The organism is Pseudonocardia yuanmonensis (genome assembly GCF_039542425.1).
Classification (GTDB): domain Bacteria; phylum Actinomycetota; class Actinomycetes; order Mycobacteriales; family Pseudonocardiaceae; genus Pseudonocardia; species Pseudonocardia yuanmonensis.
This window is the reverse complement of the sequence record NZ_BAABIC010000015.1, coordinates 1-112,530: the sequence shown is the minus strand read 5'-3', so window position 1 is coordinate 112,530 and position 112,530 is coordinate 1. Positions and strand designations below refer to the sequence as shown.

The 112,530-nt window shown below is 74.3% G+C and carries 103 protein-coding genes and 1 tRNA gene (1 of these 104 only partly in view); 42 read left to right on the top strand and 62 right to left on the bottom strand.

Annotated elements, in window-relative coordinates; genetic code table 11:
• Window positions 1–306, top strand: partial view of a TetR/AcrR family transcriptional regulator gene (locus tag ABD990_RS21785; protein WP_345382566.1) — the 3' portion only. The gene continues 267 nt to the left of window position 1, outside the view; the window shows 306 of its 573 coding nt (coding positions 268–573); its start codon lies beyond the left edge, outside the window; its stop codon occupies window positions 304–306.
• Here ABD990_RS21785 and ABD990_RS21780 read toward each other — a convergent pair.
• From ABD990_RS21780 to ABD990_RS21760, 5 genes are all read right to left on the bottom strand, one after another.
• Window positions 245–1,030, bottom strand: coding sequence for an enoyl-CoA hydratase/isomerase family protein (locus ABD990_RS21780; RefSeq protein ID WP_345382564.1), 786 nt, complete (start codon window positions 1,028–1,030; stop codon window positions 245–247). The genes ABD990_RS21785 and ABD990_RS21780 overlap by 62 nt on opposite strands.
• 8 nt (window positions 1,031–1,038) lie before the next feature.
• Entirely contained in the window at window positions 1,039–2,220 is a 1,182-nt protein-coding gene (locus ABD990_RS21775; protein ID WP_345382563.1) for a thiolase family protein, read from the bottom strand.
• Window positions 2,217–3,245, bottom strand: coding sequence for an LLM class flavin-dependent oxidoreductase (locus ABD990_RS21770; protein ID WP_345382562.1), 1,029 nt, complete (start codon window positions 3,243–3,245; stop codon window positions 2,217–2,219). Before ABD990_RS21770 ends, ABD990_RS21775 begins: the two co-directional genes overlap by 4 nt.
• Before the next feature lie 13 nt (window positions 3,246–3,258).
• Window positions 3,259–4,227 (bottom strand): NADPH:quinone oxidoreductase family protein, encoded by a 969-nt coding sequence (locus ABD990_RS21765; protein WP_345382561.1) that lies wholly within the window; start codon window positions 4,225–4,227, stop codon window positions 3,259–3,261.
• A gap of 304 nt (window positions 4,228–4,531) precedes the next feature.
• Window positions 4,532–4,606, bottom strand: a tRNA-Thr gene (locus ABD990_RS21760).
• 66 nt (window positions 4,607–4,672) lie between these two features.
• Between ABD990_RS21760 and ABD990_RS21755 the strand changes: the two genes are divergently transcribed.
• The 4 genes from ABD990_RS21755 to ABD990_RS21740 are packed head-to-tail and all read left to right on the top strand — an operon-like array spanning window position 4,673 to window position 8,981.
• Window positions 4,673–6,124, top strand: a complete 1,452-nt coding sequence (locus ABD990_RS21755) for a threonine/serine exporter family protein (protein ID WP_345382560.1) — start codon at window positions 4,673–4,675, stop codon at window positions 6,122–6,124.
• A 57-nt stretch (window positions 6,125–6,181) separates the two neighbouring features.
• Window positions 6,182–7,609 carry an alpha,alpha-trehalose-phosphate synthase (UDP-forming) gene (locus ABD990_RS21750; protein WP_345382559.1) on the top strand — a complete coding sequence of 476 codons (1,428 nt, stop codon included), beginning with the start codon at window positions 6,182–6,184 and terminating at the stop codon, window positions 7,607–7,609.
• Window positions 7,602–8,393: a trehalose-phosphatase gene (gene otsB / locus ABD990_RS21745; RefSeq protein ID WP_345382558.1), complete on the top strand. Its 792-nt coding sequence runs from the start codon at window positions 7,602–7,604 to the stop codon at window positions 8,391–8,393. Before ABD990_RS21750 ends, otsB begins: the two co-directional genes overlap by 8 nt.
• Before the next feature lie 36 nt (window positions 8,394–8,429).
• Window positions 8,430–8,981 (top strand): TetR/AcrR family transcriptional regulator, encoded by a 552-nt coding sequence (locus tag ABD990_RS21740; RefSeq protein WP_345382557.1) that lies wholly within the window; start codon window positions 8,430–8,432, stop codon window positions 8,979–8,981.
• 39 nt (window positions 8,982–9,020) lie between these two features.
• Here the strand turns inward: ABD990_RS21740 and ABD990_RS21735 are convergent, their stop codons facing one another.
• On the bottom strand, window positions 9,021–10,124 hold the full coding sequence (locus ABD990_RS21735; RefSeq protein WP_345382556.1) for a LacI family DNA-binding transcriptional regulator: 1,104 nt from the start codon (window positions 10,122–10,124) through the stop codon (window positions 9,021–9,023).
• A gap of 125 nt (window positions 10,125–10,249) precedes the next feature.
• Here ABD990_RS21735 and ABD990_RS21730 point away from each other — a divergent pair, with 125 nt between their 5' ends.
• Genes ABD990_RS21730 through ABD990_RS21720 form a run of 3 tightly spaced genes read left to right on the top strand, consistent with a single transcriptional unit; the run spans window position 10,250 to window position 12,947 of the window.
• Entirely contained in the window at window positions 10,250–11,245 is a 996-nt protein-coding gene (locus tag ABD990_RS21730; RefSeq protein ID WP_345382555.1) for a metal ABC transporter solute-binding protein, Zn/Mn family, read from the top strand.
• An 11-nt stretch (window positions 11,246–11,256) separates the two neighbouring features.
• Window positions 11,257–12,108, top strand: a complete 852-nt coding sequence (locus ABD990_RS21725) for a metal ABC transporter ATP-binding protein (RefSeq protein WP_345382554.1) — start codon at window positions 11,257–11,259, stop codon at window positions 12,106–12,108.
• Window positions 12,105–12,947: a metal ABC transporter permease gene (locus ABD990_RS21720; RefSeq protein WP_345382553.1), complete on the top strand. Its 843-nt coding sequence runs from the start codon at window positions 12,105–12,107 to the stop codon at window positions 12,945–12,947. The genes ABD990_RS21725 and ABD990_RS21720 overlap by 4 nt, the downstream gene beginning before the upstream one ends.
• A 55-nt stretch (window positions 12,948–13,002) precedes the next feature.
• On the opposite strand, the gene ABD990_RS21715 is transcribed toward ABD990_RS21720, so the two are convergent.
• The 3 genes from ABD990_RS21715 to cysS are packed head-to-tail and all read right to left on the bottom strand — an operon-like array spanning window position 13,003 to window position 16,223.
• Window positions 13,003–13,779, bottom strand: a complete 777-nt coding sequence (locus tag ABD990_RS21715) for a maleylpyruvate isomerase family mycothiol-dependent enzyme (protein ID WP_345382552.1) — start codon at window positions 13,777–13,779, stop codon at window positions 13,003–13,005.
• A gap of 54 nt (window positions 13,780–13,833) precedes the next feature.
• The gene (gene rlmB / locus ABD990_RS21710) at window positions 13,834–14,796 is read right to left on the bottom strand and encodes a 23S rRNA (guanosine(2251)-2'-O)-methyltransferase RlmB (RefSeq protein WP_345382551.1); all 963 of its coding nucleotides are present in this window, start codon (window positions 14,794–14,796) and stop codon (window positions 13,834–13,836) included.
• Window positions 14,797–14,813: 17 nt separating this feature from the next.
• Window positions 14,814–16,223, bottom strand: a complete 1,410-nt coding sequence (gene cysS, locus ABD990_RS21705) for a cysteine--tRNA ligase (RefSeq protein WP_345382550.1) — start codon at window positions 16,221–16,223, stop codon at window positions 14,814–14,816.
• Between the two features lie 97 nt (window positions 16,224–16,320).
• Between cysS and ABD990_RS21700 the strand changes: the two genes are divergently transcribed.
• On the top strand, window positions 16,321–16,755 hold the full coding sequence (locus ABD990_RS21700) for a VOC family protein (protein WP_345382549.1): 435 nt from the start codon (window positions 16,321–16,323) through the stop codon (window positions 16,753–16,755).
• Window positions 16,756–16,824: 69 nt separating this feature from the next.
• On the opposite strand, the gene ispF is transcribed toward ABD990_RS21700, so the two are convergent.
• The 3 genes from ispF to ABD990_RS21685 all read right to left on the bottom strand — a co-directional run bounded on the left by ispF (window position 16,825) and on the right by ABD990_RS21685 (window position 18,604).
• Window positions 16,825–17,295, bottom strand: coding sequence for a 2-C-methyl-D-erythritol 2,4-cyclodiphosphate synthase (ispF, locus tag ABD990_RS21695; RefSeq protein ID WP_345382548.1), 471 nt, complete (start codon window positions 17,293–17,295; stop codon window positions 16,825–16,827).
• A complete protein-coding gene (ispD, locus tag ABD990_RS21690; protein ID WP_345382547.1) occupies window positions 17,292–18,008 on the bottom strand; it encodes a 2-C-methyl-D-erythritol 4-phosphate cytidylyltransferase in 717 nt (238 codons plus the stop codon). The genes ispF and ispD overlap by 4 nt, the downstream gene beginning before the upstream one ends.
• A gap of 104 nt (window positions 18,009–18,112) precedes the next feature.
• Window positions 18,113–18,604 carry a CarD family transcriptional regulator gene (locus ABD990_RS21685; protein WP_345382546.1) on the bottom strand — a complete coding sequence of 164 codons (492 nt, stop codon included), beginning with the start codon at window positions 18,602–18,604 and terminating at the stop codon, window positions 18,113–18,115.
• Window positions 18,605–18,897: 293 nt separating this feature from the next.
• On the opposite strand from ABD990_RS21685, the gene ABD990_RS21680 reads away from it, so the two are divergent.
• Window positions 18,898–19,467, top strand: a complete 570-nt coding sequence (locus ABD990_RS21680) for a copper chaperone PCu(A)C domain-containing protein (RefSeq protein WP_345382545.1) — start codon at window positions 18,898–18,900, stop codon at window positions 19,465–19,467.
• 52 nt (window positions 19,468–19,519) lie between these two features.
• Complete coding sequence (gene radA / locus ABD990_RS21675) at window positions 19,520–20,926, top strand: DNA repair protein RadA (RefSeq protein ID WP_345382544.1); 1,407 nt, start codon at window positions 19,520–19,522, stop codon at window positions 20,924–20,926.
• Here radA and ABD990_RS21670 read toward each other — a convergent pair.
• The gene (locus tag ABD990_RS21670; protein ID WP_345382543.1) at window positions 20,907–21,800 is read right to left on the bottom strand and encodes a hypothetical protein; all 894 of its coding nucleotides are present in this window, start codon (window positions 21,798–21,800) and stop codon (window positions 20,907–20,909) included. The genes radA and ABD990_RS21670 overlap by 20 nt on opposite strands.
• A 144-nt stretch (window positions 21,801–21,944) precedes the next feature.
• Between ABD990_RS21670 and ABD990_RS21665 the strand changes: the two genes are divergently transcribed.
• Both ABD990_RS21665 and ABD990_RS21660 read left to right on the top strand, forming a co-directional pair.
• On the top strand, window positions 21,945–22,862 hold the full coding sequence (locus tag ABD990_RS21665) for an HhH-GPD family protein (protein ID WP_425569635.1): 918 nt from the start codon (window positions 21,945–21,947) through the stop codon (window positions 22,860–22,862).
• Window positions 22,863–22,896: 34 nt separating this feature from the next.
• Complete coding sequence (locus tag ABD990_RS21660; protein ID WP_345382542.1) at window positions 22,897–23,391, top strand: 2'-5' RNA ligase family protein; 495 nt, start codon at window positions 22,897–22,899, stop codon at window positions 23,389–23,391.
• A 12-nt stretch (window positions 23,392–23,403) separates the two neighbouring features.
• Here ABD990_RS21660 and ABD990_RS21655 read toward each other — a convergent pair whose 3' ends face one another.
• From ABD990_RS21655 to ABD990_RS21630, 6 genes are all read right to left on the bottom strand, one after another.
• Complete coding sequence (locus ABD990_RS21655) at window positions 23,404–24,648, bottom strand: FAD-dependent monooxygenase (protein WP_345382541.1); 1,245 nt, start codon at window positions 24,646–24,648, stop codon at window positions 23,404–23,406.
• Window positions 24,645–26,555, bottom strand: coding sequence for an ABC transporter ATP-binding protein (locus ABD990_RS21650; RefSeq protein ID WP_345382540.1), 1,911 nt, complete (start codon window positions 26,553–26,555; stop codon window positions 24,645–24,647). The genes ABD990_RS21655 and ABD990_RS21650 overlap by 4 nt, the downstream gene beginning before the upstream one ends.
• A 64-nt stretch (window positions 26,556–26,619) precedes the next feature.
• Entirely contained in the window at window positions 26,620–26,784 is a 165-nt protein-coding gene (locus tag ABD990_RS21645) for a hypothetical protein (RefSeq protein WP_345382539.1), read from the bottom strand.
• Between the two features lie 137 nt (window positions 26,785–26,921).
• Window positions 26,922–29,405 (bottom strand): hypothetical protein, encoded by a 2,484-nt coding sequence (locus ABD990_RS21640; RefSeq protein WP_345382538.1) that lies wholly within the window; start codon window positions 29,403–29,405, stop codon window positions 26,922–26,924.
• Between the two features lie 8 nt (window positions 29,406–29,413).
• Window positions 29,414–30,070: a sigma-70 family RNA polymerase sigma factor gene (locus ABD990_RS21635; RefSeq protein WP_345382537.1), complete on the bottom strand. Its 657-nt coding sequence runs from the start codon at window positions 30,068–30,070 to the stop codon at window positions 29,414–29,416.
• Between the two features lie 399 nt (window positions 30,071–30,469).
• Entirely contained in the window at window positions 30,470–31,273 is an 804-nt protein-coding gene (locus ABD990_RS21630) for an alpha/beta fold hydrolase (protein WP_345382536.1), read from the bottom strand.
• Between the two features lie 25 nt (window positions 31,274–31,298).
• On the opposite strand from ABD990_RS21630, the gene ABD990_RS21625 reads away from it, so the two are divergent.
• Together ABD990_RS21625 and ABD990_RS21620 are read left to right on the top strand one after the other, a co-directional pair.
• Window positions 31,299–31,607, top strand: coding sequence for an antibiotic biosynthesis monooxygenase family protein (locus ABD990_RS21625; protein ID WP_345382535.1), 309 nt, complete (start codon window positions 31,299–31,301; stop codon window positions 31,605–31,607).
• Between the two features lie 91 nt (window positions 31,608–31,698).
• On the top strand, window positions 31,699–32,439 hold the full coding sequence (locus ABD990_RS21620) for an SIR2 family NAD-dependent protein deacylase (protein ID WP_425569637.1): 741 nt from the start codon (window positions 31,699–31,701) through the stop codon (window positions 32,437–32,439).
• 70 nt (window positions 32,440–32,509) lie between these two features.
• Here the strand turns inward: ABD990_RS21620 and ABD990_RS21615 are convergent, their stop codons facing one another.
• Window positions 32,510–32,947: a DUF779 domain-containing protein gene (locus tag ABD990_RS21615; RefSeq protein ID WP_345382533.1), complete on the bottom strand. Its 438-nt coding sequence runs from the start codon at window positions 32,945–32,947 to the stop codon at window positions 32,510–32,512.
• Window positions 32,947–34,470: an acetaldehyde dehydrogenase ExaC gene (exaC, locus tag ABD990_RS21610; protein WP_345382532.1), complete on the bottom strand. Its 1,524-nt coding sequence runs from the start codon at window positions 34,468–34,470 to the stop codon at window positions 32,947–32,949. Before exaC ends, ABD990_RS21615 begins: the two co-directional genes overlap by 1 nt.
• 192 nt (window positions 34,471–34,662) lie before the next feature.
• Here exaC and ABD990_RS21605 point away from each other — a divergent pair, with 192 nt between their 5' ends.
• Window positions 34,663–36,042, top strand: coding sequence for a GAF domain-containing protein (locus tag ABD990_RS21605; RefSeq protein ID WP_345382531.1), 1,380 nt, complete (start codon window positions 34,663–34,665; stop codon window positions 36,040–36,042).
• A 693-nt stretch (window positions 36,043–36,735) separates the two neighbouring features.
• On the top strand, window positions 36,736–40,635 hold the full coding sequence (locus ABD990_RS21600; protein WP_345382530.1) for a glycosyltransferase: 3,900 nt from the start codon (window positions 36,736–36,738) through the stop codon (window positions 40,633–40,635).
• Here ABD990_RS21600 and ABD990_RS21595 read toward each other — a convergent pair.
• The 16 genes from ABD990_RS21595 to ftsH all read right to left on the bottom strand — a co-directional run bounded on the left by ABD990_RS21595 (window position 40,621) and on the right by ftsH (window position 58,665).
• Window positions 40,621–41,619: a YihY/virulence factor BrkB family protein gene (locus ABD990_RS21595; protein WP_345382529.1), complete on the bottom strand. Its 999-nt coding sequence runs from the start codon at window positions 41,617–41,619 to the stop codon at window positions 40,621–40,623. The two genes, ABD990_RS21600 and ABD990_RS21595, sit on opposite strands and share 15 nt — an antisense overlap.
• 221 nt (window positions 41,620–41,840) lie before the next feature.
• A complete protein-coding gene (locus ABD990_RS21590; protein WP_345382528.1) occupies window positions 41,841–44,390 on the bottom strand; it encodes an ATP-dependent Clp protease ATP-binding subunit in 2,550 nt (849 codons plus the stop codon).
• 222 nt (window positions 44,391–44,612) lie between these two features.
• On the bottom strand, window positions 44,613–45,455 hold the full coding sequence (locus tag ABD990_RS21585; RefSeq protein WP_345382647.1) for a siderophore-interacting protein: 843 nt from the start codon (window positions 45,453–45,455) through the stop codon (window positions 44,613–44,615).
• A gap of 138 nt (window positions 45,456–45,593) precedes the next feature.
• Window positions 45,594–45,941, bottom strand: a complete 348-nt coding sequence (locus ABD990_RS21580) for a histone-like nucleoid-structuring protein Lsr2 (RefSeq protein ID WP_345382527.1) — start codon at window positions 45,939–45,941, stop codon at window positions 45,594–45,596.
• A gap of 146 nt (window positions 45,942–46,087) precedes the next feature.
• A complete protein-coding gene (gene lysS / locus ABD990_RS21575; protein WP_345382646.1) occupies window positions 46,088–47,545 on the bottom strand; it encodes a lysine--tRNA ligase in 1,458 nt (485 codons plus the stop codon).
• Between the two features lie 121 nt (window positions 47,546–47,666).
• A complete protein-coding gene (locus tag ABD990_RS21570; protein WP_345382526.1) occupies window positions 47,667–48,497 on the bottom strand; it encodes a type III pantothenate kinase in 831 nt (276 codons plus the stop codon).
• 17 nt (window positions 48,498–48,514) lie between these two features.
• The gene (gene panD, locus ABD990_RS21565; protein WP_345382525.1) at window positions 48,515–48,922 is read right to left on the bottom strand and encodes an aspartate 1-decarboxylase; all 408 of its coding nucleotides are present in this window, start codon (window positions 48,920–48,922) and stop codon (window positions 48,515–48,517) included.
• Window positions 48,923–48,930: 8 nt separating this feature from the next.
• Window positions 48,931–49,815, bottom strand: a complete 885-nt coding sequence (gene panC, locus ABD990_RS21560; RefSeq protein ID WP_345382524.1) for a pantoate--beta-alanine ligase — start codon at window positions 49,813–49,815, stop codon at window positions 48,931–48,933.
• Window positions 49,812–50,747: a Rossmann-like and DUF2520 domain-containing protein gene (locus tag ABD990_RS21555; protein WP_345382523.1), complete on the bottom strand. Its 936-nt coding sequence runs from the start codon at window positions 50,745–50,747 to the stop codon at window positions 49,812–49,814. The genes panC and ABD990_RS21555 overlap by 4 nt, the downstream gene beginning before the upstream one ends.
• Window positions 50,748–51,625: 878 nt before the next feature.
• Window positions 51,626–53,104, bottom strand: a complete 1,479-nt coding sequence (locus ABD990_RS21550) for a PrsW family intramembrane metalloprotease (protein WP_345382522.1) — start codon at window positions 53,102–53,104, stop codon at window positions 51,626–51,628.
• Between the two features lie 92 nt (window positions 53,105–53,196).
• Complete coding sequence (locus tag ABD990_RS21545; RefSeq protein WP_345382521.1) at window positions 53,197–53,685, bottom strand: DUF3180 domain-containing protein; 489 nt, start codon at window positions 53,683–53,685, stop codon at window positions 53,197–53,199.
• The gene (gene folK, locus ABD990_RS21540) at window positions 53,682–54,176 is read right to left on the bottom strand and encodes a 2-amino-4-hydroxy-6-hydroxymethyldihydropteridine diphosphokinase (RefSeq protein ID WP_345382519.1); all 495 of its coding nucleotides are present in this window, start codon (window positions 54,174–54,176) and stop codon (window positions 53,682–53,684) included. Before folK ends, ABD990_RS21545 begins: the two co-directional genes overlap by 4 nt.
• A gap of 82 nt (window positions 54,177–54,258) precedes the next feature.
• The gene (gene folB / locus ABD990_RS21535; RefSeq protein ID WP_345382517.1) at window positions 54,259–54,672 is read right to left on the bottom strand and encodes a dihydroneopterin aldolase; all 414 of its coding nucleotides are present in this window, start codon (window positions 54,670–54,672) and stop codon (window positions 54,259–54,261) included.
• Entirely contained in the window at window positions 54,669–55,508 is an 840-nt protein-coding gene (gene folP, locus ABD990_RS21530) for a dihydropteroate synthase (protein WP_345382515.1), read from the bottom strand. Before folP ends, folB begins: the two co-directional genes overlap by 4 nt.
• 50 nt (window positions 55,509–55,558) lie before the next feature.
• The gene (gene folE / locus ABD990_RS21525; protein WP_425569636.1) at window positions 55,559–56,197 is read right to left on the bottom strand and encodes a GTP cyclohydrolase I FolE; all 639 of its coding nucleotides are present in this window, start codon (window positions 56,195–56,197) and stop codon (window positions 55,559–55,561) included.
• Window positions 56,194–58,665, bottom strand: coding sequence for an ATP-dependent zinc metalloprotease FtsH (ftsH, locus tag ABD990_RS21520; protein ID WP_345382513.1), 2,472 nt, complete (start codon window positions 58,663–58,665; stop codon window positions 56,194–56,196). Before ftsH ends, folE begins: the two co-directional genes overlap by 4 nt.
• Window positions 58,666–59,066: 401 nt before the next feature.
• On the opposite strand from ftsH, the gene ABD990_RS21515 reads away from it, so the two are divergent.
• On the top strand, window positions 59,067–60,038 hold the full coding sequence (locus ABD990_RS21515; protein ID WP_345382511.1) for a serine protease: 972 nt from the start codon (window positions 59,067–59,069) through the stop codon (window positions 60,036–60,038).
• 21 nt (window positions 60,039–60,059) lie between these two features.
• On the opposite strand, the gene hpt is transcribed toward ABD990_RS21515, so the two are convergent.
• The 4 genes from hpt to dacB form a co-directional block, all read right to left on the bottom strand.
• Complete coding sequence (gene hpt / locus ABD990_RS21510; RefSeq protein WP_345382509.1) at window positions 60,060–60,623, bottom strand: hypoxanthine phosphoribosyltransferase; 564 nt, start codon at window positions 60,621–60,623, stop codon at window positions 60,060–60,062.
• 49 nt (window positions 60,624–60,672) lie between these two features.
• Entirely contained in the window at window positions 60,673–61,635 is a 963-nt protein-coding gene (tilS, locus tag ABD990_RS21505) for a tRNA lysidine(34) synthetase TilS (RefSeq protein ID WP_345382507.1), read from the bottom strand.
• Window positions 61,632–62,642 carry a zinc-dependent metalloprotease gene (locus ABD990_RS21500; protein ID WP_345382645.1) on the bottom strand — a complete coding sequence of 337 codons (1,011 nt, stop codon included), beginning with the start codon at window positions 62,640–62,642 and terminating at the stop codon, window positions 61,632–61,634. Before ABD990_RS21500 ends, tilS begins: the two co-directional genes overlap by 4 nt.
• A gap of 154 nt (window positions 62,643–62,796) precedes the next feature.
• Window positions 62,797–64,248 (bottom strand): D-alanyl-D-alanine carboxypeptidase/D-alanyl-D-alanine endopeptidase, encoded by a 1,452-nt coding sequence (gene dacB, locus ABD990_RS21495; RefSeq protein ID WP_345382505.1) that lies wholly within the window; start codon window positions 64,246–64,248, stop codon window positions 62,797–62,799.
• Window positions 64,249–64,424: 176 nt separating this feature from the next.
• Here dacB and ABD990_RS21490 point away from each other — a divergent pair, with 176 nt between their 5' ends.
• Window positions 64,425–64,946, top strand: coding sequence for an inorganic diphosphatase (locus tag ABD990_RS21490; RefSeq protein WP_345382503.1), 522 nt, complete (start codon window positions 64,425–64,427; stop codon window positions 64,944–64,946).
• A gap of 75 nt (window positions 64,947–65,021) precedes the next feature.
• Here ABD990_RS21490 and ABD990_RS21485 read toward each other — a convergent pair whose 3' ends face one another.
• From ABD990_RS21485 to ABD990_RS21470, 4 genes are all read right to left on the bottom strand, one after another.
• Complete coding sequence (locus ABD990_RS21485) at window positions 65,022–65,486, bottom strand: MarR family winged helix-turn-helix transcriptional regulator (protein WP_345382501.1); 465 nt, start codon at window positions 65,484–65,486, stop codon at window positions 65,022–65,024.
• Window positions 65,487–65,493: 7 nt separating this feature from the next.
• Window positions 65,494–66,705: an acetyl-CoA C-acetyltransferase gene (locus ABD990_RS21480; RefSeq protein ID WP_345382499.1), complete on the bottom strand. Its 1,212-nt coding sequence runs from the start codon at window positions 66,703–66,705 to the stop codon at window positions 65,494–65,496.
• Window positions 66,706–66,733: 28 nt separating this feature from the next.
• Window positions 66,734–67,189, bottom strand: coding sequence for a MaoC family dehydratase (locus ABD990_RS21475; RefSeq protein WP_345382497.1), 456 nt, complete (start codon window positions 67,187–67,189; stop codon window positions 66,734–66,736).
• A gap of 114 nt (window positions 67,190–67,303) precedes the next feature.
• The gene (locus ABD990_RS21470) at window positions 67,304–67,900 is read right to left on the bottom strand and encodes a hypothetical protein (RefSeq protein ID WP_345382495.1); all 597 of its coding nucleotides are present in this window, start codon (window positions 67,898–67,900) and stop codon (window positions 67,304–67,306) included.
• A gap of 363 nt (window positions 67,901–68,263) precedes the next feature.
• Here ABD990_RS21470 and ABD990_RS21465 point away from each other — a divergent pair, with 363 nt between their 5' ends.
• The 5 genes from ABD990_RS21465 (at window position 68,264) to ABD990_RS21445 (ending at window position 71,705) form a co-directional block, all read left to right on the top strand.
• Window positions 68,264–68,752, top strand: a complete 489-nt coding sequence (locus ABD990_RS21465) for a copper resistance CopC family protein (RefSeq protein ID WP_345382493.1) — start codon at window positions 68,264–68,266, stop codon at window positions 68,750–68,752.
• 104 nt (window positions 68,753–68,856) lie between these two features.
• On the top strand, window positions 68,857–69,807 hold the full coding sequence (locus tag ABD990_RS21460) for an ATP-binding protein (RefSeq protein ID WP_345382491.1): 951 nt from the start codon (window positions 68,857–68,859) through the stop codon (window positions 69,805–69,807).
• Between the two features lie 21 nt (window positions 69,808–69,828).
• Window positions 69,829–70,593: a transglutaminase family protein gene (locus ABD990_RS21455; RefSeq protein WP_345382489.1), complete on the top strand. Its 765-nt coding sequence runs from the start codon at window positions 69,829–69,831 to the stop codon at window positions 70,591–70,593.
• A gap of 22 nt (window positions 70,594–70,615) precedes the next feature.
• Window positions 70,616–71,383, top strand: coding sequence for a 5'/3'-nucleotidase SurE (gene surE, locus ABD990_RS21450; protein ID WP_345382487.1), 768 nt, complete (start codon window positions 70,616–70,618; stop codon window positions 71,381–71,383).
• A gap of 118 nt (window positions 71,384–71,501) precedes the next feature.
• The gene (locus ABD990_RS21445; RefSeq protein WP_345382485.1) at window positions 71,502–71,705 is read left to right on the top strand and encodes a hypothetical protein; all 204 of its coding nucleotides are present in this window, start codon (window positions 71,502–71,504) and stop codon (window positions 71,703–71,705) included.
• A gap of 10 nt (window positions 71,706–71,715) precedes the next feature.
• Here the strand turns inward: ABD990_RS21445 and ABD990_RS21440 are convergent, their stop codons facing one another.
• The 4 genes from ABD990_RS21440 to ABD990_RS21425 all read right to left on the bottom strand — a co-directional run bounded on the left by ABD990_RS21440 (window position 71,716) and on the right by ABD990_RS21425 (window position 77,135).
• Window positions 71,716–72,105, bottom strand: a complete 390-nt coding sequence (locus ABD990_RS21440; RefSeq protein ID WP_345382483.1) for a hypothetical protein — start codon at window positions 72,103–72,105, stop codon at window positions 71,716–71,718.
• 78 nt (window positions 72,106–72,183) lie between these two features.
• A complete protein-coding gene (locus tag ABD990_RS21435) occupies window positions 72,184–73,329 on the bottom strand; it encodes an acyl-CoA dehydrogenase family protein (RefSeq protein WP_345382481.1) in 1,146 nt (381 codons plus the stop codon).
• The gene (locus tag ABD990_RS21430) at window positions 73,319–75,349 is read right to left on the bottom strand and encodes an acetyl/propionyl/methylcrotonyl-CoA carboxylase subunit alpha (protein WP_345382478.1); all 2,031 of its coding nucleotides are present in this window, start codon (window positions 75,347–75,349) and stop codon (window positions 73,319–73,321) included. Before ABD990_RS21430 ends, ABD990_RS21435 begins: the two co-directional genes overlap by 11 nt.
• 172 nt (window positions 75,350–75,521) lie before the next feature.
• Complete coding sequence (locus tag ABD990_RS21425) at window positions 75,522–77,135, bottom strand: carboxyl transferase domain-containing protein (protein WP_345382476.1); 1,614 nt, start codon at window positions 77,133–77,135, stop codon at window positions 75,522–75,524.
• Window positions 77,136–77,246: 111 nt separating this feature from the next.
• Between ABD990_RS21425 and ABD990_RS21420 the strand changes: the two genes are divergently transcribed.
• On the top strand, window positions 77,247–77,921 hold the full coding sequence (locus tag ABD990_RS21420) for a response regulator transcription factor (RefSeq protein WP_345382474.1): 675 nt from the start codon (window positions 77,247–77,249) through the stop codon (window positions 77,919–77,921).
• Window positions 77,922–77,940: 19 nt separating this feature from the next.
• Here the strand turns inward: ABD990_RS21420 and ABD990_RS21415 are convergent, their stop codons facing one another.
• Window positions 77,941–79,860, bottom strand: a complete 1,920-nt coding sequence (locus ABD990_RS21415; RefSeq protein WP_345382472.1) for a sensor histidine kinase — start codon at window positions 79,858–79,860, stop codon at window positions 77,941–77,943.
• Window positions 79,861–79,956: 96 nt separating this feature from the next.
• Between ABD990_RS21415 and ABD990_RS21410 the strand changes: the two genes are divergently transcribed.
• Window positions 79,957–80,529, top strand: a complete 573-nt coding sequence (locus tag ABD990_RS21410; protein ID WP_345382470.1) for an SACE_7040 family transcriptional regulator — start codon at window positions 79,957–79,959, stop codon at window positions 80,527–80,529.
• Here ABD990_RS21410 and ABD990_RS21405 read toward each other — a convergent pair.
• Complete coding sequence (locus ABD990_RS21405; RefSeq protein WP_345382468.1) at window positions 80,458–82,428, bottom strand: heavy metal translocating P-type ATPase; 1,971 nt, start codon at window positions 82,426–82,428, stop codon at window positions 80,458–80,460. The genes ABD990_RS21410 and ABD990_RS21405 overlap by 72 nt on opposite strands.
• A gap of 98 nt (window positions 82,429–82,526) precedes the next feature.
• On the opposite strand from ABD990_RS21405, the gene ABD990_RS21400 reads away from it, so the two are divergent.
• Complete coding sequence (locus tag ABD990_RS21400) at window positions 82,527–82,844, top strand: ArsR/SmtB family transcription factor (protein ID WP_345382466.1); 318 nt, start codon at window positions 82,527–82,529, stop codon at window positions 82,842–82,844.
• 166 nt (window positions 82,845–83,010) lie between these two features.
• Here the strand turns inward: ABD990_RS21400 and ABD990_RS21395 are convergent, their stop codons facing one another.
• The gene (locus ABD990_RS21395) at window positions 83,011–83,859 is read right to left on the bottom strand and encodes an SDR family NAD(P)-dependent oxidoreductase (RefSeq protein ID WP_345382464.1); all 849 of its coding nucleotides are present in this window, start codon (window positions 83,857–83,859) and stop codon (window positions 83,011–83,013) included.
• Window positions 83,860–84,348: 489 nt separating this feature from the next.
• Here ABD990_RS21395 and ABD990_RS21390 point away from each other — a divergent pair, with 489 nt between their 5' ends.
• Window positions 84,349–84,654: a WhiB family transcriptional regulator gene (locus ABD990_RS21390; RefSeq protein WP_425569634.1), complete on the top strand. Its 306-nt coding sequence runs from the start codon at window positions 84,349–84,351 to the stop codon at window positions 84,652–84,654.
• A gap of 216 nt (window positions 84,655–84,870) precedes the next feature.
• Here ABD990_RS21390 and ABD990_RS21385 read toward each other — a convergent pair whose 3' ends face one another.
• Window positions 84,871–86,511 (bottom strand): phosphoenolpyruvate--protein phosphotransferase, encoded by a 1,641-nt coding sequence (locus tag ABD990_RS21385; protein ID WP_345382462.1) that lies wholly within the window; start codon window positions 86,509–86,511, stop codon window positions 84,871–84,873.
• A gap of 119 nt (window positions 86,512–86,630) precedes the next feature.
• Here ABD990_RS21385 and ABD990_RS21380 point away from each other — a divergent pair, with 119 nt between their 5' ends.
• From ABD990_RS21380 to ppc, 6 genes are all read left to right on the top strand, one after another.
• Window positions 86,631–87,392, top strand: coding sequence for a DeoR/GlpR family DNA-binding transcription regulator (locus tag ABD990_RS21380; RefSeq protein ID WP_345382460.1), 762 nt, complete (start codon window positions 86,631–86,633; stop codon window positions 87,390–87,392).
• A 104-nt stretch (window positions 87,393–87,496) separates the two neighbouring features.
• Window positions 87,497–88,432, top strand: coding sequence for a 1-phosphofructokinase (gene pfkB / locus ABD990_RS21375; RefSeq protein WP_345382458.1), 936 nt, complete (start codon window positions 87,497–87,499; stop codon window positions 88,430–88,432).
• Window positions 88,429–88,887: a PTS sugar transporter subunit IIA gene (locus ABD990_RS21370; RefSeq protein WP_345382456.1), complete on the top strand. Its 459-nt coding sequence runs from the start codon at window positions 88,429–88,431 to the stop codon at window positions 88,885–88,887. Before pfkB ends, ABD990_RS21370 begins: the two co-directional genes overlap by 4 nt.
• Window positions 88,884–90,353, top strand: a complete 1,470-nt coding sequence (locus ABD990_RS21365; RefSeq protein ID WP_345382455.1) for a PTS fructose transporter subunit IIC — start codon at window positions 88,884–88,886, stop codon at window positions 90,351–90,353. Before ABD990_RS21370 ends, ABD990_RS21365 begins: the two co-directional genes overlap by 4 nt.
• Before the next feature lie 23 nt (window positions 90,354–90,376).
• On the top strand, window positions 90,377–90,655 hold the full coding sequence (locus tag ABD990_RS21360) for an HPr family phosphocarrier protein (RefSeq protein WP_345382454.1): 279 nt from the start codon (window positions 90,377–90,379) through the stop codon (window positions 90,653–90,655).
• A 214-nt stretch (window positions 90,656–90,869) separates the two neighbouring features.
• Window positions 90,870–93,641, top strand: a complete 2,772-nt coding sequence (gene ppc, locus ABD990_RS21355) for a phosphoenolpyruvate carboxylase (RefSeq protein WP_345382452.1) — start codon at window positions 90,870–90,872, stop codon at window positions 93,639–93,641.
• Between the two features lie 31 nt (window positions 93,642–93,672).
• On the opposite strand, the gene ABD990_RS21350 is transcribed toward ppc, so the two are convergent.
• Complete coding sequence (locus tag ABD990_RS21350) at window positions 93,673–95,217, bottom strand: adenylate/guanylate cyclase domain-containing protein (protein WP_345382450.1); 1,545 nt, start codon at window positions 95,215–95,217, stop codon at window positions 93,673–93,675.
• Window positions 95,218–95,260: 43 nt separating this feature from the next.
• Between ABD990_RS21350 and ABD990_RS21345 the strand changes: the two genes are divergently transcribed.
• Window positions 95,261–95,983: an alpha/beta fold hydrolase gene (locus ABD990_RS21345; RefSeq protein WP_345382448.1), complete on the top strand. Its 723-nt coding sequence runs from the start codon at window positions 95,261–95,263 to the stop codon at window positions 95,981–95,983.
• A gap of 48 nt (window positions 95,984–96,031) precedes the next feature.
• Here the strand turns inward: ABD990_RS21345 and ABD990_RS21340 are convergent, their stop codons facing one another.
• From ABD990_RS21340 to ABD990_RS21325, 4 genes are read right to left on the bottom strand one after another with little or no spacing between them, the layout of a single operon-like run.
• Window positions 96,032–96,706 carry a DUF4190 domain-containing protein gene (locus tag ABD990_RS21340; RefSeq protein ID WP_345382446.1) on the bottom strand — a complete coding sequence of 225 codons (675 nt, stop codon included), beginning with the start codon at window positions 96,704–96,706 and terminating at the stop codon, window positions 96,032–96,034.
• A 58-nt stretch (window positions 96,707–96,764) separates the two neighbouring features.
• Entirely contained in the window at window positions 96,765–97,577 is an 813-nt protein-coding gene (locus tag ABD990_RS21335) for a MaoC/PaaZ C-terminal domain-containing protein (RefSeq protein WP_345382643.1), read from the bottom strand.
• The gene (locus ABD990_RS21330; protein WP_345382444.1) at window positions 97,577–98,938 is read right to left on the bottom strand and encodes a 3-oxoacyl-ACP reductase; all 1,362 of its coding nucleotides are present in this window, start codon (window positions 98,936–98,938) and stop codon (window positions 97,577–97,579) included. Before ABD990_RS21330 ends, ABD990_RS21335 begins: the two co-directional genes overlap by 1 nt.
• Window positions 98,939–98,984: 46 nt before the next feature.
• Window positions 98,985–100,292: an acetyl-CoA C-acetyltransferase gene (locus ABD990_RS21325; RefSeq protein WP_345382442.1), complete on the bottom strand. Its 1,308-nt coding sequence runs from the start codon at window positions 100,290–100,292 to the stop codon at window positions 98,985–98,987.
• A gap of 90 nt (window positions 100,293–100,382) precedes the next feature.
• Here ABD990_RS21325 and ABD990_RS21320 point away from each other — a divergent pair, with 90 nt between their 5' ends.
• The 4 genes from ABD990_RS21320 to ABD990_RS21305 all read left to right on the top strand — a co-directional run bounded on the left by ABD990_RS21320 (window position 100,383) and on the right by ABD990_RS21305 (window position 105,173).
• On the top strand, window positions 100,383–101,150 hold the full coding sequence (locus tag ABD990_RS21320; protein ID WP_345382440.1) for a TetR family transcriptional regulator: 768 nt from the start codon (window positions 100,383–100,385) through the stop codon (window positions 101,148–101,150).
• Window positions 101,147–103,081 carry an acyl-CoA dehydrogenase family protein gene (locus ABD990_RS21315; protein ID WP_345382438.1) on the top strand — a complete coding sequence of 645 codons (1,935 nt, stop codon included), beginning with the start codon at window positions 101,147–101,149 and terminating at the stop codon, window positions 103,079–103,081. Before ABD990_RS21320 ends, ABD990_RS21315 begins: the two co-directional genes overlap by 4 nt.
• Window positions 103,082–103,227: 146 nt before the next feature.
• On the top strand, window positions 103,228–104,196 hold the full coding sequence (locus ABD990_RS21310; RefSeq protein ID WP_345382436.1) for a glycoside hydrolase family 18 protein: 969 nt from the start codon (window positions 103,228–103,230) through the stop codon (window positions 104,194–104,196).
• The gene (locus ABD990_RS21305; RefSeq protein WP_345382434.1) at window positions 104,193–105,173 is read left to right on the top strand and encodes a hypothetical protein; all 981 of its coding nucleotides are present in this window, start codon (window positions 104,193–104,195) and stop codon (window positions 105,171–105,173) included. Before ABD990_RS21310 ends, ABD990_RS21305 begins: the two co-directional genes overlap by 4 nt.
• A gap of 186 nt (window positions 105,174–105,359) precedes the next feature.
• Here the strand turns inward: ABD990_RS21305 and ABD990_RS21300 are convergent, their stop codons facing one another.
• A complete protein-coding gene (locus ABD990_RS21300) occupies window positions 105,360–105,713 on the bottom strand; it encodes a tetratricopeptide repeat protein (RefSeq protein WP_345382432.1) in 354 nt (117 codons plus the stop codon).
• 696 nt (window positions 105,714–106,409) lie between these two features.
• On the opposite strand from ABD990_RS21300, the gene ABD990_RS21295 reads away from it, so the two are divergent.
• A complete protein-coding gene (locus ABD990_RS21295) occupies window positions 106,410–107,048 on the top strand; it encodes an HAD-IA family hydrolase (protein WP_345382430.1) in 639 nt (212 codons plus the stop codon).
• 117 nt (window positions 107,049–107,165) lie between these two features.
• On the opposite strand, the gene ABD990_RS21290 is transcribed toward ABD990_RS21295, so the two are convergent.
• The 3 genes from ABD990_RS21290 to map form a co-directional block, all read right to left on the bottom strand.
• Window positions 107,166–108,704: an acyl-CoA synthetase gene (locus ABD990_RS21290; RefSeq protein WP_345382428.1), complete on the bottom strand. Its 1,539-nt coding sequence runs from the start codon at window positions 108,702–108,704 to the stop codon at window positions 107,166–107,168.
• Window positions 108,705–108,782: 78 nt separating this feature from the next.
• On the bottom strand, window positions 108,783–110,390 hold the full coding sequence (locus ABD990_RS21285; RefSeq protein WP_345382426.1) for an acyl-CoA synthetase: 1,608 nt from the start codon (window positions 110,388–110,390) through the stop codon (window positions 108,783–108,785).
• A 376-nt stretch (window positions 110,391–110,766) separates the two neighbouring features.
• Complete coding sequence (gene map / locus ABD990_RS21280; protein WP_345382424.1) at window positions 110,767–111,534, bottom strand: type I methionyl aminopeptidase; 768 nt, start codon at window positions 111,532–111,534, stop codon at window positions 110,767–110,769.
• Window positions 111,535–111,566: 32 nt separating this feature from the next.
• Between map and ABD990_RS21275 the strand changes: the two genes are divergently transcribed.
• Window positions 111,567–111,833 carry a helix-turn-helix domain-containing protein gene (locus ABD990_RS21275; protein ID WP_345382422.1) on the top strand — a complete coding sequence of 89 codons (267 nt, stop codon included), beginning with the start codon at window positions 111,567–111,569 and terminating at the stop codon, window positions 111,831–111,833.
• A gap of 17 nt (window positions 111,834–111,850) precedes the next feature.
• Window positions 111,851–112,303 carry a hypothetical protein gene (locus tag ABD990_RS21270; protein ID WP_345382421.1) on the top strand — a complete coding sequence of 151 codons (453 nt, stop codon included), beginning with the start codon at window positions 111,851–111,853 and terminating at the stop codon, window positions 112,301–112,303.
• Window positions 112,304–112,530: the final 227 nt, after the last annotated feature.

Genomic DNA, 112,530 nt, shown 5'->3' with positions numbered 1-112,530 from the left:
GCGCACATCGAGGCCGCCTCGGCGAACCGCACCTTCTACGCCATCGTGTTCAGCGAGGAGGTCGAGCTCTCCGAGCAGGGGCGGGCCACTTTCCGCTCCTGGGCGCACGGCCGCACACAGGACTTCCGCCTCCTGCTCGACGAGTGCCTCCCGGCGGGCAGCGGGGTGGACACCACCATCGCCGCCAACCTGGTCCTGTCGATGCTGGCGACCCTCTACCGCTGGTACGACCCCGCCGGGCCGGTCAAGCCCGAGGTGCTGTCCGACCAGATCGAGAAGCTGCTCGGGGCATTGTTCGCGCGCTGAGCATCTCCCGCACGCACTCCACCTGGCCCTGGGCCGCGAGGTCCAGGCTCCGTGCCGGGTCCGGCTCGCGCGTCGCCCGCTTCGCCCAGCTCAGGGCGGCGCGGGGGGCCGCGGCGAGCCGTTCGGCGTAGGCCACGGCCTCGGCGAGGACCTCGGCGGCCGGGACGGCTCTCAGCGCGAGCCCCAGGGACACGGCCTCGGTGCCGCCGAACCGCCGTGCGGTCAGGATCAGGTCGAGCGCCCGCTCGAGGCCGACGAGGGCGGGCAGGTCCACGGTGGCGCCGAGGTCCGGCACGGCGCCCAGCCCCACCTCCGCGACGGCGAGCGTGGCGTCCTCCGCCACGACGCGGACGTCGCAGGCCAGGGCGAGCTGGATGCCGGCTCCGACGGCGGTCCCCCGCACCGCGGCGACGACCGGGAACGGGGCCGCGCGAATCCAGCCGAAGGCCGCCTGGGCGTCGCGGACCAGCGCGGTGGCCTCGGGGGCCGCGGCGACGGTGTGCAGGAACCCGCCCGGCTGCAGCTCGGCGAGATCGAGCCCGGAGCTGAACGAGGGCCCCTCCCCCGTCAGCACCGCGGCCCGCACGTCCGGGTCGGCGGACAGCTCCGCGCCCGTCTCCCGCAGCGCCGCCCACATCGCGGGGTTCTGCGCGTTGTGCCGGTCCGGGCGGTTCAGCACGATCCGGGCCACCGCGCCCGACCGTTCGACGCGGACGGTGCTCATCCCGGGGTTCATGCCGCGCCGAGGATCGTCACCGACGCCACCGCAGCGTCCGGCCCGATGTAGCCGCCCGCGTTCTCCGCCAGCCCGATCCGCGCGCCCTCGACCTGCCGGGCGCCACACCGGCCGCGGAGCTGGTCGGCGAGCTCCACGAGCTGGCCGAGGCCCGTCGCGCCGACCGGATGGCCCTTGCTGCCCAGCCCGCCGCTGGGGTTGATCGGGAGCCTCCCGCCCAGAGTCGTCACACCGGCGCGCAGCAATGCCGTGGCACCGCCCGGCCCGCACAGCCCGAGCTCCTCGGTGACGATCAGCTCGGCGGGCGATGCGGCGTCGTGACACTCCACGACATCGACGTCCTCCGGGCCGAGTCCGGCCATCGCGTAGGCGCGCCGGGCCGTGTCGGGGACGAGCTCGCCGTAGACGTCCGGGCGGGCCGCACCGATGACCGTCGCCAGCAGGCGGACCGGTTCCGCCCCCCACCGCGCGGCGATCTCCGGGATGGTGACCACCGCGGCCGCGGCGCCGTCGGACATCGGGGCGCACATCGGCAGCGTCAGGTCGCCGCTGATCGGGCGGGCGCCGAGGACCTCCTCGACCGTCAACGTGCCGCCGTACTGGGCCTTCGGGTTGAGCGCGCCGTGCGCGTGGTTCTTCACGGCGACCCGGGCGAAGTCCTCCCGGGTCGCGTCCGTACGCTCGCGGTACCACCGCGCGAAGCGGGCGTAGACGTCCATGAACACCGATCCGGTGCCTGCGGTTCCGAGGTCGGCGCGGATCTCGTCCAGCCGGTCCTGGTCCAGCGCCGAGACCATCACCCGGAACGCGCGGCTCCGGTCGGCGTGGTTGAGCTTCTCCGCCCCGACGGCCACGGCCACGTCGACCTGGCCGGCGGCCACCGCCAACCAGGCCTGGTTGACCGCCGTGGAGCCGGAGGCGCAGGCGTTCTCGACGTTGATCAAGGGGACACCCTCGAGACCGCTCCCCCGCACGGCGTGCTGCCCGCGCACCGACTCCTGGCCCTGGATCAGACCGGCGCCGCTGTTGCTGTAATAGACGAGCCCGACCTCCTTCGCCGAGGCCCCCGCGTCCGCGAACGCCGCCGCGGTCGCCTCGGTGACCAGGGAGGAGAAGGTGCGGTCGAGCATCTTGCCGAACCGGGTCATCCCGACCCCGGCGATCACCACGTCCCTCATGTCGCGACCGCCGCGAGCGCGTCGAGCACGGCCGGGCGGTCACCGAACGGGACCACGACGAGGGTGTCGACGCCGGCGTCGGCGAAGCGGGCGACGTTCTTCTCCAGCGTGGCCGGCGTCGCGGCGATCGAGACGAGGTCGATCAGCTCCGGGGTCAGAGCGGCCTCGGCGCCGCTCCGGTCGCCCGCGAGGAACCGGTCCTGGCACGCACGCGCGCTCGCGCCGTGGCCGTACCGCACCGCGAGCTCGGTGTAGAAGTTCTTGTCCTTGGATCCCATGCCACCGAGGTAGAAGGCGAGCAGCGGCCGGACGAGGTCGCGCGCGGTGTCCAGGTCCGCGTGCACCGCGGCGGGGACGGCGGTGGCGACGGTCATGGTGGAGCGGTCCCGGCCGGCGTTGGCCAGCCCGCGGAGCAGCGGCTCGGTCAGCATCTCGGCGTGCTCGGGGCTGAACAGGAAGGGAAACCAGCCGTCCGCGATCTCGCCGCACTGCTCGACCGTCTTGGGCCCGCCGACACCGAGGTAGATCGGGATCCGGTCCTGGACCGGCCCGTCGCCGAGCATCCTCAGCGGCTTGCCGAGCCCGAGCCCGCCCTCCGAGGGGATCGTCCACTCCCGCCCGGAGAAGGTCAGCCGCTCGCCACTGCACGCCTTCCGGACGATCTCGACGTACTCCCGGGTCCGCCGCAGCGGTGCGGTGAACGGCACGCCGTACCACCCCTCCGACACCTGCGGACCGGACAGCCCGAGGCCGAGCAGTAGCCGTCCGCCGGAGATCCGGTCCAGGGTGGCCGCCGCGGTGGCCGCGGCCGCGGGCTGCCGGGCCGGGATCTGCAGGATGCCGCTGCCGAGCTTGATCCGTTCGGTGACGGCGGAGAGTGCGCCGAGGATCGCGACGGCCTCCTGGCCGTACCCCTCGGCGACCCAGACCGAGTCGAACCCGAGCCGGTCGGCCTGCCGGGCGAGCGCGACCTGCTCGTTGTAGGTGAACCAGGGCCAGTAGGCCACGAAGACGCCGAGGCGCATGGACACTCCCTTCTCAGGGGCGCAGGACGACCTTGCCCAGCACCCGTCGCTCGTCGACCACGGCCAGCGCGTCGGCCACCCGGTCGAGGGGGAAGACCTCCGCGACCGGCGGCGCGAGGGCGCCGGACTCCAGGTGCGGCAGCAGGTCGTTCCACTGCCGGGTGAGGAACCCGGGCTCCGCGAACGCGGGCTTGGCCCAGCCGACCCCGCGCACGTCGGTGTTGGTCAGCAGCAGCCGGTTGACCTTCACGGTCGGGATGGAGCCCGCGGTGAAGCCGACGACCAGCAACCGCCCACCCAGGTGCCGCAGGCACCGCAGGGAGTCGGTGAACCGGTCCCCGCCCACCGGGTCGACGACGACGTCGACGCCGGTCCCGCCGGTCAGCTCCTCGACCTCGGCGCGGAACGACACGGCGTCGACCACCTCGTGCGCCCCGACCTTCCGGGCGAGCTCCGCCTTCTCCGGGCTCGACGTCACAGCGATCACCCGCGCCCCGTGCGCCACGGCGAGCTGGATCGTCGCCGTCCCGACCCCACCCGCCGCGCCGTGGACCAGCACCGTCTCCCCGCCGGCGAGCCCACCGCGGTCGTGCAGGGCGAAGTGGGCGGTCGGATAGTTCACCGGCAGGCACGCGCCTTCCTCGAACGCCACCGCGGGCGGGAGGGGCTGAACCTGGTCCTCCGGCACCGCCACGACCTCGGCGAACGCCCCGATCCGGAGCAGGCCGACCACCCGGTCACCCGGGGCGAACCGCGAGCCCGCCGGGGCCGTGCGCACGATCCCGGCGCACTCCCCGCCCAGCGTGAACGGTGGCTCGTGCCGCTCCTGGTAGAGCCCGCGGGTGTGGAGGAGATCCGGGAACACCACCCCGGCCGCCCGGACGTCCACCATGACATCCCTGCGTCCCGGTACGGGATCGTCGACCTCCCGGACTTGCACCGCCGACGGTCCGTCGTATCCCAGCACCTGCGCCGCAAGCATGACCCGACCCTGACACAATACTTATTGGTTAGTCAATGTTCCCGCCACGAGTCCTACCGCTGGTCTCCACACCCGCGAGTCTCCCTGGTGAGTCGAGGGCGCCCGCCGAGTCGGCGACCTGGAGGCTCACATGCGGCTCGTACTACCGGAGTTGCGGCGTGACGCCGCCCGAACTGCAGGCAGCAGGCGAGTCAGCAGTACACCCAGGGCAACGCCGACCAACTGCCAGGGCCCGAGTGATGTCACGCGTGATGTCACGCGAACTCCACTGTGGAACGCGATCCACGTTTCCGCAGGTCAGAGCTGGAGCCGGAGGTCGGGATCGAACCGACGACCTACTGTTTACAAGACAGTTGCTCTACCACTGAGCTACACCGGCACCGCCGGGCTCGCACCCGGCAGCCCACATCGTAGAGCGCCGCGGTCGTTTGGCAGCCTGACGCCCGTGGTGGACGAGCTGAACCCCGCCGAGCGGCTGGCGAACCGGCTCCGGGCGACCCTGAAGCGGGACGCCCGCCGACTCCTGGCGGCGGGTCCGCCGACGTTGCCGATGCTGATGGTCGGGCCGCAGGTGCCCGACGACGCGCGCGTGCAGGAGGTCCTCGACTTCTGCATGCGCGTGGGCGAGGTGCAGCTTTCCAGCGGTGAGGCCGTCGGCGTGGTCACCGACCTCATGCTGCGGCTGGCGGAGATCTGCGGCCTGCCGGCCGTCGACGTGGACATCACGTTCACCTCCGTCACGATCTGCTGCCACCGCGGCAACGCGGCCGCGCCCGTCACGTCGATGCGGCTGGTCAAGTACAAGACGCTGGACCTGACCCGGCTGGCGGCGGTCGACGCCGTCGTCGACGCCGTGGTGGAGGGGCGGCTGGACGTGCGGGCCGCGGCCCGCGAGCTCGACGACGCGGTCAACGCCCGGCACCCCTACCCGCGCTGGACGGCGACGGCGGGCTGGGGCGCCCTGGCCGGCTCGGTCGCGATCCTGCTCGGCGGCGGCGCGGTCACGGCGATCACGGCGTTCCTGGTCACCGGCGCGATCGACCGGATCGGCCGGGTCCTGAACCGCTGGGGGCTGCCAGCCTTCTTCCAGCAGGTCACGGGCGGCCTGCTCGCGACGACCGTCACCATCGGGCTGTTCGCGGCGGGACTGTTCCCGCCGGGCACCCGGCCGTCGCTCGTCGTCGCGTCGTCCATCACCGTGCTGCTCTCCGGGCTGTCGGTGGTCGGCACCGTGCAGGACGCGATCTCGGGCTACTACGTCACGGCGGCAGGCCGGATCGCGGAGATCACACTGCTGTCCGCGGGCCTGCTGACCGGCGTCGTCCTCGGCCTGAGGATCGGGTTCGAGGTCGGCATCGTGCTCGACGTGGCGGGCACGGCGTCGGCCGGGGTCGGGCGCTTCACGCTGTCGCTCGCGCTGGGCGCGGTCGCCGCGGCCGGATTCGCGCTGGCGGGCTACGCGCCCCTGCGCGCCCTGCTGTTCGCGGCCGGATCCGGCGCCGTGAGCTGGGGCGTCTACAGCGCACTGAACCTGTACTCGGGGGTCGGGCCGGTCGCGGCCACCGGGATCTCGGCCATCGTGATCGGAATCGGCGCGGGGCTGCTGCGCCGGACCCGGCAGGTCTCCTCGCTCGTCGTCACGCTCGCCGGTGTCACCCCGCTGCTGCCCGGTCTGACCGCGTACCGCGGCTTCTACCAGCTGGCCGTCGAGGGGCTGGCCGAAGGCCTGGTCACCGTGACGCTCGCGCTGGCGATCGGCCTGGCGCTGGCGGCCGGCGTGACCTTCGGCGAGTTCCTGGCCCGCCCCCGGACACCCCGGAGCGCGACCGAGACGGCCGAGCCGACGCCCACGTACGCGGCCGATTCGGAACCCGCGAACCTGCCGGGTGGTCAGTAGGGTTCTCCTCGAGGATCCGCCGGCGACGGTGCTCGCCGACGGCGCGAGGAGGATCAGGTGGCCCGCAACATCAAGTCCGAGCTTCCCCCGCCCGATTTCGTGGTCGTGGCCAACCGGCTGCCCGTCGACCTGGAGAAGCTGCCCGACGGCGGGCAGCGCTGGAAGCGCAGCCCCGGCGGGCTGGTCACGGCGCTCGAGCCCATGCTGCGCGCCCGCGACGGCGCCTGGATCGGCTGGCCCGGCGTGCCCGACGCGGACGTGGGCCCGCTCGTCGAGGACGGCCTGCAGCTGCACCCCGTCGGCCTCACCGCCGAGGAGGTCGAGAACTACTACGAGGGCTTCTCCAACGGCACACTCTGGCCGCTGTACCACGACGTCGTGGCGCCGCCGGTGTTCCATCGCCACTGGTGGCAGGCGTACGTCAAGGTCAACCAGCGGTTCGCCGACTACACCGCCGAGGTCGCCGCGGAGAACGCCACGGTCTGGATCCAGGACTACCAGCTGCAGCTCATGCCGGGGATGCTCCGCGACCTGCGCCCCGATCTGCGGATCGGCTTCTTCCTGCACATCCCCTTCCCGCCCACCGAGCTGTTCATGCAGCTCCCGTGGCGGACCCGCATCGTCGAGGGGTTGCTCGGCGCGGACGTCATCGGCTTCCACACCGCCGGCGGCGTGCGGAACTTCCGCTGGCTGGCCACGCGGCTGGCCGGGGCGGGGGCCGTGCGCAACCGCAACGAGGTGACGGTCGGCCGGCGCACGGTGAAGCTCGGCGCCTTCCCGATCTCCATCGACTCCGCCCAGCTCGACCAGCTCTCCCGCACGGACGCGGTGCTGAAGCGGGCGGCGGAGATCCGCGAGGACCTGGGCAACCCGCAGAGGATCATCCTCGGGGTCGACCGGCTCGACTACACCAAGGGCATCGACGTCCGCCTGCGGGCCTTCCACGAGCTGCTGGAGGAGAAGCGGATCACCGCCGAGGACGCGGTGATGATCCAGCTGGCCACACCGAGCCGGGAGCGCGTGGAGCACTACCAGAGGATGCGCGACGACATCGAGCTCGCCGTCGGGCGGATCAACGGCGAGTTCTCGAGGGTCGGCCACCCCGCCGTCCACTACCTGCACCAGTCCCTGCCCCGGGAGGAGCTCGCGGCCTTCTTCCTGGCCTCGGACGTCATGCTGGTGACGCCCCTGCGGGACGGCATGAACCTCGTCGCCAAGGAGTACGTGGCCTGCCGGCACGACCTCGGCGGCACCCTCGTGCTGTCCGAGTTCGCGGGGGCGGCGGCCGAGCTGACCAGCGCGCTGCTGGTCAACCCGCACGACACGGACGGGGTGAAGGAGGCTCTGTACGCGGCGCTGACGATGCCGCCGGAGGAGGGCCGCAAGCGGATGCGCACCCTGCGCAAGCAGGTGATGACCCACGACGTCGACCGGTGGGCGCGGTCCTTCCTGCAGGCGCTGGGCCTGGATCCCGCCGATGGCTGAGCCGCAGGACCCCGGTCCCGATCTCGACCCGGCGCTGGCCGCGGCGCTCGCCAGGCTCGGCGGGGGCGGCACCCTGCTCGTCGCCCTGGACTTCGACGGCGTGCTCGCCCCGATCGTGCCCGTGCCCTCCGACGCCCGCCCGCTGCCGGACTCGGCCGACGCGGTCCGCGAGCTGGCCGGGGCCCCCGGCACCACCGTCGTCCTGCTGTCCGGGCGCGGGCTCGCGGACCTGGGCACCGTCTCCGGGTTCACCGAGCCGGTCCGCATGGTCGGTAGCCACGGCGGCGAGTACGGGCCCGGCCTCACGGAGGGCGACGGCTCGCTGCTCAGCCCGGAGCAGCAGGACCTCAAGGAGAAGCTCACCCTCGCGCTGGTCGATCTGGTGGACGGCGAGATCGGGGTGACCCTCGAGCACAAGCCGGCGGGGGTCGCGGTGCACGTCCGCAACGCCCCGCCCGAGGTCGGCGCCCGGGTGCTCGCCGCCGTGCGGGCCGGGCCCGGCCGGTGGGACGGCGTGGACTCGACCGAGGGCAAGGCGGTGATCGACCTCGCCGTGCTGCAGGTCAGCAAGGGGGCCGCGGTCGACGCGCTGCGCGAGCGGCTCGGCGCCGACGCCGTGTTCTTCGCGGGCGACGACGTGACGGACGAGTCCGTGTTCACCCGGCTCCGGCCGGGCGACGTCGGGGTGAAGGTCGGTGTGGGCGACACGGAGGCGGAGTACCGGGTCACCGATCCGGAGGCGGTCACGACGGTGCTGCGGACCCTCGCCGGCCACCGGCGCTGACCACGCGCCGGACGAAGTCGACTTGCCAGTGGCAAGATGTCGCGGGTGAAGCCCTACCACCACGGTGACCTGCGGCGGACCCTGCTCGCCTCGGCGGTCGAGGTGATCGCCGAGCGCGGGGTGGCGGGGCTGAGCCTGCGCGACCTGGCCCGGCGGGCGGGCGTGTCGCACGCGGCCCCGACGCACCACTTCACCGACCGGACGGGGCTGCTCACCGCCGTCGCCGCCGAGGGCTGGGCCCTGCTGGCCGAGGCCCTCGTCGCGCACGCGGCGGACTTCGCCGAGGCCGGGGTGGCCTACGTCGTGTTCGCCGTCGAGCACCCGGCGCACTTCGCCGTGATGCGCAGTCCCGACCTCGTGCGCGCCGACGACCCGGAGCTCGCGACCGCCCGGGGCCGTGCGGCCGCGGTGCTGGAGGGCGAGGGGCGTGACCGGCCGCAGCGGCTGGCCGCGTGGTCGCTGGTGCACGGGCTGGCGTCGCTGGTCCTGGAGGGCAATGTCGATCCCGGGCCCGACGTCGCAGCCCTGGCTCGGCAGGTGACGGCCCAGCTCCGGTCGGACGTCACCGCAGGTCACCGGGGGTCGTGAGCGCCGCGTGCCGTTCCAGGGGCAGGTGCCGCACAGGGGTCACCAGCCCGAGAAGAACTTCTCCGTCTGGGTGGCGGGACCGCTGGTGGAGCCCACGACGAGCTCGGTGGGCAGCACGACCTGCTTGGGCTTGTTGCGGTCACCGCGCTGCAGCAGCAGCTCCCCCGCGACCTGCCCCTTGCGGCGCACGGGCTGCCGCACGGTGGTGAGACCGACCCGCTCGGCCTCCGGAACGCCGTCGAAACCCGTGACGGTCAGCCGCTCCGGCACCGCGATCCCGGCCTCGGCGGCGTGCTGCAGCGCACCGATCGCCAGCACGTCCGAGGTGCAGGCGAGCGCGGTGACGTCCGGGTGCGAGGCGAGCAGCTCGCGCGCGGCCGACGCCCCGGCCTCGGGGCTGTGCTCGAACCGCTCGACGACGGGGACGCCGGCCCAGTCCACGCCGGCGTCGGTGAGCGCGTCCCGCAGCCCGCCGATGCGCTCGCGCTGCACGGGGTAGGACGTCCTCTCCTGCCGCGCCGGGTCGGCCGGCCCGTCGTGGCGCTGCGGGCCGAGCCGCATGCACAGCACGCCGATCTTGCGGTGCCCCAGCGCGGTCAGGTGCGCGCCGAGCGCGCGCATGCCCTCGCGGTCCGCGACACCGACCCGGTCGACGCCCTCGACGCCGACGGGCTGGTCGCAGACCACCGTGGGCACCGGCCGCTCGAGGACCGCGCGGAAGTGCGGGTCGTCCTCGCTGACCGAGTAGACGACGAAGCCGTCGACCCCTGCCTGGTGCACGGCGGCGACGTCCGCGTGCTCCGGGCTGACCGGGACCAGCAGCAGACCCTGCCCGGCCTGCTCGCACGCCAGCGCCAGGCCCTCGAGGAAGCCGGTGGCCACCGGGTCGCGGAAGGCGTAGGAGAGCGCCTCGGTGAGCAGCAGGCCGACGGCGCCGGCGCGCCGGGTGCGCAGGGACCGCGCCACCGGGTCCGGGCCCGGGTAGCCGAGCCGCCGCGCGGCCTCCAGGACCTTCTCGCGCAGCGGTGCGGAGAGCTGGTCGGGCCGGTTGTAGGCGTTCGAGACGGTGGTCCGGGACACGCCCAGCTCCGCGGCGAGCGACGCGAGCGTCGCCGGCCGCCTGACGTGGGGTGAACCGGTCATGTGACGAAAGGTAGCCGCCCGCGGTGGGCGGTCGGTAGCCCGGCCTCCCGGCACCCGCTAGAGTGAACTGACAACGGTTTTCAATTAAACCATGCGCACAGCCTGATACGGAGCACGACCCCACGATGAGAACGCGTTTCGCCTCCACCCTCCTCGCGACCGTCCTCGGCTCGGCCGGCCTGCTCTCGCTCGCCGCCTGCGGCTCGGGATCGGACACCGGCGGATCCGCCGCCCCGGCGTCGGCGGCCGGGAAGGTCGCCGTGGTCGCCTCGACGGACGTCTACGGCAGCATCGCCTCGGCGGTCGGCGGCGACCTCGTCGAGGTCAGCTCGCTGATCGACTCGCCGAACGCCGACCCGCACGAGTACGAGTCCACGCCCGCCGACGCCGCGACCGTCGCCAAGGCCGCGCTCGTGGTGGTCAACGGCGGCGGCTACGACGACTTCGCCTCCCGCCTCGTCGAGTCGTCCGGCACGAAGGCCACGGTGATCGACGCCGTGCAGCTCTCCGGCCTTCCCGGCGCACCCGAGGCCGGCCACGCCGGCGCCTCCTCCCCACCCGACCCGGACGGCCACGCGCACGGCGAGTTCAACGAGCACGTCTGGTACAGACTGCCCGCCGTGCGCACGGTCGCCGACGAGATCGCGAAGGACCTGGGCGCGGCCGACCCCGCGAACGCCGCCACCTACACCGCGAACGCGCAGCGGTTCGGCACCGACCTCGACGGCCTCCAGCAGAAGGTCGACGCGATCAAGGCCGCGCACGACGGGCAGCGGATCGCCGTCACCGAGCCGGTGCCGCTCTACCTCACCGAGGCCGCCGGTCTGCAGAACGCCACCCCCGAGGAGTTCAGCGAGGCCGTCGAGGAGGGCACCGACCCGGCCGCGGCGGTCCTGGCCTCGGCGCTCCAGGTCGTCGAGGGGCCGGACCCGGTGAAGGCCCTGGTCGCCAACAGCCAGACCGAGAGCCCGTCCACGCAGAAGATCGAGGACGCGGCGAAGGCCGAGGGCGTGCCGCTGGTCGAGGTGAGCGAGACCCTGCCGGACGGCGTCGACTCCTACGTCGCCTGGCAGGGCGCCCAGCTCGACGCCCTGGCGGGCGCCCTGAACGGTGCGGCGTGAACAATGAGGTCATGACCCCGAGGCCCCCCTCGGCGCCCGCCGCCGCGCCGCCCGCCACCTCCCCCGCGGCGGTCGCGGTGCGGGGCGCGCGGGTGGCGTTCGGCGGGCGGGTGCTGTGGGAGGGCCTGGACCTCGACGTCCGGCCCGGCGAGTTCCTCGCCGTCCTCGGACCCAACGGCTCCGGCAAGACCACCCTGCTGCGCGTCCTGCTCGGCCTCCAGCCGCTCGACGCCGGCGAGGTCCGGATCGCCGGCGATCCGGCCCGGCGGGGCCGCGGCGGCATCGGGTACATCCCGCAGCAGAAGGCGTTGCCCGAGGACATGCCGCTGCGCGGCGCCGACCTCGTCGGGCTGGGGCTCGACGGGCACCGGTTCGGCCCCGGCCTGCGCGGTCGCGCGGAGCGCCGGCGCCGGGTGGCCGAGGCGCTCGCGGCGGTGGGCGCTACCTCGTACGCCCGCGCCCCCGTCGGCCGGCTCTCCGGCGGCGAGCAGCAGCGGCTGCGGGTGGCCCAGGCGCTGGTCGGCGATCCGCGCGTGCTGCTGTGCGACGAGCCGCTGCTCTCCCTCGACCTCGCCCACCAGCGCACGGTGAGCCGGCTGATCGACGAGCGCCGTCGCGCCGCGGACACCGCGGTGGTGTTCGTGACGCACGAGATCAACCCGGTGCTGCCGCTGGTCGACCGGGTGCTCTACCTCGTCGGCGGCCGGTTCCGGGTCGGCACTCCGGAGGAGGTGATGACCTCGGAGACCCTGTCCGAGCTGTACCGGACGGAGGTCGAGGTCGTGCGGGTGCGGGGCCGGCTCGTGGTCGTCGGGGCGGAGGACCAGCACGCCCACCACGACGCGCTGGAGTCGGTCCGGTGAGCCGGCTGTTCGGGTTCGAGGGCCTCGGGGAGCTGCTGGGCCTCCCCTTCGTGCAGAACGCCTTCCTCGCCGCCGCGCTGCTCGGCCTGGTTGCGGGCGCGCTGGCCCCGCTCGTCGTCGCGCGCGGCATGGGGTTCGCGGTGCACGGCACGGCGGAGCTCGCGTTCACCGGCGGGGCGGCGGCCCTGCTGATCGGGATCTCGGTGAGCGTCGGGGCGGTCGTCGGGGCGGTGGTCGCCGGGCTGGTGTTCGGCCTCCTCGGGCTGCGCCAGCGCGAGCGGGACTCGGTGATCGGCGTGGTGCTCGCCTTCGGACTGGGCCTGGGCGTGCTGCTGCTGGCGCTCTACGAGGGCCGGGCGTCGAACAAGTTCGGCCTGCTCACAGGATCGATCGTGTCCGTCGACTCCAGCAACATCGCCGTTCTCGTCAGCGTGACGATCGTCGTGCTGGCCACCCTCGCGGTGGTCTACCGCCCGCTGCTGTTCGCCAGCGCCGACCCGGACGTCGCGGTCGCCCGCGGCGTGCCGACCCGGCTGCTCTCGCCGCTCTTCGCGGTCCTCGTCGCCCTGACCACGGCGCTGGCCGTGCCGATCGTCGGCGCGATCCTCGTCCTGTCGGTCACGATCATTCCCGGCGCTGCCGCCGCGCGGGTCACGTCGAACCCGCTGGCCGCCACGCTCCTGGCGATCGGGATCGCGGAGGTCGCGCTCCTCGGCGGGACCCTGCTCAGCCTGGCGCCGGGCCTGCCGATCTCCGGCTACGTGGCCACCATCGCGTTCCTGGCCTACCTGGTGTGCCGGCTCGTCGGCCGGGTCCGGGGGCGCGTCCGCACCGCCTGACGCGCTGCGGCCGGCCCGGCACCGGCTCAGGGGCGGTGCACTGCTCGGGGCCGGCTCAGAGCCAGCGCGGCAGCTCGGGCGGGGTGCCCGGGAGGACGCTCGCCGGGGCGCGGCCCGTCAACCAGCCGACGACGTCGACCACCGGCGCCGTCACGGTCTCCATCTCGCCCAGCGGGGCGGACTCCGCCGGGATCGACTCGCCGGGGCTCGACGCGACCGGAGCCGGCGTCACCCCCGGGTCGCCGAGCCGCCACACCCGCTCGCGGTCGGTCGGCGCGAGCAGCAGTGTCGGGCAGCCCTCCCGGCCGGACAGGGTGGCCGTGACGTCGTCGAGCAACAGGTCGAGCACGCCGGCGGGCAGGTCCGCCAGCGAGGCGCCTGCGCCGAGGTCCGCGGCGTGCACCCACACCTCGCGGATCCGCATGAACGGGATCTCGGTGGCGGGGATCTCCCGGCCGTGGCTGTCCCGGATCGTGGCCCCCCACTGCTCCGCGGTCAGCGCACCGAGCGCCTCGTCGAGCTCGTGGGCGGTCGAGGCGAGCTCGGCCCGCAGCACCTCCGGCGCCCGCCGGGAGGTCTCCTCGATGTCCGCGGCGCGGGCCTCGGCACTCGGGTACATCGGCGTCTCGGTGCCGGTGCGGGCCCAGGTCGCGAGCCGGACCAGGGCCTCGGCGTTACGCGCCACGTGGGCGACGACGTGGGCCCGGTTCCAGCCGGGCAGCGCGCTGGGTGCGGTCAGCCCGTCGTCCGGGATCCCCTCCACCACGGCGAGCAGGTGCTCGGTGCCCGCGCGCATCCACGGGAGGGTCTCCGACGTGTCGTTCCTGCTCACGCGCACAGTCTGGACGATCGGACGACCGTCCACAGCGCGGAGCGGCCCCGGAGCTCAGGCCTGCCGGCGACGCCGCGCCACCTCGGCGAGCACCACGCCGGTGGCCACCGAGGCGTTGAGCGACTCGACCTCACGAGCCATCGGGATCGACACCGTGACGTCGCAGGACTCGCGGACGAGCCGGGACAGGCCCTTGCCCTCCGAGCCCGTCACGATCACCAGCGGGTCCGTGGCGAGGTCGAACTCGTCCAGCGAGACGTCCCCCTCGGCGTCGAGGCCGGCGACCATCAGCCCGGTCTGCGCGTACTCGCGCAGGGTGCGGGTGAGGTTGGTCGCGCGGGCGACCGGCAGCCGCGCCGCCGTCCCCGCGGAGGTCCGCCAGGCCACCGCGGTCATGCCCGCCGAGCGGCGCTGCGGCACCACCACGCCGTGCCCGCCGAAGGCGCTGACCGACCGCACGACCGCGCCCAGGTTGCGCGGGTCGGTGACGCCGTCGAGCGCGACGATCAGCGCGGGCTGCCCGGACTCCGACGCCGCCTCCAGGAGCTCGTCCGGATGCGCGTACCGATAGGGCGGGATCTGGAGCGCGATGCCCTGGTGCAGCGCGCCGCCCGTGATCCGGTCCAGCTCGGCGCGCTCGACCTCGAGGATGGACAGCCCGGCGTCGGCGGCCAGGTGCACCGACTCGGCCACCCGCTCGTCCGTCGTCGAACCGACGACCACCCGCAGCGCCGTGGCCGGGACCCCGGCACGCAGACACTCCACCACGGGATTGCGCCCGAGCACGGTCTCCGGGACGTCGCCCTCCTGCGGGCGTCTGTTGCGGGTGCCCGCGGCGGCGCGGCGGTCCTTCGCCGCCGCACGCCGCTGGGCCGGGTGCCCCTTGCGGGCCGACGCGGGCGGCGTCGCTCCCTTGCCCTCGAGCCCGCGGCGGCGCTGGCCCCCGGAGCCGACGACGGCGCCCTTCTTCGTGCCTTCCTTGCGCACCGCACCGCGGCGCTTGGAGTTGCCGGCCATGATCCCTGTCTCTTGGTTCAGGCGTTCTTCAGCGACCACGTGGGGCCGTCGGCGCCGTCCTCGACGGCGATCCCCACGGCGAGCAGCCGGTCGCGCAGCGCGTCCGCCTCGGCGAAGTCCTTCGCCTTGCGAGCGGCCTGGCGGCGCTCCAGCAGCTCCTCGACGAGCGCGGTCAGTGCGCCGAGCGCGGCCTCGTCGCCCCGGTCCCCCGCATGCCAGCGCGGGTCGAGCGGGTCGACGCCGAGCACCGCGGCCATTGCGCGGACGGACGCGGCCGCCGCGGACGCCGCCTTCCTGTCGCCCGAGTCGAGCGCGGCGTTCCCCTCGCGCACCGTGGTGTGCAGCACGGCGAGGCCGCCGGGTGTTCCCAGGTCGTCGTCGAGCGCGGCGGCGAACTCCGCCGGCACCCGGTCGGCGACGCCCGGCGCGCCGATCCGCTCGCCGGTGCGGTGCAGGAAGGACTCGATGCGCCGGAACGCGGCGACCGCCTCGGACAGCGCCGCGTCGGAGTACTCGATCGCCGACCGGTAGTGCGGGCCGACGAGGTAGTACCGCAGCTCGACGCCGCGGACCCGCTGCAGCAGCGCGTCGATCGACAACGTGTTGCCGAGCGACTTCGACATCTTCTCGCCGCCCATAGTGACCCACGCGTTGTGCAGCCAGTACCGCGCGAACGGGTGGCCGGCCGCGCAGGACTGGGCGCGCTCGTTCTCGTGGTGCGGGAACACCAGGTCGAGGCCGCCGCCGTGGATGTCGAACTCCGGGCCGAGGTAGGTTGTGGCCATCGCGGAGCACTCGAGGTGCCAGCCCGGCCGGCCCGGACCCCACGGGGTGGGCCAGGACGGCTCGCCCGGCTTGGCCGCCTTCCACAGCGTGAAGTCCAGCGGGTCCCGCTTGGCGTTCTGGTCGCCCTCGCCCTGCGCGACGTCGTCGACCTTCTGGCCCGACAGCCGCCCGTAGTCCGGGAAGGTGCGGACGGCGAAGTACACGTCCCCGCCCGCGGCGTAGGCGTGCCCGCGCTCGATCAGCCGCTCGATGTAGGCGACCATCTGCGTGACGTGCCCGGTCGCCCGCGGCTCGAGCGAGGCGGGCAGGCAGCCCAGCGCGTCGTAGGCCGCGGAGAAGGCGCGCTCGTGCGTAGCCGCCCACTCCCACCAGGGGCGACCGGCCTCGGCCGCCTTGCGCAGGATCTTGTCGTCGATGTCCGTGACGTTCCGCACGAGCGTGACGTCCAGACCCTCGCGGCCGGGCTCGGAGTGGGCGAACCAGCGGCGCAGCACGTCGTAGTTCAGCGAGCTGCGGACGTGCCCGATGTGGGGCAGCCCCTGCACCGTGGCGCCACAGACGTACATCGACACGGCTCCGGCCCGCAGCGGCACGAAGTCCCGCTGCGTCCTGGTCAGGGTGTCGAAGAGTCGGACGCTCACCCCTCCCAGGGTACGGACGCGCTGGTCCCGGGATCGCGGCAGGGCTGCATCACATTTGTCCAAGACGCCGGACGGCCGTCCCGGCACGCTGGGCGGCATGACACGCATCGAGCAGCTCTACCCCCGCCTGCCCGTCCGGGGCGCCGACGCGGCGATCGCCTTCTACCGCGACGCGTTCGGCGCCGAGCTCGTCGAGCGGTACGCGACGCCGGAGGGCGCCGTCGTGCACGCGCTGCTGCGGGCCGGACCGGTGCAGTGGGCGGTCAAGGACGGCGACGAGTACGACCCGGCCCCGCCGGACGGCGGCGGTTCGGCGATCCTCGCCCTCTACGTCGAGGACGCCGACGCCGTGGGCGCGGCCATGGAGAAGGGCGGGGCGACCGTGCGGTTCCCGATCGCCGACCAGCCCTACGGCGAGCGCGGCGGCCGGCTCACCGACCCCTTCGGCCACCAGTGGATGGTCGCACAGCGGACGGAGAACCTCACGCCCGAGGAGGTCGAGGAGCGGACCAAGGCGATGTTCGCCGAGTGACCGGTGAGCGAGCGGCGCTCTCGTTCAGTAGGTATGAGCGAGAGCGCCGTTCGCTCGGTTCCGGTGGGCTCAGTCGGTGGCGGGGAGGAGGAGGGCGGTGGCGATGGCGGCGATGCCCTCGCCGCGGCCGGTGAGCCCGAGCCCGTCCGTGGTGGTGCCGGAGACCGAGACCGGGCCGCCGACGACCTCGGACAGCACCTTCTGCGCCTCGTCCCGGCGCGTGCCGATCTTCGGGTGGTTGCCGATCACCTGGACCGCGGCGTTGCCGACGCGCCAGCCCTCGGCCGTGAGCAGGCGGTGCACCTCGGCGAGCAGGGCCACCCCGCTCGCGCCCGACCACTCGGGACGGCCGGTCCCGAACACCGCACCGAGATCGCCGAGGCCGGCGGCGGAGAGCAGGGCGTCGCACAGGGCGTGGCACGCGACGTCCCCGTCCGAGTGGCCGGCGCAGCCGTCGACGCCGTCCCACCACAGCCCCGCGATCCAGCAGGGCCGGCCGGGCTCGACGGGGTGCACGTCCGTGCCGATCCCGGTCCTCACGCCTTCTCCTCCAGCAGCAGTTCCGCGATCCGGAGGTCCCAGGGCGTGGTGACCTTGAACGCGGCCGGATCGCCGGACACGGTGACGACCGGCTCGCCGAGCCGTTCGACCAGCCCGGCGTCGTCCGTGGCGACGGCGTCGGCGCCGGACTTCTCGTAGGCCGCCCGCAGCGTCTCCCAGGCGAAGCCCTGCGGGGTCTGCGCGGCCCGCAGCTCGGACCGGTCGACGGTGGCCTCGACCGCGGCCGCCGCGCCCACCCGCTTGACCGTGTCGGCCAGCGGGAGGGCGGGTACCACCGCGGGGTGTCCGGCCCGCACCTCCGCCACCACCGCGGCAACGAGCGCGGGCGGGGTCAGGGGCCGGGCGGCGTCGTGCACCAGCACGACCTCGGGTGGCCCGTCACCACGGGACACCCCCGGTCGTTCACCGCCGTGGGGACCGGACAGCACGTCGAGCGCGAGGCGCACCGACGCCGTGCGCTCGCCTCCCCCCACCAGGACGGTGACCGGGCGGCCGGCGAGCAGCGCCCGCGCGTGGTCGAGCAGGTCGGCCGGCACCGCGACCAGCACCTCGTCGACCGCGCCGGAGGCGAGCAACCCGTCGACCGCGCGGACCACGATCGGCACGCCCGCCAGGGGCACGAAGGCCTTGGGCGCGCCGGCGCCCAGGCGGGTGCCCGACCCGGCGGCCGGCACGACCGCCGCGACGCTCACCGGGAGCTCCATGAGCACCACGGACTCCGTGCTTCCCGCCCCGGCGCGTGCGCCGGCCGGGCCGTGGGCACCACGGGGCCGTACCGTGCCGATCGCGGGGCGGCTCAGGCGTTGGTGGTGGCCAGCACCTCGTCCAGCAGGGCCTCGGCCCGCTGCTCGTCCGTGCCCTCGGCCAGCGCGAGCTCGCTGACGAGGATCTGCCGGGCCTTGGCCAGCATCCGCTTCTCGCCGGCGGACAGGCCGCGGTCCTTCTCGCGGCGCCACAGGTCGCGGACGACCTCGGCCACCTTGTTCACGTCGCCCGACGCGAGCTTCTCCAGGTTCGCCTTGTACCGGCGCGACCAGTTGGTGGGCTCCTCGGTGTGCGGGGTGCGCAGCACCTCGAACACCCGGTCCAGCCCCTCCTGGCCCACGACATCGCGAACGCCCACGACCTCTGCGTTCTCGGCGGGAACGCGAACCGTCAGGTCACCCTGGGCGACCTTCAGGACGAGGTACTTGCGCTCCTCGCCCTTGATCGTCCTGGTCTCGATCGCCTCGATGAGAGCGGCACCGTGGTGCGGGTAGACGACGGTCTCTCCGACCTTGAAAACCATGTGTCCTCTGGCCCCTTTCGCTGCACCCAGGTTAACACGCCCGACCCGTCCCCCGTTCGACGGGAGGGCACATCGTCGCAGGTCAGGGGGTTGACAACGGGCGTAAAACGTGCAGACGCGGGTACGCGTGCGTTCACGGGCGCAACCGTCGAGAGCCGAGTGCACGTACCGTCGGACCCGGCGACTAGGCTGCACCCGCAAGAGCCGGCCGTCAGGAAGGACCCCGAACCGTGAGCCGCGCGACCTCCCCCCGACGCTCTTCCACGCGCCCGGGCCCGTGGAAGGTTCTGGCCGTGGGCACGGCCGCCGCGGGCGCTCTCCTGCTGTCCGGCTGCGGCGCGGGCCAGATCGCCCAGACCGCCGAGCAGGTCGCCGCGGTCGGCGGCACCGGCGGCACCGTGGGGGACGTGGCGGTCCGCAACGCCGAGATCGCCTGGCCGGGCGGGCTCGCGCCCACCGGGGCGGTCTACCCCAAGGGCGGCGAGGCCCTCGTCGAGATGGTCATCGTGAACGACGGCGCCACGACGGACCGGCTGCTCTCCGCCTCCAGCGAGGCCGGCACCCAGGTCGTCGTCACCGGTGAGCAGGTCCTCGCCCCGCAGCTCCCGCTCGTCGCGGGCGACCAGGGGGACGTCGCCGCGATCCCGGGCGCCAAGCGGATCACCATGCAGATCGCCGGCCTGCGGGACGACGTCGTGGCCGGCCGCACCTACCCGCTCACCCTGGTCTTCGAGCGGGCGGGCCGGCTGACCGTCGACCTCCCGGTGGCCAACCCGACCGCCCCGCGCCAGGACGAGGCGCCGCCGGCCGAGGGTGGCGAGAGCGGCGAGGGCGGCGCCGCCGTCAGCGGCGGGCACAGCTGATCGGCCCGGTCCCACCCGGTGACCCGGTGACGGCGTCCGCGGCGGCCACCGGATGACCACCCGGACCCGCGCCGCCCGCAGCTCCTACGTCTGCGCCGAGTGCGGCCACCGGGCCCCGCAGTGGGTCGGCCGCTGCCCCGGCTGCCAGGCCTGGGGCACGCTCCAGGAGCAGGCCGAGCCCGCCGGTGCCGCGGTCGGCGGGCCGCGCCGGGTCGCGGCCGGGGCGCCGAGCACCCCGGCCCGCCCGATCGCCGAGGTCGCGCTCGACTCGGCCCGCGCCCGGCCCTCCGGGGTCGACGAGCTGGACCGGGTCCTCGGCGGCGGGCTCGTGCCGGGTGCGGTGGTGCTGCTCGCCGGTGAGCCGGGGGTCGGCAAGTCCACGCTCCTGCTCGAGGTGGCGGCCAGGGCCGCGGCCACCCTGCGCGGCGGAGCCGTGCTGTACGTCACCGGCGAGGAGTCCGCGGGCCAGGTGCGGCTGCGGGCCGAGCGCACCGGCGCCCTGCACGACCGGCTGTTCCTGGCCGCCGAGTCCGATCTCTCCTCGATCCTCGGGCACGTCGACGCCCTGCACCCCGACCTGCTGATCGTCGACTCCGTGCAGACCATGAGCTCGCCGGAGGTCGACGGGTCGCCCGGCGGCGTCACCCAGACCCGGGCGGTCACCGTGGCGCTCACCGCGCTGGCCAAGGAGCGCGGGCTGCCCGTGCTGCTCGTCGGGCACGTCACGAAGGACGGCACCATCGCCGGCCCCCGGGTGCTCGAGCACCTGGTCGACGTGGTGCTGGCCTTCGAGGGCGACAAGCACTCCACGCTGCGGATGGTGCGCGGGGTGAAGAACCGCTTCGGGCCCGCGGACGAGGTCGGCTGTTTCGAGCTGCGGGACGAGGGCATCGTCGGGCTGCCGGACCCGTCCGGGCTGTTCCTGGCCCGGTTCGGGGCCACGCAGGCCTCCGTCGTGCCGGGGACGGCCGTGACGGTGGTCATGGACGGGCGGCGGCCGCTGCTGGCGGAGGTCCAGGCGCTGGTCGCGCCGTCGTCGATGCCGACGCCGCGGCGGGCCGTGAGCGGGCTGGACAGCTCGCGGGTCGCGATGCTCCTGGCGATCCTCGAGCGGCGCGGCCGGGTGCGGCTACAGGACTCCGAGGTCTACACCGCGACCGTCGGCGGGATGAGGGTCACCGAGCCCGCCGCGGACCTCGCCCTGGCCATGGCCGTGGCGTCGGCGAAGAACGACGTCGCGCTCCCGCCGGACCTCGTCGTCCTCGGCGAGCTGGGCCTGGCCGGGGAGGTGCGCCGGGTCTCCGGCGTGCGCCGGCGACTGGCCGAGGCCGCCCGGCTGGGCTTCACCCACGCCCTGGTGCCGCCGGACAGCGACGCGGGCACGGGGACCGGGATGAAGGTCACCGAGGTGTCGGACGTGTCGCAGGTGCTCGCGCGGATCAGGCGGGCGTCAGCGTGAAGTGCGTCGGGCCGCTGATCCTGTCGGCGACCCGGGTCAGCAGCGTGTAGTCCCCGGCCGGCAGCCGGGTGCGCGGAGCCGTGCAGCCGGGGTTCGAGGACAGCCCCGACCAGGTCACCTCGAAGGCCACGGGCTGGCCCGGCACGAGCGTGCGCAGGTCCTGTGTGGACGGGTTGACGCAGTCGTTGCTGGACCACAGCCGGGTCCTGATCGGCCGGTCCCACACCACGATCTCCTGCAGTGCGCCGTCGAGGTCGCGCACGCAGGCCTGGTTGCTGACGTTGACCACGGTCAGCCGCAGCTCCGGCCGGTCGCCGACCCGGTGCTGCGGCGCGTCGATCTCGGCGCCGACGGCGATCATGTCGTTGGTGCAGGGCGGCGGGCCGGTCGGGGGCGCCGGCTCGGTCGGGGGCACCGGCAGCGGGGGGCGCGGGGTGTCGTCGGGGCGCTTCGACTCGTCGGTGGTGCTCGCCGGGCCGCCCTCCGCCGATGCGCCCGAGATCCCGCTCGGGGTCGTCGTGCCGGGTGAGGTGGACGTGCCGATCGGCACACCGGTGACGGACAGCGGGGCCTCGGCCGAGGTGCCGGGCACGGCCGACGGGGCCTCGGTCGTCGGATCGAGGAGGGCGCCGGACGACGGGTCGGGATCTGCGGGGTCCCCGGAGCCCGAGGGACCGACGGACCCCTGCGACAGGGCCGAGCTGTTGGCCGCGCGGCTGGTGACCTCGTCGGTCGGACCGGCGCCGGGGGTGGGACGGGTGAGCGCGGCGACGGAGAAGCCGATCACGACGAAGAAGGCGATGACGGACACGAGCGCCAGCCAGCGCCGTTTCCAGTAGACGTGCGCGGGCAGCGGTCCCACCGGCTCCCACATGTCACGCAGAGTAGAACCGTGATTACTACACGTCGCAGGATCTCGCGCGGCGCGGCGCGCCGGGTCCACCGGTGTGGGGGACCGTATCGGGCGATCACCCACCCGGTCGCGGAGCATCCCGCCCGGCGGTGCGACGATCGCGGCGTGACGTCCACCGTGCCCCGCGCCGCGCTCACCGAGCTGCCCGCGCGCACCGCGGAATGGTTCCGGGCGCACGCCCGCGACCTGCCCTGGCGGCGGCCGGGAACCACGCCGTGGGGCGTCCTGGTCAGCGAGTTCATGCTCCAGCAGACGCCGGTGTCGCGCGTCGAGCCCGTGTGGCTGCGGTGGATGGCGGAGTGGCCGGTGCCCTCCGCGCTCGCCGCGGAGTCCCGCGCCGAGGTCGTGCGGGCCTGGGGGAAGCTCGGCTACCCGCGCCGCGCGATGCGGCTGCACGCCGCGGCCCAGGCCATCGCGACCGAGCACGGCGACCGGGTGCCCTCGGACGTCGCCGCGCTCGAGGCGCTGCCGGGCGTCGGCAGCTACACCGCCCGAGCCGTCGTGGCCTTCGGCTACGGGCTGCGCGCCCCGGTCGTCGACACGAACGTGCGGCGGGTGGTCGCGCGCGCCGTCCACGGGGCGGGCGACGCGGGGCCGGCCCGGACCCGGGCCGACCTCGCCGACGTCGACGCCCTCCTGCCCGCGGAGGACGCCGAGGCCGCCGTCGTGTCCGCGGCCCTGATGGAGCTCGGCGCGGTGGTGTGCACGGCCCGGTCGCCGCGGTGCGGGGTCTGCCCGGTCCACGCGGAGTGCGCGTGGGTGGCCGCGGGCCGTCCGGAGTACACCGGCCCCCGCCGCCCGGTCCAGGGATTCGCGGGGACGGACCGCCAGGTGCGGGGCAGGCTGCTGGACGTGCTGCGCGCCGCGGAGCACCCGGTGCCCAAGGCCGAGCTCGACGCCGTGTGGGCCGACGGGGCGCAGCGGGACCGCTGTCTGGACTCGCTGCTGGTCGACGGCCTGGCCGAACAGTTCGCGGACGGTCGCTTCGCGCTGGGCGGCACGGCGCCCCGTACGACAGACTGATCGTCCGAAGGTCGGCGAGCATACGAGGAGCTCGATGGCGCAGATCGTCCGCTTCCGGCTCGACATGGCCGCCGAGGAGCGCGTGGTGGAGCTCCGCGACCGGCTCGCCGCCGAGGGCCTGCGCGTCCCGCACGAGGTCCCGACCGTCACGTTCGCCGCCGCCGCCCAGATCCCGGCCGCCGCGCGCGTCGAGCTCACCGAGGCCCTGCGCGGGCTCAGCCTGCCCTCGCTCTGGCTGCCCACGCTCGGCTCGGTCTCCGGGCACGACGACGACCTGGTGCTCTCGGCGATCGTCGACACCGAGCTGCTCGCCGTGCACAGCGCCGTGCACGACGCCCTGGCCGGCAAGGTCCGCTCGCCCTTCGGCTCCTACCTGCCCGGCGCGTGGCTCCCGCACGTCGTGCTGGCGCACGAGCGGCCCGTCGACGCCTTCGCGCTCCTGCATCCCGTCCGGCCGGTGCGCGCCGCGATCGAGGGCGTGGAGATCGCCGACACCCGGGACGGGTCGAGCGAGCCGCTGTTCGCCTGACCGGACCCCTGGTCACCCGGCGCGCAGCAGGCCGCGCGGCACGAAGGGCTGCTCACCGCGCTTCTTCGCGCGCCACCAGCGCTGACCGCTGTGCGCCAACCTGCGGCCCTTGCGCACCGCGGTCAGCTGGGTGGCGATGTGCCACTGGTATCGCCAGGGCGGCTGGAGGCCCTGCCGGTGGGACAGCGCGTAGGCGAACTCCACGGCGTCCCGGTCGAGGTAGCGGTCGACGTGCTCGAACCAGGCGGCTCCGGTCCGCGCGGCGGCCTGGGCGGTGCGCAGCGCCTCCCGGCCCTTCCGGTCGAACCAGCCCAGGGCCGGGGACAGCGAGGGCTGCTCGTACAACGCCTGGGCGAGCATGATCGCGTCCGTCATCGCGAACCGGGTCCCCTGGCCCATGGTGAAGTGCGTGGTGTGCGCGGCGTCGCCGAGCAGCACCACGTTGTCGTGCCGCCAGGTCTCGTTGCGCACCTCCAGGAACCGCAGCCACGGCGAGGGCCGCCCTCGCGAGCTGCTGATCAACGCCTGCCCGTCCAGGGTGTGGGTGAAGATCTTCTCCAGCAACGCGATGCCGTCCTCGTGCGGCAGCACGTCCAGGCCGAGGCCGGTGAAGGTCTCCGGCGAGCACTCGACGATGAACGTGCTGACCCCGGCGCTGGTCGGGTAGCCGTAGCACCAGATCCAGCCGGCGTGGGTCTCCTCGAACGCGAAGGTGAAGCTCGCGAACACCTTCTCCGTGCCGAGCCAGATGTAGGGGTTGCGGCCGGTGGAGAGGGTCGTGCCGAAATCGTCCGCCACGTGGTCGCGCAGCCTGCTGTGGGCGCCGTCGGCCACCACGACGAGGTCCGCGGCGAGCTCGCCGGACTCGAAGGTGCCGTCGGCGAGCGCGGTCTCCGGCACCGGGCTCTCGTACCGGACGTCGATCCCGAGGTCCGCCGCCCGGTTCGCCAGCACCTCCAGCAGCCCTGCGCGGGGGACGCTGAACCCGTACCCGGGCAGGTAGCCGACCTCCTCGCCGCGCAGGTGCACCTCCTGCTCCTGCCACAGGTACGAGCGGGCCCGGATCGCCCGGGCCGACTCGCGGTCGTTGCGGTACAGCCGGTCGAGCAGGCCGTCGTGACAGACGACGCCCCAGCCGTAGGTCGCCCCGCGCGGGTCCTTCTCCAGCACCGTGATCTCGTGCGCGGCGTCCCGCCGCTTGGCCGAGACGGCGAAGTAGAGCGCGGCGGGCCCGCCGCCGACGCAGACGATCCTCATCGTGCCGCCTTCCTCTCGCGGGACCCGGGACCGCCGGCCCGCCGGGCCGCGAGGTCGACGGGGACGGGCGCGGTGTCGTGGTGCAGCCGGTAGAGCTGGGCGTAGCGCCGGCCCCGGGCGAGCAGCTCCGCATGGGTGCCGGCCTCGGTCACCCGGCCGCCCTCGAGGTAGAGGATCCGATCGGCGTCGGTGACCGTGAGCAGGTTGTGCGAGATGACGATCGTGGTGCGGCCGGCCATCAGCCGGCGCATCGGGCGGAGCACCCGCTCGGCCGACTCGGCGTCCAGGCTGGTCGTCGGCTCGTCGAGGAGCAGGACGGGCGCGTCGCGGATCATCGCCCGTGCCACCGCGATCCGTTGCCGCTGACCGCCGGAGAGCAGCCGGCCGCGTTGCCCGACGCGGGTCTCGAAGCCCTCCGGCAGGGCGTCGACGAAGTCGTCGACGTCGGCGGCGCGCGCCGCGCGCTCCAGGTCCTCGCGGGTTGCGTCGGGCCGGCCGGCGAGGATGTTCTCGGCGATGGTGCCGTCGAGCAGCAGGGTCTCCTGCAGCACCACGGCGACGTTCGCGCGCAGCTCGGCCGGGTCGAGGTCGCGCAGGTCGACGCCGTCGAGCAGGATCCGGCCGCGGGTCGGGTCGTAGAACCGCAGGAGCAGCTTGACCAGCGTGGTCTTGCCCGCACCGCTGGCCCCGACGAGGGCCGTGGTGCCGCCGACCGGGACGGTGACGCTCACGTCGTCGAGCACGTCGACCGTCTTCTCCGGGTACCGGAAGCCGACCTCCTCCAGCCGCAGCTCGCCACGCACGCGACGGACCGGCGTCGGGCCGGGGCCCGGGCGCGCGAGCCGGACCGGGTGCTCCGGGGCCGGCACCGAGGTCCGCTGGTCGAGCAGCTCGATGATCCGCTCGGCGGACGCGGCGGCCGCGTACACCGAGTTCGAGTACGACCCCAGCCCCCGCACCGGCGCGTACAGCTGGGAGAGGTAGATCAGGAAGGCGAGCAGGCCGCCCAGCGTGATCCGGTTCGCGCCGAGCTGCCAGATCCCCACGCCCATGATCGCCATGACGCCGACGACCTCGATCATCTGCACGGACGGCGAGAAGAACGCGCGCAGCCGGGTCGTACGCAGGACCGCCTCGATCGCGCCCCGGCTCTGCCGGGTGAACCGGCGCACCTCGGTCGCCTCGCCGCCGTACGCCTGGATCAGCATGGCGTTGCCGAGGCTCTCCTCGGTGACCGCGCTGATCCCGCCCGACCACTGCCGGACCTGACGCGAGGAGTGCCGGATCCGCTTCGAGAACCACTTCGCCACCAGGCCGAAGAACGGCACCGCGGCGAGGGCGACCAGGGCCAGCTGCCAGTTCAGGTAGAACAGCACGCCGGTGAAGACCGCGATCGTGACGGCCGAGGACACCAGCCGGGTCACACCGGAGAGCACCAGGCCCTCGATCTGGGAGATGTCGCCGGTCAGCCGGCTGAGCGTGTCGCCGAGCCGGCGGCGGTCGAAGAAGCCGAGCGAGAGCGTCTGGACGTGGCCGAAGACCCGCACCCGCAGCCGGTGCAGGAAGTGCTCGCCGATGTAGGCGGTGAGATAGGTCGACCAGACGCGCAGCAGCCCCAGCGCGAGCGTGAGGCCGATGTAGAAGGCGGCGAGCCGCGGGAACGCGGCGAAGTCGCGGGGCGCCAGGACGTCGTCGACCAGGAGCTTGAACAGCCAGACGATCGCGGCGTCGAGGAACGGGGCCACGACGACCAGCACCAGCACGACCGCCAGCCGGCGGTAGAAGGGGCGCGCGTCCGGCCCGAAGCGGCGGAAGATCTCGCGGACGGCGACGGGCGGCGCGGCATCGACCAGCCCGACCTCCTCGGGCGGCGTCCGGCTCAGCAACGACCGCAGCACGTCCCGCACGACGTTCCTCCCTCCACGGGTCGAGGGCGGTGGCCCCGGGACCGGGACCACCGCCGTGGATCAGTCAGTCCTTGCAGTCACCCCACTTGCCCCAGCCGTTGTCGTCGTCACAGTCGTCGCCCCAGTGGCCCCAGCCACCCCAGTCCTTGTCGTCGTCGTCGTGCTTTCCCCATCCGCCCCAGTCGTGGTGGTCGTGGTGGCCGTGGCCACCCCAGCCGTGATCACCCATCTTCGGTTCCTCCCCTTCGTGGAGCTTGTCCATTTTGGACAATCGGTGGCGCTCCACATCGGACGTAACGCCTCCCTGGCGGGGGCGCCGAGAGGTAGCCGCCCGGGCCCGGCGTGCGTTGCACGCCCGACGCCGCTTCACTCGGACGGAGCAGCCAGGAGGAGATCGTCGTCGTCCGGCACGGTCGCCGGGTCCGCACCGTCGGCCCCGCGGCGGCCGGGTCCTGTGGCCGGATCCGTCCCCGGGGTCCCGGCGTCGGACGCACCGGGATCGGCCGGGTGGCCGGGGCCACGACCGTCGGTCGTGTCGCCCTGGTCGCCGGCGCCCTCGCCCGTGGCCTGCTCCCGGCCGCCCTGCTCCCGGCCGCCCTGCTCCCGGCTGTCCGCGTCGCCGCGCCGGTTCCCGGAGTCGCGCGGCCCCGAGTCGCCGTGGCGCTCCCGGGTCCGGTTGTCGGTGTGCCGCTCCGCGGAGTCGTTGCGCTGCCCGCGGGCCCGCGAGTCGGAGCCCGACGGCCGGTCGGAGCGGGTGTCGGGGCGGGCGTGAGAGCCGGAGCGGGTCTCGGAGTTCACCCGGCGCGCCCGTCCGTCGTCGTGCCGGTCCTGCCGTGCAGTCTCCGGGCGGCTCCGGGCGCCCCGGTCGCCCGGTCCCTCCGTCCGCCGGTCCTGCACGACGGCGGCGCGGTCGGTCGGGTGGGCGTCGCGACGACGGTCCGGCGCCTCACCCCGCGCGGTCTCCCGGTGCGGTTCGCGGGCCTCGTTCCGGCGCTCCCGATCGTCGCCGTACTGCCCGGTGCGTTCACCGCGGCTCCGGTCGTCGGAGCGCCCGGCCGGGTCCTGCGTGGTCCGGCTCGTGCGCTCCCGGTCGGTCTGCGCGGGGGCGCCGTTCGCACGCTGCTCCCGGTCGTCGCCGCGGGTCACGACCTCGCGGTCGACGGCCCGCCCGTCGCTCCGGGCAGCCGCGTCGCGCTCGGTCCGGGTCGCCCGGTCCTCGCCGCGGGCCGTCACATCACGCTCGGCGCGAGCAGCCCGGCCCTCGCTGCGGGCCGTCACATCACGCTCGCCGCGAGCCTGGTCGTCGGCGCTGCTGCGGGAGGTGGCCTCGTTCTCCGTCCGCGGCTGGTCGGCCGGGCTCCCGGACCGCGAGACCTGCTCCTCCCGCTGCCCGTCGGGCTGCGCGTCGTGGTCGTCCGGCAGGGGTGGCACGGCGCCGTCCCGCTGGTCGCGGGTCGTGTCGTCGGTCCGCCCGGTCGTGTCGGTCGTGGTCGGCGCCGACGCGCGGTTCCGCGTCGTCTCGACGCCCCGGTCCCCGACCATGCGCTGCTCCGGCGCTGCGGGCGCGGCGCGGACAGGATCGCGGTCGTCCGTGGTCGGACGGGTGGCGCGGTTCTCGCGTCGGTCCTGCTGAGCCGGGGCCGGGTGCGTGTCGCGGGCCTGATCCCGGTCGTCCGTGGCCGGGCGCGTGGCGGGTTTCTCGCGCCGGTCCTGCGGAGCAGGAGCCGAATGCGTGCCGCGGACCTCGCGCCGCTCCTGCGTCTCGGGGGCGGTGCGGGGGTCGCGGACCTCGCGCGGAGTGGCGGGCCTGGCGCCCTCGCGCGGGGTGGCGGGTCCGGCGCCCTCGCGCGGGGTGGCGGGTCCGGCGCCCTCGCGCGGCGCGTCCCGGTGGCTCGTGTCGGCGCGGTCCGGGCGCTCGCGCCCCTCGCTCCACGTCACCGGCCGCCCACCGGACGCCGGATCCTGCCGCCCCGCGGTCTCGGGCGAGCGCGGTGGCGACCGGTCCCGCTGTCCTTGCGCACCGGTCCGCTCGCCCGGCTGCGGCGCCCCGGACGCGGGCTCCGAGCGGCCCGGCGACCTCGGCGACGGGGCGTCGTCCGACTTTCCGCGCACCGGAGCGGGCTGGCCGGGGGTGGCCGGACGCGTCGGCGCGGGAGCCGTGTTCGGCCCGGTGGCGGCGCGTGCGAGGCGCTCGTGCCGGTCGCGCAGGGCGGCGCGGCCGTCCTCCGTGCGGACCCCGAGCAGCATCCGGCGCGCGCCCGCGAGCTGGATCCGGGCGCCGTCGCGGTCGCCCATCGCGAGGTCCGCGGCGGCCCGGTCGAGCCGCGCGTCGACCATCCGGGCGGCGTCGACCGACCCGACGGCGAGCGTGCCGGGCCCCTCCCCCAGCCCGGCCCCGAGCAGACACCCGACGACGAGCGCGGCGGCGGCCGCCATCGGGAGCCGGCGCGCGCGGCGGGACTCGTCGGCGCGCTGCGGCGGCGCCGGGGCGACCGACGACCCCTCGGACCCTCCAGACCCCTCGGACCCCCCGGAGGATCCGGACGCCTCGGCCACCCCGGACACCTCGGCCACCCCGCCGACGGCCGGCCCGGGCTCGCTCGACGGCGACTCGTCGTCCTGCTCGCCGCGCCACCCGAGCAGCAGGTCGACGACGGGATCGGAGCCGTAGCACTCGCGGATCCGGTCGTCGGACAGGGCGTACCGGCCGAGCGCGTCGAGCAGGGCGTCGTCGGCGAGGATCGCGGAGAGGTCGACGGGATCGGGGGCACGCGGACAGCAGCCACCCGCCGCCGGTTCCTCGTCGAGGGGCCGGCGGCCGGCGGGGGTGCCGTCGCCGTCGGGGGTCATCGTGCGGCTCAGCCCGCTTCCGGCCGGAGCTGCCGGGCCGCGCCGGCGACGAGCATACGGCGCAGCGCCTGCAGGGCCCGGTGCTGGTTCAGCCGCACCGACTCCGGTTTCAGCGCGAGGTGGTCCGCGGTCTCGCGCACCGACAGCCCCCAGACCACCCGCAGCAGCAGGATCTCCCGCGCACGGCCGGGTAGCCGCCGCAGCAGCCGGTCGACCTCGAGGGCGGCCGCGCGGTCGAGAGCATGGAGCTCGGGCTGGTCGCCACGCTCGCAGCCCCCGTCGGGCTCCGGTGGTTCGGCCACGGCCCGCTCGTGGGTCCGCACCGCGGTGGTGCACGCGCTCGCGATCCGGTGACTCGCCACGGTGTGCACGAACGCGAGAAAGGGCCGTCCGCGGTCCCGGTAGGAGGGCAGCGACCGCAGGAGGGCGATGCAGACCTCCTGGGTGACGTCCTCCGCCGACACCGCCGACCCGTGCAGCCGGTTCTCGCAGTAGCGCAGCACGAGTGGCCGCACCAGCTCGAGCAGCTCCGTCAGCGCCCGCTCGTCCCCCCGGCGGGCGGGCGCGACCAACTCGTCGATCCGGGCCCCGGGCCCCCTGGCCCGGTCCGGTGTCGCCGCGGGCGGATGCTCCGCGGCCAGGACGCTTCTCCGCTCCTGGTACATCCCCACACCTCGGGCGCGTCCCCCACCGGTGCCCCGGCTCGGCGACCCGGGACCCCGCGACTCGTCGGCGGGTGGCCGGCGGCGCGCAGCTCTCGACGTTGTACCCGGAATACGCCTGCGCCCCGGCGGATTCGCGGCTCCCTCATGGAACGGCGTGAGGCTTGCACAGCGTCGACATCTGCCACAAGGACATTTCGGCCCGTAACCTGAGAGTTCGGTGACGATCCGGTGCACCGAGATCACGCCCGGCGACGGTCGCCCCTCGGACCTGCGGAAACAATGATCGAAAAGGGCGCGAACGCCACGTACGTAATTCAGGAACCGCCGTTCGGAGCAAGGCCCGGAACGGCCGACGGGACGGGGTCGACCGAAAACGCAGCGTGGCCACGGATCCGGTCGTCACCGACATCGGGTGAGAAATGGCTCGACCAGCCCGAGGAACGCCTTCTCGTCGGCGTGCACCAGATGTCCCGTTCCCGGCAGCACGTGGTGCTCGGCCCCGAGCCGCTCGGCCATCGCCGCCATCTGCCCCGGCGGCGCGACGGACTCCTCCGACTCGATCAGCAGCGCCGGGCAGCGAACGGCGTCGAGGTCCGCCCACCGGGCCTCGCGCGTCCAGCCCGCGGCGATCTCCAGGGCGTCGGGGATCCGGGTGAGCAGGTGCAGTCCGTCGGCCCGTTCCTCCACGCACTCGGCCATGTAGTCGCCGATCTCGGGCCTGGGGTACCCGAAGGCCTCCCGCACGGCCTCGCGGCAGGCGAAGGGCTGCGGGACGGCGCCGAACCAGGCCGCCATGTCGGCCATCGGCCGGCCGGCCAGCCCCGTGAGGTCCACCGCCATGTCCTCGACGACCAGCCCGCGCACGAGGTCCGGCCGCCGGGCGGCGAGCGCCAGCGCGTGCAGCCCGCCCATCGAGTGCCCGACCACCATCGCGGGCCCGGCGCCGGCCTGCTCGAGGAGCTCGGCGGCGTCCGCGGCCATCCGGTCCGTGGTCCAGGGCCCGGCGGCCTGGGAGCGCCCGTGCCCGCGCGCGTCGAGTCCGAGGACGCGACCGTGACCACCGAGCCGGCGGGCCACCGACCACCAGGTCGTGGCCCGGCCCATCAGCCCGTGCAGCAGCAGGACGGGCGGGCCCTCGCCCCCGAACTCGACGACCGCGAGAAAGGTCCCGTCGGACGTCCGTACCGATCGCCGCCCCTCCATCACGGGTGAGGCTAACGTGGGGCGCATGGCCGTCGTGAAGATCAACGCAATCCACGTGCCCGAGGGTGCCGGCCCCGAGCTCGAGAAGCGGTTCGCCCACCGTAAGCACGCCGTCGACGGGCAGCCGGGCTTCCTCGGCTTCCAGCTGCTCCGCCCGGTCGCCGGGGACACCCGGTACTTCGTCGTCACCACCTGGGAGACCGAGGAGGACTTCCAGAAGTGGCGTCAGGGCCCGGCCGTCGAGGCGCACTCCGGGCAGCACGACCCGAACGCCGGCCCCAGGCCCGTCGCGAGCGGGGCGGACCTGCTGGAGTTCGAGGTCGTGGAGCTCTGATCCGCGCTTGACGACCGTCGACCCGGCGCTCGCCGGGGCCGCCGACCTGCTCCGCGGGGCCGAGGCGCTGCTCGTGTGCGCCGGTGCCGGGATGGGCGTCGACTCCGGGCTGCCGGACTTCCGCGGCACCGAGGGCTTCTGGCGGGCCTACCCGCCGTACGAGGCCCTCGGGCTGCGGTTCGAGGAGATCGCCGATCCGGTCCACTTCGCCGACGACCCCGCCCTGGCCTGGGGCTTCTACGGGCACCGGCTCGCGCTCTACCGCGCGACCGTGCCGCACGAGGGTTTCGTCGTTCTGCGCCGCTGGGCGGACCGCCGCCCGACGCGGGTGTTCACCTCGAACGTCGACGGGCAGTTCCAGGTGGCCGGGTTCGCCGAGGCCGACGTGGCCGAGGTCCACGGCTCGATCCACCACCTGCAGTGCCTGCGCGGGTGCGGACAGCCGGTCTGGCCGGCGGGCGGCGTCGAGGTCGACATCGACCCGGTGTCGATGCGGGCCCGCGGGCCGTTGCCCGCCTGCCCGCGCTGCGGTGGGCTCGCGCGGCCCAACATCCTGATGTTCGGCGACTGGTCCTGGGACCCCGCCCACTGCGGCCCCCGGGTGGACGCGCTGCAGGGCTGGGTCCGGGAGCACCGCGCCGGCCTCGCCGTCGTCGAGATCGGGGCGGGCACCGCGGTCCCGACCGTCCGGCGGCAGGCCGAGCTGGCGAGCGCCGCGACCGGCGCGCTGGTGCGGATCAACGTCCGCGAGCCGCAGGTCCGGCACGGCCGCGGAATCGGCATCCCCGCCCCGGCCGCGGCGACCCTGCGCGCCCTCGACGCGCTGCTGTAGCCGCCCGCCGGATGCACGAACGGCGCTCTCGCTCACATCTAGTGAGCGAGAGCGCCGTTCGTTCACACCGCTAGAGCTCGTCCTTCAGCCGTTCCCACTCCTCGTCGCTGAACAGCCGCGAACGGATCAGGAACCGGACGCCCTCCGGCGCCTCGACCGAGAACCCGCTGCCGCGGCCCTTCACCACGTCGACGGTGAGGTGGGTGTGCTTCCAGTACGCGTACTGCGAGGCCGACATCCAGAAGCCGACGGGCTTCTCCAGCCCCTCGACGACCAGGTCGCCCAGGTGGACGTCCTGCCCGCCGACCTTGAAGTCCCCGTCCGGGTAGCACATCGGCGCGCTGCCGTCGCAGCATCCGCCGGACTGGTGGAACATCAGCGGACCGTGGATGTCGGTCAGCCTGACCAGCAGCTCCGCCGCCGCCGGCGTCAGCGCCACCCGCTTGGTGCCCGAGCCGGGAACCTCTGCGACGGGGGCCTCGGCCCGTTCGACCGCGGAGTCGCCCATCAGAAGAAGCCCTGAGCGTTCTCGGAGTAGCTGACCAGCATGTTCTTGGTCTGCTGGTAGTGGTCGAGCATCATCTTGTGGTTCTCGCGCCCGATCCCGGACTGCTTGTACCCACCGAACGCCGCGTGCGCCGGGTAGGCGTGGTAGTTGTTCACCCACACCCGACCCGCCTGGATGTCGCGGCCCGCGCGGTACGCGGTGTTGCCGTTGCGGGACCACACACCGGCGCCCAGGCCGTACAGGGTGTCGTTGGCGATCGTGATGGCCTCGTCGTAGTCCGAGAACCGGGCCACCGACACGACCGGACCGAAGATCTCCTCCTGGAAGATCCGCATGGTGTTGGTGCCCTCGAAGACCGTCGGCTGGATGTAGTAGCCGCCGGACAGCTCGCCACCGAGGTCGGCCTTCTCGCCACCGGTGAGGACCTTCGCGCCCTCCTGGCGGCCGATGTCGATGTAGCTCAGGATCTTCTCGAACTGGTCGTTCGACGCCTGGGCACCGATCATCGTCTCGGTGTCGAGCGGGTGGCCCTGCGTGATCTGCTCGGTCCGCTTGACGGCCTGCTGCAGGAACTCCTCGTAGATGCCGCCCTGGATCAGCGCGCGGGACGGGCAGGTGCAGACCTCGCCCTGGTTGAGGGCGAACATCGCAAAGCCCTCGAGGGCCTTGTCGTAGAAGGCGTCGTTGGCCGAGGCGACGTCGTCGAAGAAGATGTTGGGGCTCTTGCCACCCAGCTCCAGGGTGACCGGGATCAGGTTCTCCGACGCGTACTGCATGATCAGCCGACCGGTCGTGGTCTCACCGGTGAAGGCGATCTTGCGGATGCGGTTCGACGAGGCCAGCGGCTTGCCCGCCTCGACGCCGAAGCCGTTGACGATGTTGACCACGCCCGGGGGCAGCAGGTCGGCAACCGTCTCCAGCAGCACGTGGATCGATGCCGGGGTCTGCTCGGCGGGCTTGAGGACGACCGCGTTGCCGGCGGCCAGGGCCGGGGCCAGCTTCCAGATCGCCATGAGGATCGGGAAGTTCCACGGGATGATCTGACCGACCACCCCCAGCGGCTCGTGGAAGTGGTAGGCGATCGTGTTGTCGTCGATCTCCGAGATGCCACCCTCCTGGCCGCGCACCGCGCCGGCGAAGTAGCGAAGGTGGTCGATCGCGAGCGGGATGTCGGCGGCCAGCGTCTCGCGGCAGGCCTTGCCGTTCTCCCAGGACTCGGCGATGGCGATCTTCTCGAGGTTCGCCTCGATCCGGTCCGCCATCTTGTTGAGGATGTTCGCACGCTCGGCGGCGGAGGTCTTCCCCCACGCCGGAGCGGCGGCGTGCGCCGCGTCCAGGGCCTTCTCGACGTCCTCCGCCGTGCCGCGGGCGACCTCGGTGAACGTCTGGCCGGTGATCGGCGTCGGGTTCTCGAAATACTGACCCTTCGCAGGGGCCACGTACTCGCCGCCGATGAAATGGTCGTAGCGCGGCTTGAAGCTGACGACGCTGTCCGGCTGCCCGGGGTTGGCGTACTTGGCCATGTCCGTCCTTCCACAACATTGGGTCGACCTCGTGGCGCCGGACACTAGGAAGGTGGGGGTTGCAGCCGCGTTGCACGCAGATGCGGACCGCTCCGAACGGATAGTCCGAACGGGCGGAGAAAGCTTTGGGTTGCCTGTCCTCGCAGGTGGGAGGACGATCGAGCGGGACGGCGACGTCGGCGGAGGGCTGGCATGGGCGAGCAGGTCCGGGATCTGGTGTCCGATTCGTGGCGCCGCTCGCACGCGGCCCGGGTCGACCCCGACCACGGGCTGCCCCCGCACGTCTTCGAGCACCGCGAGGTCGCCGACGTCCGGGCGGGGCACCCGCTGGCCGAGGTGCTGCCGCTGCTGCGGGACACGCTGCTGCAGATCGCCGACGAGGCGATGCACATGATGATCGTCACGGACGCGCAGGGGCACGTCCTCTGGCGGGAGGGACACCAGGAGGTGCTGCGCCGCGCCGAGGGCGTCGGGCCCGTCGAGGGCACCCGGTGGAGCGAGGACGCCGTCGGCACCAACGCCATGGGCACCGCGCTCGCCGAGGACCGGGCCCTGCGGATCCACTCGGCGGAGCACCACGTCCGCGCCTACCACCCGTGGACCTGCGCGGCGGCCCCGATCCACGATCCCGACTCGGGCGCGATGGTGGGCGTCGTCGACATCACCGGGCCCGCCCGCACCTTCCACCCGACCACGCTCGCGCTGGTCAGCGCCGCGGCGACGCTGGCCGAGAAGCACCTCGAGACGCGGATCGCGGTGCGCGACGAGCGGCTGCTCACCCGGAACCTGCCGCACCTGACGGGGCTCCGCGGCGAACCCGGCGCGCTGCTCAGCCCGCGCGGGCGGGTCCTCGCCGCACAGCCGGACGGCTGGGTGGCCGAGCGCGTCGACCTCGGCCTCGACCCCGCCGACGGCATGCGGGTCATGCTCGGCCCGCGCGGCGAGGGCGTCCTCGAGCAGCTGGCCGAGGGCTACCTCCTCCGACTCCACCGCCCCGGTGCGCGCCGCCGCTCGTCCCTCGCCCTGCGCTTCCTCGGTGCCCAGCAGCCGGTCGCCCGACTCGACGGTAGGGCCGTGCGACTGTCCTCCCGGCACGCCGAGCTGCTCACCCTGCTCGCGTTGCACCCCGAGGGCCTCACCGCGGACCGGCTCGCGACCGCCCTCTACGGGGACGCGGGCAAGGCCGTCACGGTCCGGGCGGAGATGCACCGGCTGCGCGTGCACCTCGACGCCGGGATCGTCCGCACCCAGCCCTACCGCCTGCAGGCCGCCGTCGACGCCGACTTCCTCGCGCTCGGCAAGGCGCTGCGCCGGGGCCGGGCCCGCGAGGCCGCCGACCTGCATCGCGGCGAGCTCCTGCCCACCTCGGACGCCCCCGCCGTGCGGGAGGAGCGGGACGCGCTCGCCGTCGCCGTCCGCTCGCTGGTGCTGCGCAGCGGGGACGCCGAGGCGCTGTGGTCCTACGCCCGCACCGAGCAGGGGCGGTCGGACGCGGAGGTGCGGGAGCGGTTGGGGAGGCTGCTCCCGGCGGGCGACCCGCGCCGCACCCTGACGGGCCTCGACCCGCGCTGAGGGCTGCAGGCCGGGGCACAGACGATCCTGCCGGGCGGAGACGACCGCCGCCGCGACCAGGGCGGCCGACCCGCTGCGCCGCCGCGGGTCGGCCTCGCGGGCGAAGGCGCGCGCCGCGTTGCGTGCAACCACGGACAGGTGCGCGCCGGAGGACCTGGCACTGCGGGTCGGGGCGATGGCCGAGGCGCTGCACCCGCACACCTGTCAGGTCGCGGCACATCCGCCTGATCGGCTTGCGCGCGGCGCGCCTCGGATGTGGCCTCGCCGCGCGAGCGATTCGCCCATCCGCCCGGACGCGACACACACTCGCCTGAACCCGGCGCAGTGCCCGTCCGAGTAGCGGCACATCCGCCCGAGCGGCCCGCACATCCGGCGGGACGCGGCACATCCCTTCGTCGACCGGGTGCGGGACTGCTGCCCCGGGTGTGCTACGACGCTCGGGCGGGTGTGCGAGGTCGTCCACGAGCGGGAGCACGCCGCCCTCACCACCCTGCACACTCCGTGACTGTTTTGTCCTTTTCATCCCGGCTGTCACGGCAGGTCGGAGCAGGAGCACGCCCCCGTTCAGCTCAGTGGCGACGGGATTCAGGTCACGCCGTGTAACAGGGCCCGCCGGGCGGCCGAAAGCCGAGTGACAGGCCGCTGCCCGGATCCCGCCGGCGCGGCGCTCCCCCCTGTCGGGAAAGGTTCGCCGTGCCACGCCCTCGTGCGACGGTCCGGCCCGCGCCCTCGTGGCTGCTGGTCGGGTCGCTCCTCGTCGCCTTCCTCGTCGTGCTCGTCGTCTGCGGACTGACCGCCGGCAAGATCGGCAACGACGCGACCGGCGCCCACGAGGAGGGCTCCTCCGAGCAGGTCCCCGACGAGATCCTCTCCGGCGGCCCGATCATCGACGGCCAGCACGAGCCGGTGCGCTCGACGAGCATCCCGAACGGCACCGTCGTCCTCACCTTCGACGACGGCCCCGACCCCACGTGGACGCCGCAGGTCCTCGCGATCCTCCGCAAGCACAACGTGCCGGGCAGCTTCTTCGTGGTCGGCTCGATGGCCAGCCGGTACCCGGAGCTGATCCGCGAGATCCACGAGCAGGGCTCGGAGCTGGGGGTCCACTCCTTCTCCCATCCCGACCTCGGCACGTCGCCGGGCTGGCGGGTGGAGCGCGAGATGGCCGAGACCCAGCTGGTGATCCAGGGCGCCACGGGCACGTCGACCTACCTCATGCGACCGCCGTACTCCTCCAGCGCCGCGGCGCTCGACGACATCGGCTACCGGACCGTCAAGCAGGTCGGGGCCATGGGTTACCTGACGGTGCTGACGGACGTCGACGGCGAGGACTGGAAGCGGCCCGGCGCCGACCAGATCGTCCGCAACGCCACGCCGAAGGACGGCACCGGCGGCACGATCCTGCTGCACGACTCCGGCGGTGACCGCACCCAGACCATCGCGGCGCTCGACAAGCTGATCCCGCAGCTGCAGGCGGCCGGCTACACGTTCAAGACCGTCGAGCAGGCGATGAACCTGCCACCCGCGCCGGCCGCGAGCACCACGGACGTCCTGCTCGGCAAGCTGCTGCTCGGGGTCATCGGCGCAGCCTGGTGGGTCTCCGACGCCGCCCGCTGGCTACTGGCCGGGGTGGCGACCCTGGTCGTCCTGCGGCTGATCCTGATGATCGTGGCCGCGCGCAAGCACGACAAGCGGCGCCGCGACCCGAACTGGGCCTGGGGCCCGACCTACACGCAGCCCGTCTCGGTGATCGTCCCGGCGTACAACGAGTCGAAGAACATCGAGGCGACCGTGCGGTCGATCCTCGCGAACGACCACCCGCTCGAGGTGATCGTCGTCGACGACGGCTCGTCGGACGGGACGGCCGAGCTCGTCGAGTCGCTCAACCTGCCGCGGGTGCGGGTGATCCGCCAGCTCAACGCGGGCAAGCCGGCCGCGCTCAACACCGGCACGGCGAACGCCCGGTACGAGGTCGTCGTGATGATGGACGGCGACACGGTCTTCGAGCCGGACACCGTGCGGCACCTCGCACAGCCCTTCGCCGACCCACGGGTCGGCGCCGTCGCGGGCAACGTGAAGGTCGCCAACACCGACACCCTGATCGGCCGGCTGCAGCACGTCGAGTACGTGGTCGGGTTCGGCATCGACCGCCGGGTGCAGGACACGACGTCGTCGATCACCACGATCCCCGGCGCCGCCGGCGCCTTCCGCAAGGAGGCGCTGCGCGAGGTCGGCGGGCTGTCCGACGACACCCTCGCCGAGGACACCGACCTCACGATCGCCCTCGGCCGGGCCGGGTGGAAGGTCGTGTTCGAGGACCGCGCGCTGGCCTGGACCGAGGCGCCCGCGACCGCCGGCCAGCTCTGGCGGCAGCGGTACCGGTGGAGCTACGGGACCATGCAGGCCATCTGGAAGCACCGGCGGGCGGTGCGCGAGCCCGGCTCGTTCGGCTGGCTGGGTCTGGCCCACGTGCTGCTGTTCCAGATCATGCTGCCGCTCTCCGCGCCGCTGGTCGACATCTTCCTGCTCTACGGGCTGCTGTTCGAGGACCCGGCGACCACGCTGCTGCTCTGGAGCCTGATGATGGGGCTGCAGGTCGCGGGCGGCATCTACGCCTTCCACGTGGACGGCGAGCCCAAGAGCGCGCTGTGGGTCCTGCCGGTGCAGCAGTTCGTCTACCGGCAGCTGATGTACGTGGTGCTCGTGCAGTCCGCGGTGAGCGCCGTCAGCGGCGTCCGGGTGCGCTGGCAGAAGCTCAAGCGCACGGGTGCGGTCGACGCCCTGCTCTCGCCGCAGTCCTCGCCGGCGCCGGTCTCCGCCGCGAACGCCCCCGGGCGGCACCCGTCGTTCCCCGGCATGGCGGCCGTGCCCGCGCCCACGGCCGTTGCACCCGTCCCGGCGCCGCGGTCCGCCGACGGCCCGGGCGACGACCCCGGGTCACCGCTCCCCGCCCCCGTCGCGCGACCGCGGGGCCGGGAGCGGTGGCTCGACACGCTGCGCGGGCTCGCGCTGGTCCGCGTGGTCGTCTACCACGCGCTGGGGCTCGGCTGGCTGTCGATCGTCTTCCCGTCGATGGGCGTGATGTTCGCACTGGGCGGGTCGCTGATGGTGCAGTCGATGCGGAAGACGCCGGCGATCGACGTCATCGGGCAGCGGATCCGCCGCCTCCTGCCACCGCTGTGGCTGATGGCCGTGATCTTCGTGCCGATCATGGTGTGGCAGGGCTGGGCCGCCGAGGGCGCCGACGCCGACAGCCCCGGCAACGGCATCCCGTGGAGCGACCTCGTCTGGTGGGTCTTCCCGATCATGGACCCGCCGGGCAGCGAGTGGGGCTTCGACACCGTCGAGGTGCTCTGGTACCTGCGCGCCTACCTGTGGTTCGTGCTGCTCACGCCGGTGATGCTCAAGGCCTTCCGGAAGAGCCCGGTGATCAGCGTGCTGGTCCCGCTGGCCCTGGTGATCGTCGACGGCCTGCTCGGCTCGCCGCTGTCCGACGCCAGCGGACTCGGCGCCGGCCTGCTCGACTTCGTGACCTTCGGCGCCTGCTGGATGCTCGGCTTCGCGCACCGTGAGGGCATGATCCGCAGGCTCCCGCTGCCGGCCCTGCTCGGGCTGGCCGCGGCCGGGATCGCGGCCGGGATGTTCTGGGCCGTCGGGCACCCGTCGGAGGAGGCCGGGCTCGACCTCAACGAGATCCCGATGGCGCAGGCGCTTGTCTCCGCCGGGTTCGTGCTGCTGGTGCTGCGGCTCAACCCGAGCATGGGCTGGATCGACAAGGTGCCGGGGCTCGCCCGGCTGATCGCCGTGGTCAACGCGCGGGCGATCACGATCTACCTGCTCAACAACCCGGCGATCGACGTCGCCGCGTGGGCGAACGACACGCTGGGCCTGCCCGACTCGGGCGGCATGCTCCTCCTGAGCTCGGTGGTGATCATCGTGATCGGGGTGGCCTGCTTCGGCTGGGTCGAGGACCTCGCCGCCCGCCGACCGCTGCAGATCCTGCCGGGCGCGAGGCGTGCCGCGGCGGCACGCCGGAGGAAGGACGAGGAGGCCGTGCGGCAGGGCCCGGTCCTGCGGCCGCGGACCCTCGCCGAGGCCACCGCGCGACGGATCGCCGAGATGCCCGCGACCGAGGTGCTGCCGGTGGTGCCGCGCCAGGAGGCGCGTGTGCCGGGCGGCTCCGCCCGGCCACGGCCGGCCGGTCAGGATGCGACCCGGGTGGGCGCGGTCCCCGGCCCCCGGCCCCGCACGCCGCAGGACGGGCCCGCGGCCGCGCAGGAGTGGTCCCCAGCCCAGCATGAGTGGTCCGCAGCATCGCAGGAGTGGTCGGCAGGCCCACAGGAGTGGCCCGCAGGTCCGCAGGAGTGGTCGGCAGGTCCGCAGGAACGGCGGCAGGGCCCCCGGAACGGCCCCCGGCCCCCGTCCGCAGGCGCAGGAGTGGCCTCCCCCGCAACGCCGCGGCTGAGCCCCCGCGAGTCGGCAGTTCCTGGACCGCGAGTCGGCAGTTTCGGGGACCGCGAGTCGACGAGTTCGGGAGCCCGGCCGCCGGGCCCGCGGCCCGGTGCACCCCGGCCCGGCTCAGCGGGCCGGTGAGCCCGGGGTCTCGTCGAGGTGGTCGGGGATGCCGTCGTCGTCGACGTCGGGCAGACGGGGATCGCCCTGCCCCGCGCGGACGGCCTCGAGCTGCGCGGCGAGCGCGAAGCCGGCCAACAGCGCGATGCCGGTGACGTTCGCCCAGAGCAACAGGGCCATGATCGCCGTCAGCGGTCCATACGTCTCGTCGAAGTTCTCGCCGAGCACGACGTACCCCGCCAGCAGCACGGAGCCGGCCAACCAGGCCAGGACCGTCACCGTGCCACCCACCACGAGCCAGCTCAGGCCTGGTTGTCGGCGGCGCGGCGCCAAGCGCAGCAGCGCGGTGACCGCCACGATCAACGCGGCCAGACCGGCGGGCCACCGGACGACGTCCCAGACCTCCTCCGCCACGTCGCCCCAGTGGTAGACCTGCTCCATCGCGTCGCCGAAGGGCTCCCCGGCGACGATCAGCAGCAGGCCGATCGCCATCGCCACACCCGCCGTCGCGGTGAGCGCCGCAGCGCGGCCGTACTTCCGGAGGACGGGACGGTCGCGCTCGGTGCCGTAAATCCGGTTGGCCCCCCGTTCGAGCTGGGCGAACGCCGAGGTCGCCGCCGCGAAGGCGGTGAGCAACGCCAGCACGACGACGACCTCGCCACGCTCTTCGCCCTCGACCTCGCCCTGGACCGCCTGCCCGACGAGCTGGTCACTGTTGCCGGGCGAGACCGCCACGACCGTGCGGGCCACGACCTCCGAGAAGGACTCCGCGCCGAGGGCGGTCGCCAGGCCCGCACCGGCGATCACCAGCGGCACCGCGGCCAGCGCGAGTTGGAGGGCGAAGGCGCGGGCGTGGGAGAAGCCGTCGCCGTAGCGGAAGCGCACGAAGCCGGTGACGAGCAGGTGGCGCAGGCCGTAGCGACGGACGGTGTGCCAGGCGTCGTCGGCGGAGAGCAGCTCGCCGGACATCAGCTCGGTCTCGGGGACGGCACGGACCGAGCTCATGACGCCACGGTAGCGACGGCCGGCCGACGGCGCGGATCGCAGCGCGCGACTCATGGGAGCCCAGAGCCCGACTCGCGGAAGCCCACACCCCGACTCGCGGAAGCCCACACCCCGACTCGCGCTGCCAGAACTCCCGACGCGCGGGACGGACACCGCGGCCGAGAACGGCGGCGGCCCGCCTCCCCGGAGGGAGACGGGCCGTCGTCGGGCTGTGCCTGGTCCTACTCCTCGCCACCACCGGCGGCGATGTCGACCGGCGGGGCGTCCGGGACGCCGGCGGCCGGGCGGGGCTCACCGCGGAAGGTGAACGTCGCCTTGTCGTCGTGCGCCGGGTTGCCCTCGGACACCGAGTCGTCGATGCCCTCGACGTCGACGATCACGATCTGCCCCGGCTCGACCTCGCCGAACAGGATCTTCTCGGACAGCTGGTCCTCGATCTCCCGCTGGATGGTCCGGCGCAGCGGCCGGGCGCCCAGGACCGGGTCGAACCCGCGGCGGGCCAGCAGGCCCTTGGCGGCGTCCGTGAGCTCGATGGCCATGTCCTTGTTGGCCAGGGCCTTCTCCACCCGCGTGATCATCAGGTCGACCATCGAGATGATCTGCGGCTGCGTGAGCTGGTGGAAGACGATGATGTCGTCGATGCGGTTCAGGAACTCCGGGCGGAAGTGCTTCTTCAGCTCGTCGTTGACCTTGGTCTTCATCCGCTCGTAGTTCGACTGCTCGTCGTTGCTCTGCGCGAAGCCGAGCCCGACGGCCTTCGAGATGTCCTGGGTGCCCAGGTTCGAGGTGAAGATCAGCACCGTGTTCTTGAAGTCGACGGTGCGACCCTGGCCGTCCGTGAGGCGGCCGTCCTCGAGGACCTGCAGGAGCGTGTTGTAGATCTCCTGGTGGGCCTTCTCGATCTCGTCGAACAGCACGACCGAGAACGGCTTGCGGCGCACCTTCTCGGTGAGCTGGCCGCCCTCCTCGTAGCCCACGTACCCGGGAGGGGCACCGAAGAGCCGCGAGGCGGTGTAGCGGTCGTGGAACTCGCCCATGTCGATCTGGATGAGCGCGTCGTCCTCGCCGAACAGGAAGTTCGCCAGCGCCTTGGACAGCTCGGTCTTACCGACACCGGACGGGCCGGCGAAGATGAACGAGCCGGACGGGCGCTTCGGGTCCTTCAGGCCGGCACGGGTCCGGCGGATCGCCTGGGCGACGGACTTGACCGCCTCCTCCTGGCCGATGATCCGCTTGTGGAGCTCGTCCTCCATCTTCAGGAGGCGAGTGGTCTCCTCCTCGGTCAGCTTGAAGACGGGGATGCCGGTCCAGTTCGCGAGGACCTCGGCGATCTGCTCGTCGTCGACCTCGGCCACGACGTCCAGGTCACCGGACTTCCACTGCTTCTCGCGCTCCGACTTCTGCGCGAGCAGCTGCTTCTCGGAGTCCCGCAGGTGGGCGGCGCGCTCGAAGTCCTGCGCGTCGATCGCGGACTCCTTGTCCCGGCGGACGTTCGCGATCTTCTCGTCGAACTCCCGCAGGTCCGGCGGCGCGGTCATGCGCTTGATGCGCATCCGGGCGCCGGCCTCGTCGATCAGGTCGATCGCCTTGTCCGGCAGGTACCGGTCCGAGATGTAGCGGTCCGCCAGGGTGGCCGCGGCGACGAGCGCCGGGTCGGTGATGGTGACCCGGTGGTGCGCCTCGTAGCGGTCCCGGAGGCCCTTGAGGATCTCGATGGTGTGCGTGACGCTCGGCTCGCCCACCTGGATCGGCTGGAAGCGGCGCTCCAGCGCGGGGTCCTTCTCGACGTACTTGCGGTACTCGTCCAGCGTCGTCGCGCCGATGGTCTGCAGCTCACCGCGGGCGAGCATCGGCTTGAGGATCGACGCGGCGTCGATCGCGCCCTCGGCGGCACCCGCACCCACCAGGGTGTGGATCTCGTCGATGAACAGGATGATGTCGCCGCGGGTGCGGATCTCCTTGAGCACCTTCTTCAGGCGCTCCTCGAAGTCACCGCGGTAGCGGGAGCCCGCGACCAGGGAGCCCAGGTCGAGGGTGTAGAGCTGCTTGTCCTTCAGCGTCTCGGGGACCTCGCCCTTGACGATGCCCTGGGCCAGGCCCTCGACGACGGCGGTCTTGCCGACGCCGGGCTCGCCGATGAGGACGGGGTTGTTCTTGGTCCTCCGGGAGAGGACCTGCATGACCCGCTCGATCTCCTTCTCCCGGCCGATGACCGGGTCCAGCTTGCCCTCACGGGCCTGCTGGGTGAGGTTGCGACCGAACTGGTCGAGGACGAGGGAGGAGGACGGGGTGCCCTCGCCGCGGCCGGTCGAGGCCTCGGCGGGCTCCTTGCCCTGGTAGCCGCTCAGCAGCTGGAGGACCTGCTGGCGGACGCGGTTGAGGTCGGCACCCAGCTTGACGAGCACCTGGGCCGCGACACCCTCGCCCTCGCGGATCAGGCCGAGCAGGATGTGCTCGGTGCCGATGTAGTTGTGGCCGAGCTGCAGCGCCTCGCGCAGCGACAGCTCCAGCACCTTCTTCGCCCGGGGCGTGAACGGGATGTGCCCCGACGGTGCCTGCTGCCCCTGGCCGATGATCTCCTCGACCTGCTGGCGGACGCCCTCCAGGGCGATCCCGAGCGACTCGAGCGCCTTCGCGGCGACACCCTCACCCTCGTGGATCAGGCCAAGGAGGATGTGCTCGGTGCCGATGTAGTTGTGGTTGAGCATCCTGGCCTCTTCCTGCGCCAGGACGACAACACGCCTTGCTCGGTCGGTGAACCTCTCGAACATTCGCACTCCTTGCCTGCTGCGCCCACACGTGCGACGCGTCCAGCATCCCTGTGACACTGCGCCGCGGACGCCCCATACCACTGTATCGGTCGCCGACCGATCGGCGCCTCCGCCGCGGCCCCACGTAACGCGCACGGTACGCACCTGCACCGACACAACGGCGTCAGCAGGGCGTCCATTCCCGGTCGGCCGCCGTTCAGCCCTGGGCGAACGGCCAGGGGGTCAGCGACCTGCGGAGATCGACTCTGCCGGGGCCTCCGCGGCCTGCTCGGTCTCCTCCAGCCGCGCCTGCTCCTGCTTGTAGACGCGGAAGCCCTCCTCGTCCCGCCCGCGGCGCCAGTAGCCCGAGACGGACAGGGCGTCCCGGTCGACGCCGCGCTCGCGCAGCAGGTGCCGCCGGACCTCGCGGACCTCCGCCGCCTCGCCGTGCACGAACGCGTGCACCCGACCCGCGGGGAACTCCAGCTCGCGGACCGCCGCGACCAGCGCGCCCGCCCCGTCGTCCGGCGCCCCGGCGCGGTGCAGCCAGCGCAGCCGCAGGTCACCGGCGCACTGCAGGTCCTGCCGGTCCGCCTCCTCCTGCACCTGGACGATCGCGTGCACCGGCACCCCGGCGGGGATCCGCTCCAGCGCGGCGCCGATCGCGGGCAGCGCCGCCTCGTCGCCGACGAGCAGGTGCCAGTCCGCCTCGGGATCGGGCGCGTAGGCCCCGCCGGGCCCGAGCAGCCGCAGCCGGTCGCCCGGGCGCGCGGCGGCCGCCCACGGGCCGGCGAGGCCGCTGTCGCCGTGGTGCACGAAGTCGATCGTCAGCTCGCCGGCGGCGGGGTCGAACGCGCGGACGGTGTAGGTCCGCAGCCGCGGCCACTCCTCCCGCGGGTGGTCCCGCCGGACGGCGTCCATGTCGAGCGGCTCGGCGTAGTCCACGCCCGGCACCGGAAACAGGATCTTCACGTAACGGTCGGTGAACGGGGTGTCGGGGAACGACGCGAGCTCGGGCCCGGCGGCGACGACCCGCACCATGTGCGGGCCGATCCGCTCGGTGCGCGCGACCTCGAGGGTGGTCATGCGGCGTGCCACGGGGTGTACCTCCGAAGATCGGTCCTGCCACCCACGCTACGCCCGGGCGATGGTGAGGCAACCCTCACTTCCACACAGCAGAAGGCCGGCCGGGACGTGCCCGGCCGGCCCTCGTGCGTGTCGCCCTCAGTTCTCCTGGTGATAGGCCTCGAGCACCTCGGCCGGGATCCGGCCGCGGTCGGAGACCTTCATCCCGCGCTTGCGGGCCCAGTCGCGGATGGCCTGGTTCTGCTCGCGGTCGATCGACGGCCGCCGGTTGGAGCCGCCGGACGGCGACCCGCCACCACCGCGGCGCCGCCCGGAGGCCCGCCGGGCCGCACCCACGTAGGACGCCAGCGCGTCCCGCAGTCTGTTCGCGTTCGCCGTCGACAGGTCGATCTCGTAGCTCTTCCCGTCGATCCCGAACTCGACGGTCTCGTCGGCCTTGTCGCCGTCGAGGTCGTCGATCAGCTTGATCTCGCGGATCTGCGCCACCGCCGCAGCCTCCTGGGTTCGAATGGTTCCTCGCTGAATGGACGGCCGCGCCGTCGGGGAAATATAACGCAATTCCCGAAGGCGTGTCCATCAGGGTGGATCCACACCGGAATCTCTCAGGAAATTCCGGCGGTCGAGCTGTGGGCTCAGGCCTCCGGGCGCACCAGCGGGAAGAGGATCGTCTCCCGGATTCCCACGCCGGTCAGGGTCATGAGCAGCCGGTCCACGCCCATTCCCATGCCGCCGGTCGGGGGCATTCCGTACTCCATGGCCCTCAGGAAGTCCTCGTCGAGCTGCATGGCCTCGGGATCGCCCTTGGCCGCCAGCAGGGACTGGGCGTGCAGCCGCGCGCGCTGTTCGACGGGGTCCACCAGCTCCGAGTAGGCCGTGGCCAGCTCCTGCCCGAACACGATGAGGTCCCAGGCCTCGGCCAGCCGCGGGTCGTCGCGGTGCTGCCGGGTCAGCGGGCGCACCTCGACCGGGTAGTCGCGGACGAACGTCGGCTCCTGCAGCGTGTGCTCGACGAGCTTCTCGAACAGCTCGAGCACGATTTCGCCGGCGCCCCAGGAATCCTGCAGCAGCACGTCGTGCGTCGCGGCGATCTTCCGCAGTTCCTCGGTCGACGTGTCCGGCGTCACGGATTCCCCGACGGCCGCGGAGACCGATTCGTGCAGCGTGACCGACCGCCACTCGCCGCCGAGATCGTGTTCCGACCCGTCCGCGTGACGCACGACGGTGGAACCGAACACGGCGCGTACACATTCCTGGATCAGTTCGCGGGTGAGAACGGCCATGTCGTCGTAGGTGGCGTACGCCTGGTACGCCTCGAGCATCGCGAACTCGGGTGAATGGGTGGAGTCGATGCCCTCGTTGCGGAAGACCCGGTTGAGCTCGAAAACGCGCTCGATCCCGCCGACCACCGCCCGCTTGAGGAACAGCTCGGGGGCGATCCGCAGATACAGGTCGGTGTCGATGGCGTTCGCGTGGGTGACGAAGGGGCGCGCGGTGGCGCCGCCGTGCAGCAGCTGCAGCATCGGCGTCTCGACCTCGACGAAGTCGCGGGTCTCGAACTCGCGGCGCAGCGTGCGCAGCACGGTGGAGCGCGCCCGCACCATGTCGCGCGCCTGCGGGCGCATGATCAGGTCGACGTACCGCTGCCGGACGCGGGTCTCCTCCGACAGGTCGCTGTGCGCGTTGGGCAGCGGGCGGACGGACTTGGCCGCCATCGCCCACGAGTCCGCCAGCACCGACAGCTCGCCGCGCCGCGAGGTGATCACCTCGCCCGTGACGGACACGTGGTCGCCCAGGTCGACCTGCGCCTTCCAGCGGGCCAGCTCCTCCGGGCCCACCTTCGCCAGGCTCAGCATGGCCTGCAGCTCGGTGCCGTCGCCCTCGACGAGGGTGGCGAAGCACAGCTTGCCCGTGTTGCGGAGGAACAGCACCCGCCCGGCCACGGTCACGACCTCGCCGGTCGCGGTGTCCGGCGGCAGGTCGGGGTGGGCCTCCCGCACGCCGCGCAACGTGTGGGTGCGCGGCACGAGCACGGGGTACGGGTCGAGGCCCGCCTCGAGCATGTCCGCGCGCTTCTTCGCGCGGACCTGCATCTGCTCGGGCAGGTCGTCGGCGGGGGTGCGCGGCTCGTCGGTCACGCCGGGTAAGGCTAGACGGCGGTACCGCGGCACGTCCGCGCGGTATGGGCCGGGTGCCGCGCCGGCCCCGTGCGGGCTACCGGCCCGCCCGGCCCACCACCGCGGCGGCGTCCTGCACGCCGCCGCTCACGGTCGCGCTGCGGACGTTGCGCTCGTACGTGAGCCGCAGGCCCTCCAGCGTGAGGTCCGGCGCGTACTCGGTGATCGTGTCCGAGATGCCCTTCATCAGCGGCGCGAGGCCTCCGGTGCCGAGCACCGTGACCGGGCCCGCCGCGGGGCCGAGCTCGCTGATGATCCGCCGCACCAGGCCGTCGACCTGGCCGGCGAAGCCGTAGAGCACGCCGGACTGCAGGCACTCCACGGTGTTCTTGCCGATCACCGAGCGGGGCGGCACGAACTCGACCGTCCGCAGTGCGGCCGCCCGATGGGCGAGGGCGTCCATCGAGATCTCGATGCCGGGGGCGAGCGCGCCGCCGAGGAACTCCCCCTTCGCCGACACGACGTCGATGTTCGTGGACGTGCCGAAGTCGACGACGATGCACGCGGTCGCGTGCCGGTGGTGCGCCGCGAGCGTGTTCACCACCCGGTCCGCGCCGACCTCCCGCGGGTTGTCGACGAGCAGCGGCACACCCGTCCGTACCCCGGGCCCGACGACGACGGTGGGCATCCGCGCCGCCCGCCGCTCCAGCATGAGGCGCAGCTCGCGCAGCAGCGACGGCACCGTGGACAGCGCGGCCACGCCGTCGACCCGCGCCGCGTACTCGCCGAGCATCGCGCCGACCGCCACCTCCAGCTCGTCGGCCGTGATCCGCGGGTCGGTGCGCATGCGCCAGTCCCGGACGAGGGTCTCGCCCTCGTACACACCCAGGGCGATCTGGGTGTTGCCGATGTCGATGCAGAGCAGCATGGGCCGGCGGACGGGCGTCAGCGGGAGCCGGAGAGCAGTCCCGAGCCCTCCGGCGCGTGGGCGGGGTCGGAGCCCAGCTCGACGATCTTGTTCTCGCCGTCGACGAACACGACCTTCGGCGAGTACGTGAGCAGCTCGGCCTCGTCGAGCTGGCCGTAGGCGATCAGGATGACGAGGTCGCCGGGGTGCACGAGGTGTGCGGCGGCGCCGTTGATCCCGATGACGCCGCTGCCCCGCTCGCCGGGGATCACGTACGTCTCCAGCCGCGCCCCGTTGGTGATGTCGACGATCGCGACCTGCTCGCCCTCCAGCAGGTCGGCGGCCTCCATCAGGTCGCGGTCGACGGTCACGGAGCCGACGTAGTGCAGGTCGGCCTGCGTCACCGTGGCACGGTGGATCTTCGAGGTCATCATGGTGCGCAGCACTGCGGCTCCTAGAGTTGGACGGGGAGGTTGTCGATCAGGCGGGTGGTGCCGAGCCGGGCGGCGACCAGCAGCCGGGCGCGACCGCCGGCGACCGGCTCGCCGAGGGTCTCGGCGTCCCGCAGCTCCAGGTACTCGACCTGCAGCGCCGGTTCGGCGTCGAGGACCGCGCGGGCCCGCTCGAGCACCGCCGCGGCGCCGTGGGCGGACACGGAGGCACCCTCGCGCAACGCGCGGGAGAGGGCGACGGCGCGGGCGCGCTCGTCGGCGGACAGGTAGACGTTGCGCGAGGACAGGGCCAGCCCGTCCGGCTCGCGGACGGTCGGGACGCCCACGACCGCCAGCGGGAAGTCCAGGTCGCGCACCATCTTCTTCACCAGCGTGAGCTGCTGGTAGTCCTTCTCGCCGAACAGCGCGACGTCCGGACCGACGATGTGGAAGAGCTTCGAGACCACGGTCAGCACCCCGTCGAAGTGCCCCGGCCGGACCGCCCCCTCGAGCTCGCCGCCGAGGGCGCCGGCGACGATCCGGGTGTCCGAGCCCGGTGGGTACATGTGGTCCACGGACGGCGTGAACACGAGCTCCACGCCCTCCTCGCGGCAGGCGTCGAGGTCCTGCTCCAGCGGCCGCGGGTACTTCGCCAGGTCCTCGTTCGGGCCGAACTGCAGCGGGTTCACGAAGATGCTGACGACCGGGACCACGTTGCCCGGCACCGACCGCGCGTGCCGGATCAGCTCGCGGTGACCCTCGTGCAGCGCGCCCATCGTCGGCACGAGCACGACCTTGCGGCCGGCCGCCCGCAGCGCCCGCGTGACCGCGGTCAGCTTGGCCGGGTCGTCGTGCACGGTCAGCCGGCCACGGGCGTAGCCGTTGCGGGTGCGGGCTGGTGCGGTCACCGGTGCTCCTCAGTGTCGTCGAGGGCGGCGCGGACCTCGTCGGCCGCGTGGTCGGGCAGCAACCCGCCCTTCGCCGCGCGGTACGCGGTCCGGCGGGCCAGGGTGCGGTAGGTGTCGGCGAGCCCGGGATCGGCGCGGTCGAGCTCGCGGAGGTGGGTGCGGACGGTGCCCACGTCGCCGCGCGCGACCGGGCCGGTCAGCGCCCGGTCGCCGTGCCGCAGCGCGTTGTCCAGCGCGGCGGAGAGCAGCGGGCCGATGAGCCGCTCGGCGGAGGGGGAGCCCGCGGCCCCGACCGTCGACCCGGCGCGGAGGACGGCCCGGTCCAGCAGGGCGGCGCAGTCCCGCACGAGCGTGACCAGGTGGTTCGCGCCGTGGGCGAGGGCGGCGTGGTAGAGCGGGCGGACCTGCTCGGGCACCCGGACCGGCTCCGCGCCCAGTTCCAGGACCAGGGCCTCGCCCACGCTCCAGGCGGCCTCGTCGTCCGCCCGGGCCGTCACCGCGACACAGCAGCCGGTGAGCCGCTGGACGTCCTCGGGCCGGCCGGTGAAGGTCATGACCGGGTGCAGGGCGAGCGGCAGGACCCCGTGCTCGACGGCCGGGTCCAGCAGCTCGACGCCGTGCGCGCCTGCGGTGTGGACGACGATCTGGCCGGGGCGGAAGGCGCCCGCGGCAGCGAGCCCGCGGACCAGGCCGGGCAGCACGTCGTCCGGGACGGCGAGGAGGGCGAGGTCCGCCGCGCGGACGACCTCGTCGGGGGCGAGGAGCGGGGCGTCGGGCAGGAGCGTCCCGGCACGGTGCACGGACGCCCGGGAGACTCCGGAGGTGGCGACGACCCGGTGCCTCACCGCGTCCAACGCGGCACCCAGAACAGCCCCGACACGGCCGGCGGAGACCACTCCGACGGCCAGCCGGGCAGGCCGGCCAGCACTCATCACGCGCTCCTGCAGTCGTTCCAGTCCACCAGGGGTACCGGACGTTGTGGTCGACATCGATCGGCGACGACGGCACGAGGGTAGGCGGGCACGGACCGTCCCGGGGAGGCCGCGTGACGGGCTTCACCGGGCCGTGCGGCTCACACACCGCTCACCTGGCTGTCACGTGGTGGTGATCGGCGGGACGTTCGGGCGGCGGTTGCACTCCTGGTGGGAGCCGACGCACCCATGGCGGCTCGGGCAACGCACCCGCGACGGCTCGGGCGGAGAAAGCGCCGGCGACGGGGCGCTGGACGGGTCGGCACAGCCGGGAGGGGCGTCGCACACCCGCTCCTGCTCGGCGACACACCCGGGAGGCGTGCCGCACATCCCGTCGACGCCCTGTGTCGCGCTTGTACGGATGTGTCGGCTCGGCCGGCTCGGTCCGCGCTCGTGCGCGTGGTGAGCTCGACCGGCCCACGGCGAGCTCGCACACCCGGAGGTGCCTCGCCCCGGTCGCCGCACTCTGCCGGCGATCGACGAGGTGTGCGAGCCGACCGGCACCGACGGATGTGCGAGCTCCGTCCACGGGATCCTTGCGAACGCCGGCACGGTCGGCCCGACAACCCCGCCGCTCCCACATCCGGAAGCGCCTCGCACAGACCGTCGACCGGGTGTGTCACGAACCCGAAGGTTGTGCGGCTGCGCCACACCGGGTCTGTCACGAACCCGAAGGTTGGGCGGCTGCGCCACACCGGGTCTGTCACGAACCCGAAGGTTGGGCTGCGCCACACCGGGTCTGTCACGAACCCGAAGGTTGGGCGGCTGCGCCACACCGGGTGCGTCATGACGCGAGGGTTGTGCGGCTGCGCCACGTCGAGTGTGCGGCCCGAGGGCCGTCAGCGCCGGCGGGGCGGGCCCCAGCCCGGCGGGGGGCCGGGGGGCGGCTGCTGTCCCCGCGGGGGCAGGCCGGGGGCGCCGTAGGTCGGCGGCGGTCCCTGGCCCTGACCCGGCGGGCCGTAGTCCTGCGGGGGCGGGCCGTACCCCGGCCCGGCGTAGCCCTGGGACGGCGGCCCGTAGCCCGGTGCGGCGTAGCCCTGGGAGGGCGGGCCGTAGGGCTGCGGGACGGGCGCCCAGCCCGGCGCGGGGGCGGGCGGCGGGGTCCAGCCCGGCGGGTGCTGGTTGCCCCAGGCCGCGGTGAGGGCGTCCGGCATCCCGAGGGCCCGGGCGCGGGCCTTGGCGAGGGCGCGCAGCCGCTCGTGCTCCAGCTCGGCGGCGCTCTCCCGCACCGAGCCGCGGGCGATGCGTGCCCGCAGGAACGCCAGCTCGGTGACCGCCGTCTGGTACTCGGCGACCGCGCGGGCGGCGTGCGGCCCCGAACGCTGCCGGACCGCCCGGCGCCAGCCCCGCCGCTTCGCCAGGTTGCCGAGCAGCGGCACCTCGCTCCACGCGATCCAGCCCGCCTGGGCGAACGACGGCAGCTGCTCCGCAACCGTTCGGGCCTCGCGGCGCCGCTGCCAGATCACCACCACGGCGAGCCCGAGGAACAGCGGCACCATCACCACGACGTAGACCTGCACGAACCCGGTCCCGCCGAGCACCGAGGCGGCACCGTTCCACATCGCGTGCAGCAGCACCGCGACCAGGTAGCCGGCGAGCACTGCGAGCACCCGCACCATCGGGCTGCGGCTGGCCGCGGCGATGCCCGCGCCGATGCCGGTCATCGCTGTGAACAGCGGGTGCGCGAAGGGCGAGAACACCCCGCGGAGCAGCAGCACGGCGAGCACCCCGCCGCTCTGCCCGGCCACGGCGTCCTCGGCGAAGGCCCGGCCGATGTAGAGGATGTTCTCGGTGTAGGCGAACCCGGCGGCGACGAGGCCCGCGTAGACGATCCCGTCGACGATGCCGTCGAACTCCTTGCGCCGCCAGACCAGCAGCCCGACGAGGAAGAGCCCCTTGAGCGCCTCCTCGACGAACGGGGCGATCACGACCGAGCCCAGGACGTCCCCGCTGCCGCGGCCGAGCAGGGCGTCGACCGCCAGGGCCGCGCTCGAGTTGATGAGCAGCGCGGACAGCGCCGCGAAGCACGCGCCCCAGAGGAACGCGATCAGCAGCATCCGCGGCGGCTCGGGCTCCCAGCGGTCGATCCACAGGAAGGTCGCGACCACCGGGCCGACCGGCAGCAGCGCACACAGTGCCCCGACCAGCACGCCGCCGGGACCGACCGAGTTGCCGACGAGGCCCAGCACCACGAGCCCGCACACGCCCAGCGCGACCAGCCCGACGACCGGGAGCAGCACGCCCTTGCGCCGCGCGGCGTGCGTGTGCCGCGTGGTCTGCTCCGCGGGCGGGTGTCCGGTCGGGACGGGGTTGGCCATGCCGGCGAGCCTACTTTCAGCGACCGACATCCACCGTCCGTCGCCGGCTGGGGGCGTCCCGGCTGTGGTGAACCTGGGTGGGTGCTCCCCTCCTAGCGCGTGGCCGCACCGCCCCCGGACCCGCCGTCCCGGCGCTGCTCGTCCGGGTCGTCCGGCGTGCGGCAGCAGTGTTCCAGCCAGAGCGCGCCGCCGACGAGCACGAGCGCGCACACCAGCCCGACGACCGCGGCCGTGGTGTCCGACGCCGCCGCGGTGACCGTCGAGGCGCGGGGCAGCACGTAGGCCAGCAGCCCGGCCCACAGCCCGCCGACGAGCGCCCCGCCGACCGCCGACGCCTGCGCCACCAGCACCGCTCGCGCCGCGACCAGCGGCTCGACGGGTCTGCTGCCCTGCCGACGTTCCACCCGGCCCTTGAGGATCCACCCGGCGACGGCCTCGGCGAGCCCGAGCACGCCGAGCGTGACGCCGGCGGGCGCGGGGAAGGAGGGCAGCGTGCCGTAGGTCAGGCTGACGACCAGGTGCGCCACGATCCCGGCGCCCAGGAAGGCGACGAGCAGGTCGCGGTGCCGGATCGGCTTCACCGCAGGACCAGGTCCGGCCGCGGACGCACGGTCTCCGCCTCGCCCGCGGGCAGCGCGGCGAGCAGGTCGGCCACCCGACCGTGCCCCGGGAGCACGGCGTCGGGCTCCACGTCCAGCCACGGGATCAGCACCGTCGCCCGCTCCGGCGTGCCCGGGTGCGGGAGCAGCAGCTCGGGGTCGTCGCTGGTCACCCCGTCGACCGTGACGATGTCGACGTCGAGCGTGCGCGGGCCCCACCGCACCTCGCGGACCCGCTCGGCGGCCTTCTCCAGCTCCTGCCCGCGCCGCAGCCACCCCCAGTGGTCCACGGCCGGGTCGTCGACGATCAGGATCGCGTTGAGGAAGTCCGGCTGCTCGACCCCACCCCACGGCGCGGTCTCGTAGACGGGCGAGGCGGCCACCAGCGCGTCGGCGAACCCGGCGACGGCGCCGCGCAGGTGGGCGAACCGGTCGCCCAGGTTCGACCCCAACGACAGCACCGCGCGGCTCACGGCGCTCCCACCCCGGAGCGAGCGGCACTCTCGCTCACCAGGTATGAGCGAGAGTGCCGTTCACCCATCGTCGCGGCGGGGGTCATGCCGGGATCACCCGGCCGGTGCTCGTCGGGTGGGAGCGCCGGGCGACCACCGCGACGTCCGCGAAGTCCAGCGGGATCGGGGCGTTCGGCTTGTGCAGCGTGACCTCGACGGCCTGCACCCGCTCGTCCTCCATGACCGCGTCGGCGATCTCCGCCGACACCGTCTCGATGAGGTCCCTCGGCTCGCCCGCGACGATCGCCGCGACCCGCTCGGCCAGCTCGCCGTAGTGCACGGTCTTCGTGAGGTCGTCCGTGGCGGCGGCCTCCCGCAGGTCCAGCCACAGCACGACGTCGACGACGAAGTCCTGCCCGTCCCGCTTCTCGTGGTCGAACACCCCGTGGTGCCCGCGCACGCGCAGGCCGCGCAGCTCGATGCGGTCCGTGTCCGGAGCGCCGCCGGGGAGGCTCATGCCGGCGGCTCCCCCAGCCACGGCCCGGTGCGGGCCCGCGAGGCACCCAGCCGGTAGGCGGTGCTGACGGCCACAGCGTCCATCGTGGACTCGACGTCGTGCACCCGGACGCCCCAGGCGCCGGCGTGCGCGGCGAGCGCGCTGATCGCCGCGGTGGCGCCGTCCCGACCCGCGGGCGGGCGCACCCGGCCCTCGGCGTCCGCCAGGAGCTGGCCGAGGAAGCGCTTGCGCGAGGCCCCCACCAGCACCGGGAAGCCCAGCGCGACCAGCACGTCCAGCCGGCGCAGCAACGCCCAGTTGTGCGCGGCGGTCTTGGCGAAGCCCAGCCCGGGGTCGAGGATCAGCCGGTCCGGGTCCACACCGGCCATGACCGCCGCGTCCGCCCGGGCGACGAGCTCCTGCCGCACCTCGCCGATGACGTCCTCGTAGGACGCCAGCTCCTGCATCCGGTCGCTGTGCCCGCGCCAGTGCATGAGGATCCACGGCACCCGCAGCGAGGCGACCGTGGCGGCCATCCGCGGGTCGGCCAGGCCGCCCGAGACGTCGTTGACGACCTCGGCCCCGGCCTGGACCGCCGCCTCGGCGACCTCCGCCCGGGTGGTGTCGACGCTGACCCGGACGCCCTCGGCGACCAGCTCGCGGATCACCGGCACCACGCGCTCGCGCTCGGTGGGGGCGTCGACGCGCCCGGCGCCCGGCCGCGTGGACTCGCCCCCGACGTCGACGAGGTCGGCCCCCGCGTCCCGCATGGCGACGCCGTGCGCGACGGCGTGCTCCCGGTCGACGTAGCGCCCGCCGTCCGAGAACGAGTCCGGGGTGACGTTCAGGATGCCCATCACGACACAACGGCCGGGATGCGGGACGCGCCCCTCCAGCCGACCCGCCATCACGTGCCCCGGATCAGCGAGAGCGCCTCCGCGCGCGAGGACGGGGAGGTCTGGAAGAGCCCCCGGACGGCGGAGGTGGTCGTGCGCGAGCCCGGCTTGCGGATGCCGCGCATCGCCATGCACAGGTGCTCGGCGTCGATCACGACGATCACTCCGCGCGGGTCCAGCTTGCGGACCAGCGCGTCGGCGACCTGCCCGGTCAGCCGCTCCTGCACCTGCGGGCGCTTCGCGTAGAGGTCGACCACGCGGGCGATCTTCGACAGGCCCGTGACCCGGCCCTCGACGGACGGGATGTACCCGACGTGCGCGACGCCGTGGAAGGGCACGAGGTGGTGCTCGCAGGTGCTGTACAGCGGGATGTCCTTGACCAGCACGAGCTCGCCGTGGCCCTCGTCGAACGTGCGCTCGAGGACGGTCGACGGGTCGACGTACAGCCCGGCGAAGATCTCCTCGTAGGCGCGCGCGACGCGGCCCGGGGTGTCCCGCAGGCCCTCGCGGTCGGGGTCCTCGCCGAGCGCGATCAGCAGCTCGCGGATCGCCGCCTCGGCGCGTGCGTGGTCGACACCCGCCGCGGCCGCCCGCTCCGCCGCCGTGTAGGTCGGGGCCGGGGCCTCGCCGTCGGTCGTTCCGGTGCTCAGTTCCTGCTCCCTGCGTCGGGGCCCAGCGGGCCCGCCGCCTCCGGGCCCTCGGGGTCCGGGCGCTGCGCGGGCGGTTCCGGCCCGAGCTGCTGCGTCGGCTGCTCCGGGGAGGCCTGGTGGCGGCCCTGCCCGTACTCCGGCTGTGCCTGCGTGCCCGGGTCGCCCTGGTGCGACGCCCAGTTCGGTGGCGGCCAGGTCTGCCCGGCCGGGGTGGTCGCGGGCCGCCAGTCCGGCGGCGCACCGTAGTTCGGCGCGACGGCGTACGGCGCCTGCGGGCCCGGGTGGCCGCCGGCCGGCTGCGGGGCCTGACCGTGGCCGTTGCCGACGACGTGGCCGGCACCGTTGCCCTGCGCGTACCCGCCGTTGCCCTGCGACCCGTGCGCCGGGGCCGACTCGGACGGGAACCCGCCCGGGTAGCCGCCGCCGTTGGGGCCGGGGTTGGGCAGCGGGCCGGGGCCGCCGTTCGGGCCCGGCGTCGGGACGCCGTTGCCGCCGCCCGGGTACGACCCGACCGGGGCCGGCTCGCGCTCGGTCTCCGGCGGCCAGATCTCGCCGCGCTCGCGGGCCAGCTCGGCGCGCGTCTTGATCGGCGGCTTGTCCGACGGGGTGCGCTCGCCGAAGTCGTTGAACGCGGTGATCCGCGGCCGCTTCTCGACGTCGCCGAAGATCCGCTCCAGGTCCCGGCGGGTCAGCGTCTCCTTGTCCAGGAGCTCGACGACCAGGTTGTCCAGGACGTCCCGGTAGGTGTTGAGGATCTCCCACGCCTCGGTGTGCGCCGCCTCGATGAGCTTGCGCACCTCCTCGTCGATCTCGTGGGCCACCTCGAGCGAGTAGTCCGCCTGGTTGCCCATCGAGCGGCCGAGGAACGGGTCGCCCTGCTCGCGGCCGTAGCGGACCGCGCCGAGCCGGGCGCTCATGCCGTACTCGGTCACCATCGCGCGGGCGATCTTCGTGGCCTGGTCGATGTCCGACGACGCGCCGGTGGTCGGCTCGTGGAACACGAGCTCCTCGGCCGAGCGCCCGCCCATCGCGAACACCAGGCGCGCGATCATCTCCGAGCGGGTCATGAGGCCCTTGTCGTCCTCGGGGACGACGAGCGCGTGCCCGCCGGTGCGCCCGCGCGGCAGGATCGTGAGCTTGTAGACCGGCTCGAGGTCCGGCATCGCCCACGCGGCGAGCGCGTGCCCGCCCTCGTGGTAGGCGGTGATCTTCTTCTCCTGCTCGGAGATGATCTTGCTCTTGCGCTTCGGGCCGCCGACGACGCGGTCGACCGACTCCTCGAGCGCCGCCGAGGTGATCAGCGACCCGTTCTCACGGGCGGTGAGCAGCGCGGCCTCGTTGATGACGTTGGCCAGGTCGGCGCCGGACATCCCGACGGTGCGCTTGGCCAGCCCGTCGAAGTCGACGTCCGTGGCGAACGGCTTGCCCTTGCTGTGCACCCCGAGGATCGCCTTGCGGCCGGCGAGGTCCGGCGCGCCGACCGGGATCTGCCGGTCGAAGCGGCCCGGGCGCAGCAGCGCCGGGTCGAGGATGTCCGGCCGGTTGGTGGCCGCGATGAGGATGATGCCGCCGCGGGCGTCGAACCCGTCCATCTCGACGAGGAGCTGGTTCAGCGTCTGCTCGCGCTCGTCGTGCCCGCCGCCGAGGCCGGCGCCGCGCTGGCGGCCGACCGCGTCGATCTCGTCGACGAAGATGATGCAGGGCGAGTTCTGCTTGGCCTGCTCGAACAGGTCCCGGACGCGGGAGGCGCCGACACCGACGAACATCTCGACGAAGTCCGAGCCGGAGATCGTGTAGAACGGCACGCCCGCCTCGCCCGCGACCGCGCGCGCCAGCAGGGTCTTACCGGTGCCGGGCGGGCCGTAGAGCAGCACGCCCTTCGGGATCTTCGCGCCGAGCGCCTGGTAGCGGCCCGGGTTCTGCAGGAAGTCCTTGATCTCGTAGAGCTCCTCGACCGCCTCGTCCGCGCCGGCGACGTCGGCGAAGGTGGTCTTGGGCATGTCCTTGGACAGCTGCTTGGCCTTCGACTTGCCGAAGGACATGACCCGGTTCCCGCCGCCCTGGGCGTTGTTCATCATCCAGAACAGGACGAGGAGCACCAGGCCCAGCGGGATCAGGTAGATCAACATCGTGGTCAGGAACGAGTCCTGCCGCACGATGGTGTTGTAGTTCGCGACCCCGGCGTCCTGGAGCTTCGTGAAGATCGCGTTCGACGACGCCGCCGGGTACTGCGTGATGATCTTCGTGCTGCCGTCGACCGGGTTGGTCAGGTCGAGGCGGAGCCGCTGCTCCTTGTCCTCGATCGTCGCGTCGGCCACGTTCCGGGCGTCGATCTGCTGCAGCGCCGTGGAGGTCGGGACCTGCGTGTAGCCGCGGGTGTCGTCGAAGAGCACGGAGAACGCGAAATAGACCAGGACCACGACGAGGATCCAGATCAAGGGGTTGCGGAGCAGGCGCTTGCGGTCCATGCAGCTTCGGCCTGGTGGCCTTCACCTTCCCGAGTGTGCTTTCCGGTCCCGCGCTGGCGGCGACGCGCCGACCGGCCTGATCCGCCAGGATAGCTTCCGTCGGCCGAGCACGCGCCACCGCGCCGGACGGGGACCGGCGGGTGATCGTGCCCGTACAACGATCGACCCCCGGGCGGTGTTCCCCGGGATCCGCGCAGGTTGCGGGGCCGGCGGGTTCCCACGAGGTCGCGGGCCCCTCCCGGGACCGCGCCGGACTGCCACCCGCCTCGCCCCGGACGTTCACGTGATGGTGGGGTATCCCACGGCCGCAGGTGTCGTTGGACCCTGGCGGCGGGTACTCGCGGGGCCGAATCGTGGCGGGCGGACGTCACGACGGGTCGGGAATGCAGGGGGTTGTGCGGATGCGTGTGCGGTCGGGCGGTGCCGGTCGGGGCCCGGGCTCGTGGGCCCGGCGGACGGCGGTGGCCGCCGCGGTGGCCGGGGTGGCCGCGGCGGCCGTGCTCCTGCCGTCGACGGCGAGCGCGCGCCCGGCCCCGAGTGCTCCCGCGGCCGCGCCGGCCCCGGCCTGGGCCTCCCGGGAGGCCGCCGCGGTGCACCCCGGGGTGGGCACCACCACGCAGGGCGGCGGCACCTGCACCAGCAACTTCGTCTTCCGCGGCGGGAACGGCACGGTCTACCTCGGACAGGCCGCGCACTGCGCGGGCACCGGCCAGTCCACCGAGACGGACGGGTGCACCTCGGCCACGATGCCCGTCGGCACCGCGGTGACCGTCCGCGGCGAGCGCGGCTTCACCGTGACCGGGACGATGGCCTACAGCTCCTGGGTCACCATGCAGCGCCGCGGCGAGACCGACCCGAACACCTGCGCCTACAACGACTTCGCGCTGGTCGAGCTGCCACCGGAGGCCGTCGCCGCGACCAACCCGAGCGTGCCGTGGTTCGGCGGTCCCACGGGCGTGTCGACCGCCGGGCTGCCGGAGGGCGCCCAGGCCTTCAGCTACGGCAACTCGCCGGTCCGCGGCGGCGTGAGCGCGCTGAGCCCGAAGGCGGGCGTGAGCGCGGGCGACGTCGGCGACGGCTGGGGGCACACCGTCTACACGGTCAGCCCGGGCGTGCCCGGCGACTCGGGCAGCGGGTTCCTCGACTCCTCCGGTCGCGCGATCGGCCTGCTGTCGACGCTGAACCTGGCGCCGCTGCCGGTCAGCAACGGCGTCTCGGACCTGTCCCGGATGCTGGCCTACGCCGACACCCACGGCGAGCTCGGCGACCTCTCGCTGGTCGACGGCACGGCGCCCTTCACGCCGACCCCGCCCGGGGTGCCGACGGAGGACCTCGCCCCGCCGGCCGGGCCGCCGGTGGGCGCGGCCTCCTGACGCCGCGCCCCGCGCCCCGGGTCAGGCGTAGACGGACGGGTCGAGCGTGCCGATGTAGGGCAGGTCCCGGTAGCGCTCGCCGTAGTCCAGCCCGTAGCCGACGACGAACTCGTTGGGGATGTCGAAGCCCACGTACTTCACGGGCACCTCGACCTTCACCGCGTCCGGCTTGCGCAGCAGCGTGACGACCTCGAGCGAGGCGGGCTGCCGCGACTCCAGGTTCTTCAGCAGCCACGACAGCGTGAGCCCGGAGTCGATGATGTCCTCGACAATCAGCACGTGCCGGCCGGCGATGTCGCGGTCGAGGTCCTTGAGGATCCGCACCACGCCCGAGGACGAGGTCGACGAGCCGTAGGAGCTGACCGCCATGAACTCCAGCTGCACCGGCAGCGGCATGGCCCGGGCGAAGTCGGTCATGAACATCACGGCGCCCTTGAGGACGCCGACGAGCAGGAGGTCGGAGTCGCGGCCGCCGGGACCGCAGAGGTCGGCGTAGTCCTTGCCGATCTGCTCGGCGAGCTCGGCGGTCTTCTCGCCGATCTGCTGCTCGGTGACCAGGACGGACGCGATGTCCTCGTCGTACACGGGGTGGGGCCCTCTCGCTCGGCGGTCGTTCTGCGGGCGCGGACCGAACTCAGCCCGGCCGTGCGGGTACGAGCCTGTCATGCTCGCGGACGACGTCCAACCCGCCGGGCAGCCGCGGCCCGCCCTGCCCGCGCCACGCACCGACGAGGGCGTCGGCGGCACGCAGGTGGGCGTCCGTGACCGCGGTCGCCCCGCATTCCAGGAGCCACTCGCGCAGCACGCGGCGGCGCACGGCGGCGGGGGCCCCGCGCAGGACGTCGACCCGCAGGGCGTTCCCGGTCCGCGCCTCGTCATGCACGCGGACCGCCCACGCGGCGAGCGCCTCGTCGTCCTCGCGGAGCTGCGCGGCCGTGCGGGCGAGGGCCTCGGCGACGCCGCCGGACAGCACGTCGTCGAGCAGCGGGAGGACCTCGGCCCGCAGCCGCGCGCGGACGAACCGCGGATCCCCGTTGTGCGGGTCCTCCCAGGGCACCGGCCCACCGGCGCAGGCCTCCCGGACGAGGGCGCGGCGCAGGCCGAGCAGCGGGCGCAGCCAGGGCTCGTCCCACTCGCGCATTCCGGCCAGCGAGCGCGCCCCGGAGCCGCGGCCGAGCCCGAGCAGCACGGTCTCGGCCTGGTCGTCGAGGGTGTGGCCGAGCAGGACCGGGGAGCAGGGATGCGGGCGGGCGGCGGCGAGGGCCGCGTAGCGGGCGCGGCGGGCGGCGGCCTCGGTGCCGCCGGGGCCCTCGACGGTCACCGGGTGCACCCGGGTGTCGATCCCCCGCGCGCGTAGGTCGGCGGCGAGGACACGGGAACGCTCGGCGGAGCCCTCCTGCAGGCCGTGGTCGACGATCGCGGCGACGACGCCGCCGGGCCGCTCGGTGTGCGCGGCCGCCAGCAGGGCCAGCGAGTCGGCCCCGCCGGAGCACCCGACGACGAGCGGTGCCTCCCGCACCTCGGGGGGCAGCCGCCCGAGCGCACCCCGCACGGCCCGCCGCACCTCCGCGAGGGCCTCGTCGGGCCCGGAGGTCACGCCACGCGGGTGAGCCACTGGTCCGGCGCCGCGAGCTCGGCCCGGGTGGGCAGCGTGTTCGGCGAGTTCCAGACCTTGTTGAACCCCGCCATGCCCGCCTCGCCGATCACGTGCTTGGTGAAGGCGGAGCCCACGGCGTACTGCTTGACCTTCGCCTCCACGCCGAGCAGCGCGCGCAGCACCCGGTCGATGATCCCGCCGCCGCGGCGGCGCACGGTGAACCGCGCCCGGATGGTCTCGACGGTGGGGACGACCTCGGGGCCGGCCGCGTCCATGACGTGGTCCGCGTGCCCCTCCAACAGGGTCGTGAGCGCGATGAGCCGGTCCAGCACCGCCCGCTGCTCCGGGCCCTGCAGGAGCTCGACGAGCGCCAGCGAGTCCCCCTTGGCCTCCTTGAACGCCCGCACCGCCTCCGGCAGCCGCTCGAGCATCGCGGAGCCGTTGCCCGTGCTGATCGACAGGAACCGGCCGACCTCGGCGGCGAAGTGCTCGCGCAGCCAGGGGACGGCGGTGAACTGCAGCCGATGGGTGGCCTCGTGCAGGCAGACCCACAGCCCGAAGTCCTCGGACGGGACGTCGAGGGCCTGCTGCGCGGCGTAGACGTTGGGCGCGACGAGGAGCAGCCGCCCGTCCTTCGCCGGCCCGCCGAAGGGGTCGTACTGGCCCAGCACGCGGGCCCCGACGAACGCGAGCACCCCGCCGATCTGCAGGCCGGAGGTGGTCGCGGTGACCGCCCGGGCGGCGCGGGCGGTGCGCGGCAGCCGGGCACCGGCGGTGAGCTCGGCCATCCCGTCGACGGCCGCGGCGGCCCATGCCGGCCGGTCGACGACGTCCGCGGGCAGCAGCGGCAGGCCCTCGCCGAGCCCGGTCACCGCGCGGACGTGCCCCTCCGCCACGGCCGCGTCCTTGCGCAGCCGCTCGACCAGCTCGGTGGCGACGGCGGTGCTGACCGGGGGCCCGGCCGGGACCAGCCGCGCGGCGGTGCGCCGGGCCAGACCCCAGTTCACGGGGAGGCCGGAGACGGTGTCGGGGTCGGCGGCCGACGTGTCGGGACCGGCGGCGGGTCCGGTGGGCGCGTTCACCTCTGCCACGCTACGCGGCACCCGACGGCGACCGCAGCGGCTCGGCGACCGCGCCGGACCGCTGCCGCGAACCGGCGGCTCAGCGGCAGCCGCAGCGGCTCAGGGTGGCCGCGATGGTGTCCAGCCGCGGCCGCACGGTGGCCGGGGACTGGCCGTTGGACATCAGCGCGAAGACGAGCAGCCGGCCGTCGACGTCCGTGACCACCCCGGCCAGCGCGCTCACCCCGGTGAGGGTGCCGGTCTTGGCCCGCACCACCCCCCGGCCCGCGGACGCGGTGCCGGTGGCGAAGCGGTCGTCGAGCGTGCCGTCGCCGCCCGCGACCGGCAGCCCGGAGACGATCGGGCGCAGGAACTCGGTGCCCTCACCGGGGCTCGTCGGCGCGGCGGCCGCGGCCAGCAGCGCCCCCAGCAGCCGCGGCGGGACACGGTCCTCGGTCGAGAGCCCGCTGCCGTCGACCATCCGTGCTCCGGTGACGTCGAAGCCGGCCTGCGCCAGCGCGGCCAGCACCTGCTCCGAGGCGCCGGCGAAGGAGGGGTCGCCCTTGCGGCTCAGCGCGACGTCCCGGGCGAGGCTCTCGGCGAGCACGTTGTCCGAGGTCGTCATCAGGTGCTCGACCAGCGACGACACGGGGGCGGAGTAGACCTGGCCGAGCGGTTTCGCGTTCGCCGGGGCCGTGCCCTCGGTGACCTTCGACGACGGCACGCCCAGCTTCTGTGCGAAGGTCTCGCCCGCGTCGACCGCCGGGGTGGTGGTGCGCGGCCCGTCCTGCAGCGACGGGTCGAGCCGGCCGCCGTCGAGCATCAGCGGCACGATCGGCGTGACGTTGCCGGCCGGGATGTCCGCCGGGTCCCAGCCGGGGGCCAGCACCGGTCCGGTCCACGCGCTCGTGTCGATCACGACCGAGGTGACCTGCCGCCCGGCCATCGCCTTCTGCACGGCGGCGACGAGGTCGTCCAGCCGGGCGGGCTCGGGGTAGGTGCCGGTGCGACCCTCGGGCAGCGCGGTGAGCGTGGGGTCGCCGCCGCCGACGAGCACGACCTGCCCGGGCTCGGCGCCCGCGACGGCGCGGGTGACGAGCCGGTCGGTCGGGTCGAGGGTCAGCAGGGTGGCCGCGGCCGTGAGCAGTTTGCCGGTACTGCCCGGAACGAGAGGCTCCTCCGGTGATTGCTGCCACAGCGGGGCGGGCGCGGACCCGCCGGCGGGCTGCGCGGCCGGGTCGACGACGACGCCGGCGAACTCGCCGAGGGCGCTCGACGCGGCCAACGGGTCCAGCACGGAGGCGAGGCCGGCGGAGCTCGGCACGGGCGCGTCCGCCCGCAGCCCGGCGAGCTCCGGGACCGGGGCGGGGAGGTCCTCCTCGGACCGTGCGGCGCTGACGAGTCCCAGGTCGGACAGCACGTTCGGGGCCTGGACGGCCACCGCACCGCCCGCTCCGGCGGCGAGCGCGAGGACGACGAGGACCACCAGGACGATGCGCCCCGGCTTCGTCGGCAGCCTCAGGGTGTCGCCGATCCGGCGGCCGAGTCCCACCTGCCCACCGCTCCCTCCGACCGCCGACACCGTCCGGCGCCGCGACCGCTCCCGGTCCCGGCCGGTCACGACCGGCCCGACGCGGTCCCCCACACTAGAGGTAGGCGCCGCGCCGACGACCGCCGCGGCTCGCACGAGTCACGACCTGAAGCACGACCGAGCACAAGGAGCATCCCGTGGACTTCGACGTTCTCATCGAGATCCCCAAGGGCGGCCGGAACAAGTACGAGGTGGACCACAAGTCCGGCCGGCTCCGCCTCGACCGGACGCTGTTCACCGCCACCCAGTACCCGGCGGACTACGGCTTCATCGAGGACACCCTCGGCGAGGACGGGGACCCGCTCGACGCGCTGGTCCTCGTGCAGGAGCCGACCTTCCCGGGCTGCCTCATCCGGTCCCGCGCGATCGGCATGTTCCGGATGAAGGACGAGAAGGGCGGCGACGACAAGGTCCTCTGCGTCCCGGCCGACGACCCGCGCCAGGAGCACCTGCGCGACATCCACCACCTGCCCGAGTTCGACCGGGCGGAGATCCAGCACTTCTTCGAGATCTACAAGACCCTCGAGCCGGGCAAGAGCGTCGAGGGTGCCTCGTGGGTCGGCCGCGCCGACGCCGAGCGCGAGATCAAGGCCTCGTGGGAGCGGGCGCGCCAGGCCGCCGAGGCCGAGGCGGCCGAGGGCGAGTCCGCCGAGCACTGATCGGGCACCGAGCCGGCACCGAGCGGCACGGATCGGTGCCGGTCGGCGCCGCGGGGGAAGCGGGAGGTCGCGGCCTCAGGGCCGCGACCACTGCTCCTCCATGCCGGTCGTGAAGCGGCCGAGCAGCCGGGTGAGGGTGCTCCGCTCCTCCGGGGTCCAGTCGGCCATGATCGCGGCGATCCGCTCGTTGCGGAGCCGCCGGTTCTCCGCGAACACCCGTTTCCCCTCGTCCGTCGCGGCGACGAGGAAGGCGCGCCCGTCCTCCGGGTCGGGGGTGCGCGCCACGTAACCCAGCCGCACGAGCTGCGCGACCTGCCGGCTCACCGTCGAGGGGTCCGAGTGCACCGCCTCCGCGAGCGCACCCGTCCGCCGCGGCCCGTCCTTGACCAGGTGCACCAGCAGCAGGTATGCCGCGCGGTCGACGGCCGCGGGGTTCGCCGCCTGGTGCTGCGCCTGGGCACGGTCGACCAGCCGGATGAGGCGGACGAGCTGGGTGCCCAGCTCGTCCGCCTCGTCCGACTCGCGGCGGTCGAGACCCACCGGCGTCTCAGACGCGCTCGAACAGCGCGGCGAGGCCCTGCCCGCCGCCGATGCACATCGTCTCCAGGCCGAAGCGGGCGTCCCGCCGCACCATCTCCCGGGCCAGGGTGGCCAGGATCCGGCCGCCGGTCGCGCCGACCGGGTGGCCCAGCGAGATGCCCGACCCGTTGACGTTCATCCGGTCGAAGTCGCCCGGGGTGAAGCCCCACTCGCGGGTGCAGGCCAGCACCTGGGCGGCGAACGCCTCGTTCAGCTCGATCAGGTCGACGTCCTTGAGCGCCACCTCGGCCTGGTCCAGGGCCTTGGCGACGGCCGGGACCGGGCCGATGCCCATGGTCTTCGGCTGCACGCCGCCCACGCCCCAGGACACCAGCTTCACCAGCGGGCGCAGGCCCAGCTCGGCGGCCTTCTCCGGGCTGGTGACGATGCAGATCGCCGCGCCGTCGTTCTGCCCCGACGCGTTGCCCGCCGTGACGGTGGCCTCGGCGTCCTGCTTGCCCATGATCGGGCGCAGCTTCGCCAGCGTCTCCACGCTCGAGTCCGGCCGGATGTGCTCGTCGGCCTCGACCACGGTGTCGCCCTTGCGGCCCTTCACCGTGACCGGGACGATCTCGTCGGCGAACCGGCCCTCGGCCTGCGCCGCCGCCGCCCGCTGGTGGCTGCGCACCGCGAACTCGTCCTGCTCCTCGCGCGGGATCGAGTACTCCTTGCGCAGGTTCTCCGCGGTCTCGATCATCCCGCCCGGCACCGGGTAGTTGTCCCCGCCGGCCGTCACCCGGCCGCGAGCCAGCGAGTCGTGCAGCATCACGCCCGGCCCGCCCTTGGCGCCCCACCGCATCGCGGTGGAGTAGAACGACGCGTTCGACATCGACTCCGCGCCACCGGCCAGCACGACCTCCGACGCACCGGTCTGCACCTGCATCGCGGCGTAGAGCACCGCCTGCAGGCCCGACCCGCAGCGCCGGTCGATCTGCAGGCCCGACGCCGTGACCGGCAGCCCCGCGTCGAGCGCGGCCACCCGGCCGAGCGCCGGCGAGTCCATCGTCGGGTAGCAGTTGCCCAGCAGCACGTCGTCGACCGACTCCGGCGGCAGGCCCGTGCGCTCCATCAGCGCCGCGATCACGGTCGACGCCAGCGTCTTCACCGGCACGTCCCGCAGCGACCCGCCGAAACCCCCGACCGGGGTCCGCAGCGGCTCGCAGATCACCGCGTCGCGCATGATGTCCCTCCTCTCCCGGCCGCCCTGCTCAGACGTACTGGCGGGTCAGCCACTCGGCGACGACCGCGGGCCGCTCAGAGCCCTCCAGCTCCACCGTGACCTTGGTGGTCAGCTGGACGGCGCCGTCCTTGGTGTCCTCGACGTCGACGAGCTCGACGACCCCGCGGACCTTGCTGTCCACGGGCACCGGCGCGGTGAACCGCACCTTGTTCAGGCCGTAGTTGATGCCCATCCGGACGCCCTCGATCGAGTAGACGTCCTTCACCAGCACCGGCAGCAGCGACAGGCTGAGGAAGCCGTGCGCGATGGTCTTGCCGAACGGGCCGTCCGCGGCCTTGGCCGCATCGACGTGGATCCACTGGTGGTCGCCCGTGGCCTCGGCGAACTGGTCGATGTGCCGCTGCTCGACCGTGACCCAGTCGGACTCCCCGAGCCGGGTGCCCTTGGCCTCGCGGATCTCGTCCACACCGTTGAAGACGCGCATCGAACCACCTCGTGAAGTGCGTGCCGTACCTGCCTGGTTACGGCCGCAACCCTGCCACATCGGAGAGGTCGCGGAAGGCGTCCGTGGCCGACCCCACGACCGGCGCGGCAGGCCTCAGCGCGCGAACGTGCCGCGCAGCTCGAGACGCGCCGGCGCACCCGCACCGGGCTCCACGCCGCCGGCCGGGGCGAGGGCCGCGGCCAACCGGATCTCGATCCTCCGGCCGGGCAGTGGCCGCATCCGGAACACGCCCTGCACCCGGTGCGCCGCACCCTCCGGGGGCGGCGCCGGCTCGGCGGGGGCGGCCAGCGCGGGGCCGGCGCGTAGCAGCCCGCGGACGGCCACGACGTCGTGCCGCACCCGGCGCAGGTCGGCGCAGGCGAGCCAGCGGGGCCCGGCCGGAGCGTCGTCCACGAGCGTGTCGTCGTCCACGGCGCCGGGGTGGACGACACCGGCGTCCCGGGGAGCGGCGTCCCCGTCGGCGTTCCCGCACTCCGCGGTGCCCGGCTCCCGGCGGTCGGTGAACTCGACGCTGAGCTCGGGATCGGCACCGAACACCGGCAGCACCAGCACCCCCCAGCCGACGGCGGCGGGCAGGTCCGCCACTCCCGGGCGCCGGATCAGGGCGGAGGCGGAGGCCACGTCGAGCAGGTGCACCGCGGACGCGCCGGGATCGGGCGAGCGCGCGGGATCGGTGAGCTCGGCCGTCACTCCGGCCACCTCCTCGCCACCCGTACGGATCGCCTTCCCCGCCGGGCGACGGGCCGATCGCACTCCGGGCGGACAACGACGGCGCGGCGCCGAGGATTTTCTCCGGAATCGACGGAAAAGAACGACCGACCGCATTCCGTGACCGTTCGGGAACGGATCCGCACCCGATCGTGCGGCGCGACCCGGGCGCGGCGGCGCGCTCCCCACCAGCGCCTCCGTCCGGCAGGTCGCATCACCCACCCGTCCGGGCCAAGACCGGCCCGCTTTCGAGTCACGCGGGGCCCGGAGCATTCCGCCCGATCCGGCGACCATCGGTTACGTGGCCGAAATACCGGGCTCTCGTCCATTCCCTACCGTTCCCGCGTGCGGACCTGGCGGACGGTGATCGGGGTCGCGGCGCTGGCCGCGGGCCTCGTGTTCCCCGCGGGCGCCGCGGCCGGGGCGGACACGCCGTCGAACCCCGCGCCCGGGGCCACCCTCGCCACCGCGCCGGACCGGGTGAGCGTGGAGGTCGGGGCGACCGGACCCGGCGCCGAGGTCCTCGTCCTCGTGACGGACGCGGCGGGCGTGCGCCGGGACGTCGGCGACCCGGTGCTGCGCGCGGGCACCGCGACCGTGAGGCTGGCCGGCGGGCTCGCGCCGGGCAGCTACACGGTGGACTGGCGGGTGACCGACGGCACCCGCGAGGGCTTCCGCAGCGGCACCTTCCTGTTCACCGTCGCCCCGGCCGCGGGCCCGCCCGTGCCGGCGGCGGCGCTGACGACCCTGCCCCGCACGCCGGCGATGTGGCTGGCCGCCGGCCTGCTGCTGATCGTCGGCAGCGCGGCGGCAGCCCTCTGGCGCATCCGGTAGCCGCATCATGCACACGCTCCGCGCACGCGTGTGCTCCGTTCGGCGTGCCCGGCTGCTGCGCACTACTCTGCCCCCGAACCGTTCGACCGGGGGTGGGGCAGGGCATGGACCAGCGGACGGTCCAGGGCGCGGCCCGGCAGCGGCCCGACGGCATGGTCCACGAGGGCGTCCCCTACCGCGAGCCGGCCCTCCTGGCCCGCGAGCTGCACGCGCCCGTCGGTGAGACGCTCCGGGACGGCGGCCGGGTGGTCGCCGTGCTCGACGAGGCGAACCGGGTCGCGCTCGAGTCCCTCCTCGGCCCCGCCGCCGCGGACATCGAGTGGCGGGACCCGGCCGAGGTGCACAGGGTGCCGGCGTTCACCGTCGCCACCCGCTGGGCGCAGCTGGCCCGCCGCACCCCCCACCCCGAGGTCCGCACCACCGTCATCGCCCAGCACATGGACCTGCCCGGCGTCGACCTCGCGTACTGGATCCGGCTCGACGCGGCCCTCAACGTGGCGCTCGCAACCCTGCCGGTGACCATGCTCTGCCCCTGCCGGGACGACGCCGACCTCGACCTCCTCCTCCGGTCCTCGCACCCCGCGCTGCGGATCGGCGGGGAGAGCCTGCCGACGGGCCCCCAGCGCGACCCGACCGAGCTCGTCGCCGAGTACCCGCCGCCGCCCCCGCCCGACCTCGGCCCGCCGGCGGCCGAGCTGGCCGTCACGCTCGACGGGCTGCCGGCCGTCCGGCGGCTGGTGGCCGAGACCGCACCCGTCGCCGGGCTCGACCCCGAGCGCACCGCGGACCTCGTCCTCGCGGTCAACGAGATCGCCACCAACAGCGTCGAGCACGGCCCGGGCCGCGGCCGGCTGCGCCTGTGGACCCGCGGCGGGCTGCTGGCCGAGGTGCACGACGTCGGCCGCATGACGGTGCCGTTCCCGGGGATCGTGGCACCGCCCGCTTCGGGCGCGCGCGGGCGCGGGCTGTGGCTCGCCTCCGAGCTCACGGACGTCCTGCAGGTGTGGAGCGACACGTCCGGCACCACGGTCCGGCTGCTGGCCGAGGCGGGCTGAGCCGTGGCGCAGGACGGGCCGGTGGCCCGCTTCGTCGCACTCGTGGCCGGGCCCGAGCCGCCCCTCGACGAGGCGGCCCTGGCGCTGGCGGCCGGGGCGGACCCCGGGCTCGACCCCGCGCCCTGGCTCGCGGAGCTGGACCGGCTGGCCGAGGGCGTCGACTCCGTGCCCGCGCTCGTGCGGCGGCTCTTCGTGGAGGAGGGCTTCACCGGCAACAGCACGGACTACGGCGACCCGCGCAACTCCCTGCTGCCGCAGGTGCTCACCCGCCGCACCGGTATCCCCATCACGCTGTCCGTGGTCGCGATCGAGGTGGCGCGCCGGGCCAGGATCCGGCTGGAGGGCGTCGGGATGCCGGGGCACTTCCTCGTGCGGGTGGCCGACACCGAGCAGTACCTCGACGTGTTCGACGGCGGCCGCCGGCTGGACCGCGCCGGCTGCGAGGAGCGGTTCCGGGCGGTGACCGGATCGGCCGCGCCCTTCGGCCCGGACCTGCTGCCCCGCGCGTCGACCCGGGACATCCTGGTGCGGATGCTGGAGAACCTGCGTGCGGTGTACCGCACCCGCGGCGGGCCGGCGGACCGCGAGTGGGTGCTGCGGATGCGGCTGGCGGTGCGGCCGGACGAGGACCGGCTCGTGGAGCTCGGCGAGGTCCTGGGCGCGCAGGCCCGCTGGGACGAGGGGGCCCGGTTGATCACCGCCTACCTGGCGGGCGGCACCCACCCGCCGGAGCGGACGGACCGGCTGCGCCGCACCGCGCGGTCCCTCCTCGCGCACCTCAACTAGTGCCTGAATTACGGTCGACGACGTGCGCGCCCTGATCACGAACGACGACGGCATCGCCTCCCCCGGGCTCCACGCCCTCGCCCGCGGCGCGTTGGCGGCGGGATTCGACGTGACCGTCGCCGCCCCGCACGTCGACTCGACCGGGGTCGGCGCGTCCGTCTACGCCGTCGCCGAGGACCGCCGGGTCAAGGTGCACCCGCAGGTGCTGCCCGGGCTCGAGGAGGTCCCGGCGTTCTCCGTCGAGGCGCACCCGGCGTTCATCGTGCACGCCGCCGGCGACGGCTGGTTCGACCCGCGGCCGGACATCGTGCTGTCGGGCATCAACGTCGGCGCCAACGTCGGGCACGCGGTGATCCACTCGGGGACGGTCGGGGCCGTGCTCACCGGCGCCCTCAAGGGCTGGTCGGGGCTCGCGACCTCGCTGGACTGCGGGCTGCACGGTCGCGACGGCGCGCACTGGGAGTCCGTCGTGGAGCTCCTGCCGGAGGTGCTCGAGGTGCTGCTCGCCCGCCCGCGCGGGACCGTGCTCTCGCTCAACGTGCCGGACCGGCCGTCGTCGGAGATCGGGCCGCTGCGCGAGGCGGAGCTGGCGGACTTCGGCGCGGTGCAGGTGCGGGTGGAGCACGAGTCGGGGGTCGACGGCGCGCCGGGCACGCTGCGAACGACGGTGTCCGCGCCGGACGAGGTCGCCCCCGAGGGCACGGACGTCGCCCTGCTCGCCCGGGGGTACCCGACCCTCAGCGAGCTGCGCTCGGTCTCCTCCGTCCCCGGCCTGCTGTCCGGGCGCTGAGCACGCTCCGTCACCACGACGTCGGGCGCGCGACCCCTCCGCGGCACCGGCCGTTCACCTCGATGCGGCGGGAGAGCACGCGGTTACTCGTGTGACAGCAGTGACCCCCGGATCAGGGGTGACCAGTGACACGGAGCACACTGTGCCGACGACGGACGGGCAGCAGCGGCTCGAGTGGTCCACCCGCTTCGCGCGGGCCGTGGCCGAGGAGATCCGGGCCGGCGTGGCGAGCGGCGCGCTGACCGGGGCCGAGGCCGATCAGCTCCTGGCCCGGCTGCGCACCGTCGTCGAGCAGGCGCTCGAACCGCTGCCCGTGGGCTGACCCGGCCGGCTCAGTTCTCGTCCCGCCCGGTGAGCAGCTCCTCGAGCTGGTCCGCCACCTGCACGACGAGCCGGAACGGCCGGTCGAAGGCCGTCAGCTCGCCCTCGTGGAGCGGGATGGAGTGCCGGAACACGATCACGCCCTCCTGTGCCGCCACACCGCCGACGACCGACTCGCCCGCCTTCTCCAGCAGGGCGGTCAGGTCGAGGTCGCCGAGCTTGCCGACGGGCGAGGCGATCTGCGCCCACGGGTGGTCGTCCTCGCCCGTCACGCTCCGGACGACCACCAGCTGGGTGCGCTCCTCGGTGGTCGGCAGGTTGAACCACAGCTCGGTGTCGGTCGAGCGCATCACCTCGTACCGCACCCGCACGTAGGACACCAGATCGGTCCAGCTGGCCACGTCGGCTCCTCCCCCGGCTCCGCCGGGCCCGGCTGCGGGCCCGGCGCGAGGGCAACCTACCGCGTCCCGGACGGCCGGCTACAGGCCCAGGTGCCGGGCGATCAACATGCGCTGGACCTCGGAGGTCCCCTCGCCGATCTCCAGGATCTTGGCGTCCCGGTAGAAGCGGCCGACGGGGTACTCGTTCATGAAGCCGTAGCCGCCGAAGATCTGCGTGGCGTCCCGGGCGTTGTCCATCGCGGCGTTGGAGGAGACCAGCTTCGCGATGGCCGCCTCCTTCTTGAACGGCTCGCCGCGGAGCATCTTCGCCGCGGCCGCGTAGTAGGCCAGCCGCGCCGTGTGCGCCCGCACCTCCATGTCGGCGATCTTGAACTGGATCGCCTGGTAGTGGCCGATCGGGTGGCCGAAGGCCTCGCGCTCGTGGGCGTAGCGCAGCGACTCGTCGACGCAGCCCTGCGCCAGCCCGACCGACAGCGCCGCGATCGCGATGCGCCCCTCGTCCAGGATGGACAGGAACTGGGCGTAACCGCGGCCGCGCTCGCCGAGCAGGTTCTCCGCCGGCACCCGCACGTCGTCGAAGAACAGCTCGCGGGTGTCCGAGGCCGACCAGCCGACCTTCGAGTACTTCTCGCTCACCGTGAAGCCGGGCGTCCCGGAGGGCACGACGATCGCCGAGATCTCCTTCTTGCCGTCCCGCTCGCCGGTGACCGCGGTGACGGTGACGAGCTCGGTGATGTCCGTGCCGGAGTTGGTGATGAAGCACTTCGACCCGTTGATCACCCACTCGTCGCCGTCGAGCTTCGCGGTGGTGCGGGTGGCGCCCGCGTCCGACCCGCCGCCGGGCTCGGTGAGCCCGAAGGCGCCGAGCTTCTCGCCCGCGGCGAGCTGCGGCAGCCACTTCGCCTTCTGCTCGTCGGTGCCGAAGCGGGCGATCGGCATCGCGCCGAGCGAGACGCCCGCCTCCAGGGTGATCGCGACGGACGAGTCGACCCGCGCCAGCTCCTCCAGCGCGAGGCAGAGGGCGAAGTAGTCCCCGCCCATGCCGCCGTGCTCCTCGGCGACCGGCAGGCCGAACAGGCCCATCGCGCCCATCTTGCGCACCAGGTCGTACGGGAACTCGCCGCGCTCGTAGAACTCCCCGATGACCGGGGCGACCTCCTTCTGCGCGAAGTCCTCGACCGTCGCCCGCAGTGCCGCGTGCTCCTCGGACAGCTCAAGATCCATCGGTGTCTCCTCCTGTGTCCCCCTCGGTACCCGTCTGAACGACGAGGAGGACGGCGTCCTTCGCAACAGTCCCGCCGGGGCGCGCGCGCAGCTCGCGGACCGTGCCGTCGACGGGCGCGGTGAGCACGTGCTCCATCTTCATGGCCTCGACCACGACGAGCGTCTGCCCCGCCGTGACCTGCTGGCCCTCGGTGACCTCGACGACGGTCACGGTGCCGGGCATCGGGGAGAGCACGGGCCCGCCCGCCCCGGCGGCGGCCTCCTCGGCCGCGGCCTCGAGGGCCTCCTGTTCGCGCACGGCCCAGGCCAGGCCGTCGCGTCCGATCCAGTGCACCCCGGACTCGTCCCGGGCGACCGCGTACTCCCTGGTCACCCCACCCTGGGAGTGCGTGACGCCGGTGCCCGCGGGCCGGGTCGACGTGCGGAAGGGCTCGCCGCCGTCGACGGACAGCTCGGCGTCACCGGCGCGCCCACGGGAGCGGACCTCGACGGGGTCGTGCCCGGCGACGACGAGACGGCGCGTGGTCCAGGCCGCCTCACCGACCCGCCAGCCGCCGGGGATGTCGAACGGGTCGGTCACCGGACCGCTCGGCTCCAGGTCGAGCAGGGCCAGGCCCGTCGCCACCCCGACGACGTCGGCCGGCAGGTCCTGCCCGGTCAACGCGTCCAGCCGGCGCCCGACCAGCCCGGTGTCGAGGTTCCCCGTCCGGACGTCCGGGTCCGCGAGCAGCGCGCGGAGGAACCCGATGTTGGTGCCCAGCCCGAGCAGCACGGTCTCGCCCAGCGCGGCGTCGAGCCGGCGCAGCGCCTCGGCCCGGTCCGGCCCGTACGCGATGATCTTCGACAGCATCGGGTCGTAGTCCGAGCCGACGACGCCGCCCTCGGCGATGCCCGAGTCCACCCGCACGCCGGGCTGCCCGACGGGCTCGCGCAGCGCCAGGATCCGCCCACCGGTGGGCAGGAACCCCGACGCCGGGTCCTCGGCGTAGACCCGGACCTCGACCGCGTGCCCGCGCGGGACGAGCTCGGCCGGCCACGGCGCCTGTTCGCCCGCGGCGACCCGCAGCTGTGCCTCGACCAGGTCGACGCCGTAGACCTGTTCGGTCACCGGGTGCTCGACCTGCAGCCGGGTGTTCATCTCCATGAAGAAGAACTCGCCCGGCCGGTCGCCCCCGACGATGAACTCGACCGTGCCGGCACCGACGTAGCCGCACGCCCGCGCGGCCTCGCAGGCCGCGCGGCCCATCGCCTCGCGCTGCTCCGGGGTCAGCAGCGGCGAGGGCGCCTCCTCGACGATCTTCTGGTGCCGGCGCTGCAGCGAGCACTCCCGCTCGCCCAGGTGCACGACGTTGCCGTGCGTGTCGGCCAGCACCTGGATCTCGATGTGCCGCGGTGTGGTGATCAGCCGCTCGACCAGCAGGGTGTCGTCGCCGAACGAGCCGCGCGCCTCGCGCCGGGCGGACGCGATCGCGTCGGCCAGGTCCCTGCCGTTCTCACCGGCGCGGTGGACCTCGCGCATGCCCTTCCCGCCGCCGCCGGCGGAGGGCTTGAGCAGCACCGGGAACCCGATCTGCTCGACGGCCAGGGCGAGGTCGGCGTCGGACAGCCCGACGCCGTCCGAACCCGGGACCACCGGCACACCGGCCTTGGCCACGGTCTGCTTGGCGCGGATCTTGTCGCCCATCGCCTCGATCGCCGACGACGGCGGGCCGACGAACACGATCCCGGCCGCCTCGCAGGCCGCGGCGAACGCGGTGTTCTCGCTCAGGAAGCCGTAGCCGGGGTGGATGGCCTCCGCTCCCGTGGCCTTCGCCGCCTCGATCACCGTGTCGATCGCCAGGTACGACTCGGACGCGGCCGCGGGCCCGAGCCGGACCGCGACGTCCGCCGCGGCGATGTGCGGGGCGCCCTCGTCGGCGTCGGAGTACACGGCGACGGAGCGGATGCCGAGGCTGCGCAGGGTGCGGATCACCCGGACCGCGATCTCCCCGCGGTTCGCCACGAGCACGGTGGAGAACATCAACACCCCTCCCCGGTCACTGCACGAACGGCACTCTCACTCACTAGGTATGAGCGAACGTGCCGCTCGCTCACCGCAGGGACGCGCCACCCCGAGCCTGCACGAGCGGCACTCTCGCTCACTAGGTATGAGCGACAGCGCCGTTCGCTCATCGACAGTCGGTGCATCGCGCTCACATCCGGAAGACGCCGAAGGCCGGGTCGCCCAGCGGGGCGTTCGCGGCGATCGACAGCGACAGGCCCAGGACCGTGCGGGTGTCGGCGGGGTCGATCACGCCGTCGTCCCAGATCCGGGCGGTGGAGTAGTAGGGGTGCCCCTGGGTCTCGTACTGCGCGCGGATCCGCTCCTTGAGCTCCTCCTGCGCGGCCGGGTCCGCCGACCCGACGGTGCCGAGCACCGTCGCGGCCTGCTCGCCGCCCATGACCGAGATCCGGGCGTTGGGCCACATGAACAGGAACCGCGGCGAGTAGGCCCGCCCGCACATCGCGTAGTTCCCGGCGCCGAACGAGCCGCCGATCACCACGGTCAGCTTCGGCACCCGGGTCGAGGCCACCGCCGTGACGAGCTTGGCGCCGTTGCGGGCGATCCCGCCGGCCTCGTACTCGCGGCCGACCATGAACCCCGTGATGTTCTGCAGGAACACCAGCGGGATGCCGCGCTGGTCGCACAGCTCGATGAAGTGCGCGCCCTTCATGGCGGACTCGGAGAACAGGATCCCGTTGTTGGCGATGATCCCGACGGGGTGCCCGTGGATGTGCGCGAAGCCGGTGACCAGCGTGGTGCCGTACTCGGCCTTGAACTCGTGGAAGCGCGACCCGTCCACGACCCGGGCGATGACCTCGCGCACGTCGTAGGGGATGCGCGAGTCCGTCGGCACCGCCCCGTACAGCTCGGCCGGGTCGACCACCGGGTCCTCGGTCGGGATCCGCTCCCACGGCGGTGCCACGCGCGGCCCGAGGGTCCCGACGATCGAGCGGACGATCCGCAGCGCGTGCGCGTCGTCGTTCGCCAGGTGGTCGGTCACCCCGGAGATCTTGGAGTGCAGGTCCCCGCCGCCCAGCTCCTCGGCCGTGACGACCTCCCCGGTCGCGGCCTTCACCAGCGGCGGACCACCGAGGAAGATCGTCCCCTGGTTGCGGACGATGACCGCCTCGTCCGACATCGCCGGCACGTAGGCCCCGCCCGCGGTGCACGAGCCGAGCACCGCCGCGATCTGCGGGATCCCCTTCCCGGACATCTGCGCCTGGTTGTAGAAGATCCGCCCGAAGTGCTCCCGGTCCGGGAACACCTCGTCCTGCGCGGGCAGGTACGCCCCGCCCGAGTCCACCAGGTAGACGCACGGCAGCCGGTTGTGCAGCGCCACCTCCTGCGCCCGCAGGTGCTTCTTCACCGTCATCGGGTAGTAGGTGCCGCCCTTGACCGTGGCGTCGTTGGCCACGATCACGCACTCCCGGCCCGCGATCCGCCCGACCCCGGTGATCATCCCCGCCGCCGGCGCGTCGCCCCCGTACAGCCCGTGCGCCGCCAGCGGCGAGAGCTCCAGGAACGGCGACCCCGGATCCACCAGCGAGTCCACCCGGTCCCGCGGCAGCAACTTGCCCCGCTCCACGTGCCGCTGCCGCGACCGCTCCGGGCCGCCCAGTCGCGCCGTCGCCAGCTGCGCGTTCAGGTCCGCCACCAGCGACCGGTGCGACTCCGCGTTCCGCGCGAACTGCTCGGCCCCGGGGTCGACCTTCGTGCCCAGCACCGGAGCCGCTGCTCCGGATCGCCTCGCCACTTCCTGCATCTGCCGTCCCTCGTCGGATCGGTTAGCGATCGTTAACCAGGTTAGCGGTCGTTAACACGGAGCGCCAGTCCCCTCAGGAACGTCACAGCCGCGGCCCCTACGGTGCTCCTCGTGCGCCTGCTGCTGGTGGAGGACGAACGCCCGCTGGCCGAGATGGTCCGTCGCGGGCTGGCCCGCGAGGGCCACGCGGTCGAGGTCCGGCACGACGGCCCCTCGGGCCTCGACGCCGCCGTCCACGGAGGCTTCGACGTCGTCATCCTCGACATCATGCTCCCCGGGCTGTCCGGGTACCGGATCCTGCAGCAACTGCGGGCCGCCGGCGTGTGGACCCCGGTGCTGATGCTGACCGCGAAGGACGGCGAGTACGACGAGGCCGACGCCTTCGACCTGGGTGCCGACGACTACCTCACCAAGCCCTTCTCCTTCGTCGTGCTGCTGGCGCGGCTGCGCGCCCTGCAGCGGCGCGCGGGCGACGCGCGGCCGACCGTGCTGTCCGTCGGCGACCTGCGGCTCGACCCGGCCCGGCACCGGGTGCACCGCGGCGACACCGAGATCACCCTGACCCCGCGCGAGTTCGGCGTGCTCGAGCACCTCATGCGGCACGCGGGCGAGGTGGTGACCAAGACCGACATCCTGCGGGCGGTCTGGGACGCCCACTACGAGGGCGAGGTCAACGTCGTCGAGGTGTACGTCGGCTACGTCCGGAAGAAGATCGACGCGCCCTTCGGCACCCAGACCATCGAGACCCTGCGGGGCGTCGGCTACCGGATGGTGGAGTCCGCCTGAGCGGGCCCGGCTCAGCGGCTCAGCGGGCCGGGGGCCAGACGACGGGGATCGGGGCCGTCGGGTTGACGTCCGCGGGCGAGCGGGCGTCCCCGAGCCGGATCGGGACCGACGCGGGTCGTCGCTCGTCGTCGCGGACCGCGTGCGGCACCGGTGACGGGCGGGGCACGGGCGCGGTCTCCTGCTCGGGCGACAACCGGTCGTCGCGCGGCGCGGGCCGGCGCGGGACGGGCGAGGGCCGGGTGTTCCCGTTCCGTGCCAGGGGTGCGGTCTCCTGCTCGCGGGGAGGTGGCGCGAGGACGGGCAGCGGGCCCGTCGGGCGGTCGTCCCGCAGCTCGGAGTCCGACGGCTCGGAGTCCGGCGGCCCCGGGTTCACCGGCCCGGAGTTCGACGGGCCGGAGTCCGCTGGTCCGGCGGTCTCGACGGTGTCGGTCGGCCCGGACGCGGCGTCGGCCAGGGGCAGGCGCAGCCGGAACAGCGCCCCGCCCAGCGGCGAGTCGAGCACCTCGACGCCGCCGTGGTGCACCGCCACGATCTCCCGGACGATGGCGAGCCCGAGCCCGGCGCCGCCGTCCGACCGGGCCCGGGCCTCGTCCAGCCGCACGAACCGCTCGAAGACGCGGCCGCGGTCCGCGGGCGGGACGCCGGGGCCGTCGTCGGCGACGTCGACCACCGCGTCGCCCCCCTCGGCCCGCAGCGTGACCAGCACCCGCGAGCCGGCGTGCCGGCGTGCGTTGTCGACCAGGTTCCGCACCGCCCGGACGAGCTGCGCGCGGTCGCCGGAGACCCGCACCGGCTCGGCGCGCACCTCGGGCGCCACCCCGCCGACGTCGGAGGGGCGGCCGCGTTCGGCCTCCACGATCTCGTCGAGGTCGACGTCCTCGCGGCGGGGCTGCAGCCCGCGCTCGTCCGACCGCGCGAGCAGGAGCAGGCCGTCGACCAGCCGGTCGAGCCGGCCCGCCTCGCCGCGCAGGGTCTGGACCGTCGACGCGTCGGACTCGGCCACCGACCCGGCCAGCAGCTCCAGCCCGGACGCGATGGTGGCGAGCGGGCTGCGCAGCTCGTGGCTGGCGTCGGCGACGAACCGGCGTTGGGCCGTCTGCGCGCTCTCCAGCCGACCGAGCATCTGGTTCATCGTCTCGGCGAGGCGGCCCACCTCGTCCCGCGCCGGCGGGACGGGCACGCGCGTGCCGAGGTCCCGGTCGGTCATGCCCGCCACCCGCGTCCGCATGGCCTCGACGGGGCGCAGGGCGCGGCCGGCGAAGAAGTAGGTGAACCCGCCGACCAGCACCACGAGGACCGGGATGCCGACCAGCACCATCGCCAGCACCGTGTCCACGGCGCGGTGCAGGAAGTCCAGCGGCTGGGCGGCGAGGACCCAGTAGGGCTGGCCGGTGGGCGGGAACTCGTAGCCCTTGACGACGACCAGCACCTCCTCGTGCTTGCCGTCGTCCAGCGTGATCCACGTGGAGTGGACGACCTCGACCTCGTCCGGCTCGGCCCGCACGGTCGTCATGAGCGGGTACTCCGGCAGCGGGTCGGAGGAGCCGATGTTCTGGACGTCCGGCGGGCGGTCGGGATCGTTGTTGTAGTCGGTGACCACCTCGACGAGGTCGGAGCGCTTCCCGGTGGCCTGGATGGCGTTGCGCTTGACGTCCTCGGTGTCGGCGAAGTTCGCCGCGACCCGGTCCCCGAGCTGGGTGGCCTGCTGGTCGGCCGTGTTGACCAGCTGCATCCGCAGCAGCCAGTTGAGCCCGAGGACCAGGATCGCCCCCGCCACGAGGAGCACGACCCCGACGGTGAGCGCGGCGGCCAGCGCGGTGGTCGTCCGGACCCCGAGCCGCGCGCGCAGCTGGTCCCGCACCCTCCGGAACGGGCCCGACGACCGCTCCGGGGCAGCACCGGACCCCGCGGCGGGGTCCGGGTCCGGGTCGCGGGCCATGGGGACAGGGTAGGTGCCACGTCCTGTGCCACGGCTGAGACGGGCGGCCGGGCCGGGAGTTAGCGGACGTTAACCCGGACACGCTACGCTGGCCCGATGGCGGCGCCGCGGGTCGACAACGCACCCTCCCGGCGGGAGCAGATCCTCCGCACCGCGGCGGGCCTCTTCGCCCGGCACGGCTTCCACGGGGTGAGCATCGCCGAGCTGGGCGCCGCCGTCGGGATCAGCGGGCCGGCGCTCTACCGGCACTTCCCGGGCAAGGAGGCTCTGCTCGCGGAGCTGCTCGTGGACATCAGCGAGCGGCTGCTGGCGGGCGGGCGCGAACGGGCGACGGGCGAGCCGGACGAGGTGCTGGCCGCGCTGGTCGACTTCCAGCTGGACTTCGCGCTGCACGAGCCGGAGCTGATCGTGGTGCAGGACCGCGACCTCGACAACCTGCCCGAGGCGGACCGGCGCCGGGTCCGCCGGCTGCAGCGCACCTACGTCGAGATCTGGGTCGACACGTTGCGCCGGCTGCATCCCGGGCTGGACCCGGACGCCGCCCGGGTCGCCGCGCACGGCACCTTCGGCCTGCTCAACTCCACGCCGCACAGCGGCTCACGCGCGGCTCCCGACGAGGTCGCCGGGCTGCTCCGGCGCATGGCGCTCACGGCGCTCACCGCGCTCTGACCCGTCCGCCGGCCAGCCCGGCCGGACCAGCAGCCGCAGCCCGTTCAGGCACACGAGCACCGTGGACAGCTCGTGCCCGGCCACGCCCAGGGCGAGCGGCAACGTGCCGGCCAGGTCCCACGTCACCAGCCCGGCGATGACGACCGCGGCGAACGCCAGGTTGGCCCGCGCGATCCGGCGGGCGCGGCGGGCGAGGCCGGCCAGCGGGGCGAGCGCGCCGAGCGGGTCCCGCAGCAGGACGCCGTCGGCCGCCTCGACCGACAGCGTCCCGGCGCCCTCCCCCACGGCCAGCCCGACGTGCGCGGTCGCGAGCAGCGGGGCGTCGTTGAGGCCGTCGCCGGCGGCGACGACCCGGCGGCCGCCGCGCTCGAGCTCCTCCACGGCGCCGGCCTTGTCGGCGGGCAGCAGACCGGCGCGGACCTCCCCGATCCCGATCCGGTCGCCGACCCGCCGGGCCGGCCCCTCCGCATCGCCGGTCAGCAGGACGGGAGGGGCGACGGCGGCACCCACCGCCGCGACGGCCTCCGCGGCCCCGGGGCGCACCTCGTCCGCGAGCACGAGGAGCCCGACGGGGCGGCCGTCCTCCTGCACGACGACGGCGGTGTGGCCCTCGCGCTCCGCCTCGGCCACGATCCCGGACCCGCGGGGGCCCAGGTCGGGGCCGGTCCGTCCGACCGCGACGGTGGCGCCCGCCCGCCCGTGGTCCTCGGGGTCCGGACCGGACGCGGAGGACAGCACCGCCCGGACCCCCTCGCCGGGCAGCGCCTCGAAGTCCCGCACCTCGGGCAGCCGCAGCCCGCGGCACCGGGCCTCGGCGACCACCGCCCGGCCCAGGACGTGCTCGGAGCCCTCCTCCACCGCAGCGGCCAGGGCGAGCAGCGCGTCGGCGGGGCGGCCGTCGAGGGGCTCGACGGCGCGGACCTCGGGCCGGCCGCGGGTGACCGTGCCGGTCTTGTCCAGGGCGACCGCGTCGACCTCGGCCAGCGCCTCGACCACCCCGGCGTCCTTGAGCAGCACGCCGCGCCGGCCCGCGACGGCGACCGCGGCGAGCAGCGGGGGCATGGTCGCCAGCACCACGGCGCAGGGGGAGGCGACGATCATGAAGGTCATCGCGCGGAGCAGGGTCTCCCGGAAGTCCGCGCCGAACAGCAGCGGCACCACCAGCAGCGCGAGCGCGGCCACCACCACGACCACCGAGTAGCGCTGCTCCACCCGCTCCACGAACAGCTGCCGCCCCGACTTGGTCTCGGCGGCGCGCTCGACCTGCGCGGCGATCCCGGCCACCACGGTGTCCGCCGGGTCCCGGTCGACCCGCACCCGGACCGTCCCCGTGCCGTTGAGCGTGCCCGCGAAGACCTGGTCGCCCGGGCCGCGGCGGACCGGGAGGGGCTCGCCGGTGAGGGTCGAGGCGTCGACCTCGGTGGCGCCGTCCCGGACCGTGCCGTCCGCGGGGATCTTCTCCCCGGGCCGCACGACGACCTCGTCCCCGACCGCCAGGTCCGCCGCCCGGACCTGCTCCTCCCGGCCGTCGACGAACCGGTGCGCGGTCTCCGGGGCCAGGTCGAGGAGGCCGGTGATGCTCGCGCGGGTGCGGGCGGTCATCACGGCCTCGAGTGCGCCCGAGCTCGCGAAGATCACGATCAGCAGCGCGCCGTCGAGGTGCTGGCCGACGGCCGCGGCACCGAGCGCGGCGACGATCATCAGCAGGTCGACGTCCAGCGTCTTCTCGCGCAGCGCCTGCAGCCCGGACCAGGCCGGTTCCCACCCACCCGTCACGTAGCAGGCGGCGTAGAGCACGGCGACGAGCGGCCACGGCGCCCCGAGCAGGTCGGCGGGCACGGCGGCGACGAAGAAGAGCAGGGCCAGCGCGGCGCTCCGCACCTCGGGCAGGGACAGCATGCGTGCGAACATACCTGCGTACGCACGAAGATACGCACTCAGATGGTGAGTGAGCCGGACACCTGCACGGTCGCTCAGATGTTCGCTAGACTCGCGGCGTGCACGAGGGCATCCCGGACTTCGCGATGCCGTCCGAGCAGGAGGTCCGCCGGGCGGCCGACTCGCTGCGCCTGCTCGCCGACCCCACCCGGATCAAGATCCTCTGGGCGCTCCTGCAGGGCGAGACCTCCGTGGCCTGCCTCGCGGAGCTGGTCGGCGCGGCGCCCACGGCGGTGAGCCAGCACCTGGCCAAGCTGCGGCTCGCAGGCCTGGTCGAGGGGCGGCGCGAGGGCACGTTCGTCTACTACACCGCGGAGAGCGCGCACGTCCGCGCGCTGCTCACGGAGGCGCTGGGGCAGGCGGCCGTCGCGTCCTGAGCCCGGCCACACCGAGCCAGGCGATCGTCACCCGCGCGAGTCGCGCTGCGGGCTCCGCGAGTCGCGCTGCGGGCTCCGCGAGTCGCGCCCAGGCTCCCCGCCAGTCGCGCTCTCGACATCATCAGCATCCAGGGCGCTTCCGCGCCGAGCAGGACCGGAAGAGAGATCACGAGCTGCGGGGCCGTCCCGAACGGATCGTCGGCGGCTCACCCGTCGTCCCGCGGTTCACCCCGGTCAGCCCGCGGGAGCGGGGGTCGCCGCCGTAGGCCGCGTGGATGCGCGGACCGGCAGCGGTGAGGCCGCCGTCGACGGTGATGTCCTCGCCCGTCACGAAGCGGGCGGCGTCGCCGCACAGGAAGGCGATCACCTCGGCGACGTCCTCGGGCCGGCCCACCTCCGGCCACGGCTGCACGCCGGCGAGGGCGCGGGCGGGATCGCGGCCCACCAGCGGCGTCGCGATCACCCCGGGGCTCACGGCGTTGACCCGGATGCGGTCCTCCGCCAGCTCGGCGGCCGCCACCCGGGTCAGGTTGAGCACCGCCGCCTTCGCCGCCGAGTAGGCCTGCGGGCCCGCGCCGCCGGTGTGCCCGGCCACGGACGCGACGTTGACGACCGCCCCGCCGCGCCCGGCGGCCCGCATCGCCCGCGCGCCGTGCTTGATCCCGAGGAAGACGCCGCGGACCAGGACGGCGAAGGTGTAGTCCCAGTCGTCGACCGCGATGTCGGTGAGCGCGCCGAACGCGCCGCCCACACCGGCGTTGTTCACCACGGCGTCGATCCGTCCGTACTCGGCGACGCACCGGCCGACCGCGGCCTCGACCTGCCCCTCGTCCGCCACGTCGACCCGCGCGAAGCACGCGCCGAGCTCGGCCGCCGCTTCCGGCCCGGTCTCCGGGTTCAGGTCCGCGACCAGCACCGACCACCCCGCCGTCCGGAGCCGCGCGACGGTCGCGCGCCCGATCCCGCTGCCGCCGCCGGTGACGAGGGCGACGGGCGGGGCGTCGTGATCGGTCATGCCGGCGACGCTATCGCCCCACGCCGCGCTCCGACGAGTGTGCCGATCTGGATACCCGGGCCCGTGATCGCCGTCCGGGGCCGGCTTCGGCCGGATGTGGCCGTAGCCGGTCCCGTCCGGCGATCATCGATCCCTGTTCGGACGGACATCCGGGCCTTTTCTCCGCCCGGACCGTCACATCCGACGGCCCGGCGGTGTCCGAAGGGGCGTGACGCAGGCAGCGCAACCGGGACCCGGAGCCGAACCCCTAGGGGACCCCGCCGACCGGATGGGGACTTTCTCCGGATCCCTTCTGCCGCACGCGGCGGCAGGGTGGACCCCGTGCTGCTGCGCCCCTCGTCACCGGTTGCGGTGGACGGTGGGCCGTCCGGGCCGCGCCGCTCGACGGGTGCGCGTCCGGGCCCACCGGCCGGGGGGAGGACGACGGGCGCGGCGGCACCTCCGGCCGGGGGGCCGCCGGAGGGCCGGCGATCGTGGGGGTGCACGACGGTGAGGACGATCGCGGGCGCGCCCGCGGGACCGGCTGCCGGGGGGACGGCAGCCGGACCCGCGGACCTCCTGGCCACCGAGCTTCCCTGCCACGGCGCGGATGCCGGGCTCTGGTTCGCCGAGGACCCCGCCGATCTCGAGCGTGCCAAGGCCGCGTGCCGCGGGTGCCCCATGCGCAACGAGTGCCTGGCCGGGGCGCTGCGCCGGCGCGAGCCGTGGGGCGTGTGGGGCGGCGAGATCTTCCAGAACGGCGAGGTCGTCCCGGTCAAGCGCCGCCCCGGCCGCCCGCGCAAGCATCCGCGCTGATCCCGGCCCCCCGGCTGACGTCGGTCCGATCGCCCGAATCGGTCCCGCAGCTCGGCCGACGTTCCCGCACGCGACCGACGGTCCCGCAGCTCGGCCAGCCTTCACGCGCCCGACCGAGGTTCGCGCAGCTCAGCTGACGATCGCGCACTCGACCGACGTTCCCGCAGCTCACGGAGGGTCGTGAGCGCGATCTGCCGCTCCAGGGGCAGTTGCCACTCACGGGGTTGAAGCGGCGGCCTGGCGGGCGGTGATCGGGTCCGGGGCGGCGCAGGCGGCCGCCGCCATCGCCCGGCACTGCTCGAGGGTGAGGTCGGCGAGTGAGGCACCGACCGCGGCCAGCGCGCCCGAGCCCATCGACAGCGTCGCGACGCCCAGGCCCACCAGCACCGGGGCGAGGGCGGGGTCGGCCGCGGCCTCGCCGCACACCCCGACCGGCACCCCCGTCTCCGCGGAGGCCTCGCCCAGCATCCGGATCAGCCGGAGCAGGGCGGGCTGCCAGGGGTCGTTGAGCGCGGCGACCGCGCCGGACTGGCGGTCCGCGGCGAACAGGTACTGGGCCAGGTCGTTCGTGCCGACGGACACGAAGTCCACCTCGGCCATGATCTCCCGCGCGACCAGCACCGCCGCCGGGATCTCGATCATCACGCCCGCGCTGCCGATCCCGTGCGCCCGGCAGCGCTGCACGAAGAACCGCGCCTCCTCGGCGGTGGCGACCATCGGCGCCATCACCTTCAGCTCGGCCCCGGTCTCCTTCGCCGCCGCGGCCAGCCCGGCCAGCTGACGCTCCAGCACGTCGGCGCCGATCCCGGGCACCCGCGCGATGCGCAGGCCCCGCACGCCCAGCGCCGGGTTCGGCTCGCCCTCCAGGGTCAGGAAGGGCAACGGCTTGTCGGCGCCGGCGTCGAGGGTCCGCGCGGTCACCGGCTTGCCCGCGAAGGCGCCGAGGACGCCGTCGTAGACCTCGCGCTGGCGCTTCTCCGAGGGCTCCTCGGTGGCGGACAGGAAGGCGAGCTCGGTCCGGAACAGGCCCACGCCCTGGGCGCGCCGCTCGGCGGCCGCGGCGGCACCCTCGGCGTCGCCGACGTTGGCGAGCAGCGGGACGAGGTGCCCGTCGGCGGTCCGGCCGGTGCCGTCCCACTCCACCGCGTCGACCGCCTCGACGATCACGGCCGCCTCCTCCGCCGAGCCGACCTCCTCGACGGCGCCGGTCGTCCCGTCGACCACGACGAACCCGCCCGCGACCAGCTCCCGCGCCCCCGCGCACCCGACGACGGCGGGGATGCCCAGCGAGCGGGCGAGGATCGCGGTGTGGCTGGTCGGCCCGCCCTGCTCGGTGACCAGCGCGAGCGCGACGCCCGGGCGCAGCCCGGCGGTGTCGGCGGGGGCGAGGTCGGCGGCCACGAGGACCGCGGGCTCGGCCAGGTCGGCCACGCCGGGCGCGGGCAGGCCCTGCAGCTCGGCGACGATCCGGTCGCGGACGTCCCGGACGTCCGTGGCCCGCTCGCCCATGTAGCCGCCCATCGCGGCGAGCATGTCGGCGAAGGTGTTCGCGGCCTCCCACACCGCGCGCGGCGCGGGCCGGCCCTCACGCACGAGGTTCTCGGCGTTCTCCAGCAGGGCCGGGTCGCCGACCATCGTGATCGTCGCCTCGAGGACGTCCTTGGCGTCGCCCGTCGCGGCGTCGGCGCGCGCCTGCAGCCGGGCGGAGACGAGCTCCATCGCGGGTCCGATCCTGCCCGCTTCGGTGTCCGGATCGGTGGGAACGGGACCGACCGGGGGTTCGCCGGGGGCGTCGGCGACGCGGACGACGCGCCCTCCCGCACGCCCGGGGCTGGCAGGGATGCCGTTCAGCTGCATTGCGAACTCCCTCGATCAACTCGGATGACTTCGGCGTGACCCGTTGACGAACACCAGTAAAACCCACATACTCGGAAACAAGCAAGCCGATTCGGGCACCGATCCGGGAGCGAACGAAGATGTACGCAGCGGAACGTCAGCAGTGGCTCCTCACCCGCACCCGCGACGCGGGCCGGGTCGACGTGGGTGCCGTGGCCGAGGAGCTGCAGGTCACGCCGGAGACCATCCGGCGGGACCTCGGCACCCTGGAGCGTCAGGGCCTCGTCCGCCGGGTGCACGGCGGCGCCATCCCCGCCGACCGCCTCGACTTCGAGCCCGCCATCGGCCAGCGCGACAGCGTGGCCGGCCCGGAGAAGGAGCGCATCGCCAAAGCCGCCCTCGCCGAGCTCGAGGGCTGCCTCACCGTCCTGCTCGACGCGGGCACCACCACCGCCCGCCTGGCCTCGGCCCTGCCGACCGACCGCGAGCTGACCGTCGTCACCAACTCGCTGCCGATCGCCTCGATGCTCGCCACGCGGCCGAACGTCGTGCTGCGGCTGCTCGGCGGGCGGGTCCGCGGCACCACCATGGCCGCGGTCGACGACTGGGCGACGGACACGCTGGCCACCCTCACCGTCGACGTCGCGTTCCTCGGCACCAACGGCTTCTCCCCGGAGCGGGGGCTCACCACGCCCGACCCGGCCGAGGCCGCCGCCAAGCGGGCCATGGTCGCCGCCGCCCGGCGCGCCGTCGTGCTCGCCGACGCGGCCAAGTACGGCACGGACCAGTTCGTCCGCTTCGCCCGGCTGGACCAGGTCGACGCCCTGGTCACGGACACCGGGCTCGACGACGCCGCCACCGCCGCCATCCAGGCCGCGGGCCCCCGCGTCGTCCGGGCCTGACCCGCCCTCCACCCGTCGAGGCCGGACCCGACCCGACTCCGACCCGACTCCGAGCCGACTCCAAGGCCCGACCGAACGACCCGACTTCACGAGGAGGTGAAGCCTTGATCGTCACCGTCACCCCCAACCCCAGCCTCGACCGGACCGTCGAGCTGGCCGGGCTGGTCCGCGGCGAGGTGCACCGCGCCCTGTCCGTGCGGCTGGACCCGGGCGGCAAGGGTGTCAACGTCGCCCGCGCGCTCACCCGTGCCGGCGTGGACGCGCTGGCGGTGCTGCCCTCGGGCCGCGCCCCCGGCGGACGGCTCAACGGCCTGCTCGACGCCCTGGCCGTCCCCGCCCTCACCGTGCCGATCCACGGCGCCACCCGCTCCAACATCACGCTCGTGGAGCCGGACGGCACCACGACGAAGATCAACGAGAGCGGCCCGGTGCTCACCCCGGAGGAGGTCGAGGAGGTCACCGAGCAGGCCGTGGCCCGCGCCCGCGGCGCGGACTGGCTGGTGACCTGCGGGTCCCTGCCCGAGGGCATGCCCCTGGACTTCCACGCCACGCTCGTCCGGCGCTCCGGCACGCGGACCGCCGTGGACACCAGCGGGGCCCCGCTGGCCGCCGCGGTCGCGGCGCGGCCGGATCTGGTCAAACCCAACCACGAGGAGCTGGCCGAGCTCGTCGGCCGCCCCCTCGTCAGCCTCGGCGACGTGCTCGCCGCGGCCCGTGAGCTCCGCGCCGCCGGGGTCGGCGCGGTCCTCGTCAGCCTGGGCGCCGGCGGTGCCCTGCTGGTCGAGGAGTCCGGCGAGTACCACGCCGCCACCCCGCCCGTGACCGTGCGCAGCACGGTCGGCGCCGGCGACGCCACCCTGGCCGGGTTCCTGGCCGCCGGGGGCGTCGGACCGGACGCCCTGGCCCGCGCCGTCGCGTACGGCGCCGCGGCCTGTCGCCTGCCGGGCAGCGAGATGCCCGGCCCCCACGAGCTCCCGCTCGCCGACGTCCGCGTCGGGATCCCGCACGCCGACCTCGTCCTCACCGGAGATGCCGCATGACCGAGCAGTCCGCACTGATCACCGCCGATCTCGTCGACCTCGACCTGCCCTCGACCGACCGCCGCGCCGCGGTCGGAGCGCTGGCCGAGCGGCTGCAGAAGTCCGGCCGGGTGACCGACCTGGCCCAGTTCCTCGCCGACATCGAGGCGCGCGAGCAGCAGATGCCGACCGGGCTCGAGGGCGGGATCGGCATCCCGCACTGCCGGTCCGCGGCCGTCACCGTGCCGAGCCTGGCCTTCGGCCGCAGCACGAACGGCGTCGACTTCGGCGCCGAGGACGGGCCCGCCCGGCTCGTCTTCATGATCGCCGCCCCGGAGGGCGGCGACACCGACCACATGACCGTGCTGGCCGCGCTGGCCCGCCGGCTGGTCCGCAAGGCGTTCAAGGACGAGCTCCTCGGCGCGACCGACCCCGGTCACGTCGCGGACTACATCCGGAAGGAGGTCGGGGCGTGAAGCTGCTGGCCGTCACCGCGTGCCCGACGGGCATCGCGCACACCTACATGGCCGCCGAGGCCCTCGAGGTCGCGGCGGAGGAGGCCGGGCACGAGATCGTCGTCGAGACGCAGGGCTCGGCCGGCTCCACCCCGTTCACCCCGGAGCAGCTCGCCGAGGCCGACGCGGTCATCCTCGCGGCCGACGTCGAGGTCCGGGACAAGGACCGCTTCGCCCACCTGCCCACGGTGACCGCCGGGGTGAAGAAGGCGATCGGCGGCGCGCCGGCCCTCATCGAGCAGGCCGTCGCCGCCGCCGAGGCGGCTCCGAAGGGCGCCGCCGGTGCCGCCGCGCCGGCCGACCCGCAGCTCGCGGTCAAGCAGACCGGCCCCGGCGCCGCGTCGAAGGTCCGTGGCTGGCTGATGACGGGCGTCTCGTACGTGATCCCGTTCGTCGCCGCCGGCGGGCTGCTGATCGCCCTGGGCTTCGCCCTCGGCGGCTACCAGATCACCGACGCCCCCTCGGTCACCGAGAGCTTCTCGTGGACCTCGCACACCAGCTGGGCCGCACTGCTGTTCCAGCTCGGCTCGCTGGCCTTCGGCCTGCTCGTGCCGGTGCTGTCCGGGTTCATCGCCTACGCGATCGCCGACCGGCCCGCGCTCGTGCCCGGCTTCGTCGGCGGCCTGGTCGCCGTCGAGGTCGGTGCCGGGTTCATCGGCGGCCTCGCCTCCGGTCTGCTCGCCGGCGGCCTCGTCTTCTGGATGAAGAAGTGGAAGGCGCCCAAGGCGATCGCCGGGATCATGCCGGTGCTGGTGCTGCCGCTGGTCGGCACCGCGATCATCGGCGGGATCATGTTCGTGGTGATCGGGCAGCCGCTCGCCGCGGTCACGACCGGGCTCACCAACTGGCTCAACGGCCTGTCGGGCAGCAACGCGATCCTGCTCGGCGCCCTGCTCGGCCTGATGATGGCCTTCGACATGGGCGGCCCGGTGAACAAGGCCGCCTACGCCTTCGCCGTCGCCGGGCTGTCCACCAACTCGCAGACCGCGCTGCTGATCATGGCTTCGGTGATGGCGGCGGGCATGACCCCGCCGCTGGCCATGGCACTGGCCACCACCGTCCGCAAGAAGCTGTTCACCGAGGCCGAGCGCGAGAACGGCCGGGCCGCCTGGCTCCTCGGGGCCTCCTTCATCACCGAGGGCGCGATCCCGTTCGCCGCCGCCGACCCGCTGCGCGTCATCCCGTCGCTCATGGCCGGGTCCGCGGTCACCGGTGCCCTGTCGATGGCCTTCGGCTCGACCCTGCGGGCCCCGCACGGCGGCATCTTCGTGGTCCCGCTGATCGGCAACCCGTTCGGCTACCTGGTCGCGATCGTCGCCGGGACGCTCGTCTCCGCCGCCCTCGTGATCGTCCTCAAGTCGGTGGGCCAGAGGAAGGCCGCCACCACCGGGTCCACGCCGGCGCCCCGCGCCGCCGCCCACGCCTGATCGTCGTCGAAGGAGAGATCGTCATGGCCGAGCGCCGCGTCAAGGTCGGATCGTCCGTGGGGCTGCACGCCCGCCCCGCCAACCTGTTCTGCAAGGCCGCCGGGCAGCAGCCCGCGAAGGTCACCATCGCCGCGGGCGACCGCGGCCCGGTCGACGCCCGCAGCATCCTCTCGGTGCTGGGGCTCGGCGTGGCCTCCGGTGAGGAGGTCGTCCTGACCAGCTCGGACGACGCGGCGGGCGAGACCTCGCTCGACGCCCTGGCCGAGCTGCTCGCCACCGACCTGGATGCCGTCCCCAGCTGACCCGCACCCCGGCCCGAGCGGGCGGTCCCCACGTGGGGCCGCCCGCTTCGGCGTTCCCGGGGGGCGCGCCGCCTCCCGGCCCGCGTGTCAACGGCGGGTTACGGACCTCCGCCAGCGATGGCCCCGCCCGCATCCAGGGGCGACGATGGGCGGCGGCCCTGCCGTTCCCGACGCCGCGAGCGGCCCTCACCCGTCGGAACGGAGCACCAGCACGGTGACCGCGAGCGCCCACCGCACCGAACTCCTCGCCCCGGACTCGCTGGCCGCGCACTCCGGCGTCGTCTCGGAGACCGAGCACAGCGCCCTGCGCGCCGACATCCGCAAGCTCTCGACGATGCTCGGCCGGACCGTCGCGCTGCAGGCCGGCGACGAGGTGCTCGAGCTGGTGGAGGAGGTCCGCAAGCTCGCCCGGGAGGCGGCCGGGGAGGGCGGCGACCCGGACGCCGTCACCCGGCGGCTGTCCGGGCTGGACACCGGCACCGCGGTCGTCCTGGCCCGGGCCTTCTCGCAGTACTTCCAGCTGGCCAACGTCGCCGAGCAGCTGCACCGCTCCCGCGAGCTGCGCAGCCTGCGGCCGGCCGACGGCCGTCCGCTGCACACCGTCCTCGAGCGGCTGGCCGCCGAGGCCGACCGCGGCGCGGTGCAGGAGGTGCTCGCCCGGGCCCAGCTGCGCCCCGTGTTCACCGCGCACCCCACCGAGTCCTCCCGGCAGTCCGTCCTGGCGATCCTCCGCCGGGTGGCCGAGGGGCTCGACGACAGCGCGTCGGACGACGAGCTGGGCGCCCTCGTCGACCTCCTCTGGCAGACCGACGAGATCCGGCCCGGCAAGCCGACGGTGACCGACGAGGCCCGCGGCGTCGCCTGGTTCATGGAGCAGCTCGGCACCCGGACGGTGCCGGACCTGATCGGCGAGTTCGAGGCCGAGGTGCGCGCGCACGGCTTCGAGGTCCCGCCGGACTCGCGGCCGCTGAGCCTGGGCTGCTGGGTCGGCGGCGACCGGGACGGCAACCCGAACGTCACGCCCGAGGTGACCCGCGAGGTCCTGGAGCTGTACTCGGACCGCGCGCTGAAGATCCACGGCGCGCTCGTCGAGCAGCTGATCCAGGAGCTGTCGATCTCCACCCGGGTGATGGGCGTGTCCGAGGAGCTGCGCGGCGCGCTGGCCCGCGACCGCCGGGCGCTGCCGGAGGTGTACGACCGGTTCATCCGGCTCAACGCCCACGAGCCCTACCGGCTCAAGCTGTCCTACGTGCAGGCGCGGCTGGACAACACCCGCGCGCGGATCGCGGTCCACGGCCCGCACGTCCCCGGCCGGGACTACCTGGGCGTGGCCGAGTACGTCGCCGACCTGGGCATCCTCGACCGGTCGCTGCGCGGGCACCTCGGCACGCGGATCGCCGGCGGCACCCTCGCGCGCGCGATCCGTGCGGCCCGGGCGCTCGGGCTGCACCTCGCCGAGCTGGACATCCGCGAGCACAGCCAGAAGCACCACGACGCCCTCGGCGCGATCTACGACGAGCTCGGCGAACTGGACAAGCCCTACTCCGAGCTGACCCGCGAGGAGCGCCGGGAGCTGCTGTCGAAGGAGCTGCAGGGGCACCGCCCGCTGGTCCGCCGGCACTACGGCGTGCCGGAGGCCGCGGCCCAGGTGATCGCGACCTTCGACATGCTGCACGAGGTCCAGCACGAGTTCGGGCCGGAGGTCGCCCGGACCTACATCGTGTCGATGGCCCAGGACGTCGACGACCTGCTCGCCGTCGCCGTCCTCGCCCGCGAGTCGTACATGGTGGAGCTGAAGTCGAACCCGCGCTCGTCGGTGGACCTGGTGCCGCTGTTCGAGACGGTCGAGGAGCTGTCCCAGGCGGGCCCGCTGCTCGAGGGGCTGCTGTCCGACCCGGGCTACCGGCAGCAGGTGCGCAACCGCGGCGACCTGCAGGAGATCATGCTGGGGTACTCGGACTCCAACAAGGGCGCCGGGATCACCAGCTCGCAGTGGGAGATCCACCGGGCCCAGCGGCAGCTGCGGGACGTCGCCGCGGCACACGGCGTCAAGCTGCGGCTCTTCCACGGCCGGGGCGGCTCGGTCGGCCGCGGCGGCGGGCCGGCGGGCGAGGCGATCGCGTCGGCCCCCTACGGCAGCGTCGACGCCACCATGAAGCTCACCGAGCAGGGCGAGGTCATCTCCGACAAGTACTCGCTGCCCTCGCTCGCCCACGACAACCTGGAGATCCTGCTCGCCTCGATGCTCGACGCGAGCGTGCTGCACAAGGCCTCCCGCTGGCCGGACGAGACGCTGGCCCGCTGGGACGAGGTCATGACGTGCGTGTCCGAGGCGGGCAAGAAGGCCTACCGCGAGCTGGTCGGCGACCCGGCGCTGCCGGAGTTCTTCACCGCGGCCACCCCGGTCGACGAGCTGGGCCGGCTCAACGTGGGGTCGCGGCCGTCGAAGCGCCCGGGCAAGGGCGCCCCGTCGCTCGACGACCTGCGGGCCATCCCGTGGGTGTTCGGCTGGACGCAGACCCGGATGGTCGTGCCCGGCTGGTACGGCCTGGGCAGCGGGCTGAGGGCGGCGCGGGACGCGGGCTACGGCGAGGTCCTCGACGAGATGCGCGAGTGGGCCTTCTTCGCCAACCTGCTCGGCAACGTCGAGATGACACTGGCCAAGACGGACCTCCGGATCGCCTCCTACTACGTCTCGACGCTGGTCGAGCCCGGCCAGCAGGAGCTGTTCGAGCTGATCCGCACCGAGCACGGGCGCACGCTGCGCGAGGTGCTGGCCCTCACCGGCGACCCGGTGCTGCTCGACCGGCACCCGGTGCTGCGCAACACCCTCGCGGTGCGCAACGGCTACCTCGAGCCGCTGCACCACCTGCAGGTCGAGCTGCTCGACCAGCGCCGCCGCCGGGGCGAGGAGGACGCCGACCTCGAGCGCGCGCTGCTGCTCACGATCAACGGCATCGCGGCGGGGATGAAGAACACCGGCTGAAGGGGTGAGCGAACGGCGCTTTCGCTCATACCTAGTGATCGAAAGCGCCGCTCGCTCCTCCCACCGAGCTGCGGGAACGCGGGACCGCGATGTCCGTGGGCACCCCGCGGCCGCGCAGCACGACGGCGTCGCCGACCTGCCAGTGCTGCGCCTCCTCGGGGTTCGCGAGGGCGACCGCAGTGCCCGACGCCGCGATCCCGCCGCGGGACTTGGCCAGGTCGGTGAGCCGCGCCGCCTCGTTCACCGGGTCGCCGATCACCGTGTACTCGTAGCGGCGGGGGTCGCCGACGTTGCCGGCCACGGCGTCGCCGGCGGACACGCCGATCCCCGCCGACAGCTCGGGCATCTCGTCGCCCAGCCGGTCGCACAGCACCCGGGCGGCCGCCAGTGCGCAGCCCGCCGGGTCGTCGATCGCGACGGGCGCGCCGAACACCGCCAGGGCGGCGTCGCCCTCGAACTTGTTGATCCAGCCGCCGTGCTCCTCCACCACGCCGACGACGACCGCGAAGAACTCGTTGAGCACCTCGACGACCTCGGCGGGGGGCCGCTCCGTCGCCATGCTGGTGGAGCCGACGAGGTCGACGAACAGCACCGCCACGCGGCGGACCTCGCCGCCGAGCTCGACGTCGTCCGACGCGGCGGCGGCCCGGGCGACCTCCCGCCCGACGTGCCGGCCGAACAGGTCCCGGATCCGCTCCCGCTCCCGCAGCCCCTCGACCATCGTGTTGAAGCCGGCCTGCAGCCTGCCGAGCTCGGTGTGGTCGTAGACGGGGACGGAGACGTCGAGGTCGCCCTTCTCGACCTGCTGCATCGCGCGCCGCACCGCGATCACGGGGTCGGCGGTGGAACGCGCGGAGCCGATGGTGGTGAGGAGGCCCGCGAAGAGGGCGGCGGCGCCGATCCCGAGGATCATCACGGCGAGCCGGTCCACGGTGACGTCCCGGAACACCAGCGCCGTGGTCCCGGCGAGGAGCAGCCCGGACACCGGGACGGCGGTGCCCAGCGCCCAGAACAGCACCGGCCGCAGCAGCACCCCCGGCAGCGCCCGGCTACTCGGCGGCACCCCGGCCAGCACGACGGACGCCGGCCCGCGCAGGATCCGCTCGCCCAGCAGGTAGGACAGCGAGCAGGTGGCGACGCCGCCGATCGTGATCGTGGCCGCGACCGAGAAGGCCAGCCGGGGCGAGAACTGCAGGTTGAGCAGCCCGAACAACACGACGGCGCCGGCCCAGAGGAAGCCGAGAACCACCACCAGCCGCAGCGGGCCGTAGAGCACCAGCCGCCGCGCGCGCCGCTCCGGGTCGACCCGGGCGCCGCGACCGCGCAGCCGGAACAGGGCCCGCCCCACCGCGAGCCCCAGCGGCGTGACGACGACGAGGTACCCCGCGAAGACGGCGATGTTGACCAGGCGCACCTGCCCCGGGTCGGCGACCCGCCCGTCCGGCACCACCCATGCGGCCAGCACGAACACCACGGCCGCACCGCCGAAGTTCGCCAGCACGACCGCGACGCTGAGCAGCAGCCGGATCGGCAGCCCCAGCACGAAGCCGCCGGGCCGCAGCTGACGGTCCGCCATGGCGGGAGTCTAGGCCGAACGGGTGTCGGCCATGCTGGGGGACATGACGGAGCTGGAGGTACGGCGCGGGGGTACCCGCGGCCCTGCGGTGCTGCTGCTGCACGGGCTGGGCGCGACGGCGCGGGTGTGGGACGGGCTGGCCGACGCGCTCGGCGACCGGACCTGGATCGCCCCGGACCTGCCCGGTCACGGCCGTTCCGCGCCGCTGCCGGAGTACACGTTCGCGGCGGTCGCGGAGGCGGTCGCCCCGCTCGTCGACCCGGCGGGCACGGTCGTGCTCGGGCACTCGTTCGGCGGAGTGGTCGCGCTGTACCTCGCCGCCCGCCCGGGCGTGCGGTCCGTGGTCGGGCTGGGCATCAAGGTGGCGTGGACGGCCGACGAGCTGGCCCGCGCGGCCGCGCTCGCCGCCCGCGCCCCGGCGGAGTTCGGCACCCGCGAGGAGGCCGTGGCCCGGCACCTGCGGGTCGCCGGGCTCGACGGCCTGGTCGATCCGGTCGATCCCGCGCTCGACGGCGCGGTGACCCGGACCGGGGCCGGCTGGCGCACCGCCCTCGACCCGAAGGCCTTCGGCGTGGGCGACCCGCAGGTCGCCGGCCTGCTGACCGCGGCGTCCGTCCCGGTCGTGCTGGCCCGGGGCGAGCACGACCCCATGGTCACGGCGGACCAGCTGGCCGCGCTCGTCCCGAACCCCGTCGACCTCCCGGGCCTCGGGCACAACGCGCACGTCGAGGCTCCGGAGGCGCTCCTGCCCCTGCTCGAGGCCTGAACGACGCCGATGCCGCCCGGCGGAGGCCGGGCGGCATCGGGTGAGAGGTCAGGAGGGCAGGCGGCAGGCGTTCATCTTGTCGAGGTCGGTGCCGGCGTCCTGCAGGCACTGGTTGTAGGCGGTCAGCTCGTCCGAGCTCTGCTGCAGGTCCTCCGACAGCTGGTTCACCGCGGTGAAGAAGATCGACGCGCCGATGATCGCCATCACCAGCGAGGCCAGCCCCGCTCCCAGACCGGCCCACGTCAGCCCGCGGGAGGCTTCGCCCCGCTTCGCCCGGCCGAGCGAGGCCAGGGCGAGCGGGATCGCGACGACCGCGAGCGTGCCGGCAATCCAGAACAGCAGCGGGACCAGCCCGAACAGCACGCCGACGATGCCGCAGATCAATGCCGCGAGCGCGAGCCCGTTGCGGTGTGCCGGAGCCGGGGCCCGCGGTGCGTCGTACTGCGGGCCCGGCGCGAACTGCTGTGGCACGGCACCCGGACCGGGCTGCGGCGGGGCGACCGGGCCGCCCGGCGGGGCCCAGCCTGGCCCCTGCGAACCCCAGCCCGGAGCCTGCGCGCTCCAGTGCGGCGTGCCCTGGGACGTCCACTGCGGCGGCGGTCCGCCCTGCGGTCCGGCGTGCCGGTCGCGCGGGTCCTGTGGCGGAGTCTGTCCCTGGAAGTCGAACGGCGCCGGGGTCCGGGGGTCGTGGTGGCCGGAGTGCGGCCCGTTCTGCGTGGTCACGCTCACCCCCCATCGCCGCCCTTGACCCGCCCATTACCGGCGTCACCCGGACGAGTGGTCAGCGCACCGTGCCCACCATGTGCACCGCACTCCTCCTGTTGCGGACGGCCAGGTCCCAGCCCTCCTTGGCCTGCTCGGTCACCAGCTCCACCGTGGAGGGCAGGAGCACCGGCTTGCGGAACCCGACCTCGTAGGTCGCGACCTCCGGCACCCGGCCCTGCAGCGCGGCGAGGGCCCGCGCGGCCGTCCACATCCCGTGGGCGATCGCCCTCGGGAACCCGAAGGCCTTCGCCGTGAGCGGGTTCAGGTGGATCGGGTTCACGTCCCCGCTCACCGCGGCGTACCGCCGCCCGGTGTCCGCGGGCACCCGCCACACCGCGGCGGCCGGCCCGTCGACCTCGGGCAGGTCCGGCAGCTCGCCGGCGAGCCCGGTCGGCGCCTGCGCGCCGCGGGCCAGGTAGGTGCTGCGCCCGTCCCAGACCCGGCCGCCGTCGACCGACACCTCGGACACCAGGTCCACCTGCGCCCCGCGGGGGTGCGCGGCGAACCGCTCGGCCCGGACCCGGACGTCGAGCCGCTCGCCGAGTCCGATCGCCCGGTGCACCGTGATCCGGTTCGCGACGTGCACGAGGCCCGGCAACGGCAGCGGGAAGGACCGCGCGGCCATCAGTTCGATCTGCAGCGGGAAGGTCAGAACGTGCGGGAAGGTGAGCGGCAGCGCGTCCCCCAGCGGGAACCCGCACACTCGCGCATAGTCCGCGAGGTGCCCGAGCTCCGGCGTGACCGACCGCTCGAGCACGGTGTCCGGCAAGGAACGTGCCCGGCCGGGCAGGACCGCGCCGACCGCCGCCTTCGCGTAGAGGCCGATCATCACGCCCCCAGCATCGACTGGCCGCACACCCGCACGACCTGCCCGTTCACCCCGCCGGAGTCCGCCCGGCCGAGCCAGCCGATCGTCTCGGCGACGTCGACCGGCAGCCCGCCCTGGCGCAGCGAGTTGACCCGCCGGCCGGCCTCGCGGGTGCCGATCGGCATCGCCGCGGTCATCTCGGTCTCGATGAAGCCGGGCGCGACCGCGTTGATCGTCACCCCCTTCTCGGCCACGACGGGGGCGAGCGCACGGACCATGCCGATGATCCCGGCCTTGGACGCCACGTAGTTCGCCTGCCCGCGGTTGCCCCCGATGCCGCTCTGCGAGGACACGCAGACGATCCGCGAGCCGTCCTGCAGCAGGGTGCCGTCCGCGAGCAGCGCCTCGGTGATCCGCAGCTGGGCGCGCAGGTTGACGTTCAGGACCGCGTTCCACCGGTCCGGGTCCATGTTGGCCAGCAGCTTGTCCCGGGTGATGCCGGCGTTGTGCACCAGCAGGTCCACCCGGCCGTGCCGCTGCGTCAGGTGCGCGATCAGCCGCTCCGGGGCGTCGACGGCGGTGATGTCGAGCTGCAGCGCCGTGCCGCCGGTGCGGTTGGCGACCTTCGCGAGGTTCTCCCCGGCCGCCGGGATGTCGACCACGACGAGCGTGGCCCCGTCCCGCGCGAGGGTGTCCGCGATCGCCGCGCCGATGCCCCGGGCCGCCCCCGTGACCACGGCGACCCGACCGGCCAGGGGCTTCTCCGGCAGCGTCGGGCTGTCCATCGCGGCCGGGTCCTGCGGCGACCCGACCGGCGCACCGATCCGCACGACCTGCCCGTCGACGTACGCGGAGCGGGCGGACAGGAAGAACCGGACCGAGCTGTCGACCGCCGCCGGCGGCGCGTCGGCCGCCACGACCAGCAGGTTCGCGGTCGCGCCGGCGCGCAGCTCCTTGGCGATGGTGCGGACCAGGCCGTCGAGGGCCTGGGCGGTGGCGGCGGCCTCGATGGATGCCGCCGCTGCCTCCGCGGGCTCCGGGCCGAGCAGCAGCAGCCGCCCCGACGGAGCCAGCTTCCGCACGGCCGGGGTGAGGATCGCGCGGGCCGCGGCGAGGTCGTCGAGCGTGACGGCCGCCGTCAGGTCGACGACGACCGCGGCGAGCTTCTGGTCCCCCACCTCGTCGACCGCCTGCTGGCCGGACTCCTCGACCAGCGCCCTGATCGGCTTGGCGAAGCGGCCGGCGCCGACGGACGTGACCAGCGCGGGCCCGGGCAGCAGCGCCTGGCCGGGCTCGTAGCGGCGCAGCAGCGGTACCCGCGGGACCCCGAGCCGGCCGGCGAGGGCGGTGTTGGAGAGGTCCCGGAAACGGTCGGTGCTCATGTCTCCTCCGCGGGAGAGAGTGCTGTGCTGGTCGGAGCGGTGCTCATCACGCCGCCTCGAGGATCGCGACGACGCCCTGGCCGCCGGCCGCGCAGATCGAGATCAGCCCGCGGGCCTTCCTGCCGTCCTGGCCGGTGCCCTTCTCGTGCAGCAGCTTCGCCAGGGTGGCGACGATCCGGCCGCCGGTCGCGGCGAACGGGTGCCCCGCGGCGAGCGACGAGCCCGTGACGTTGAGCCTCGACCGGTCGATCGAACCGAGCGGGGCGTCGAGGCCGAGCCGGTCCTTGGCGAACTCGACGTCCTCCCACGCCTTGAGGGTGGCGAGCACCGTGGAGGCGAAGGCCTCGTGGATCTCGTAGAAGTCGAAGTCCTGCAGGGTGAGGCCGTTGCGCTCGAGCAGCCGCGGCACGGCGTACACCGGCGCGGTGAGCAGCCCGTCGCGGCCGTGCACGTAGTCCACGGCGGCGGTCTCGGCGTCGACGAAATGGGCCAGGACCGGCAGCTTGCGCTCGGCCGCCCACTCGTCCGTGCCGAGCAGGGCGAGCGCGGCGCCGTCCGTCAACGGGGTCGAGTTCCCCGCGGTCATGCTGGCCTCGTCGCCGAACTGCTTCCCGAAGACCGGCTTCAGCTTCGCCAGCTTCTCGACCGACGAGTCCGGGCGCAGGTTGTCGTCGCGGGTCAGACCCAGGTAGGGGGTGACGAGGTCGTCGAAGAAGCCGCGCTCGTACGCGGCGGCGAGGTTGCGGTGGCTGGCGGCGGCCAGCTCGTCCTGCGCCTCCCGGGAGACGCCCCACTCCTTCGCGGTGATCGCCGCGTGCTCGCCCATCGACAGCCCGGTGCGCGGCTCGGAGTTGCGCGGGATGTCCGGCACGATCTGCCCCGGCCGGAGCTTCGCCAGCAGCTTCAGGCGCTGCTGCACCGTCCTCGCGCCGTTGAGGGCGACGAGCACCTTGCGCAGGTCCTCGTTGACGGCGACCGGCGCGTCGCTCGCGGTGTCCACCCCGCCAGCGACGCCGCTCTCGATCTGCCCCAGCGCGATCTTGTTCGCCACCAGGATCGCGGCCTCGAGGCCGGTCCCGCAGGCCTGCTGGACGTCGTAGGCCGGGGTGGACGGGGCGAGCCGCGAGCCGAGCACCGCCTCACGGGTGAGGTTGAAGTCCCGCGAGTGCTTGAGCACCGCACCGGCGACCACCTCGCCCAGCCGCTCGCCGGCCAGCCCGTGGCGGGCGACCAGCCCGTCGAGCGTGGTGGTGAGCATGTCCAGGTTCGACGCACGGGCGTAGCGCCCGTTGGCGCGCGCGAACGGGATCCGGTTGCCCCCGATGACGGCGGCGCGCCGCGGTGTGGACGGCATGGCGTTCCCTTCTCGAGCGGATGGGCCCTGCGGTGTCACGGTATTACCCGCGAGTAGCCAGAACCCAGGGTACCCGGTACCGTCGGTTCCATGAAGTCGGAGGCGGAGCTCGCGGAGCCGACCCTCGACCCGGTTCGTGACCGGCGCGACTCCCGGTGGGACGCCCACCGCGAGCAGCGCCGCGCCGAGCTCGTCGGTACCACCGTCGCGGCCATCCGGCAGCACGGGGCGGGCGTGGGCATGGACGAGATCGCCGCCGCCGCGGGCACCTCGAAGACCGCGGTCTACCGGCACTTCCGCGACCGCGCGGGGCTGTACACGGCGGTGTGCGGCGCGGTCGCGCGCGTGCTCACGGGCCAGATCCGGCGCGCGACCGACCAGGCGCTGGCCGAGGGCGCGGGCGCGCACGCCGCCGTCGCCGCGGGCATCGACGCCTACCTGAGGCTGATCGAGTCCGACCGCGAGGTGTACCGGTTCGTGGTACAGCGCCCCCTGCTCGGCGCCTCCGTCGCCGGCGCCGATCCGGTCACCGACCTCGTGACGGTGATCGGCGACCAGGTGGCCGAGGTGATCGAGAGCCGGCTGCCCGGCGCGCCCGCGGCGCGCATCTGGGGGCACGCCGTCGTCGGCATGGTCCGCGGGGCCGCGGACGACTGGCTCGCCCGCCCGACCGGCACCACGCGGGACGAGCTCACCGCCCGACTCACCGACCTCGCCTGGACCGGTCTCGCCGGCCTGGCGACCACACCGAGCGACGCTCGCGGAGCGAGCACCGACACCAGCGGAGCTCGCGGGGCGAGCACCGACACCAGCGCGGCGCGCGACGCGCGCACCACTACCGCAGGAGGCACCGCATGACCCCGTCCGTGGACGCGCTCCGCTCCACCCTCGACGGCCGCTGGGCGGACGTCCGGAGCTCGGTCCGGGAGCAGATGGCCCGGTTCCGTCCGGTCGACCCCGGCCTGTCGGTCGAGGAGTACCGCGCGAAGGTGCTCGAGCTGGTGCACGAGCTCGCCGAGACGGGCCAGCCGCACACCGGGTTCTCCCCGGAGTACGGCGGCAAGGGCGACGTCGGCGGCGTCGTCACCGCCTTCCAGGCGCTCGGCTACGGCGACCTGTCGCTGCTGGTCAAGGCCGGTGTCCAGTGGGGCCTGTTCGGCGGGGCCGTGCAGGTGCTGGGCACCGAGCGGCACCACGAGCGCTACCTGCGTCGGATCATGGACGGCGAGCTGCTCGGCTGCTTCGCGATGACCGAGACGGGCCACGGCTCGGACGTCCAGCACCTGCGCACCTCGGCCACCTACGACCCGGTCGCCGAGGAGTTCGTGATCGACACCCCGGAGCCGGGGGCGCGCAAGGACTACATCGGCAACGCCGCGCGGGACGGCCGGATGGCGGTCGTGTTCGCCCAGCTCGTCACCCGGGGCGAGAGCCACGGGGTGCACGCCTTCCTGGTCCCGATCCGGGACGACGGCGGGGCCGCGATGCCCGGCGTCGAGATCGGCGACTGCGGGCACAAGGCCGGGCTCAACGGCGTCGACAACGGGCGGCTGACCTTCCGCTCGGTCCGCGTGCCGCGCGAGGCCCTGCTCAACCGGTTCGCCGACGTCTCGCCGGACGGCACCTACTCCAGCTCGATCGAGAACGAGGGCCGCCGCTTCTTTACCATGCTCGGCACGCTGGTCCGCGGAAGGATCAGCGTCGCGGGCGGGGCCGGCAGCGCTGCGCAGAAGGCGCTCGCCCTCGCGATCCGCTACGGCGAGCGCCGCCGGCAGTTCGCCGACCCGGGTACCGGGGAGGAGACGGCGATCCTCGACTACCGCGCCCACCAGCGGAAGCTGCTGCCCGCCCTGGCCACCACCTACGCGCTGCAGTTCGCGCAGGACGACCTCGTCGCGGAGATGCACCGTCTCCAGGCGCCGGGGGCCGAGCCGGACGAGAAGGCGCAGCGGGACCTGGAGAGCCGGGCCGCGGGCGTCAAGGCGATCGGCACCTGGCACGCCACGCACACCATCCAGACCTGCCGCGAGGCGTGCGGCGGCGCGGGCTACCTGTCGGAGAACCTGCTGCCGCAGCTCAAGGCGGACACGGACGTCTTCACCACGTTCGAGGGCGACAACACCGTCCTGCTCCAGCTGCTCGCGAAGAACCTGCTGTCGGACTACGGCAGGAGCGTGCAGAAGCTCTCGCCGCTCGGGCTGGCCCGGTTCGTCGGCGCCCAGGCGCTCGACGCGGCGGCGGAGCGGACGGGCGTCAACAAGCTGCCGCGCCGGCTCCCGGGCCGCGGGTTCCGCCCGCGGGACCGCGCCGAGCAGCGCCGGCTGCTCGCGGACCGGGCCGAGCACCTGCTCGCGGGCGTCGCGCGCCGGCTGCGCCCGGCGCTGAAGAAGGGCGCCGACCAGTTCGCGATCTTCAACGCCGCGCAGGACCACCTGCTCGACGCCGCCCGTGCGCACGTCGACCTCGTGGTGTTCGACGCGTTCGTCGCCGGGATCGAGCGGGCCGCCGACCCGTCCGTGCAGGCCCTGCTCGAGACGGTGTGCGACCTGCACGCGCTCGCCATGATCGAGCGGTACCGGGCCTGGTACCTCGAGCACGGCCGGCTCACGGCGGCCGAGACCCGCGCCGTCGTCGCCGCCGTCAACGACCTGTGCGCCGAGCTGCGCCCGCACGCGCGCCTGCTGGTCGACGCCTTCGGCATCCCCGAGGGCTGGATCGCCTGCCCGCTGCTGGAGGACCCGGCGGCGGAGAGCGGGGCCACGGCGACCGTGCCCGAGATGGTGGGCTGATCCTCACACGTCGTTCGGCGCCGTAACGGTCGGCGTCACTCTTTCGATGGACGGGTGCGCGACGGTTGCGCCCGCGCGGCTCCCCGAGGCCGCGTGACGTAGCCGTCGCCCGCTCCCTGTTGGTCCATCCGGTGGAGGACGCGCCGATGCGGCGATCCCGTGTGCGCCCGGTCGCGCTGCTCGCGCTGCCGTTCGCGCTCGGCGCCGTGCTGCTCGCGTGCGCCGCCCCCGCCGCGGACCCGGTGCCCACGCCGCAGCGCGCGGCCCCCGAGGTGCTGCCGTACGTCGACGTCTCGCTGCGGCCGTCGCCGTTGCCGGACCTGGTCGCGCAGACCGGCGTCCGCTCGGCGGTCCTCGCGTTCGTGCTCTCCGCCGACGGCAGCTGCACGCCCTCGTGGGGTGGTCAGACGCCGATCACCGACCCGGCCGTGGTCGAGGCGGCGCGGTCGCTGGAGCAGGTCACCGTCGCCACCGGCGGCGCGACCGGCACCTACCTCGAGAACGCCTGCCCCGACGCCGAGTCGCTGGCCGGGGCGTACCGCACCGCCCTCGCGTCCGTCGGGGCCACCCGGCTCGACGTCGACGTGGAGACCGGGATCGACGCCACGAAGGTCGCGGGCGCGCTCGCGCTGCTCGACGGCGTCGACGTCACGCTGACCCTGCCGGTGCAGGACGCCGCGCACGGCCTGACCGCCGACGCGCTGGAGCTGGTGCGCACGGTCGACGCGCACGGCGTCGACGCCCGGGTCAACGCGATGGTCATGAACTTCCCCGACGAGGGCGACTGGTCGGGAGCGGTGCTCCGGGCCACGGACACGATCGTCGGGCAGCTGGACCGCGACCCGTCGCGGATCGGCGTCACCCTCATGCTCGGCCGGAACGACACGGGTCCGGTCACCACCCTCGCCGACGCCGCCGGCGTCGCCGGGGTCGCCCGGGACCGCGGCATCGGCGCCGTCGGCCTGTGGTCCGTGGGACGCGACAACGGCGACTGCCCCGGCAACGCCACCGCGTCCTACGCGTGCAGCGGGATCGCACAGACCCGCTTCGCCTTCACCCGGACCGTCCGCGACGTGAGCGCGGGCCTCGCTCCCCCGGAGGACGTGACCCCATGATCGACGACGAGACCCGCGCCCTGCGGTCCGTCCCGGTTCCCCGTCGCCCCCTCGACGACGTGGACCTGGACGACGCGCCCCTCGGCTCGCCGGCCCCGCCGCTGGACCCGTCCCGTGGAGTGCCCGGGGCCCGGGACGCGACGCGGATGTCCGGTCCGCAGGAGTGGGACGCGACCCGGGTATCGGGTGCTCCGGGGTGGGACGCGACGCAGGTGTCCGGATCGCCGGCATGGGACGCAACCTCCGGAGCGCCTGCATGGGACGCGACGCAGGTGTCCGGATCGCCGGCATGGGACGCGACCCGGGTGTCCGCGGGACCGGCGGACTGGGACGCGACGACCGTGTCCGGCGCGCCGGCCGACCCCGACGCCACTGCCCTCGCCGGCATGCCCGCCATCGAGGCCACGACGGCGATCTCGGCCCGACGTCGGGCGGAGTTGGCGGCGGAGTCGCCGGTCGACGCCACGGCCGCCATCGCGTCCGTCCGGCCGGTCTTCGTCGACGAACGCGGCCGCCGCACCCGCGGCATCAAGTTCGGCGTCTACAGCGTGGTCGCGGTGTGCATCGTGTTCCTCGCGGTGGTCGGGATCAGCCTCGCCGCCGGCAACCGCGGCCCGCTGATGGAGATCCCGCTGCTCGGTGGCGGCAGCCCGGCCGAGGCCAGCGACACGGTGGAGACGGACGAGATCGCCCCGCCCCCGGACCCGGTGGCCGAGGCGCCCGCGACCACCACCGCCGCCAGGCCCGTCGCCACGACCACCCGCGCCCCCGCCGCCCCGGTCGCCACAGTGCCGCCGGCGGTCACGACCACCGCCCCGCCCCCCACCACGACGGCCGAGCCCGCCCCGACCACCCCGGCGCCCACCACGACCCGCACCCGCCCGACGCGGACGCAGGACACCGAGGGCAGCAGCGGTACCAACCCCGACAGCTCTGGGCCGAACCTCAACCCGGTCGCAGCTCCCACCAGCCCGTGAGCGAACGGCGCGCTCGCTCACACCTACTGAGCGAAAGTGCCGCTCGCTCCACGGTCGGCCGGGTCGCACCGCCACCGCCGGCTCGCTCGATCGCGGGCGTCCGCTTGCCCCTCCGCTACCGAGAACACGAACGGCGCTCTCGTTCACATCAGTGAGCGAGAGCGCCGTTCGTTCAGCGCGGGACGATCAGTGCGCGACGCGCGCGGCGCAGGCGTCCCGGTCCCCGGCGTAGGCGGGGTCCTGGGCGGCGGCCAGCCGCAGGTGCGGCAGGGCGTCGGCGTGCCGGCTCTGCCGCTGCAGCGTGCGCCCCAACAGGTACCGGGCGTACGGGTCACTCGGCGCGAGCTCGACGGCCCGGGTCAGCGTCTCCTCGGCCCGGCGCAGCTGCGCGGACCGGTAGTACGCCCGTCCGAGCAGCAGGGCACCGGCCGCGGTGTCGCGCAGCTCGTCGACCAGCGGCGCCAGCAGCTCGAGCGCCTCCAGTGGGCGACCCGCCTCGAGGCTCCCCTCGGCCAGCCGGTAGATCAGTGCGTTCTCCATCGCAGCCTCCCTTCACGTCCCCCAACCGCATACCCCCTCCCCCTATTCCACCCGCTCCTTCAGGGTCGCCGCACACCCGCTCCGGCCGCCATCACCCGCAGCCGCACACCCTCTCCGCCCCGGCACACCCGAAGCTGCGCGGCACAACGTCCCGAACGTGCTCCCACACCCCGAACGCTCGCTTCACACCCCGTCGACGGCGAGCGCCACGCTCTTCCAGGTGTGCGCGCCCGGCCGGGCCGAGGCCCTCCCGCAACGCCTCCGCGGACCACTTGACCCCGACCGCGCCTCCCACACCCAGATCGGCACGACACAATCCGTCGACACGGTGTGCGGCGAACATCTCGGATGTGTGAGCGGGCCACACGAGGTGTGTCGCGCCCCGCTGGGTGTGCCGCGCCACTGCCGGGTGTGCCGCGCCCGGGTCCCGTGTGCCGCGCCCGTCGATCTCGCCCCGACCCCGGCACGCGTGCCACTGCAAGCGCGCAGGTGATCACTGCTCGCGGTACACGGCAGCAGTGGATGGCCGGCAGGTACCGCACATAGCGATCACCTCGCCGAGCCGGCCGGACCGGGTGCAGTGATCAACACGTCGCGGTACCTGATGGCCGCGCCTGGCCAAGGTCCCGCTGGAGCCGATCACCGTTCCCGCGGCGACGCAGCCACCTGAGCGTCCACCCCGGATACCGTGCGGGCATGGACCTGGACGATCTCCGCGCGGTGCTGTTCGACATGGACGGCACGCTCGTCGACTCCGACGGCGCGGTCGAGCGCGCCTGGCGGACCTGGTCGGCGGAGTACGGCGCGGACCCGGAGGCCGTGCTCGCGGTGGCGCACGGCCGGCCGTCGACGCCCACGGTCCGCGAGGCCCGACCCGACCTCGACGAGACCGGGGTCGCCGCGGCGGCCGCCCGCCAGCTGGAGCTGCAGTACACCGACCTCGACGACGTCCGCGAGATCCCCGGCGCCCGCCGCCTGCTCGGCCTGCTCGACGTCCTCGGTCTGCCCTGGGCGGTCGTGACCAGCGCCGACCGCCGGCTGACGGACGTCCGGCTGCGCGCCGCGGGCATCACGCCGCCGCCGGTCGTCGTGACCAGCGAGGACATCACCGCCGGCAAGCCGGACCCCGAGGGCTACCTGCGCGCGGCGAAGGCGCTCGGCGTCGACCCCGCGGCCTGCCTCGTCGTCGAGGACACCGAACCGGGGCTGGCGGCGGGACGGGCCGCGGGCGCCTGCACGGCCGCGCTGAGGGGCCTGCGCGGCGACCTCTCGCTCACCGGCCTCGACGACCTCGCCGACCTGCTCAGCGAGTGGACGCCACCGCTCCCCGGATGACCCGCTCCGCGAGCGAACCCGCACTGACGGCAACGATCGTGAGTGGCGACGGTCACCCGAGCGACCTGTCCTGAGCACGAGCAAGTCGTCAGAGCGACCGTCGCCACTCACCGAGAATCAGCGATACCTCTCCACGATCCGCCGCTTGACGAGCTTGCCCGTCGGCGTGCGAGGCAGGGAGTCGGTGAAGTCCACGCTGCGCGGGCACTTGTAGTGCGCGATCCGCGACCGGACGAACTCCAGGAGCTCCCGCTCCAGCTCCGGTCCCGGCGTCGCGCCCTCCGCCGCCACCACCACGGCCTTGACCTGCTCGCCCATCTCCTCGTCCGGCACGCCGATCACGCCGACGTCGTGCACCGCGGGGTGGAGGGCGAGCGCGTCCTCGATCTCCTGCGGGTAGATGTTCACGCCACCCGAGATGATCATGAAGGACTTGCGGTCGGTGAGGTAGAGCCAGCCGTCGTCGTCGACGTACCCGATGTCCCCGGTCGTCGCCCACAGCGGGTGGTCGGGGTGCCGGGACTCGGCCGTCTTCGCCGGGTCGCCGTGGTAGGAGAAGGTCTCGATGTCCCGCTCGAAGTAGATCGTGCCGATCTGCCCGGCGGGCAGCTCCGCGCCGTCGTCGCCGCAGATGCGCAGGATCCCGACCTTCGCCTGTCCCACCGACCCGGGGTGCTCCAGCCATTCGGCCGAGCTGATCCGGGTGGCGCCGGGCGACTCGGTGGAGCTGTAGTACTCCTCGAGCACCGGACCCCACCACTCGATCATCTTCCGCTTGACCTCGACCGGGCAGGGCGCCGCCGCGTGCACCGCGACCCGCAGCGAGGACAGGTCGTAGCGGTGCCGGACCTCGTCGGGCAGCTTGAGCATGCGGACGAACATCGTCGGCACCCACTGGCTGTGGGTGATCCGGTGCCGCTCGATGTCGGCGAGCGCCCGCTCGGCGTCGAACCGGTCCGCGATCACCAGCGTGCCGCCGAGGGCGTGCACCATCGCGCCGAACCGCAGCGGCGCCGAGTGGTACTGCGGCGCCGGGGAGTAGTAGACGGAGTCGCGGCCGAAGGCGTAGGCCTCGCCGAAGCCGGTGAGCATCGGGTCGCCGGGCTCGTCGACCTGGCGCTCCGGCAGGTCCCGCTTGATCCCCTTCGGGCGCCCGGTCGTACCGGAGGAGTAGAGCATGTCCATGCCGCAGGGTTGGTCCTCGAGCGGGCCCGGCTGCTGCGCGGCGAGCGCCGCCTCGTAGTCCTCGTGCCCGGGGATCGGGCCGCCGACGGCGAGGCGCAGCTCGACCTTCGGGGTGTCGGCCACGATCTCCTCGGCCATGCCGGACAACGCCGCCGAGACCACCAGAACCCGCGCCTCGCAGTCCGAGACGATGTAGGCGACCTCGGCCGGCGAGAGGTGGCTGTTCACCGCGGTGACGTAGAGCCCGCAGCGCAGCGCCGCCCAGTAGACCTCGAACACCTCCGGGCGGTTCTCCAGCACGAAGGCCACGTGATCGCCGCGGGTCAGCCCCTGCGCGAGGAACACCCGCGCGAGCTGCCCGGAGCGGTCGTCGAGCTCCTTGTAGGTCTGGCGGAGCCCGTCGAGCGGGCCGCCGGACATGATCGTCGCGATGTCGTCCGGCGCCTCCCGCGCCCAGGTCCCGGGGTACACGTCAGCTCACCGTGCCGGCGGCGCCGGCCTGCCCGTCGTTGCGCACCCCTCGTTTCTAGCCTGCTGAACGAACGATCGCTAGACCTCGCTCGCCAGATCCGCGTGCTCCACCCGGAGGTCCTTCTTGAGGATCTTGCCGCTGGGGTTCTTGGGCAGGGCGTCGGCGAACACGACGTACTTGGGCCGCTTGTAGCCGGCGAGCACCTCGCGGGCGTGCGCGTCGACCTGCTCGCGGGTCAGCGTCACGCCCTGCTTGGGCACGACGACCGCGGTCACCGCCTCGATCCAGTGCGGGTGGGAGATGCCGAACACCGCCACCTCGGCCACCCCGTCGAGCAGGTAGAGGGCCTCCTCGACCTCCCGGGAGGCGACGTTCTCCCCACCCGTCTTGATCATGTCCTTCTTCCGGTCGACGACGGCGAGGTAGCCGTTCTCGTCGACCACGCCCAGGTCCCCGGAGTGGAACCAGCCGTTCCGGAAGGCCGCGGCGGTCTTCTCCTCGTCGTTGTAGTAGCCCAGCGCGGCGTGCGGGGAGCGGTGCACGATCTCCCCGACCTCGCCCGGAGCGACCTCGTTGTCGTCGTCGTCGACCACCCGGGTCTCGACGTTGAGCGACGCCCGCCCGGCCGACCCGGCGTGCGGCAGCTGCTCGTCCGGGCGCAGGATCGTGGCCAGCGGGGACATCTCGGTCTGCCCGTAGAAGTTCCAGAACTGCACCTCGGGCAGCCGCCGGGACAGCTCCTTGAGCACCTCCACCGGCATCGCCGAGGCTCCGTAGTAGCCCTTGCGCAGCGACGACAGGTCGCGGGTGTCGAAGTCCGGGTGGCGCAGCAGCGAGATCCACACCGTGGGCGGGCAGAACAGCTTGGTGACCTTCTCCCGCTCGATGGTCTCCAGCAGCCGCGCCGGCTCCGGGCTCGGCAGGATGATCGAGGTCGCGCCCAGGTAGACGTCGACGGAGAAGAAGCAGTCCAGCTGCGCGCAGTGGTACATCGGCAGGGTGTGGACCTCGATGTCGTCCACGCTCATCCCGCCGTCGACCACGCACGACACGTACTGGGTGATCAGCGACTTCGACGAGAGCATCACGCCCTTCGGGCGGGACTCGGTGCCCGAGGTGTACATCAGCCGCAGCGGGTCGTCGTCGGCGACGAGGACCTCGGGGGCCTCCGCGGAGCCGGAGTCGATCCAGCTGTCGACGTCCTCCCAGTCGCCCGTCGGGGCCGCACCGGACAAGGAGATCCAGCCACGCACCCCGTCGGACAGCTCAGCGCTGGCGAGCGCCTTCTCCGCGGTGGGGGCCAGCGCGTCCTCGGTGACCATGCCCTTCGCGCCGGAGTGCCCGAGGATGAACGCGATCTCCTCGGCGTTCAGCATGAAGTTCACCGGGACCAGCACCACGCCGAGCCGGGCGGTGGCGAAGGCCAGCACCGCGAACTGCCAGGAGTTGTGCGACAGCAGCGCCAGCCGGTCGCCCTTGCCCAGCCCCTTGCCGGCCAGGTTGTTCGCGCACCGGTTCACCGCGGCGTCGAACTCGGCGAAGCTCACCCGCCGCTCGCCCGCGACCACCGCGAGCTTGTCCGGGTAACGCAACGCGGTGCGGCGCAACAGGTCGCCGAGCGAGTGCTGACGGGCCCGGGCGATCGCCTCGGCGGTCTGCGGGGTGAACTGTGCGACATCGGACACGGCAGGCATCCTGCACGAACGGTCGCCCGGTCGACCAGACCGAATCCCGGCGGAGCGGTCAGTCGGGGCGACGGCCGGCACTCCACGCACCCGAGCCGGGCGGCGCCGACGACCATCGCGCGCGTGAGGGTCTCGGGGGTGAGGCCCGGAGGCGGCGGACGCGCGGAGCCCGTCGAGCCACCGGGCGGCCGGCCGGGCAGCATCTGGCCGAGCCAGCGGGCCTGGGTCTTGCGAAGGACGTCCGGCTCGCCGGGATCGGCGTGGGCCTGCTGGCCGACGGCATGACCCGCGACCGACCCGCGAGTCGGCATCTCCGGGCGACCGGACCCACATCCCGCGATGTGCGATTCGGTGACCCGGGAGTGCCGGCTCGCGCTCAGGGGAGCGTGAGGATCCGGGGGCCGTTCTCCGTGATCGCGATGGTGTGCTCGGCGTGGGCGGCGCGGCTGCCGTCCGCGGTGCGGATCGTCCAGCCGTCGCGGTCGTGCCGGTAGGCGTCCTTCCCGCCGGCGTGCAGCATCGGCTCGATCGCGATCACGAGTCCCGGGCGCAGCTTCAGCCCGCGTCGGGGCTTGGCCTCGTTGGGCACGTGCGGCTCCTCGTGCATCGACCGGCCGACGCCGTGACCGCCGTGGTCGGCGAGCATCCCGTAGCCGGCGCCGCGCGCGACCTGCCCGATCGCGTGCCCGACGTCGCCCATCTGCGCGCCCGGCTGTGCGGCCGCGATGCCGGCGTCGAGGGCTGCCTCCGTGGTGGCGATGAGCTTCTCGTCCCCCGGGTCCCCGTCCCCGACGACGACGCTGAAGGCGGCGTCGGCGCACCAGCCGTCGAGGTGGACGGCGAAGTCGACGCTGAGCAGGTCCCCCTCGCGCAGCTTCGTGCGCGACGGGATCCCGTGGACCACCGCGTCGTTCACGCTCACGCAGAGCACGCCCGGGTAGGGCCCCGGCGCCCAGCGCGGGTGGTAGCCGCGGAAGCTCGACACGGCCCCCGCCTCGGCGATCATGGCCGAGGCCAGCGCGTCCAGCTCGCTCGGCCGGACACCGGGCGCCGCTCGCTCGCGGACCGCGGCGAGGATGCGGGCGACCACGGACCCGGCGGCGTCGATCGCGTCGATCTCCCCGGGCGTCTTCAGCTCGATCACACTGATAACAATACCGGTATTAGTATGACGACATGGTGCGCGTCCCCCTGACCCCCGAGGACCGCGAGCGCGGCGAGCGGCTGGGCGCCCTGCTGCGCGCCGCCCGGGGCGACCGCAGCATCGGCGACGTCGCGGCGGCAGCCGACATCTCGCCGGAGACGCTGCGCAAGATCGAGACCGGGCGGATCCCCACGCCCGCGTTCTTCACCGTGGCCGCGCTGGCCGCGGAGCTCGGCCTGGGGCTGGATGCGCTGGCCGCCTGCCGCCGCAGCAGCGCCGACGCCTCCCCAGCGGCCTGACGGCGGGCCCGCGAACCATGGCGCACGACCCGGCCGCCCTGCTCGCCCGCGTCCGCAGGGCGGCGAAGGGCACGCCGTACACGGTCACCGGCACCGCCGCGGGGTTCGAACTGGTCGCGGAGGTGAGCAGCCCGCCCGGGGCACGCGGCCGCCGTCGCCGGGAGGTCCTCACGCACCGGGTCGTGCTCGACGCGGCCGGCGGCACCTACCGGGTCACCGACTCGCGGGTCCCGGTGCCCGACGCGCCCGAGGAGCCCGGGGAGCAGCGCTCCCTGCTCGCCGGCTTCGGCCGCCGCCCCGACTCCGTCGAGCAGGCGGGCACCGAGGGCCACCGGATCGTCGACGACGCCGCCGCGAACCTGGGTTGGACGCGGCTGCGGTCGCCGCTCGAGCGGCCGGGCGTGGTGCTCGCCACGCTCCTCGGCTTCTGTGTGCTGCTGGTCATCGTCGTGCTCGTCCTGCTGCTCTGACGGGCGATCTAGACTCGGGGCGGCCGGATCCCCACCGGCCCGCACGCTCGCCGGAGGTTCCCCCGTGTCCACCATTCCCGAAGCCCCTCGTGCCGACGCGCGTGTCGATGCGGAGGAGTCCGGTCTGCGGGTGGGCCGGCCGGCCTCGCACGCGGCGGGGTTGAAGGCGGTGCGGGTGTCGCTGTCTCGGGCGCTGCGCCAGATGGGGCCGGTGAAGTCGGCGCGCA

Excerpts from the sequence above, each read along its gene's own strand:
- folB (WP_345382517.1), bottom strand. The coding sequence starts at position 54,672 with ATGAGCCTCCCCGGCGGCGCTCCGGACACGGACCGCATCGAGCTGCGC.
- ABD990_RS21360 (WP_345382454.1), top strand. The coding sequence starts at position 90,377 with ATGGCCGAGCGCCGCGTCAAGGTCGGATCGTCCGTGGGGCTGCACGCC.
- ABD990_RS21550 (WP_345382522.1), bottom strand. The coding sequence starts at position 53,104 with ATGGCCAACCCCGTCCCGACCGGACACCCGCCCGCGGAGCAGACCACG.
- ABD990_RS21615 (WP_345382533.1), bottom strand. The coding sequence starts at position 32,947 with ATGGGCGACTCCGCGGTCGAACGGGCCGAGGCCCCCGTCGCAGAGGTT.
- ABD990_RS21605 (WP_345382531.1), top strand. The coding sequence starts at position 34,663 with ATGGGCGAGCAGGTCCGGGATCTGGTGTCCGATTCGTGGCGCCGCTCG.
- folP (WP_345382515.1), bottom strand. The coding sequence starts at position 55,508 with ATGGGCATCCTGAACGTCACCCCGGACTCGTTCTCGGACGGCGGGCGC.
- ABD990_RS21765 (WP_345382561.1), bottom strand. The coding sequence starts at position 4,227 with ATGCTTGCGGCGCAGGTGCTGGGATACGACGGACCGTCGGCGGTGCAA.
- ABD990_RS21590 (WP_345382528.1), bottom strand. The coding sequence starts at position 44,390 with ATGTTCGAGAGGTTCACCGACCGAGCAAGGCGTGTTGTCGTCCTGGCG.
- ABD990_RS21300 (WP_345382432.1), bottom strand. The coding sequence starts at position 105,713 with ATGGAGAACGCACTGATCTACCGGCTGGCCGAGGGGAGCCTCGAGGCG.
- ABD990_RS21385 (WP_345382462.1), bottom strand. The coding sequence starts at position 86,511 with ATGCAGCTGAACGGCATCCCTGCCAGCCCCGGGCGTGCGGGAGGGCGC.
- ABD990_RS21660 (WP_345382542.1), top strand. The coding sequence starts at position 22,897 with ATGGCGCAGATCGTCCGCTTCCGGCTCGACATGGCCGCCGAGGAGCGC.
- ABD990_RS21740 (WP_345382557.1), top strand. The coding sequence starts at position 8,430 with ATGTCGCGGGTGAAGCCCTACCACCACGGTGACCTGCGGCGGACCCTG.
- ABD990_RS21310 (WP_345382436.1), top strand. The coding sequence starts at position 103,228 with ATGCGGCGATCCCGTGTGCGCCCGGTCGCGCTGCTCGCGCTGCCGTTC.
- ABD990_RS21380 (WP_345382460.1), top strand. The coding sequence starts at position 86,631 with ATGTACGCAGCGGAACGTCAGCAGTGGCTCCTCACCCGCACCCGCGAC.
- ABD990_RS21585 (WP_345382647.1), bottom strand. The coding sequence starts at position 45,455 with ATGACCACCCTCGAGGTCGCGCGCACCGAGCGGATCGGCCCGCACATG.
- ABD990_RS21775 (WP_345382563.1), bottom strand. The coding sequence starts at position 2,220 with ATGAGGGACGTGGTGATCGCCGGGGTCGGGATGACCCGGTTCGGCAAG.
- ABD990_RS21735 (WP_345382556.1), bottom strand. The coding sequence starts at position 10,124 with ATGACCGGTTCACCCCACGTCAGGCGGCCGGCGACGCTCGCGTCGCTC.
- ABD990_RS21410 (WP_345382470.1), top strand. The coding sequence starts at position 79,957 with ATGGCGGCGCCGCGGGTCGACAACGCACCCTCCCGGCGGGAGCAGATC.
- ABD990_RS21635 (WP_345382537.1), bottom strand. The coding sequence starts at position 30,070 with ATGTACCAGGAGCGGAGAAGCGTCCTGGCCGCGGAGCATCCGCCCGCG.
- ABD990_RS21325 (WP_345382442.1), bottom strand. The coding sequence starts at position 100,292 with ATGCCGTCCACACCGCGGCGCGCCGCCGTCATCGGGGGCAACCGGATC.
- ABD990_RS21305 (WP_345382434.1), top strand. The coding sequence starts at position 104,193 with ATGATCGACGACGAGACCCGCGCCCTGCGGTCCGTCCCGGTTCCCCGT.
- ABD990_RS21430 (WP_345382478.1), bottom strand. The coding sequence starts at position 75,349 with ATGTTCTCCACCGTGCTCGTGGCGAACCGCGGGGAGATCGCGGTCCGG.
- rlmB (WP_345382551.1), bottom strand. The coding sequence starts at position 14,796 with ATGGCCGGCAACTCCAAGCGCCGCGGTGCGGTGCGCAAGGAAGGCACG.
- ABD990_RS21630 (WP_345382536.1), bottom strand. The coding sequence starts at position 31,273 with ATGGAGGGGCGGCGATCGGTACGGACGTCCGACGGGACCTTTCTCGCG.
- ABD990_RS21335 (WP_345382643.1), bottom strand. The coding sequence starts at position 97,577 with ATGATCGGCCTCTACGCGAAGGCGGCGGTCGGCGCGGTCCTGCCCGGC.
- lysS (WP_345382646.1), bottom strand. The coding sequence starts at position 47,545 with ATGCAGGTCCGCGCGAAGAAGCGCGCGGACATGCTCGAGGCGGGCCTC.
- ABD990_RS21595 (WP_345382529.1), bottom strand. The coding sequence starts at position 41,619 with ATGAGCTCGGTCCGTGCCGTCCCCGAGACCGAGCTGATGTCCGGCGAG.
- ABD990_RS21435 (WP_345382481.1), bottom strand. The coding sequence starts at position 73,329 with ATGGATCTTGAGCTGTCCGAGGAGCACGCGGCACTGCGGGCGACGGTC.
- ABD990_RS21670 (WP_345382543.1), bottom strand. The coding sequence starts at position 21,800 with ATGTGGGAGCCGGTGGGACCGCTGCCCGCGCACGTCTACTGGAAACGG.
- ABD990_RS21700 (WP_345382549.1), top strand. The coding sequence starts at position 16,321 with ATGACACGCATCGAGCAGCTCTACCCCCGCCTGCCCGTCCGGGGCGCC.
- ABD990_RS21330 (WP_345382444.1), bottom strand. The coding sequence starts at position 98,938 with ATGAGCACCGACCGTTTCCGGGACCTCTCCAACACCGCCCTCGCCGGC.
- ABD990_RS21645 (WP_345382539.1), bottom strand. The coding sequence starts at position 26,784 with ATGGGTGATCACGGCTGGGGTGGCCACGGCCACCACGACCACCACGAC.
- ftsH (WP_345382513.1), bottom strand. The coding sequence starts at position 58,665 with ATGGACCGCAAGCGCCTGCTCCGCAACCCCTTGATCTGGATCCTCGTC.
- ABD990_RS21275 (WP_345382422.1), top strand. The coding sequence starts at position 111,567 with ATGGTGCGCGTCCCCCTGACCCCCGAGGACCGCGAGCGCGGCGAGCGG.
- ABD990_RS21625 (WP_345382535.1), top strand. The coding sequence starts at position 31,299 with ATGGCCGTCGTGAAGATCAACGCAATCCACGTGCCCGAGGGTGCCGGC.
- ABD990_RS21655 (WP_345382541.1), bottom strand. The coding sequence starts at position 24,648 with ATGAGGATCGTCTGCGTCGGCGGCGGGCCCGCCGCGCTCTACTTCGCC.
- ABD990_RS21405 (WP_345382468.1), bottom strand. The coding sequence starts at position 82,428 with ATGCTGTCCCTGCCCGAGGTGCGGAGCGCCGCGCTGGCCCTGCTCTTC.
- ABD990_RS21395 (WP_345382464.1), bottom strand. The coding sequence starts at position 83,859 with ATGACCGATCACGACGCCCCGCCCGTCGCCCTCGTCACCGGCGGCGGC.
- ABD990_RS21315 (WP_345382438.1), top strand. The coding sequence starts at position 101,147 with ATGACCCCGTCCGTGGACGCGCTCCGCTCCACCCTCGACGGCCGCTGG.
- ABD990_RS21620 (WP_425569637.1), top strand. The coding sequence starts at position 31,699 with ATGGGCGTCGACTCCGGGCTGCCGGACTTCCGCGGCACCGAGGGCTTC.
- ABD990_RS21515 (WP_345382511.1), top strand. The coding sequence starts at position 59,067 with ATGCGTGTGCGGTCGGGCGGTGCCGGTCGGGGCCCGGGCTCGTGGGCC.
- ABD990_RS21555 (WP_345382523.1), bottom strand. The coding sequence starts at position 50,747 with ATGAGTGCTGGCCGGCCTGCCCGGCTGGCCGTCGGAGTGGTCTCCGCC.
- ABD990_RS21320 (WP_345382440.1), top strand. The coding sequence starts at position 100,383 with ATGAAGTCGGAGGCGGAGCTCGCGGAGCCGACCCTCGACCCGGTTCGT.
- ABD990_RS21270 (WP_345382421.1), top strand. The coding sequence starts at position 111,851 with ATGGCGCACGACCCGGCCGCCCTGCTCGCCCGCGTCCGCAGGGCGGCG.
- ABD990_RS21295 (WP_345382430.1), top strand. The coding sequence starts at position 106,410 with ATGGACCTGGACGATCTCCGCGCGGTGCTGTTCGACATGGACGGCACG.
- ABD990_RS21570 (WP_345382526.1), bottom strand. The coding sequence starts at position 48,497 with ATGCTGCTCTGCATCGACATCGGCAACACCCAGATCGCCCTGGGTGTG.
- exaC (WP_345382532.1), bottom strand. The coding sequence starts at position 34,470 with ATGGCCAAGTACGCCAACCCCGGGCAGCCGGACAGCGTCGTCAGCTTC.
- radA (WP_345382544.1), top strand. The coding sequence starts at position 19,520 with ATGACCACCCGGACCCGCGCCGCCCGCAGCTCCTACGTCTGCGCCGAG.
- ABD990_RS21685 (WP_345382546.1), bottom strand. The coding sequence starts at position 18,604 with ATGGTTTTCAAGGTCGGAGAGACCGTCGTCTACCCGCACCACGGTGCC.
- ABD990_RS21425 (WP_345382476.1), bottom strand. The coding sequence starts at position 77,135 with ATGCAGGAAGTGGCGAGGCGATCCGGAGCAGCGGCTCCGGTGCTGGGC.
- ABD990_RS21640 (WP_345382538.1), bottom strand. The coding sequence starts at position 29,405 with ATGACCCCCGACGGCGACGGCACCCCCGCCGGCCGCCGGCCCCTCGAC.
- otsB (WP_345382558.1), top strand. The coding sequence starts at position 7,602 with ATGGCTGAGCCGCAGGACCCCGGTCCCGATCTCGACCCGGCGCTGGCC.
- ABD990_RS21770 (WP_345382562.1), bottom strand. The coding sequence starts at position 3,245 with ATGCGCCTCGGCGTCTTCGTGGCCTACTGGCCCTGGTTCACCTACAAC.
- ABD990_RS21725 (WP_345382554.1), top strand. The coding sequence starts at position 11,257 with ATGACCCCGAGGCCCCCCTCGGCGCCCGCCGCCGCGCCGCCCGCCACC.
- ABD990_RS21780 (WP_345382564.1), bottom strand. The coding sequence starts at position 1,030 with ATGAGCACCGTCCGCGTCGAACGGTCGGGCGCGGTGGCCCGGATCGTG.
- ABD990_RS21345 (WP_345382448.1), top strand. The coding sequence starts at position 95,261 with ATGACGGAGCTGGAGGTACGGCGCGGGGGTACCCGCGGCCCTGCGGTG.
- ABD990_RS21350 (WP_345382450.1), bottom strand. The coding sequence starts at position 95,217 with ATGGCGGACCGTCAGCTGCGGCCCGGCGGCTTCGTGCTGGGGCTGCCG.
- ABD990_RS21730 (WP_345382555.1), top strand. The coding sequence starts at position 10,250 with ATGAGAACGCGTTTCGCCTCCACCCTCCTCGCGACCGTCCTCGGCTCG.
- ABD990_RS21415 (WP_345382472.1), bottom strand. The coding sequence starts at position 79,860 with ATGGCCCGCGACCCGGACCCGGACCCCGCCGCGGGGTCCGGTGCTGCC.
- ABD990_RS21460 (WP_345382491.1), top strand. The coding sequence starts at position 68,857 with ATGGACCAGCGGACGGTCCAGGGCGCGGCCCGGCAGCGGCCCGACGGC.
- ABD990_RS21475 (WP_345382497.1), bottom strand. The coding sequence starts at position 67,189 with ATGCGCGTCTTCAACGGTGTGGACGAGATCCGCGAGGCCAAGGGCACC.
- ABD990_RS21480 (WP_345382499.1), bottom strand. The coding sequence starts at position 66,705 with ATGCGCGACGCGGTGATCTGCGAGCCGCTGCGGACCCCGGTCGGGGGT.
- ABD990_RS21370 (WP_345382456.1), top strand. The coding sequence starts at position 88,429 with ATGACCGAGCAGTCCGCACTGATCACCGCCGATCTCGTCGACCTCGAC.